At 57.7% G+C, this 115343-nt stretch carries 93 protein-coding genes and 5 pseudogenes (1 of these 98 only partly in view); 53 read left to right on the plus strand and 45 right to left on the minus strand.

The features are described from left to right. Together QF010_RS18175 and QF010_RS18180 are read right to left on the minus strand one after the other, a co-directional pair. Positions 1-15: the start of a sigma 54-interacting transcriptional regulator gene (locus QF010_RS18175; protein ID WP_050482860.1), read on the minus strand. It extends 846 nt beyond the left edge of the window; only the first 15 of its 861 coding nucleotides appear in the window; its start codon is at positions 13-15; the stop codon falls past the left edge of the window. 972 nt (positions 16-987) lie between these two features. Then, positions 988-2190 carry a lytic transglycosylase domain-containing protein gene (locus QF010_RS18180; RefSeq protein ID WP_050482861.1) on the minus strand — a complete coding sequence of 401 codons (1203 nt, stop codon included), beginning with the start codon at positions 2188-2190 and terminating at the stop codon, positions 988-990. Between the two features lie 275 nt (positions 2191-2465). Here QF010_RS18180 and tnpA point away from each other — a divergent pair, with 275 nt between their 5' ends. From tnpA to tnpC, 3 genes and pseudogenes are all read left to right on the plus strand, one after another. Continuing rightward, on the plus strand, positions 2466-2783 hold the full coding sequence (gene tnpA, locus QF010_RS18185) for an IS66-like element accessory protein TnpA (RefSeq protein WP_033060877.1): 318 nt from the start codon (positions 2466-2468) through the stop codon (positions 2781-2783). A gap of 11 nt (positions 2784-2794) precedes the next feature. After that, a complete protein-coding gene (tnpB, locus tag QF010_RS18190; protein WP_156363953.1) occupies positions 2795-3079 on the plus strand; it encodes an IS66 family insertion sequence element accessory protein TnpB in 285 nt (94 codons plus the stop codon). Continuing rightward, positions 3076-4616, plus strand: a pseudogene (tnpC, locus tag QF010_RS18195) (IS66 family transposase). The gene tnpB and the pseudogene tnpC overlap by 4 nt, the downstream one beginning before the upstream one ends. Positions 4617-4701: 85 nt before the next feature. Here tnpC and QF010_RS18200 read toward each other — a convergent pair. The 5 genes and pseudogenes from QF010_RS18200 to QF010_RS18220 form a co-directional block, all read right to left on the minus strand. Further along, on the minus strand, positions 4702-5415 hold the full coding sequence (locus QF010_RS18200) for a methyltransferase (protein ID WP_033060879.1): 714 nt from the start codon (positions 5413-5415) through the stop codon (positions 4702-4704). A gap of 123 nt (positions 5416-5538) precedes the next feature. After that, positions 5539-5709, minus strand: a complete 171-nt coding sequence (locus QF010_RS18205; protein ID WP_050482862.1) for a transposase — start codon at positions 5707-5709, stop codon at positions 5539-5541. Between the two features lie 366 nt (positions 5710-6075). Next, positions 6076-7431 carry a hypothetical protein gene (locus tag QF010_RS18210; protein ID WP_156363954.1) on the minus strand — a complete coding sequence of 452 codons (1356 nt, stop codon included), beginning with the start codon at positions 7429-7431 and terminating at the stop codon, positions 6076-6078. Positions 7432-7948: 517 nt separating this feature from the next. After that, positions 7949-9610, minus strand: a complete 1662-nt coding sequence (locus QF010_RS18215) for a hypothetical protein (protein WP_082459245.1) — start codon at positions 9608-9610, stop codon at positions 7949-7951. Between the two features lie 98 nt (positions 9611-9708). After that, positions 9709-10037 (minus strand): annotated as a pseudogene (locus tag QF010_RS18220) (helix-turn-helix domain-containing protein); the annotation flags it as partial. A gap of 464 nt (positions 10038-10501) precedes the next feature. Here QF010_RS18220 and QF010_RS18225 point away from each other — a divergent pair. The 9 genes and pseudogenes from QF010_RS18225 to QF010_RS18265 form a co-directional block, all read left to right on the plus strand. Continuing rightward, the gene (locus QF010_RS18225) at positions 10502-12211 is read left to right on the plus strand and encodes an HAL/PAL/TAL family ammonia-lyase (protein WP_050482863.1); all 1710 of its coding nucleotides are present in this window, start codon (positions 10502-10504) and stop codon (positions 12209-12211) included. A gap of 488 nt (positions 12212-12699) precedes the next feature. Then, on the plus strand, positions 12700-13518 hold the full coding sequence (locus QF010_RS18230) for a class I SAM-dependent methyltransferase (RefSeq protein WP_033060883.1): 819 nt from the start codon (positions 12700-12702) through the stop codon (positions 13516-13518). An 810-nt stretch (positions 13519-14328) separates the two neighbouring features. Next, positions 14329-15489, plus strand: a complete 1161-nt coding sequence (locus tag QF010_RS18235; RefSeq protein ID WP_033060887.1) for an SDR family oxidoreductase — start codon at positions 14329-14331, stop codon at positions 15487-15489. Between the two features lie 213 nt (positions 15490-15702). Next, complete coding sequence (locus tag QF010_RS18240) at positions 15703-21828, plus strand: type I polyketide synthase (protein WP_033060889.1); 6126 nt, start codon at positions 15703-15705, stop codon at positions 21826-21828. Positions 21829-21851: 23 nt separating this feature from the next. Then, on the plus strand, positions 21852-23156 hold the full coding sequence (locus QF010_RS18245) for an aminotransferase class I/II-fold pyridoxal phosphate-dependent enzyme (RefSeq protein ID WP_033060891.1): 1305 nt from the start codon (positions 21852-21854) through the stop codon (positions 23154-23156). Between the two features lie 25 nt (positions 23157-23181). Continuing rightward, complete coding sequence (locus tag QF010_RS18250) at positions 23182-24006, plus strand: outer membrane lipoprotein-sorting protein (RefSeq protein WP_050482865.1); 825 nt, start codon at positions 23182-23184, stop codon at positions 24004-24006. After that, the gene (locus QF010_RS18255; RefSeq protein WP_033060893.1) at positions 23994-25199 is read left to right on the plus strand and encodes a hypothetical protein; all 1206 of its coding nucleotides are present in this window, start codon (positions 23994-23996) and stop codon (positions 25197-25199) included. Before QF010_RS18250 ends, QF010_RS18255 begins: the two co-directional genes overlap by 13 nt. Before the next feature lie 99 nt (positions 25200-25298). Next, on the plus strand, positions 25299-27641 hold the full coding sequence (locus tag QF010_RS18260) for an efflux RND transporter permease subunit (protein WP_197281777.1): 2343 nt from the start codon (positions 25299-25301) through the stop codon (positions 27639-27641). 457 nt (positions 27642-28098) lie between these two features. Then, positions 28099-28666: pseudogene (locus tag QF010_RS18265) on the plus strand (transposase); the annotation flags it as partial. Between the two features lie 35 nt (positions 28667-28701). On the opposite strand, the gene QF010_RS18270 reads toward QF010_RS18265, so the two are convergent. Then, positions 28702-29628, minus strand: a complete 927-nt coding sequence (locus tag QF010_RS18270; RefSeq protein WP_033060895.1) for a hypothetical protein — start codon at positions 29626-29628, stop codon at positions 28702-28704. A 1065-nt stretch (positions 29629-30693) separates the two neighbouring features. Between QF010_RS18270 and QF010_RS18275 the strand changes: the two genes are divergently transcribed. The 5 genes and pseudogenes from QF010_RS18275 to QF010_RS18295 all read left to right on the plus strand — a co-directional run bounded on the left by QF010_RS18275 (position 30694) and on the right by QF010_RS18295 (position 34207). After that, positions 30694-31050: a hypothetical protein gene (locus QF010_RS18275; RefSeq protein ID WP_050482866.1), complete on the plus strand. Its 357-nt coding sequence runs from the start codon at positions 30694-30696 to the stop codon at positions 31048-31050. A gap of 324 nt (positions 31051-31374) precedes the next feature. Continuing rightward, positions 31375-32835 (plus strand): NAD(P)-dependent oxidoreductase, encoded by a 1461-nt coding sequence (locus QF010_RS18280; RefSeq protein ID WP_033060897.1) that lies wholly within the window; start codon positions 31375-31377, stop codon positions 32833-32835. A gap of 11 nt (positions 32836-32846) precedes the next feature. Beyond that, positions 32847-33066: pseudogene (locus QF010_RS18285) on the plus strand (IS30 family transposase); the annotation flags it as partial. A gap of 517 nt (positions 33067-33583) precedes the next feature. Beyond that, the gene (locus QF010_RS18290; RefSeq protein WP_033060899.1) at positions 33584-33865 is read left to right on the plus strand and encodes a DNA-binding protein; all 282 of its coding nucleotides are present in this window, start codon (positions 33584-33586) and stop codon (positions 33863-33865) included. A 105-nt stretch (positions 33866-33970) separates the two neighbouring features. Beyond that, a complete protein-coding gene (locus tag QF010_RS18295; RefSeq protein ID WP_156363955.1) occupies positions 33971-34207 on the plus strand; it encodes a hypothetical protein in 237 nt (78 codons plus the stop codon). A 168-nt stretch (positions 34208-34375) separates the two neighbouring features. Here QF010_RS18295 and parS read toward each other — a convergent pair whose 3' ends face one another. The 3 genes from parS to QF010_RS18310 all read right to left on the minus strand — a co-directional run bounded on the left by parS (position 34376) and on the right by QF010_RS18310 (position 36521). Continuing rightward, complete coding sequence (gene parS / locus QF010_RS18300; protein WP_033060982.1) at positions 34376-34852, minus strand: type II RES/Xre toxin-antitoxin system antitoxin; 477 nt, start codon at positions 34850-34852, stop codon at positions 34376-34378. A gap of 187 nt (positions 34853-35039) precedes the next feature. Beyond that, the gene (locus QF010_RS18305; RefSeq protein ID WP_033060903.1) at positions 35040-35258 is read right to left on the minus strand and encodes a BPSL0761 family protein; all 219 of its coding nucleotides are present in this window, start codon (positions 35256-35258) and stop codon (positions 35040-35042) included. Positions 35259-35594: 336 nt separating this feature from the next. Continuing rightward, on the minus strand, positions 35595-36521 hold the full coding sequence (locus tag QF010_RS18310) for a site-specific integrase (RefSeq protein WP_033060904.1): 927 nt from the start codon (positions 36519-36521) through the stop codon (positions 35595-35597). A gap of 134 nt (positions 36522-36655) precedes the next feature. On the opposite strand from QF010_RS18310, the gene QF010_RS18315 reads away from it, so the two are divergent. Continuing rightward, complete coding sequence (locus QF010_RS18315) at positions 36656-37600, plus strand: DNA-binding protein (protein WP_033060906.1); 945 nt, start codon at positions 36656-36658, stop codon at positions 37598-37600. Positions 37601-38051: 451 nt separating this feature from the next. Here the strand turns inward: QF010_RS18315 and QF010_RS18320 are convergent, their stop codons facing one another. After that, complete coding sequence (locus tag QF010_RS18320; protein ID WP_033060908.1) at positions 38052-38915, minus strand: hypothetical protein; 864 nt, start codon at positions 38913-38915, stop codon at positions 38052-38054. 1292 nt (positions 38916-40207) lie between these two features. Here QF010_RS18320 and QF010_RS18325 point away from each other — a divergent pair. Genes QF010_RS18325 through QF010_RS18340 form a run of 4 tightly spaced genes read left to right on the plus strand, consistent with a single transcriptional unit; the run spans position 40208 to position 45623 of the window. Next, entirely contained in the window at positions 40208-40855 is a 648-nt protein-coding gene (locus tag QF010_RS18325; RefSeq protein WP_050482867.1) for a TnsA endonuclease N-terminal domain-containing protein, read from the plus strand. After that, positions 40836-42695 (plus strand): DDE-type integrase/transposase/recombinase, encoded by a 1860-nt coding sequence (locus tag QF010_RS18330; protein WP_033060912.1) that lies wholly within the window; start codon positions 40836-40838, stop codon positions 42693-42695. The genes QF010_RS18325 and QF010_RS18330 overlap by 20 nt, the downstream gene beginning before the upstream one ends. Further along, positions 42679-43626, plus strand: coding sequence for a TniB family NTP-binding protein (locus QF010_RS18335; RefSeq protein WP_033060914.1), 948 nt, complete (start codon positions 42679-42681; stop codon positions 43624-43626). The genes QF010_RS18330 and QF010_RS18335 overlap by 17 nt, the downstream gene beginning before the upstream one ends. Then, positions 43623-45623 carry a TniQ family protein gene (locus QF010_RS18340; protein WP_156363956.1) on the plus strand — a complete coding sequence of 667 codons (2001 nt, stop codon included), beginning with the start codon at positions 43623-43625 and terminating at the stop codon, positions 45621-45623. The genes QF010_RS18335 and QF010_RS18340 overlap by 4 nt, the downstream gene beginning before the upstream one ends. A gap of 264 nt (positions 45624-45887) precedes the next feature. Here QF010_RS18340 and QF010_RS18345 read toward each other — a convergent pair. After that, a pseudogene (locus QF010_RS18345) lies at positions 45888-46373 on the minus strand (serine hydrolase); the annotation flags it as partial. A gap of 71 nt (positions 46374-46444) precedes the next feature. Next, the gene (locus QF010_RS18350; RefSeq protein ID WP_429533636.1) at positions 46445-47323 is read right to left on the minus strand and encodes an acyl-CoA dehydrogenase middle domain-containing protein; all 879 of its coding nucleotides are present in this window, start codon (positions 47321-47323) and stop codon (positions 46445-46447) included. A 154-nt stretch (positions 47324-47477) separates the two neighbouring features. On the opposite strand from QF010_RS18350, the gene olsB reads away from it, so the two are divergent. After that, positions 47478-48233, plus strand: a complete 756-nt coding sequence (gene olsB / locus QF010_RS18355) for an L-ornithine N(alpha)-acyltransferase (RefSeq protein WP_008152922.1) — start codon at positions 47478-47480, stop codon at positions 48231-48233. Beyond that, the gene (locus QF010_RS18360) at positions 48233-49024 is read left to right on the plus strand and encodes a lysophospholipid acyltransferase family protein (protein WP_429533637.1); all 792 of its coding nucleotides are present in this window, start codon (positions 48233-48235) and stop codon (positions 49022-49024) included. The genes olsB and QF010_RS18360 overlap by 1 nt, the downstream gene beginning before the upstream one ends. Positions 49025-49132: 108 nt before the next feature. Here the strand turns inward: QF010_RS18360 and QF010_RS18365 are convergent, their stop codons facing one another. Further along, positions 49133-49711, minus strand: a complete 579-nt coding sequence (locus tag QF010_RS18365; protein WP_033060919.1) for an acyl carrier protein phosphodiesterase — start codon at positions 49709-49711, stop codon at positions 49133-49135. A 171-nt stretch (positions 49712-49882) separates the two neighbouring features. Between QF010_RS18365 and QF010_RS18370 the strand changes: the two genes are divergently transcribed. The 3 genes from QF010_RS18370 to QF010_RS18380 are packed head-to-tail and all read left to right on the plus strand — an operon-like array spanning position 49883 to position 52459. Then, a complete protein-coding gene (locus QF010_RS18370; RefSeq protein ID WP_033060920.1) occupies positions 49883-50185 on the plus strand; it encodes an ArsR/SmtB family transcription factor in 303 nt (100 codons plus the stop codon). Between the two features lie 34 nt (positions 50186-50219). Then, complete coding sequence (locus QF010_RS18375; protein WP_008152916.1) at positions 50220-51386, plus strand: MFS transporter; 1167 nt, start codon at positions 50220-50222, stop codon at positions 51384-51386. A gap of 23 nt (positions 51387-51409) precedes the next feature. After that, on the plus strand, positions 51410-52459 hold the full coding sequence (locus QF010_RS18380; protein ID WP_429512098.1) for an alkene reductase: 1050 nt from the start codon (positions 51410-51412) through the stop codon (positions 52457-52459). A gap of 215 nt (positions 52460-52674) precedes the next feature. On the opposite strand, the gene emhR is transcribed toward QF010_RS18380, so the two are convergent. After that, complete coding sequence (gene emhR, locus QF010_RS18385; RefSeq protein ID WP_429512096.1) at positions 52675-53307, minus strand: efflux system transcriptional repressor EmhR; 633 nt, start codon at positions 53305-53307, stop codon at positions 52675-52677. Positions 53308-53572: 265 nt separating this feature from the next. Here emhR and emhA point away from each other — a divergent pair, with 265 nt between their 5' ends. The 7 genes from emhA to QF010_RS18420 all read left to right on the plus strand — a co-directional run bounded on the left by emhA (position 53573) and on the right by QF010_RS18420 (position 63541). Then, on the plus strand, positions 53573-54730 hold the full coding sequence (gene emhA, locus QF010_RS18390) for an efflux RND transporter periplasmic adaptor subunit EmhA (RefSeq protein ID WP_033060928.1): 1158 nt from the start codon (positions 53573-53575) through the stop codon (positions 54728-54730). Positions 54731-54733: 3 nt separating this feature from the next. After that, positions 54734-57895 carry an efflux RND transporter permease subunit EmhB gene (emhB, locus tag QF010_RS18395; RefSeq protein ID WP_429512095.1) on the plus strand — a complete coding sequence of 1054 codons (3162 nt, stop codon included), beginning with the start codon at positions 54734-54736 and terminating at the stop codon, positions 57893-57895. Next, positions 57895-59355, plus strand: a complete 1461-nt coding sequence (gene emhC / locus QF010_RS18400; RefSeq protein WP_033060932.1) for an efflux RND transporter outer membrane subunit EmhC — start codon at positions 57895-57897, stop codon at positions 59353-59355. Before emhB ends, emhC begins: the two co-directional genes overlap by 1 nt. A gap of 294 nt (positions 59356-59649) precedes the next feature. Further along, the gene (locus QF010_RS18405) at positions 59650-60909 is read left to right on the plus strand and encodes an OprD family porin (RefSeq protein WP_429533638.1); all 1260 of its coding nucleotides are present in this window, start codon (positions 59650-59652) and stop codon (positions 60907-60909) included. Between the two features lie 196 nt (positions 60910-61105). Beyond that, the gene (locus tag QF010_RS18410; protein ID WP_429512091.1) at positions 61106-62296 is read left to right on the plus strand and encodes an NAD(P)/FAD-dependent oxidoreductase; all 1191 of its coding nucleotides are present in this window, start codon (positions 61106-61108) and stop codon (positions 62294-62296) included. 22 nt (positions 62297-62318) lie between these two features. After that, complete coding sequence (locus QF010_RS18415) at positions 62319-62702, plus strand: DUF1641 domain-containing protein (protein ID WP_429533639.1); 384 nt, start codon at positions 62319-62321, stop codon at positions 62700-62702. 20 nt (positions 62703-62722) lie between these two features. Continuing rightward, a complete protein-coding gene (locus tag QF010_RS18420; RefSeq protein WP_033060938.1) occupies positions 62723-63541 on the plus strand; it encodes a methyltransferase domain-containing protein in 819 nt (272 codons plus the stop codon). 56 nt (positions 63542-63597) lie between these two features. On the opposite strand, the gene pcaC is transcribed toward QF010_RS18420, so the two are convergent. The 11 genes from pcaC to pcaR form a co-directional block, all read right to left on the minus strand. Beyond that, positions 63598-63990, minus strand: a complete 393-nt coding sequence (pcaC, locus tag QF010_RS18425; RefSeq protein ID WP_033060940.1) for a 4-carboxymuconolactone decarboxylase — start codon at positions 63988-63990, stop codon at positions 63598-63600. A 10-nt stretch (positions 63991-64000) separates the two neighbouring features. Then, positions 64001-64807, minus strand: coding sequence for a 3-oxoadipate enol-lactonase (gene pcaD / locus QF010_RS18430; protein WP_429533640.1), 807 nt, complete (start codon positions 64805-64807; stop codon positions 64001-64003). A gap of 11 nt (positions 64808-64818) precedes the next feature. Next, positions 64819-66183 carry a 3-carboxy-cis,cis-muconate cycloisomerase gene (locus QF010_RS18435; protein WP_429533641.1) on the minus strand — a complete coding sequence of 455 codons (1365 nt, stop codon included), beginning with the start codon at positions 66181-66183 and terminating at the stop codon, positions 64819-64821. Between the two features lie 45 nt (positions 66184-66228). Further along, entirely contained in the window at positions 66229-67533 is a 1305-nt protein-coding gene (locus QF010_RS18440) for an MFS family transporter (RefSeq protein ID WP_033060945.1), read from the minus strand. Positions 67534-67719: 186 nt separating this feature from the next. Next, complete coding sequence (gene pcaG, locus QF010_RS18445; protein WP_429512083.1) at positions 67720-68286, minus strand: protocatechuate 3,4-dioxygenase subunit alpha; 567 nt, start codon at positions 68284-68286, stop codon at positions 67720-67722. Between the two features lies 1 nt (position 68287). Then, the gene (gene pcaH, locus QF010_RS18450) at positions 68288-68992 is read right to left on the minus strand and encodes a protocatechuate 3,4-dioxygenase subunit beta (RefSeq protein ID WP_429512081.1); all 705 of its coding nucleotides are present in this window, start codon (positions 68990-68992) and stop codon (positions 68288-68290) included. Between the two features lie 36 nt (positions 68993-69028). Further along, positions 69029-70234 (minus strand): 3-oxoadipyl-CoA thiolase, encoded by a 1206-nt coding sequence (pcaF, locus tag QF010_RS18455; protein ID WP_197281778.1) that lies wholly within the window; start codon positions 70232-70234, stop codon positions 69029-69031. After that, positions 70231-71010 carry a CoA-transferase subunit beta gene (locus tag QF010_RS18460; protein ID WP_429533642.1) on the minus strand — a complete coding sequence of 260 codons (780 nt, stop codon included), beginning with the start codon at positions 71008-71010 and terminating at the stop codon, positions 70231-70233. The genes pcaF and QF010_RS18460 overlap by 4 nt, the downstream gene beginning before the upstream one ends. Further along, positions 71010-71867, minus strand: a complete 858-nt coding sequence (locus tag QF010_RS18465; protein WP_007947285.1) for a CoA transferase subunit A — start codon at positions 71865-71867, stop codon at positions 71010-71012. The genes QF010_RS18460 and QF010_RS18465 overlap by 1 nt, the downstream gene beginning before the upstream one ends. Positions 71868-72157: 290 nt before the next feature. Next, positions 72158-73504, minus strand: coding sequence for a 4-hydroxybenzoate transporter PcaK (pcaK, locus tag QF010_RS18470; RefSeq protein ID WP_033060952.1), 1347 nt, complete (start codon positions 73502-73504; stop codon positions 72158-72160). Positions 73505-73645: 141 nt separating this feature from the next. Then, positions 73646-74488 carry a pca regulon transcriptional regulator PcaR gene (gene pcaR, locus QF010_RS18475; protein ID WP_008147316.1) on the minus strand — a complete coding sequence of 281 codons (843 nt, stop codon included), beginning with the start codon at positions 74486-74488 and terminating at the stop codon, positions 73646-73648. Positions 74489-74992: 504 nt separating this feature from the next. On the opposite strand from pcaR, the gene QF010_RS18480 reads away from it, so the two are divergent. From QF010_RS18480 to QF010_RS18490, 3 genes are all read left to right on the plus strand, one after another. Further along, on the plus strand, positions 74993-75121 hold the full coding sequence (locus tag QF010_RS18480) for a hypothetical protein (protein ID WP_269434509.1): 129 nt from the start codon (positions 74993-74995) through the stop codon (positions 75119-75121). A gap of 47 nt (positions 75122-75168) precedes the next feature. Next, positions 75169-75369 carry a hypothetical protein gene (locus QF010_RS18485; RefSeq protein ID WP_007935837.1) on the plus strand — a complete coding sequence of 67 codons (201 nt, stop codon included), beginning with the start codon at positions 75169-75171 and terminating at the stop codon, positions 75367-75369. Positions 75370-75745: 376 nt separating this feature from the next. After that, positions 75746-77221 carry an inorganic phosphate transporter gene (locus tag QF010_RS18490; RefSeq protein WP_033060956.1) on the plus strand — a complete coding sequence of 492 codons (1476 nt, stop codon included), beginning with the start codon at positions 75746-75748 and terminating at the stop codon, positions 77219-77221. 263 nt (positions 77222-77484) lie between these two features. Here QF010_RS18490 and ccoM read toward each other — a convergent pair whose 3' ends face one another. The 3 genes from ccoM to QF010_RS18505 all read right to left on the minus strand — a co-directional run bounded on the left by ccoM (position 77485) and on the right by QF010_RS18505 (position 78346). Next, a complete protein-coding gene (gene ccoM / locus QF010_RS18495; protein WP_033059045.1) occupies positions 77485-77598 on the minus strand; it encodes a cytochrome c oxidase subunit CcoM in 114 nt (37 codons plus the stop codon). Positions 77599-77742: 144 nt separating this feature from the next. Next, a complete protein-coding gene (locus QF010_RS18500) occupies positions 77743-77904 on the minus strand; it encodes a hypothetical protein (RefSeq protein WP_095128014.1) in 162 nt (53 codons plus the stop codon). Between the two features lie 100 nt (positions 77905-78004). Further along, the gene (locus tag QF010_RS18505; protein WP_429533643.1) at positions 78005-78346 is read right to left on the minus strand and encodes an aspartate-semialdehyde dehydrogenase; all 342 of its coding nucleotides are present in this window, start codon (positions 78344-78346) and stop codon (positions 78005-78007) included. A gap of 218 nt (positions 78347-78564) precedes the next feature. On the opposite strand from QF010_RS18505, the gene rapA reads away from it, so the two are divergent. Beyond that, on the plus strand, positions 78565-81411 hold the full coding sequence (gene rapA / locus QF010_RS18510; RefSeq protein WP_429533644.1) for an RNA polymerase-associated protein RapA: 2847 nt from the start codon (positions 78565-78567) through the stop codon (positions 81409-81411). Between the two features lie 122 nt (positions 81412-81533). Here rapA and QF010_RS18515 read toward each other — a convergent pair whose 3' ends face one another. Then, complete coding sequence (locus QF010_RS18515) at positions 81534-82883, minus strand: spinster family MFS transporter (protein ID WP_033059039.1); 1350 nt, start codon at positions 82881-82883, stop codon at positions 81534-81536. Positions 82884-83171: 288 nt separating this feature from the next. Between QF010_RS18515 and QF010_RS18520 the strand changes: the two genes are divergently transcribed. After that, entirely contained in the window at positions 83172-85454 is a 2283-nt protein-coding gene (locus QF010_RS18520) for a putative bifunctional diguanylate cyclase/phosphodiesterase (protein ID WP_429533645.1), read from the plus strand. Here the strand turns inward: QF010_RS18520 and QF010_RS18525 are convergent. Then, a complete protein-coding gene (locus QF010_RS18525) occupies positions 85345-86241 on the minus strand; it encodes an NAD(P)-dependent oxidoreductase (RefSeq protein ID WP_082459161.1) in 897 nt (298 codons plus the stop codon). The genes QF010_RS18520 and QF010_RS18525 overlap by 110 nt on opposite strands. Before the next feature lie 197 nt (positions 86242-86438). Here QF010_RS18525 and QF010_RS18530 point away from each other — a divergent pair, with 197 nt between their 5' ends. Beyond that, positions 86439-88640 carry a hypothetical protein gene (locus QF010_RS18530; RefSeq protein ID WP_033059034.1) on the plus strand — a complete coding sequence of 734 codons (2202 nt, stop codon included), beginning with the start codon at positions 86439-86441 and terminating at the stop codon, positions 88638-88640. A gap of 284 nt (positions 88641-88924) precedes the next feature. Here the strand turns inward: QF010_RS18530 and QF010_RS18535 are convergent, their stop codons facing one another. Beyond that, the gene (locus tag QF010_RS18535) at positions 88925-89230 is read right to left on the minus strand and encodes a DUF2288 domain-containing protein (protein WP_429533646.1); all 306 of its coding nucleotides are present in this window, start codon (positions 89228-89230) and stop codon (positions 88925-88927) included. Between the two features lie 338 nt (positions 89231-89568). Between QF010_RS18535 and QF010_RS18540 the strand changes: the two genes are divergently transcribed. The 5 genes from QF010_RS18540 to QF010_RS18560 all read left to right on the plus strand — a co-directional run bounded on the left by QF010_RS18540 (position 89569) and on the right by QF010_RS18560 (position 94571). Further along, the gene (locus tag QF010_RS18540; RefSeq protein WP_033059031.1) at positions 89569-90696 is read left to right on the plus strand and encodes a branched-chain amino acid ABC transporter substrate-binding protein; all 1128 of its coding nucleotides are present in this window, start codon (positions 89569-89571) and stop codon (positions 90694-90696) included. Positions 90697-90928: 232 nt separating this feature from the next. Then, positions 90929-91852: a high-affinity branched-chain amino acid ABC transporter permease LivH gene (livH, locus tag QF010_RS18545; RefSeq protein ID WP_033059029.1), complete on the plus strand. Its 924-nt coding sequence runs from the start codon at positions 90929-90931 to the stop codon at positions 91850-91852. After that, the gene (locus QF010_RS18550) at positions 91849-93105 is read left to right on the plus strand and encodes a high-affinity branched-chain amino acid ABC transporter permease LivM (RefSeq protein ID WP_033059027.1); all 1257 of its coding nucleotides are present in this window, start codon (positions 91849-91851) and stop codon (positions 93103-93105) included. Before livH ends, QF010_RS18550 begins: the two co-directional genes overlap by 4 nt. Beyond that, positions 93102-93869 carry a high-affinity branched-chain amino acid ABC transporter ATP-binding protein LivG gene (gene livG / locus QF010_RS18555; RefSeq protein WP_033059026.1) on the plus strand — a complete coding sequence of 256 codons (768 nt, stop codon included), beginning with the start codon at positions 93102-93104 and terminating at the stop codon, positions 93867-93869. Before QF010_RS18550 ends, livG begins: the two co-directional genes overlap by 4 nt. Further along, entirely contained in the window at positions 93870-94571 is a 702-nt protein-coding gene (locus QF010_RS18560) for an ABC transporter ATP-binding protein (RefSeq protein WP_008147292.1), read from the plus strand. Positions 94572-94687: 116 nt separating this feature from the next. Here the strand turns inward: QF010_RS18560 and QF010_RS18565 are convergent, their stop codons facing one another. Continuing rightward, entirely contained in the window at positions 94688-95596 is a 909-nt protein-coding gene (locus QF010_RS18565) for a LysR family transcriptional regulator (RefSeq protein ID WP_033059024.1), read from the minus strand. Positions 95597-95701: 105 nt separating this feature from the next. Here QF010_RS18565 and QF010_RS18570 point away from each other — a divergent pair, with 105 nt between their 5' ends. The 3 genes from QF010_RS18570 (at position 95702) to QF010_RS18580 (ending at position 98735) form a co-directional block, all read left to right on the plus strand. Beyond that, positions 95702-96301, plus strand: a complete 600-nt coding sequence (locus tag QF010_RS18570) for a short chain dehydrogenase (RefSeq protein ID WP_429533647.1) — start codon at positions 95702-95704, stop codon at positions 96299-96301. A 59-nt stretch (positions 96302-96360) separates the two neighbouring features. Beyond that, positions 96361-97026 carry a COG3650 family protein gene (locus tag QF010_RS18575; protein WP_429533648.1) on the plus strand — a complete coding sequence of 222 codons (666 nt, stop codon included), beginning with the start codon at positions 96361-96363 and terminating at the stop codon, positions 97024-97026. A 95-nt stretch (positions 97027-97121) separates the two neighbouring features. Further along, positions 97122-98735: an NAD(P)/FAD-dependent oxidoreductase gene (locus QF010_RS18580; RefSeq protein WP_429533649.1), complete on the plus strand. Its 1614-nt coding sequence runs from the start codon at positions 97122-97124 to the stop codon at positions 98733-98735. Positions 98736-98876: 141 nt separating this feature from the next. On the opposite strand, the gene QF010_RS18585 is transcribed toward QF010_RS18580, so the two are convergent. Beyond that, entirely contained in the window at positions 98877-99971 is a 1095-nt protein-coding gene (locus tag QF010_RS18585) for a PLP-dependent cysteine synthase family protein (protein WP_429533650.1), read from the minus strand. 239 nt (positions 99972-100210) lie between these two features. Between QF010_RS18585 and nhaA the strand changes: the two genes are divergently transcribed. The 3 genes from nhaA to QF010_RS18600 all read left to right on the plus strand — a co-directional run bounded on the left by nhaA (position 100211) and on the right by QF010_RS18600 (position 102931). Then, positions 100211-101392, plus strand: a complete 1182-nt coding sequence (gene nhaA / locus QF010_RS18590) for a Na+/H+ antiporter NhaA (protein ID WP_429533651.1) — start codon at positions 100211-100213, stop codon at positions 101390-101392. A 127-nt stretch (positions 101393-101519) separates the two neighbouring features. After that, positions 101520-102704 carry a colicin E3/pyocin S6 family cytotoxin gene (locus QF010_RS18595; protein ID WP_429533652.1) on the plus strand — a complete coding sequence of 395 codons (1185 nt, stop codon included), beginning with the start codon at positions 101520-101522 and terminating at the stop codon, positions 102702-102704. Continuing rightward, positions 102701-102931 (plus strand): DUF7683 domain-containing protein, encoded by a 231-nt coding sequence (locus QF010_RS18600; RefSeq protein ID WP_429533653.1) that lies wholly within the window; start codon positions 102701-102703, stop codon positions 102929-102931. The genes QF010_RS18595 and QF010_RS18600 overlap by 4 nt, the downstream gene beginning before the upstream one ends. A gap of 84 nt (positions 102932-103015) precedes the next feature. Here the strand turns inward: QF010_RS18600 and QF010_RS18605 are convergent, their stop codons facing one another. Further along, entirely contained in the window at positions 103016-103480 is a 465-nt protein-coding gene (locus tag QF010_RS18605) for an outer membrane lipoprotein (RefSeq protein ID WP_046056377.1), read from the minus strand. 168 nt (positions 103481-103648) lie between these two features. Here QF010_RS18605 and QF010_RS18610 point away from each other — a divergent pair, with 168 nt between their 5' ends. Next, complete coding sequence (locus tag QF010_RS18610) at positions 103649-103885, plus strand: hypothetical protein (RefSeq protein WP_033059010.1); 237 nt, start codon at positions 103649-103651, stop codon at positions 103883-103885. A 5-nt stretch (positions 103886-103890) separates the two neighbouring features. On the opposite strand, the gene pdxH is transcribed toward QF010_RS18610, so the two are convergent. From pdxH to dinG, 5 genes are all read right to left on the minus strand, one after another. Continuing rightward, positions 103891-104538, minus strand: a complete 648-nt coding sequence (gene pdxH / locus QF010_RS18615; RefSeq protein WP_429533654.1) for a pyridoxamine 5'-phosphate oxidase — start codon at positions 104536-104538, stop codon at positions 103891-103893. Positions 104539-104562: 24 nt separating this feature from the next. Then, positions 104563-105681, minus strand: coding sequence for an OmpA family protein (locus tag QF010_RS18620; protein ID WP_429533655.1), 1119 nt, complete (start codon positions 105679-105681; stop codon positions 104563-104565). A 113-nt stretch (positions 105682-105794) separates the two neighbouring features. Next, a complete protein-coding gene (locus QF010_RS18625) occupies positions 105795-106940 on the minus strand; it encodes a serine hydrolase domain-containing protein (protein ID WP_429533656.1) in 1146 nt (381 codons plus the stop codon). A 140-nt stretch (positions 106941-107080) separates the two neighbouring features. Next, on the minus strand, positions 107081-109603 hold the full coding sequence (locus tag QF010_RS18630; RefSeq protein ID WP_033059004.1) for a beta-galactosidase: 2523 nt from the start codon (positions 109601-109603) through the stop codon (positions 107081-107083). 95 nt (positions 109604-109698) lie between these two features. Next, positions 109699-111843 carry an ATP-dependent DNA helicase DinG gene (gene dinG, locus QF010_RS18635; RefSeq protein WP_008153901.1) on the minus strand — a complete coding sequence of 715 codons (2145 nt, stop codon included), beginning with the start codon at positions 111841-111843 and terminating at the stop codon, positions 109699-109701. 99 nt (positions 111844-111942) lie between these two features. On the opposite strand from dinG, the gene QF010_RS18640 reads away from it, so the two are divergent. Further along, positions 111943-112407: a CopD family protein gene (locus QF010_RS18640; protein WP_033059001.1), complete on the plus strand. Its 465-nt coding sequence runs from the start codon at positions 111943-111945 to the stop codon at positions 112405-112407. Between the two features lie 193 nt (positions 112408-112600). Here the strand turns inward: QF010_RS18640 and QF010_RS18645 are convergent, their stop codons facing one another. The 4 genes from QF010_RS18645 to QF010_RS18660 form a co-directional block, all read right to left on the minus strand. Next, positions 112601-113359 (minus strand): collagen-like triple helix repeat-containing protein, encoded by a 759-nt coding sequence (locus QF010_RS18645; protein ID WP_429533657.1) that lies wholly within the window; start codon positions 113357-113359, stop codon positions 112601-112603. After that, entirely contained in the window at positions 113352-113630 is a 279-nt protein-coding gene (locus QF010_RS18650; protein ID WP_033058998.1) for a DUF1145 domain-containing protein, read from the minus strand. Before QF010_RS18650 ends, QF010_RS18645 begins: the two co-directional genes overlap by 8 nt. Before the next feature lie 148 nt (positions 113631-113778). Further along, a complete protein-coding gene (locus tag QF010_RS18655; RefSeq protein ID WP_429533658.1) occupies positions 113779-114495 on the minus strand; it encodes a PA1041 family peptidoglycan-binding anchor lipoprotein in 717 nt (238 codons plus the stop codon). Positions 114496-114585: 90 nt separating this feature from the next. Beyond that, the gene (locus QF010_RS18660; protein WP_033058994.1) at positions 114586-115281 is read right to left on the minus strand and encodes a PA1041 family peptidoglycan-binding anchor lipoprotein; all 696 of its coding nucleotides are present in this window, start codon (positions 115279-115281) and stop codon (positions 114586-114588) included. Between the last annotated feature and the right edge of the window lie 62 nt (positions 115282-115343).

Here is a 115343-nt window from a genome sequence, read left to right on the forward strand (position 1 = left end):
TTGATGAACATCCATTGCAGTTGTGTCGCCCTGCAACTCCAGGGTGCTTACAACGATTCCCTCTTTCATCGAAATTTCTCGCGTTGGGCAAGCCGGACTATTAATAGCATGCTTATCAATGGCAGTAATATCTAATTTTAGTTCAATGGCGTCAGGAGTTCACATATCACGAGCATGGCATCACTTTGACACCATCCCGAGGTATTTAAGTTGAACGCTTATTCAAGTTAATTTTCAGAATCAGCATAAACATCTAATTTATTAAATTATATTCTCCTTTAAAAACAATGATTTATCAAAACAAATAAACAGCCCATACAATTATCACAATACCCGGATCAAATTCATTTTACCTCCTACACTGGAGGAGCTACCGACAACTACAATTCAGCTAAAAACTTATATCAATGCCTTATAAATTCTGCTTAAACAGAGTCAGTTTCACGACCAAGGCAAAATAAAAACCAGAGCGTAACGCTCGATGATTTACGGATCCTTAGTTACCTAAATTCAATTTTTTCCGCAACAACCAACGCTGACTTACAAGGCATCCATTAGCTACTCACCAACACTTTCTTGCTCATATTTTTATTTCAAACGTTTAGCTCAAATAGTTCCTTCTGTTCCATTCAACTCACTGCTGAATCCAATACCTGTCTGCTTGTCCCGTGTCAGCGAGGGGCTGCACGCCTTGGCTTCCGCCCCCCCGTGACAGCGACCTGGCGACTTTCAGATTTTTAACACGCAACTACGCTCTTTAAATTTTCCAGATCAGGTTACTGGTAGGCGGCAAAAATATTCACAGCCATTTATTGGGAAGCCCCTGGGCCTAAAGGAACTATTGTGAACATAATCGAATATTGAAATCCGTATGATCATGTGTCTTAGCAATGTTACAACCACCCGCCACTGCATCAAGATAGCCATCCTTTGCTTGGATCCAGTTTTCGCTCAAAAAGTTGGTGTAAGAAAGACTCGAAAAAAAGCTCAGGGCGTCTGGCGAACGGAATAGACGACCACCGCCACAGCTGCTTTCGAAGCATTCGGCCTGTCGTATCTTGGCGTTTTTGCTGCAACTGCAGGTCGCTTTTGAAGGGGCATCAACGGCTTCGTTTGCACACTGGCAACCGGTCTATCCATCTGCTTTTGCGGAAAGTGTTGAAGCGCCAGGTCCTCGTCATAAATTTTTGCCAAACTGACGGACAATGTCTGTGCTTTCGCTCGGGGTACCAGCAAATATGCAGGACCATCGAGCGTTACATTCTTGAGAAACGCTGGGTTAAGCCCCAATAGTTCGGCTTCCTCGATCCCGGCATCGACAGCGACTTTCGCCAGGTCCACCGGATGGCTGAGTTCGACCACCTCGAAATAAGGCTCGTTGGCTACCGGACTCAACTTTATGCCATAGGCTTGCGGCTCTCTCACCAGTAGTGACAACGCCAGGAACCGGGGCACATACGCCTGAGTTTCCCGAGGAAGCGTCAGGTGCCAATAGTCGATCGGCAGGCCCCTTTTCTGATTCCATGCAATGGCGCGACTGACGGTCCCTTCACCAGAGTTGTATGCAGCCAGTGCCAACAGCCAGTCACCACCGAACCGATCGTGCAGGCGCGTCAGGTAGTCCATGGCCGCATTGCTGGAGGCCAGAATGTCTCGTCGGCCGTCATACCACCCAGTTTGATACAGATTGAAATCCCGTCCGGTCGAGGGGATGAATTGCCAAAGCCCTACCGCCTCGCGGTTTGAATTGGCCATGGGATTGTAGGCACTTTCAATAATGGGCAGCAGCGCCAGCTCGGGTGGCATCTTGCGCTCATCAAGACGCTGTGCGATGAAGTGAATATAGCGGCTTGCGCGACCGCTGGCGCCCCCCAGGAAAGACGGATTACTGATGAACCAGTCACGCTGCTGCTCGATCCTGAGGTTAGTTCCGTTGTTATCCAGTAACGTGAACCCTTGGCCCAAACGCGCCCATAGATCTTGCGTGGGATCGCCCGTAAAAGCGCTCGGGTTCAAACCGGCGACGGGCCTAATGCCTGTGAGTACCCGGGGAAACCGCATACTGCCGTGGTCGTCCATGCGGCCTATGGATTGGCAACCCGCGCACAGAGCACTCAGCGTGAGGGCGAGTACCTGCATCGAGCGCAAAATTTTCTCGCAATCCATCACGTGGGGTAAATGCGGCAGCATCGGAGTCGTCGTCCTAGAGGGTTCCCTCATGGGTGTCCAAAACGTCGAGCGGGTTCCGTTGATGGTTGGATGATTTAGACGGTTGAGGCGATAGCTACCAGAAAAAACGCCAACATCTCCCACCAACACAAATCCGTCTTGTGTGCGAATGGCTTTTTGCGGATACACAACAGTATCCCTCCGGCCAAGTCATCTATCCAGCCCTGTAAATCCAAGACATGGTGTGCACTTAAATTTAAGTGGGCACCAGTTCTAGCCTTTTAAGCGGGTATTTCATGCAGCCACAACGCCGTTCCTACTCCAAATCCTTCAAAGTCCAAGTCATTCAAGATTGCGCCCAGCCCGGTGCCTCGATTGCCAGCGTCGCGCTGAGCCATAGCCTCAACGCGAACCTTGTCCACAAATGGATTCGGGTGCAAACACAAAAAAACACGGAGCTGCAACTTGCTTTTATTCCCTTACCCATGCGGCTAGCCGGAGCAAATTCGCAAGCTGCGTCATCGAATATCTGCGTTGAAATCCCGCACCCGCGTGGCGCTGTCAAAGTGAACTGGCCGACCGATGGCGCGGCCGCCTGCGCGACCTTCCTTTGAGATCTGTTGCGATGATTCGCATCGACGCCATCTGGCTCGCCACCGACCCCATGGACATGCGCGCCGGTACTGAAACCGCGCTGGCGCGGGTGGTTGCCGTGTTCGGTGCGGCGCAGCCGCACTGCGCTTATCTGTTTGCCAACCGCCGCGCCAATCGCATGAAAGTGCTGGTGCACGACGGGTTGGGTATAGTGCGATTTCCATCGTATAACGCCTGCCATGACCAGCCAGGCCGTGCAATTGTCCGATCAGCCTGTCGTCGGTTTTCGCATACTCTGGCAAAATCGGCGGAATAACTTCGCTGCCCAATCTCGACCACTTAAGCCCTGAACAACTGCGCGCTCTGGCAGCGCAGTTGATGCCGCGTGTGGAAAGTCTCGATTAGACAGTCGAGACAATGAGCAAGCAAATCCACCACCACAAAACGGTCAACGAGAAACTGGCCCACGAGATCGCGCAGCTCAAGCGGTTGCAGTTTGCCAAGCGTAACGAACATTTAAATCCGCAGTAGGCCAGCTTGCTGGACGATTTGATCGATATCGCGGCGATTGAGGCTGAGCTCCAGGCATTGCAAACATCTCCACCTGCGACCGAGAAAAAGCAAAGGGCTAAGCGCACGGCGTTGTCGCCGGAGCTCCCACGCACGCTGATCCACCACGAACCGGACAACACTCACTGACTTTGCGGCTGCGCACTCAAGCATATCGGTGAAGACGTCAGCGAAAAACTGGGCTACACGCTTTGCGTTTTTACCGTCGAGCGCCATGTCCTTGGCAAGTGGGTCTGTGATGAGTGCGAAACACTGATCCAGGCACCGGTGCCGGCGCGGGTCATCGACAAGGGCATCCTGTCCGCAAGGCTGCTGGCGCACGTCATGATTGCGAAGTATGCCGACCATTTGCCTCCCTACCGTCAAGAGTCGATTTTTGATCGAGCCGGTTTGTCCATCCCACGTTCAACCTTGGCTCAATGGGTTGGCGTGAGCGGTGTGCAGTTGCAGCCGTTTGTCGACGCACTGCGTGACGTGGTGCTCGGGCAGCATGTTATCCACCCCGACGAAACGCCGGTGCAGATGCTCACGCCGGGCGCAAAGAAAACCCATCGCGCGTATGTCTGGGCCTACGCCACCAGCCAGTTCTCGGACTTGGCGGCGGTTGTTACGACTTCAGACCCAGCCGTGCCGGAGAGCATGCACGCAACTTCCCGCAAGACTGGAAAGGCAAGTTGGTCTGCGACGATTTTGGTGGTTACAAGGCCAGCTTTGAACTCGGCGTGACCGAGATCGGCTGCATGGCCCATGCGCGGCGCAAGTTCTTCGAATTGCATGCCACCAACAAGAGCCAGCTCGCCGAACAGGCCTTGCGCTACATCCAGTTGCTGTACGAAATCGAACGTGAAGTCCGCGACCTTGAACCGGATTTACGCCGCCGAATACGGCAAGAAAAAGCGGTACCGGTGATGGATGCTCTGCATACCTGGATGATCGCGCAGCGCCAGATCGTGCACGACGGCTCGGCGATAAGTAAAGCTCTGGATTACAGCCTCAAACGCTGGACGGCGCTGTCGCGCTATCTCGATGACGGTGCTGTGCCCATTGATAATAACTGGGCAGAGAACCAGATTCGGCCGTGGGCGTTGGGTCGCGAAAATTGGCTCTTTGCAGGATCACTACGCAGCGGTAAACGCGCGGCGGCGATCATGAGTTTGATCCAGTCGGCGCGGCTCAGCGGGCATGATCCGTATGCTTATTTGAAGGACGTCCTCACGCGCCTGCCGACGCAGCGGGCGAGTGAGATTGCGGAGCTGCTGCCACACAGGTGGCAACCGGTTTAGTTGCGCAAGATGGGATGCCTGGACGTACATGTATCGCAAATTGTAATTCCGTCGATAAGCAGGAGATAACAATCTAGTGTTTCGCTCAATGCTTCGATCGAGCGCTGACTATCCAGCGTGAGACCTCCGACTGCATTGAAAATGAAGACGAGATGATCTTATATCGATAACTTCCCAATCCACTTAACAACGCCTCGCGATTCATCAGGTTGGACGCCATAAAATAAATACGACCCTTTGAAGTCAAGTGCTGTGTCGCCTCAGTTAGAAAACGAGTCAGCAAATCGCCATTGGGGTCACATAATGCGATTTCAGCTTCGTGCTCTACAGTTTTGTCGAATAAAGGCGGATTAAATAGGATAGTGTCGAAGCGCATGCCTTTCAGATTTGAGAATAAATCACTCAATATCACTCTCCCCGGTATACCAATACGGCGGAGATTTTCAGTTGTGCTCGAGATTGAGGCATTTGAAATATCGGCCAGAACCAGATCCATCCCTTGGCAATAGAGAGAGATCCCGACAAAACCACTGCCACACCCCAAGTCCAACACGGTTCTCCCAATGTTTTCGCTCAAAAGTGCATCGACCAAAAGGCTGGAGGATAGTCCGATCCCGGGATGGTACACATTAGACGGAAGAAATAGCTCGACGCCGCCGATTGAGGCGGCAGGTTGCGGCTTGGCTAGATTGGCAACGTGTTGCGCATGGCTCGAAAACGCGCTCAGCCCGATTTCAATCCATTCCATTGGAAAAACTTGGGTATAGATTTTTGTCGATTCAATTGTATCTTCGTGCATTGCCAACTCCCTGGTCTGTATTGATCCAAGGTGAGTGGTAACAAATCCGTTGGGGTTCCAATAACTCAACTGACTACCGCCGTTTGGCAAACCAAAATAGCGAGTTGGCCGCGCCCACCCCGTCTATTGCAGCATGGCGGCCTGCTGATCGCGGTAAAGCGGTAGCCACCAGCGAACGACATTGGCGTTGATACCATGCCTCATCGCAATGGCCGCCACGGAAACACCGGGCTGCTCGCACCCTTGGACGACTTGGGTCTTGAAGGATTTCGGGTAGGACTTACGTTGGCGCATAGCGATCCTGGCGTTAAGGGTAATTGCGTCCGCTTAAAATACGCGGACACAATCGCCCTTATCGGCCGGGCGAGGAAGGTGTGTTCCCCGGCCCCTTACACACAACACGATTGGGCGCCAAGAGAATCTTGTGTTCGTCGAAAGCCGGAGCTTCCCCAATTCCAAGGTTTTGCCTATCAAATATGACGCCTTTGGCTTTTTTTCGGTGCAGTACCCACTGACAACTATCGGCCAGAAGTCCGATTGCGAAGGGCCATGGATGACTGAAAGCCGGCTCTTACCGGAAACTTCTCGATCAACGAATTTTTCCTGATCGTAGGGGCACGCGCGGAAAGCGCGCCCCTCCTGACTGGCCCTCGGTTCAGTTCATTCTTCCCCAACCTGCGACCCTGTTGCCGCGGGCTGTTGCAGTTCTGTTGCTTCCAGCAGCAGTTTCCGCCGCAGCTTCCCGATGCGATTTGGATTTGCCCCCAACCCGGCGGTACTCAGTGCGTCTTCGACTTCATTGGTGCTTTTCAGCGTGCCGTCGAACTTGACCAGCTGCGTCCGGATCTGATCATCCGACGGCGCCGGTCGCTTTAACATACCTCTTTCTGCCTGCATCAGCTCGGTCATACGGTTTGAACTTACCCCCACTCCGGTGGCACGCAGTGCTGTTAGGGCTTCTTCCACGCTTCTTGGCGTGTCGTCCAGATTTTTCAGCTGCGCCTTGACCTGATCATCCGTCGCCGTCGGCAGGTGCCGTACACCTCTTATTGCCTGCATCATCGGGGTCATGCGAGCTAAACCTGCCCCCAATCCGCGGGCATGCAGTGCGGCTGTGACTTCGGCATTAGTTCTTATCGTGCCGTCTGGATTTCTTAGCTCCTTCTGGAGCTGATCATCCGACGCCGACGCAAACGGTCGGACAACGTTTACTTTCCGCAGCTGCGTGGTGATGCGAGATGTACTTGACGACAATCCGGAGGCTCTCAGTACGCTTCCGACTTCTCGTCCGGATCTCACCTTGCCATGCTTATTTCTCAGCTGCGCCTCGATCTGTGCGTCCGTCGCCGACTTCTTATTGGTGGCAGGAGCTTGGGGAGCGCCGGATAAGGGGGCTGCAGCAGCTAACGAGGAGCCCGTCCTCGCCACGGCCGAGAATTGTGCCCGAGCGTCACGTAAGGCGTACTGACTAGCGGCGGGAGAGCTGAAGGCAGTCCGTACTGGAGAGCCAGGACCCGACGCGACTTCCCTCGTAGACAAGGAACCTTGTTCTCCTAGCGCTAGTGCTGGCGTAGCAGGTGGCTCAAAACTGGCATCGCAATAGATATGCCCTTTCAGATCAGCAATGATCACCCGATTCAGGTTCAAGGACTGATCAAGGGCACAGGTAACCCGCATCTGCTCGGGCAGGTCCCGCGGCAAATGTAGGGGTGAAAAATAATCCTTCGCGCCGATGGCATAGGTGAGGATGAGGTTGTCATTTAAATGTTCAATCGGCTCTTTGGGGGTTTCGGGATGAAACGCACCGTGAAGAATGCGTTGTTCAACCTCAGAAAGCGCCGTCATCACTTTACCGGTATGGAAGGTGAGGTTTGCGACACTTACAGAAGGTGGCAGCGTCACGGGTACGGGCTGAGAGGACGGGCGTGCTTGCGAAGGAATGGCTGTACGGTCATCAGCTGATAGGCTGTGGGCGTTCTGGGGCGGAATTGATGAGAGGCGTGTAGTAGAAAGCATGGGTTAATCTCGCTCAGAGTAGAGGATGGCCAAGGGCAAGTCTTTACCATCGGTGGCCGGTGAGTGGTGTCGGCCGAACGTTAAGTTTCATGACGGTTGGATAAAGCTGTGACGGAATAAGCACTGCTGGGGTGCGGTCATCATGGAAAGTGGGCCGCCGGTGAACGCGAGGGCCCTGCCCCGCTCAGAAATTCAGGCGGAATAGGGTAAGCCTGGAGTGCCGTCGGAAACGGCAGGCGAACCGCAAGAAACGCTGTGGGTGCTGCGGGCAGTGGGGTTGCCGATTTAACATAGCGAGTCACACGTTAAGCCGCATGCCAGCTATATAGATAGGCAGGTTGTGGATATGTGTAATCCTGCTCCGTTGCTCCCCAAGGACCTCGTTTTTCGTCGTCTAATTTGATTTATCTGCATAGCTTGCTCGGCATAAATGCAGTAGAAGGGCGTCCGCGAACCAAGAAATCAAGCCGATACCCAACTGACTGAGTCAGCAAAACCGGCCCCTGCAAGCGACAGATCAGGGCAGTGCAGTGGAGTCATAATGAATCTCGGCCTGGTCATGGAGCTGGGCAAAAAAGTGACGTGGAACCATTATCTGTGGCCTGAACAAGCCATTGACCAAGCTGTTGATATCCTCGTTGTAGAGCATTGTCTTCGCTACCTGGGGCGGGACATACTCGCGCAGCGTACTGACGATGTGCAAGCCGATACCTTCGAGAATGTGCGGGCCGTGAAAAGCCGACTCGTCGGCGCTGAAGAAGCGATTATTGAGACGTTCGACTACCGCCTCCTCCTGTTCAGAGGGGTCATCATCCGGGTCAGTTCGAAAGTGATTCATGATGGCGTCAAAACGCTCATACGCCGAAGGTGGTAATCCCAAAAAAGGGTCCACCAAGGTCATGACACCGGTCTTGACGAACGCAGGATGGTTTAGGTCAAAGCGCATCATCCGATCACCAAAGCGACTTCGACCCTTTTGCGGCTCGTGCCCAGACTCCAGCGAGAAGTAAACTTGATCATCACCACCCACTTCAGAAATATCCTCGCCGGTGGAGTGCATCTCCTTGAAGGAGATATTGCGCTCTTGAAGCTTGACCCTGGAAAACAACGAAACGCTGCCATCGGGCCGGTCAATGGGCACGTCATGGGTGGTGACGTGGGTGGCAAAGAATGGCTGACTCAAGAGCTTCGACATAAATGCACGCTCGTGCTGTTCCAGAGGCCATAGGGTGGCTTTGACTTCGTTGATATTTCTTAACGAAATCTCTTTGAAGTTACTGACGCGCTCGTCCTGGCCCCACACCGGGCCAGCAGCCAACATCGCCGCTTGACTCTTTAACGCAGGCACTTCCCTGAATTTATCTGTGAACGTGTTTAACGGATTCAATAACACTGTGAATGTGGGCTGATGACTGCCCATGACGGCTCCCGCCGCACCACGAAGGTTGCCCTGGCGATCCATTTCGAAAGTGATGAACTGGTTGGCGTTGTCGATATTGGCAATGAACGATATCGCCCGGTAACCCTGGTGAAGGTTATCGCTGACCACCGTCTTGGGCTCGGCAAGCAATGCTTGCAGAAGGTTGGGTTGTAGTTCAGGGTCGAGCCTCTTGCGCAACGGGCCCACATGGAACTGCTGGCCCGCCACATGTACCGACAACGGCAAACGACTTTCGTGGATCGATGCCGGATCAGAAGCCTGCGCCCCCCTTGACCGCGAGTTTTGGGCAACGTCACTGTCGGGAGAAGAGCTACTTCTTGGGTGTTTCCCCAGGGACTGGGCGGATAGATCGCGGGCATCGATTTCAACCAGCGTCTTGCCTCCCCTATCACGCACGGCCAGTTTGGTGATGTTTTGTCCGTCGTGTTCATACACCGCGTGATGAGCGCTGCCCAACCCCGCAGCGAACTCGAAGGTGCCACCGTTCGGTTGCTGGGTTTGCCTCATGATCGGTTCCTGGGCAACCAGGGCCCGCGCGGCCTTTTCCAACATCAGCCCCTGGTCAGGCGAAAACCGTCCCTTGCCCGCGCTCACCCATCTGTTGGAAATACCCACCGCCCGCCCCTGGCTGCGCACAAAGGTAGGCACAGCATCGTTATCCGCGTGTTTTTCATCCACGGGTATGGCCAGCGAAGTCGACGCAGCCGACAGGTGCGAAATGTTGAGCGAAGGAATCATAAGCGTAGGCTTACCAGGACGAAGGGAGATGCCGGGTAAGTGGTCATTGAGCGCGAATAGGTTCCCTCCCTGCACTGGATGATACCTAGCGGGCTGAGCTGGTCACTGCCCGGTGAGATGCCAGCGACTCGCGCCATGCTTCGACAGCTGCCGCGAGATTGACCTATACGCGGTTAAACTACTTGCCCAATAACTCGGATTAGCACCTCTGGTGGTGCTTACGCCCGCTCGCTGGCTTGTCGATCAAGCCGTCTAGTCGCTGTTCTCGAAACACTGACACCAAAGAGTGACCGAGTGCATAGAGAATCCAACCAAGTGCGCTATTTCAACCCGCGAACAACCTTGAGCGGCCAACAGGATCACCCGAACGCGACGACCGCCGGCGGCTTAATCTTTCGGGACTCAGGACAATATCTTGGGCTCTCATCTGTTCGCCTCCGATAGTGTGATGATCGAGAAAGCGTAGCCAATTTTTTGGAGAATTTATTTTAGAGGCAGGACACTCTATTTTCATACAGTATTGATAGCACCTCTGTTACCACTGCCAAGACCATTGGTCTTGTAGATTATATTAGCTCCAATGCTAAATATTTCTATTTAAAGTCTCTGATACAAAATAGTGCAGCAACACTCCGTTAGTATTAATCGATTCCAAAGAACTCTTGCCACGCTGAAACAAGCGGTAGAAGTCTAACAAAACCAAAGCACACGTTAAGGTCCGAGTTACCGTTCCGCTGGTCTTCCCGCCCTTTCCAATTTTTTTGGCGTATCCGTGGAACCGTAACTGTAAAGATGCCACTCATCGATTAACTGGAAGTTTTCGATCTCCAGAATGATTGATGCCATAAAAATTTTTTCTATTCTTGTCACCTATTTCAAAAGAGACCCAATATGAATAATCTGACAAACGCTACGAATATAACGGAACTTAGTGACTCCGCCGAGCCTGAGGCAGTCGATTCAAGTGTCGAAGATACAGTATCGTTGCGTGGCACTGGATTGTCGATCGCTGACCTCATGCGCGTAGCGCGTGACCAATGTTCAGTTGGTTTATCGAAGGATCCGGCTCTCCATGAACGTATTGGCCGCGCTCATGCGCGCATGAAACAAGCTGTCGCCAACAACGAAATGATCTACGGTGTTACCACAGGATTTGGCGGCATGGCTAATGTGCTTATACCAGCCGACGAAAGAAATTCTCTTCAAGACAATATGTTGTGGTATCACAAAGCCGGCGCCGGACGAAACCTGCCTTTTCCCGACGTCCGTGCAGCAATGGTATTGCGCGCCAACTCACATTTGCGTGGTGCATCTGGGCCTCGACCTGAACTTATCCAGCGATTGTTGACGTTCGTCAACGCCGGCGTTACGCCGCATGTCCCTGATCTGGGATCAATCGGGGCAAGTGGAGACTTGGTACCATTAACCTACATCGCCGGCGCCATAATTGGCCATGATGCGGGTTTTCTGGTTGACTTCCAAGGTGCCACGATGGACTCCACCGCTGCATTACAAAAACTGGATTTGCCGCGGCTACGCTTAGAACCTAAAGAAGCGCTGGCAATGCTGAACGGCACCTCGGCGTGCACTGCTATCGCGGCGGGCTGCATTCATGAGGCACGCAAACTGGTAGAACTAGCGATTCAGGCTCACGCGCTCATGATCCAGGGGCTGCGTGGGACTGATCTGTCGTTTCACAAGTTCATTCACGATCATAAACCTCATGCAGGCCAAGGCTGGACTGCCGCTTGCATGCGCAATCTTCTTAGCGGCTCCGGGCTGATCCGAAGTGCCAACGGAAAACATCGCAATCCCAAAGAAGGTTTAGTGCAAGATCGCTATTCACTGCGTTGCCTTCCTCAGTTTATGGGGCCTATTGTCGATGGCCTCGAGGAGGCGGCTCGTCAGATCGAAGTGGAAATGAATTCGACTACAGACAACCCTTTGGTGGACGTTGAGAATGGTGACATCTTCTATGGAGGCAACTTTCTCGCGCAGTATACGGGCATGGCAATGGATCGCTTGCGTTACTCCCTGAGTCTCGTAGCCAAGCACCTCGACGTCCAGATTGCCCAATTGGTAGCGCCCGAGTTCAACAATGGGTTGTCACCATCGTTGGTAGGTAATCGTGAGCGGAAGGTCAATATGGGCTTAAAAGGCTTGCAAATTTCTGCAAATTCAATAGCGCCACTTGTAAGCTTTTTCGGAAACTCTTTGGCAGATCGGTTTCCGACACATGCCGAACAATTCAACCAAAATATTAATAGCCAAGCATTTGGATCAGCTAATTTGGCGAGGCAGTCTATTGATCTACTGAGGCAACTTGTATCAATGTCATTGATTTTCGGATTGCAAGCCGTAGACCTACGGACCTATGCAATTGCAGGACATTACGACGCGAGTCAACTTTTGGCACCAGCAATGTTGCCACTCTATACCGCGTTACGCGAAATAACCGGCACACCAGCTTCCGAGGCACGCCCATGGCTATGGGATGATAATCAACGGACGCTCGATCGCGATGTCGCTTTAATATGCGCAGATATCGAGAGCGGAGATCTAATTGCGCGTGCTAGCTCTGTCCATTTCGGAAAAGTGTAAGTCGCGTGCAAGACAGCACTCTAAATTTTAGGTCTGGGATCTTCGTTGTAGTCTATCGATTCGTTAAGTAAGAATCCCCCAATATGGCTTGAGAATCCCCCCAAAGAAAAATAGTGTACGTTCTGTTAACGCTCACAAGTAGCCACATGACGAATCTAATTTATTTTTGCAATTATGCCTTCCCCACTACCTGAATTTTTTCATATTGGCAGAACGCTAATTAAAAATATCAGCACCAGAGAGACTGCTAGCAAAACGCTTTATATTTCATGCAAATCAATTGCAATTCAACTCCCAGATTGCTTGCCAAATATACCCCTCAACGTCCTGATTTCATTGTTGGTATCACGAAAAAACGTTAATTTTATATACTCCGACAGCGCGGTACTGTTTTCACTTTCAGAAGGTATCTTTACCAATCTCGACATAAGCAATCCAGTGATTAAATTTATAATTTCGCAGCAGACTTGAATAGAGGCGATGGCATTATGTCAGAATCCCAGTATCTTCTTGGTCATACAGAATCCGAAATACGACGGCTGGTATTTCAGTCAAAGATGCTCAGAGCCATCACCACTCGCCTGCTTTTGTCTGCCGGCATCAAACCTGGGATGCGGGTCCTAGATTTAGGCTGCGGTCCAGGGGATGTCAGCATGCTGGTCGCCAAACTGGTTGGCCCCGGGGGCTCAGTCATCGGCATTGACCGCAGTCGTGCGGCCATCACAATCGCCAGGAAACGGGCGACTGATTCCGGCCTGAAGAACGTAGCATTTTCTCCAGTATCCCTAGCAGATTTTACCGATGAAGGTGGCTTTGATATGGTCACGGGCCGGTATGTGCTGATGTACCAACCTGAGCCTACAGTTTTTCTCCAGTATGCAGTAGCCCTACTGCGTCCCGGAGGAAAACTGGCATTCCATGAGGTAGATATCACCCGCCAACCGGTAAGCACCCCATTTCTTCCGTTATTCGACACTGTCTGTGCCAGAACACTATCCGCGTTTAAAGATGCACTATGCCATCATGAGGTGGCGGTTAGTCTGGGATCATTACTCCACTCCATCAACCTTACGGCTACGGGCGTTTTTTGCGAAATACCGGTCGAATGCGGCCAAGCAGTAAATATTAGCAGATGGGTGGGGGAATCATTCTGCAGTGTCTACCCCCAGACCATTGAGATAGAAACGACCTGTGGGAAAAAAATTTCTACACAGACTCTTGTAGATGAGCTGATCAAGGAAAGTCATGAGGCGAATGCTCAGATTGAATTCCTGCGTCAGGTATGTGCCTGGGGGACAGTATCATAACTAGTGCCAGATTTAGTTCGAAGAAGATAAACAGCCAACGAGATATTAGTATGCTTGCTAATGTTTATAAACATCCATCTTATAGCAACGGGCATGCAGATTACGACTGAGGAAGTTTATGATGAGAATGCCTGCACCTCCCTGTTAGTTATATTTTTGCATAGCGGCCATCGCATCACCACATCTAAACACGCGTCAAATCTTAACATATCGTCAGAAATCACCGCAAGAACTGACGATCAGGTACAACCAGTCACGAGCATTCTCGCCCACTATGCAGAGGTGTAAATATAAACTAAGGGCTTGCACGATAAACCCAATTGCAAGGCAAAAATCAAGAAAACGATTCGAGGCTTTTTCGGACCTCGAGACCAATAACCGCAGAGCCTCCGCCTCAAATTCAAACTTCATAGCCAATTTCGTTGTTTTCGCTTTGCGCCTACCTTTCATTGCCGATCCCTCGCGCGTTGGATGAAAAAGCTGTCGTATCGATCAACCATTTTCCCTCCACCATGCGTGCAAAAAAGAGTTGGCAGTTGGCTAAGTCCAACGGAACGGGGATTGCACGGCTCCAACACAGACGGCCCCTTGGGTCATTGGGGCTGTACTGAGGCGTATCTGATCGTTGGCGTCGTCACGTATTTATCATGGAACTGAACGGTCTGACACACCACTCACTCACTGTCGATGAATTGGACGCTGGCAATAGACGCATCGACAGACTACTGCAATAGGAAAAAGGCCCTGCATAGCCCGAATGACGAAAAGTTCAGGAAACGATCCAATTAAGATCGTACGAGGAGAACACCAATGGATAAAGCTTATGAGGGTAAGGCGGTTTTCATTACAGGCACTACCGGCTTTATCGGTTCGGTACTGCTCAAAACCATGAGCGAGAAGCTTAAAGGTATTGGACGAATCTACTGCCTTTACCATTCAACAACCCCTTCCCTGGCCTATGCTCACGACGAACGAGTTGTTTGGATAAAGGGGGACGTCACGCTGGAGGACTGGGGGATTTCTGATGGCTGGCTGTGGGAAATCAGGGAGAACGTGGAAATTATTTTTCATCTGGCTGCCTATACCCGCTGGGACACAACTATACAGGATCAGGTTCACGCTAATACCTTCTCCGCGCTACATGGGGCAGACCTGGCAGCAACTTGTAAAAAACTAACTTTATACCTGGTAACATCAAGCTATTGGGCGCTGTGTAATCGCTCGACACCTGAAAACTTCCAAGAACGAATTTATCAGGATTTCACAGCAGAATCCGAACTTAGCGAGATGGTAGAAACAGGTAGTAATGCAAGAATCAATGAGTGGCCTAATGCCTATTCCTACTCTAAAAACCTAATGGAGCGCTTGTTGCACCACCGCTATCCTAATTTGCTTGTAATGGTCGCACGCATCACATCTGTAACAGGTGCGTGGGCGTATCCCAATAGAGGTTACTGCGACTTCTCTATTTCCTTGCCAGCGTTTGTGAGAGCGATTGCGCTGGGAGGTGCTAGGTATTTCCCTGCATCGATGAAGGCGGCAGTCAATGATATGATCCCTGTTGATATTTGCGTTAACATGTTGTTGGCGAATGCCGTTGACCCATCGAATACTACATTCCAGGTTATCCATTGTTCTTCTGCTACACGCAATACCCCTACGCTTGGCGAGGTGGCTGAGATGGCTGGAGATATAATCTACTATTCTAGTCAAAATGAGTATAGCGAGGTGTTATCTAATCTTACCGATAAGCAGGCACAGCTTAATAAGCTTATTGTCGGCGCATACGGATTTGCTATGGCAAGCAGCTTTATCTTTGACGATGCGCAGGCCCGCCGACCGTTGCAGTGGATGGCTCCGGAGACCTTATCCATATTCCCTATTGATGTAGATGCGCTGGTGTGGCCGTCGATTATCTCAGCGATGAAGAAACAACTTTTTAAGCCGGTAGACGGCTGTTCTACCCGCTGAAATCATACTGCGTATCTGCCTATTAAGCTACGAGTACTCGTTGAGCGGCGCGGTGATACATAGTAAGCAACCAACATCATGCATAATAGATATTATGATAATTGCGACGGCCGCACTTATACCGCTTATATGATTTGTAATTAATACAATTTATGAGACTTCTAGAGAATAGATGGCCTTATGCGCAGCACTATTGCATTTCTGGAGACAATTATGAACACATTCGATGGACCCATAGGTCTTCGCGATGCAAAAGTGGCGATCATTGGTGCGTCATGTCGCTTCCCCGGCGGCTCTGATTCACCGGAAGCGTTTTTCGACAATTTGCTGAAAGGCGTCACCTGCGTCGGCCAGGTTCCCGAAGATCGTTGGTCGAGCGACAAATTCTTCAATGAGCGCGATGTTGCCGGTAAGACCTATGTCAATCAGGGCCATTTTCTCGAAGGCTATGACTATAAGTCCTTCGATGCCGATTTCTTCGGCCTCTCCCCGCGCGAAGTGGAGTTTATCGATCCGCAGCAGCGCCTGCTTCTCGAGCTGGCGTGGGAGGCTCTGGACAATGCTGGGCTGGATATCGAAGCCCTGGCAGGTTCCTCGACCGGCGTCTTCGTCGGCGGATTCACGGTCGACCATCTTCTGAACCAGCTGGGTGCGGGTGCCCGCGAGGCGATCGGAACGCACAGCGCGGCCGGCGCGACGCTGACGATGCTGTCGAACCGCATCTCCTACGCGTTCGATTTTTACGGGCCTAGCCTGTCGATTGATACGGCCTGCTCATCCTCGCTGGTCGCCTTCGCACAGGGCGTGACCGCGATCTTGACGGCACAGTGCGACGTCGCGCTGGTCGGCGGCGCCAACTTTATTCTCCGACCCGAATATATGGTGGCGATGTCGAAGGGCCGCTTCCTGGCCAAGGATGGCCGGTCCAAGAGCTTCGATGCGCGTGCCGACGGCTATGGCCGCGGCGAAGGCGGCGGTGTCGTCGTGCTGAAGGCATATGAGGCGGCGCTGCGCGATGGCGATCAGATCCTTGCTGTTGTCGATGGCGCCGGCGTCAATCAGGACGGCCGCACCAGCGGCATCACCGTGCCCAATCCCGAGGCGCAGCGTGCGCTGATGTTCCGCGTGCTCGCCGAAAGCGGCTGGGCAGCTGCGGAGATCGATTATATCGAGGCGCACGGCACCGGTACGCCGGTGGGTGATCCGCTCGAGACCCGCGCGATTGCCGATGTCTACGGCCAGGGCGGCCAGTGCGTCGTCGGATCGGTCAAGGCCAATATCGGCCATCTCGAAGCCGCGGCCGGGATCGCAAGCATCATCAAGTCGACGATGATGCTGCGGCACAATCAGGTGCCCCCCGTCGCCGGGCTCGAGGAGATCAACCCGAGCATCCCGACCGAAGTATTCCTGCCGCGCGAGCCTTTGATTCTGAACCGGGGCGAGACGCCACGCAAAGTTGCGATCAATTCCTTCGGCTATGGCGGCACCAATGCGCACGTCATCCTGAGTTTGCCGGATGTCGAGCCCGCTCGTTTCACGGTCGAGCCGTCGGACGCATCAATGCTCCTTCTCCCATTGTCGGCGCGTGACCCAAAGGCCCTGCGCGCGCGCGCCGAACAGTTCGCCGACCTGCTCGAGACGAGTGATGGCGCGGCACTCGAGGATATCCTGTTCACGGCGGGCGCGCGCCGGACGCATCTCACGCACCGCCTCGCCGTGTGGGGTGATAGTCGGCAGGAACTTGCGGCCGCGCTGCGTGGCATGTCCGCCGACGCCGAGACCTTTGCGGGGATCGAGGGTAGTCGGCCGTATAATGGCGATTCGCGGATCGCGTTCGTCTACACCGGCATGGGGCCACAATGGTGGGGCATGGGGCGCGAACTCCTGCGCGAAAACCGCGTATTCCGCGACACCTTGGAAGAAACCGACGCGCTGTTCACGCGCATCGCGGGTTTTTCAATTTTGGCGGAGATGACGCGCGACGAACCCGATTCGCGGATCAAGCGCACCGAATTTGCGCAGCCCGCGAACCTGATGATCCAGATCGGCCTCACGATCGCGCTGAGGGCCGAGGGGATTTCGGCGGACGCCGTGGTCGGCCATTCGGTAGGCGAGGTCGCTTCGGCCTGGGCCTCCGGCATGCTTTCACTGGAGGATGCGTTGCTTGTCAGCCGGGAGCGCAGCCGCATCCAGGGCAAGACCGCCGGAAGCGGCGGCATGCTCGCGCTGGGCCTTTCGGTCGAAGATGCCGCCGAAGTGATCCGCCCGCATGGCGATCTGGTGTCGCTGGCCGCGGTCAATTCTCCCCGCAGCGTGACCGTGGCTGGCGATCGGGCCGCGCTCGAAGCCATCCGGGCAGAAGCTGAATCGCGCATGGTGTTTGCCCGCGTGCTCGACGTCGAGGTGCCCTATCACAGCCCTCTCATGGAGGCGCTGAAGCCCGAGCTTCGCGAGAAGTTGGCAGGCCTGAAGCCGGTGCTCCCCGGTATCCCGCTTTATTCTACCGTCACCGGGGCTGCTATCGAGGATGGGACCAACGCACGGCGCTATGACGCCGAATATTGGTGCGACAATGTCCGTCAACCAGTCTACTTCGCCAACGCGATCGGCGCGATGCTTGACGACGGGTACCGATTGTTTGTCGAAGTCGGCCCGCATCCGGTGCTGCGGCGCTCGATCGAGGAGATCTGTGCTGATCGCAATGTCGAAACGCGCATAGCCTCAACGCTGGTGATGAACAAGCCCGAAACGCCAGCCTTGCGACGATCGGTCGGCGAAATCTATGTCAGCGGCGGACAGATCAACTGGGCATCCCGGACGGCGACCGGGCTGCAATGCACGCTACCATCCTATCCCTGGCAACGGCTCCCACTGTGGCGCGAGGCAGTGAACCAGGCTCGCGATCGCCTCGAGGGGCAATCCGCCCCGCTGATCGCAAAATATGGTGGAGCCGATCTCAATCTTCGCCGCCTCAACTATCTGTTCGATCATGTGGTCGACGGCGCTCCGATCATGCCGGCCGCCGGCTATCTCGAAGCGATGTGCGAAGAGGCCCGGAGCCGCTGGCCCGACGCCCCCGGATTGAGCCTGCGTGACATCCATATCGAACGCGCGCTCGTTCTCGATCATGAGCGGTCGCTGCGTCTCGACGTGCGGTTCGATCCGACCGGGCACCGCGCCGAACTCTACTCGCGCGACGAGGGTTCGGCCGCGGAGCCGGTGCTACATGCCTCAGCATCTATCCATCCGGCCGGCGCGCACCCTTCGTCCTCTCATGCTCCGACTTTGGCGGATACCAGCGCGATGGAAGAGGTCGCCCCAGCCAAACTCTATGCCGATCTGTACGCACTGGCACTGCAATATGGCCCCGCCTTCCAGCCGATCACCGCGTTGCGCCGCGATCTGGACCGCGGCCTCGCCGAGGCAGAGCTGACGCGGCCGCAGGTCGCCGGCGAAGCCGTGGATGCCTATGTCCTGCATCCGGCACTGCTCGACGGTTGTTTCCAGACCGCGCTGGCCCTGATCGATGCGAGCGAGGGTGCGTATCTGCCCGTGTCGCTTGCGTCGCTCGAAGTCTATGCGCCGATGCCGGAAAGCATTCGCTGCAAAACCGTCATCATTTCGCGCAGTGTTTCGCAGATCGTCTGCGACTTCGAGCTGACCGATCGCGATGGGCATCCAATCGCCCGGCTGAAGGGGCTGATCTGTCGATCGCTGCTCGGCCGCGGCAAGGTGGACCACTTCCCTGCCGGCGATTACCAGCGTGTCTGGGTTCCGCAGGCGGAAGAAGCGTCAGCCGTCGCGATCGGTGATCGGCTCCTCATCGTGGCTCAACCGGGCGACGTACTGGCCGACGCGATCGAGCAGTGCGCCCTGCAACACGCCGTGGCTTATGACCGATGCACCTGGACCGAAGTACCCGATTCGCCTGCGCTTGACCAGGCAAAGCGCGTTGCGGGCTTCGCTCCGACAGGACTCGGATCCGACGAGGACGTCACCGGCGCGCATCTGCTCGGCGAGATGTTGCTCGCGATACAGGCGATGGCAACACAGGATCGGCCGTTGCCGCTGCGAATCGTGACGCGCAACGCGCATCTGGTAACCGACGGCGACCGGGTCGTGCCCGCCCACACCGCAGTGGCCGGCTTCGTCAGGGTTATACGCAATGAGCTCGCTTTGCTTGACGCGGCGACGATTGATATTGACGACCGCACGGCGCTGGAACGTGCCGAGACCGTCTTTGCGCAATTGCTTGCCAAACAACACATCGACGAGATCGCCTTGCGCCACGGCACGTGCTACGCGGCCCAGTTGGTTGCAAGCGCAATCCTTCAGGCGCCCGAAACTGCGCAGATCAGACCGTCCGACGACGTAGCTGTCGAACTGACCCGCCTTGGCCCGGCTTACAGCGCCTCGCTCCTGCGCCAGCCAACATTGCCCGACGATGGCTATGAAGTGCGGGTAGAGCGTTTCGGTCTCCAGCTCGGCGCAGATCTGGATCCGGTCGGGATGATTGGCGTGGTTACCCGCGCCGGAACCGCCACGACGCGGTTTGCCATGGGTGACCGCGTGGCTGGCATCGTCCCGCATCGGCTCGTCAGCAGGCTGATCGTCAGGGAGGCGGAAGCGGTGCTGGAAGCGGTTGGCAATCGCGCATCAACATCGTCGCTGGCGCCCATCGTGGCCCGCGCAGCACTGTTGGCAAACCTTGCCGACTTGTCCGCCGGGCGCGCACTGATCGTCGACGGGATCGTCGGCGACGCGCTCAGCTCGCAGCTCGCCTCCAGAGGAGTGTTGGTGGTGCGCGTGGCGGCCGACCTTTCCGACTGGGGAGACGCAGGCGACAAAGGATGCTTCGATCTTATCGCCGGGCCGATGGCTGATTGGAGCCGCCTGTTTGGCTTCTCCGCGCTCGCTCCCGGCGGCCGACTGGTTGATCTTGCCAAGAACCCTTCGCCCTTCGCGGTGCCGGGACATTGCGGCCGGCTGGTGCGGCTGCACGATGACCTGCCCTCGCTTGTGAAAGATTTGGCCTATCGCGTGGAACTCGCCAGCGTGCTTAATGGCACAGCACCGGATTATCCGACGGCGGCGCGTATTGGTTGCTCCGAGTTGCTGGATCCGGAGACGCTCGCGGCGATCGGCCCTGACTGGGTCGAGCTTGATCTGCGCGAGGACGATCGCTCGATCGCGGTCGAGGCGGCGGACATGCCGGCGATGGATCATGAGGGAACCTATCTGGTCACCGGCGGTTTCAGCGGCCTCGGCCGCGCGGTCGCCCTCTGGCTGGCGGGTAATGGTGCCGGGCGGATCGTACTGATCGGTCGGCGGGGCCTCGAAACATCGGGTGCACCCGAACTTCTGGACCGAGTGCGCGAACTGGGCGCTCGCGCCGAGGCCTATGCAATCGATGTCGCCGACGCCGACACCATGATGGCGCTGCTGCACGACCTGCATCAGCCAAATGCGCCGCTGCTCGGCATCTACCATGCGGCCGGTGTCATCGACGACCAGCTGGTTCGCGAGCTGACGCCTGCGCAGATTGCACAGGTCATGCGCCCCAAGGCGAACGGCGCCTGGAACCTGCACCAGGCGACTTCGGCGCTGGGGATCGAGCTGCAGCAATTCGTGCTGTTCTCGTCGATCGCCAACCTCGTCGGCAACAGCCGGCAAGCGAACTACTGCGCCGCAAACGGCTTCCTCGATGGCTTGGCGCACCTTCGACAGTCGCTAGGGATGCCGGCGCTAAGCGTTAATTTCGGCGCGATTGCCGGCACCGGGATGCTGGCGTCCGATGACCGGATTGGTCAGCACCTCACCCAGATCGGCCTGGCTCCGCTCGATGTCGACGTGGCACTGCGCGGGCTGGGCCGTGCGCTGGCGCGGCGCACGACGCAGGTGGCGGTCGCCGAGAAGATCGCCTGGGAGAAATGGGCGACCTATGAAGACGTCGGCGGTGCCTCGCCCGCGTTCATCGCGCTGGTGGAGGAAAGCCGCGCGACCCTGACCGGCGATGCATCGCTCGTCCAGCAACTGCACACCGCGCTCGCCGGCGTCGAGGACGCGGCCGCGCACGAAATTCTCTGCAGCCTGATCGCCGAAGTAGTCGCATCGGGTCTGAAAACCCGTGCGGATCGCTTGAAGCCGGAAATGACCTTCGACTCGTTCGGCGTGGATTCGCTGATGACGACCGAAATCCGGATCCAGCTCGATAACACATTAGGCGTCAACTACTCAGTCGTCGAACTGCTGGGATCAACGACCATCTCCTACCTGGCCGACAAGGCCCTGCTGCAAATCCACGGCGGCGTAGCGGGCCTCGAGCTCGCGGCCGAATAGCTTTGAAAAATGGGGTCGCAGACATGACAGCAACATCCAGAACAGCACTTGACGCCATCGTGAATCGGGTTCGAAGCGGGATCGGAGCTGAGCCAGCGACAACGGAGGCCGCGCACTCCCCCGAACCGCCGAAAATCAGCGACTATCCCGAGCATGCACTGATCGAGCAGCTACGCGGCCTCTATACATCGGGCAGCACGCTGCGGAACCCGTACTTCCTGGCGCGCAGTGGCGAGGTCGGCAGCGGGATGCGGATCGATGGGCGAGATTACGTCACCTTTTCGAACTACAACTATCTCGGCCTCTCGCACGATCCGCGTGTGAAGCAGGCGGTGCATGAGGCGGTTGAACGCTATGGCTGCCATGCGGGCGCAGCGCGCATGGTGGGTGGCGAGATCGAGCTGCACGCGCAGCTCGAAGACGAGCTAGCTGATTTCACTGGCTTTGAGGCGGTCGTGGTCGGGGTTGGCGGGTACAGCGCCAATGTCTCTGCGGTTGGCTATCTGCTCGATCAGCGCGACGTGATCTTCCACGACGCCTACATGCACAACAGTGGCGTGATGGGCGCGGTCATGTCGGGTGCACGGCGCATCGCTTTCCCACACAACGACATGGATGCGCTCGAGACGTTGCTGCAACAGCATCGCGGGCAGTATCGCCGCGCCATCCTGTTGGTGGAGGGCGCCTACAGCATGGACGGGGACCTCGTGGACCTTCCGCGAGTGATTGAGCTCAAGCGGCAATTCGGGGCATGGCTGATGGTCGACGAGGCGCATTCATGCGGCACGGTCGGCCAGACCGGCCGAGGTGTGTGCGAGCATTTCGGCCTGGCGACGACGGATATTGATTTGATGGTCGGAACCCTGTCGAAAAGCTTCGGCAGCTGCGGCGGGTTTCTTGCCGGGCGCAAGGACTTGATCGAACTTCTGAAGCATTTCTGCCCCGGGCTGCTGCTCTATAGCACGGGCATCAGCCCCGCCAACACCGCTGCAGCACTCGCCGCCTTGCGGCTGATTCGCGCCGAGCCCGAGCGCGTTGAGCGACTGCAGCGCAATTCCCGGATGTTTAAGTCGATCTCCGAGGATGCGGGGCTTGATTGCCGGACATCGCTAGCGGGCGTGCCCATCGTTCCACTGATGGTCGACGACGATCAGGCGCTGAGCCTGATGTCGCACTTACTCGACAACGGGGTGATCGCGCATGCCGTCATGCACCCAGTCGTACCGCGAAACGCGGCGCGGCTGCGCTGCTTCATCAGTGCCGAACACGACGAGGGAATGATCCGCAACGCCATCAGCCTGATGGCCGCGCACGTTCACGGCGCCTGATCTTATTATCAAAGGATTCAGTCATATGAAGAAGCATCTGCGTAACACAGCGATCCTGGGGTTCACCGGCATGCTTGCCACTTTGCCGAACACAGTGTTGGCTCAGGACAATGCCCCATCGGAGAATGTCCGGCGAGGCCGGGAGATCGCAACGACGGTCGACCAGAACGATGCCGGCTTCGCTGATTATGTGGTGGATGGCAAGATGACGGTCCACCGTCCCGACGGCGCCCAGGCGAAGCGCGACTTTGAGATGAACACACTCGAAGTTCGGGACGCCGGCGACAAGCGCCTCGTCGTCTTCTCGCAACCGAGAGACTTGGCGGGATTTGTTTCGCTAACCTTCACCAACTCCGGCGCGCCTGACGATCAGTGGGTCTATCTGCCAGCCGTCAAGCGGGTTAAGCGACTTGCCGCGCGCGACAAGACCGGGTCGTTCGCCGGATCGGAGTTTTCTTACGAGGACATCGCGACGTGGGAATTGTCCAACTACGACTATGAGTTCATCAAGGACGAACCTTGCGGCGAACCGCAGACTACCTGTCACACCATCGCCAATCTGCCGAAATACGAATATTCGGGTTATTCAAAGCTGGTCGAGACCATCGATCCCCGCTTTTGGCAGCCGGTGCGTATCGTCTATTTCGACAAGAGCGGGCGTGAGCTCAAGCGTCTGGACTTTCAGGGATACACCCAGTTCCAGAACAAATATTGGCGCCCTTCCAGGATCGTCATGACGAACCTGCTTGACAAGTCGGTCTCCGAAATCACGTGGCAGGATTATCGCTTCAAGACCGGGTTGAACGCGTCCAAGCTTTCCGCCAGCCAGATGGCATCGTGGTCGCGTTGAAGCCTTCCGCGTCCCTGGTTGCGCTGCCCTTCTTCGCTGCATGTCTGGTCCTGTGCGCCCCGGCGCATGGCCAGTCCGTGCGGGGTTCGCTGGGCGCGGAAACGCAAATCTATCCCGATGCGCCGCTCTATCCGGATCAGAACCGCGATCACGTCCAAGTCTCGACCTATGCCACCCTCAATGCCTCGGCCGATTTGGGAAATGCGCGTTTCGATATGGAGCTGTTCGGCCGCATCGCGCCCGATGCCACCAAGGAGGCGTCGGGCGATGTGCGCCAGGCCTTCGTCCGCGTTCCGTTCGGTAATGCCGAGGTGAAGGCCGGCATCCTGACCGAAAAATGGGGCGTTCTGGAAGCCTGGAATCCGGTCGACATCATCAACCAGAGCGACCTGATCGAAGACTTTCAGGGCAAGGTGAAGCTGGGCCAACCGGGCGTTCTCATGACGCTGCCGCTGGGGGACGCGACAGTGTCCTTCTTCGGGACCGGCATTGCACGCAGCCGGCGTTTCGGTCGGGGCGAGGACCGGTTCCAGGTGCTGCCCGCGGCCGTCGTCGACGAGCATTTCGAAGGCGGCCGCTGGAGCCCCACGGGTGCGATCCGCGTCGAGCTGCCCGTCGGTCCCGTCAATGTGGCGGTGTCCCAGTTCCTAGGAACGGCGCGCGAGCCGGTGCTCACCGCGGTGGTCGGGCCGACCGGACTGGAAGGGTTTCGTGCTTCTTACGACCGGATCAGCCAGACCAGTCTCGAGGCGGAGCTTGTCCTTGGCGACAGCGTGTTTAAGACCGAGGTCATCCACCAGCGCACCAACAAGGGCGCATCCTGGGGCGGCGGGGTCGGAATCGAGACGAGCTTTAGCAAAATCGCCAGCGGGCCGGGCGATTTTACCCTCTACGCCGAGGCCTATGCCGACTCCCGCGCGGACGATGCCGCGGTCACGCCATTTCAGCGCGACGTGTTTCTCGGCGCGCGCTACACGTTCAACGACACGGACGATACGCTGCTCGAACTGCGCAACACGCATGACCTCGAGTGGGGATCTGACCTGCTCGAACTGCGCGCCTCGCGCCGTGTTCTCCAGGATGCCGTCTTCACCTTTTCGCTGCTCAAGGCCGCCAATGAAGCCCGCGATCCCGCGCTGTCGAGCTTGGGCCGGGATACCCAGATAAAACTTCAACTTGCGCAATTTTTTTAACACCGCACCCTCATACAACAGATTTGGAGCCAAAGGATGAGCAGTCATAACTCAGCACACGGAGCGTCAGGTGCCCCTATAGTGGGCCGGCTGCGGACCATGCTGGCGATATATGCGGGCCTGGTCACACGTCGTCCCTGGATGGTGCTGCTGGTCTCGCTCCTGTTGGTAACTGCCCTGTCCGCGGGACTGTCCGCGCTGACGTTTCGCAGCGACAATCGGATTTTCTTCGCAAACGACAATCCCGAACTTCTCGCTCTGGAGAGGTTCGAGGCGACCTATGGCCGCGATGACACGATCCTGTTCGTCGTGAACGCACGCGATGGCGACCTGTTCACCACCAAGCGGCTGGCCGCGATCAACGAACTGACCGACGCGGCCTGGTCGATGGACGACGTAAAGCGGGTGGATTCGGTCACTAATTTCCAGCGCGCCCGCGCGGTGGGCGATGATATCGACATCGACCAGTTGCACCGCTCCGGCGACCCGTTGAGCGAAGCCGATGCGCGGGCGTTGAAGGCCGAAGCCGCGAAGGAACCGTTGTTGATGGGCCGCCTGCTTTCAGCCGATGGGCGGCTTGGCCTCGTCGCCGTAAATTTTCGCTTCGATCCGGCCACAGCCTCCAGCCAGACGGCGCAAGCGATCGCTGCGAGCAAGCGACTGGTTGAAAAACTGCGCGTCGCGCATCCCGATCTCGAGGTCGGCCTGTCGGGCTCGGTTGCGCTAGACAATGCCTTCGTCGAGGCCAGCACTTTCGACACTTCTGTGCTGCTGCCGCTGATGCTCGTGGTGCTGCTCGCCATCCTCCTCTTCGTCTTGCGCAGTGCCAGCGGTGCCTTTGCAACCCTCTGCGTGATCCTCCTGGGAACGACCAGCGCGCTCGGGACAACGGCGCTGCTCGGCGTACCCCTATCGTCTCCGAGCGTCATTGCGCCCAACATTATCCTGACGATCGCCTGCTGCGATTGTATCCATCTGATCTCAGGCATGATGCGGCTGCGGGCCGCCGGGCTAAGCCGCCGCGAGGCGATCCGCGAGGTTCTGGTCGAATGCTGGTGGCCGGTGACATTGACCACCATCACCACATCGGTCGGCTTCCTCTCGCTCGCGTTCAGCCCGGTGCCGCCCTTCGCGCATCTGGGGATTATCGTAGCCTTGGGTTCGGTGCTGACCTGGCTGCTGACCGTGACGTTCCTTCCGGCTTTGCTGTGCATCCTGCCGTGGAAGGCATCGCGAAGTGCATTGCCCGCGGAAAATCTCAGCAGTCGCGTGGCGGCTCTGGTCATGCGCAGACCACGGCAGGTCCTCGCCGCAGTTCTCGCGATCTCGTCCGTGCTGTCTGCATTCGCTTTCACCAATGAACTCGATGATCGCTACGTCCGCTATTTCGGGCAGGGCTATGACTTCCGTCAGGCCACCGATCGGCTCAACCAAGGTATCGGCGGTTTCTACACCATCGAATATTCACTCGATTCGGGCGAACAGGACGGAATCGCCAACCCGAATTATCTCGATCAGGTCAATCAATTCGCGAATTGGCTGCGCTTACAACCTGGGGTTACCCATGTCCACGGCCTGCCGGACATGATGAAGACCCTCAATCGCGCCATGAACGGTGGAGGGGTAGAACAATATCGGCTGGCCAGCGACCGTGAGGTCACGGCCCAACATCTGGCCCTTTACGAGATGTCACTGCCGTTCGGCACCGACCTCAAGAACCAGATCACCGCCGACAAGCAGATGAGTCGCCTGTCGGTCAGCTTGAATGACGTTTCCACGAGCGCGATGGCCGATCTGGACACAAGGGCACAAGCGTGGGCGCAACAGAATACGCCGCTGATTGCCGCTTCGGCCAAGGGCACCGGCACCTCGTTGATATTCGCTCATATCGGCAATCGCAACATCACCGAAATGCTCAAGGGAGTCGCTTCAGGCATGCTCGTGGTGTGGGTGATCTTCCTCATAGCCTTTCGCTCACTCGCCTTGAGCATCATCGGCACAATCGCCAACTTCGTGCCCTCGGTCGTGACCTTGGGTGTCTGGGCGCTTATCAACGGTGAAGTCGGCATGGCGGTCGCGACCGTGGCATCGGTGACGTTCGGCGTTGTCGTCGATGATACGATCCACATGCTGAGCACCTATTCTCGCCTGCGACGGGAGGACGGCTTTACTGCGGAGCAGGCGGTACGCGGGGCGTTCGAGATCGTCGGTCCCGGCATGATCGCCATGACGCTTGCCCTGTCGGCGGGTTTTGCTTGCCTGGCTTTCTCGGGATTCGAGATAAACTCGTGGATGGGAATGATGGCCTCGGCGACGATCCTGGTCGCGGTGCTGTTCGATCTACTGTTCATCCCGTCGGTTCTGCTGATATTCGATCGGAAGCGGGCGTGCATCCCGACTGCCGGGGAGGCTATGGTGGCCGTCACGGTGAACGTAGGCTAAGTGTCGCGACCTGCATTCATATACCAACAGAAGCGGTGGCTTTCAAATACTGCGACTGACGGTCAAGAAGCAAATGCGTGCGACGCTGGTGGCTGTTCCTGTTGAGCTGAAGCGCCGGCGTCATAAGCCCATCCGGGCTCAAGCGCAATGGCTTACTCGGGTGGTCAGGGCTTCTTGAATTACCATGCGGTGCTGGGAAACCTAATACGTCTTGGTGGTTTTCGTCCGGCGATATGTCGCCCCTCCTTACGGGCCTGGAACCATGCTTTCGGCTGGCCCCAGAGGCCTTCCGCCTTGATTCGCAAGCAATTGCTGCTGGGCTCGTTGTAATGCCTCCGTGGCTGGCCGCAAGTTGTTTTTTGCTCATTCGCCTCGGTGTTTAGTTGCAATCGAGGCAGTTGGCCTGGTGCTTGATGTGCCTACCGCAATTTTAAGGTCACCTAAACTGCTTGAGCAAATGCTGAGTGAGCACGAGTCGGATAAGGACAAGATCGTTCATTTCGAAGAAGAAAACGCGCTGTTGAGTCAGCACCTTTTCGGGAGCAAGTCAGAGCAAACCGCCGCCCCCACGACCCCGCAAATGGCCTTGTTCAACGAACCTGAAAACGGGCCTGAGTCTGTCGACGAAACGGTAAAAGAAGAGGCCGTCGCTCCGACCAAGCGACGGGGCAAACGCAGCCTCTGCCCGCCGATCTTCCGCGCATCGAAGTCATTCACGAACTGCCCGATCACTAGCGGACCTGTGCCTGCGGTTGCCGTAAACATAGTATTGGCGAGGAAATCAGCGAGCAGCTCGAGATCGTGCCGATGCAAATCCACGTGATCAAACTTGTGCGTAAGGTCTATGCCTGCCGTGGCCGTGAAACCGTGCTGATCATGGCGGACAAGCCGGCGCGCGCATGCCTAGTACCGGCGTTTTGGCGATGTTGCTGTCGACCAAATACGTCAATGGCCTGCCACTGCATCAATTCGAAAAAGTACTCGGTCGCTACGACATCGATATTCCACGGCAAATATTGGTGCGCTGAGTTATCCAGTGCGGCGAACACCTACAACCAATCTAAAGAAAGAAAATCTCACAGTTTTTGTAGGAGGCCATTTCTTCCAGGCGATGTTTGTCATCATCATTTAGCGCTGAACACCAACGCGCACTTAAAGTTTCTAAATTCCCATGACTCATAAGCATCAACAACGACTCTACAACAAAAGGTGCAAGTATCTTCACTTGGCGAGTCTCACGACCGTCATTATTTATTTTGATTTCCGACGTTCCAGGAGCCTTTTCACTAGTGATAGTTCTATCTATATTTAAGTGCTTTAGGCTCTTCATTTGCGCAAGAGATGCATAAGCTGCGCCATTGTTGTGATTCATAAATTCTGCACGCCTCAACCCTAAAATCTTTAGCCCAACCATATCAACCAATCCTGCCATATTGTCAGAAAGCTCTAGGTTTCGACTACCATTTATATTTAGATAGTGCAACTTACACAAAGATGCCAGTATTTTAGTGTCAATTCCTCCTATAAAATTTACATTACTCAGTTCAAGCGTTTTTAGTTCAAGCATTTCGCCCAACCGGTTAATTTCACAGTTGCTTAAGCTCCCCTTAAGATTTATATCTGATTCGTTTTCTTGTAGCTGCTCAAATTCAATTGGTTGCGGCGTATGCCGGAATAGCTTTAAGCGGGTATTGAATGCTTTCGGCAATATAGGTGCCCCCCATTGCTGCTCACCTATCCATCTAAAATTACGATTGTCGCGGAGTTTCCCGTATGTAGTTACTTCATCGCCCTCAGAAGATCTCTTTATAACAATTTCTTTATTTTTTCTTTCCGCATTTATTTTTCTTTGATCATGCGTAATGCGACTGATCGCGGGAGGATTGGTGGATGCCTCTATTTTGCTCGGAATATTTTTATTTTCTTCGACATCGAAATTCCATGCACCTGGAATTTTATGGGTTGATTGGTCTACACGATTATACATATCACTCCTTCTTGCCTACATAAAAAGTTGAAATTGTTATACATTGATTGATGCGGTGTAGTGCCTGGGGAGGGAGACATGATGCGGGGGATTCATCGCTGTCTGGACCTATCGGAATGATGTTGTCCGGGATGGACGACCTAGATCCTAGTAGGTGGTCAGGATGACCCAGGAGGTTCCAACGGCAGGTCCTAGATTGGCAGCCAAGTTGGCTCGGACAATACCGCTTTCAAGCCGGCCTGGAGCCAATTTGCTGCCGCAGGCTGCAATCAGCGCGTTTTTTTTCGACCGGAATTAATTGCGAATGAACCTGCATATATCCGCTTCGATCTGCAATCCAACGCGGCCAACCAGTATTAGTTGCCAATGAAGCTACGGCTTCGGGGTTTGACTACTACCTGCTACGTAGAATATTGGCTTGCACTCCGATATTGAACGCATTGTGTATGGCATTGCATATCAAAGGGCGAACCCTCCCACAGAAAACCAAATGAACGCCCACTAGATGTCGTCACATAAATAGAGTTTAACCGCAGCCAAGGGAACGCGGAGGTTACACAGACGGCCGATCAGTCAACCATACTGACAAGCAATATAGGGTTCGCCTGTCGGGTCGACTGTAACGATATGCTGTTTAAAAATTCAGGCGAAAGTTAAAGGAGTTACTGATGTCTTTCGTAGCAGCGCTCAAATGATTGAGAGTTACGTTAATTTGTGCGTCTTCCTACCGCAGATTGAACGGTGCCCATCGTGGAGGTGCTGAAGCGGAGGACATAATGTACAAAAAATTTCCGGCAAATATCACCTACCGCTGAAGCAGGTGCATGGAGGGCAGGTGCATTGCTTATTCCTGACGAATTGAAGCAATGCTCATTGAAACCTCAAGAGATCGAACACGCCATAATGGTCGGTTTTGCTGAATTGAAAACACTATTGCCAGCTGGATTGCTCTAATTTCGGCATATGGCTCCATGGCACCCTCGAGTTCGCCAGAAAAAAAAGCGTCAGTGATGGAACTTAATACTATTGAACACCACACATAGTCTATGTACCTAAGGTGAAAAAATGAAAACACGTCCTTCTCATGACAATGTTCCTCCTCTTCCTGAGCACTGGGTTAATGTCCAGTCTTTACAATGGCTGCATCGAAGCCTGGAGGCTTATGAATCGATGGCCGATCACATAACTACTGCGGTATACACTGGCGAACTACACAAAACCCGGGTGGATGATCACGCACTGGTCTGTGCAATTCCTGCCATGACTCTCAATGATTGTGTGATTTTATTAACGCTGAACTTTAAGTCAGCTAATCAGGGAGGTTGGAATCTTGCCAGCGTGACTGTTGATGATGGCAAGGGATTGATCCTGAACGCTATTCCTGGGCTGGAAAATGTAACTCAGTCAGAGTCTCCCGGGTAGCCTACGACTGCTGATATCATCTTTCAGACTGCTGAGCAATATTTTCTCACTCGTCTACCGAAACAGAAGACGCGTGGAAATGCCGAACTGCTGCCGCACGAACTCATAGGATTAATAGCCCAATTCTTGTTTGGTCTTTATATTTTGGAGCAGCCGAATGAATCGAGAGATTCACTCCCGGTTGCGTAAGAGCCTGAGAGTGAGGCGCACTTGGGCTACCCGACCAAATTCATGGAACCCAATCAGCGGGTGCCCCCACCGAAGTGAATGTTCTCGTGTCGAATTTTACGTTTGAGAACTCGCTGACTACTGAGAAACCAATCGATGAAAGTTGAGCCACAAAAGAAAGTTTCGGATTTTGCATTAGATGAAGACAACTGGGTAATCGGCAATGATGACTCTGACATTGTGGCGATGCCGCTGCTGGCACACGCTGCCGCTGAACATCATGGAGCACTAACCGGCCTCAAGATATTGTATATTAACCACGCCATAAGCGATGCTCTCATGGTAGCTCGAGCCCTACGGGGTGCTGGCGCTGAACTGGTCAACGTACTTGTGCCGTATCGGGGAATTGAAGACCGGAGCCATCACGCCCTGAGTCAAGCATTTAGCGCGTTGGGACCTACCTACGCACCAGCTCCTCAACACCCAAGTCTCTTCAGTGCAGTAATGGCCGAAACAGTCGCTGCAGCAATCGTGCATATCGCTGATTCAGCCTCCGCCAATGGGCAGCAGTGGATGATTGTAGAGGACGGTGGATACGCATTTCCCGCGCTACATGACAATCCCGAATTAACGATCCACATGAATAGCTGCCTGGGTGCTGTTGAGCACACGACGAGAGGCAGGTGGAACTATGAATACCTTGAAACTGATGCAGCACCCAAAACACCTAGGACGTTACGTCGGCCCGCGGTAACAATTTCAGGATCTCGGTTAAAAACTACCCACGAGGCTGGATATGTTGCCCAAGCGCTCGTAGATGAATGCCATTGGTTATTGCGTCGAGATCATCAATTCCTGCGTCACCGGAAGGTTATGATCATTGGCTATGGCAGAGTTGGCCGTGCCTTGGCTCAGGCGTTGCAGCGAGCCGATGCCAGCATCACAATTCATGACAACGCGTTGGTCGATACAGACGCTGACTTGATGTGCAGTGATCCGATTTCGGCGGTGGAAGATGGGGCGTTCCTGGTGTTCGGTGCAACAGGCACTTCCTCTTTCGGCTACTCCGCCTTAGAGGCCTTCATCATGCGAAGTCCGAGTCCGATACTCTATCTCGCAAGCGCATCTTCCAAAGCCATAGAATTTGCTGACGTCGTTTCAATACTTGACCAAGCAGCCGTTGATAACAATGCTGCGATCGCACTAGCAGGTCCCGGCAGTACCGTTCTCTCGCATCTGGACCCGGAAGTTGGCTTGCGTTACACGATTACAGTGAGTACGCCGTCCGGCTCTCGAACGAGGACGTTGGTGCTGCTTGGCAAGGGGTATCCAGTAATCTTTTATCCTGCACACACGCACGGCGCTCCGAATCGAGCGATGGATCCAGTAATGACGCAGCTCTTTTTGGCCGCCGTCGGATTACCAGCGGCATGCCTACGCCTGACCGCTGCTGTACACGATATTAATGACCTTATAGCAATGCCGAATCTGGGTCTACCTGCCTCCTGGAAAACGCTGGTAGACGAAGAGTCCCTTTTAATCCGTTGGTGTGAGGAAAATAACATCGATTGGTCCGAATATAGACGAGAGATTGGATTTGACTCTAACTGCAACTGATCTTGCATCCACCTCATAGCCCTTGGCTGCGGGCTCGAACGAGAATATCAACGGTTCGATCCACCAGTTCCTGTCCAAGGGCACGGTCTTGTCGGCACATAGCCAAGAGAAGCTGGATGAATTGCTGATTTACTGAACATCCGCCCATGTAAACGGTTCGACTGGGAATGCCCGATTGAAGTAATTACGCAGGTGGTGGGTTTGCAATATGAAGCCCCTGCTTCAATTCAAAAGCCGTATTGCACTCAGCTCCTGCAAACCACCCCTATCAATTTTATCCCCACTATTCGGTGAATCGCGGCTCAGCTTCCGACAAACAGCTGGACTACAGCCCCCCGGTTTTGTTTGACAATGCTGACCCGGAATTAGCAATTTCGAGAAGCAGACTTGCCGTTCAATCGACCTGCATCTGCATTGAAAAGGTGAATGTCCGGGCGGACCAGATCGCACCTGTCCTAGGGGGTTACCAGTAGCCCTTCTCGGCTAGTGTCAACCTTAGTATGTGACTTGCTCACCCAAATGCCCTATTTACCACGGGACGCTGCGAATCAAAGCACCTCGTTTATGGGCAGTTCTGCAATAGCAAAGGAGGTGGTAGCGCACGGTGTTTTTTGACTTGTAATCCAGATAAATACGTCCTGATTTTTTATGGACGCCGCTACGCCATTATCACTGGTTTTAGGGGGGCTTCTATGCCTAATTCTGCGAAGCGGCTCCGTAAGACCGACAGTCGACGCCATGCACTGATTTGCTCCAACTCGGGCGCAAACCGAGTATCGATGCGGTACGCATCAAACTCGGCAATACCGGTTCGAAGACCACCATTGCCCGCTACTTCAAGGGGCTGCAGCAGACAGCGCCCAGTGTGTCGCTCAGCCCACAAGAACGTCTCCGCGCCCAGCTGCTGGCGTTGGTGAACCAAGTTGGTCGACGAGTTGGCCCAGGAGGCCGAAAAGGCACTGGTGAGCGCGAACAATTTGACCAAGAGTACCCCGTGTTGCGCACAGCGCTGTCGCGCCAGAGCAACTAGCTGGAACCGCGAAAGATTCAAGTCAGTGAATTAAGTGACAAACTCTCACAGGCACAAATACAAAAGGAGTCGCATCGCGCGCAATTGTCGAGCGAGCAGCAGTTGATGGCGACGCGGCCGGCCAAAGTACAGGAGCTACACACGCAACTGGCCAAAAAGCAGAGCCAGATGCAAACCCTGTACGAGACCAGCGTCCATGCCCGTGAATCTCTGCTGCATTTTCGCGACGCAAGCAACGAGCAAAACGCCCCCCTACTGCGCCAAGAGGAACAGCATGCTCAGCAGGTCGAGCAGCAGCTTAGCGCAGTGCTCTACCAGTCTTCACTGGGGGAATGCTGGTAAATTCTGGTGCGATCGGAAGGCTCGGTAGCTGCATCTCATACCTGGCGCGTTGCTTATGCTGTGCGTAGAGTTTTAGGCTTGAGTAAACAATTACTGTCTTTGCGGCTGTTTTATGCGTTTAGTGGAAAGATTCCTTTCCCTAACAGCGTGCACCTCGCCATACCCTCATCAGGCTGAACCGCCCCACTCAAGGGCCTGAAGGACACGGCGAACTTGTTTGGCCCCTATCTCAGTTTCGCAGAGCATGATCGGTGCCGTCCCTCCGAGCGCTTTATTCGGTGTCGACATCCAATGCGCGGCGGACACTCGTGTCTCAAATATTGCCTCGGCCACGTGACTGAGCGTGGCAATTCGGTCCAACCGCTCGGAGGCGACAGGATCCAGGTTTTTTTGTACTCGCCGCCGTCTTTCCAGCGTCGACATTGAGGCATTGAGGAGCGTTTCCAGCTGGCGATCATGCAGGTCGAAGGCCAAACGAAGAACCTGGATGAGGTCAGCGGGATACCCTACCCTGATTTGCTGCAGCCGCTCCGCATCCGTCAGCGACGCTCGATCGGAACTGAATCGCCAAAAGGCCGCGATGCCCTCCTCTCGGGACACCGCTTGCTTTCTCCGCAGAAGTGGTGTCGCAGGTGAAGTGCTCATCAACACGCCCTCCCAATGATTCCCATCCAATGGAATATGAGCTAACGCCTGTCTAACCGGAAGCGCCATTGAGCGCCAGTGGAACTCCATAACGCCCTAGGTCGATAAGGCGAGGGAGCCCTTTCCCCTCTACGTATCCATGGCTCAGGATCAATGGCTTTGGGCCGAGGATGAGTGGCCACTACGGTCAATCGATACTCGCGCTCAGGAAAGGCTCGGTCAGTCGGTCGACCCTTCGCTCTTCGAGCTGCCCGGCCCGCAGGATCTCGTTGGCATGGGGATAGTGCCGTAACAGCTGGCGGGCCTGACGTCGCATGGACGCTGAAAGCGCGGAATCTTCTGCAAGCTCGGCCAGAAAATCTCGCGTCTGGATGAGTGCGCGAGTGCGCTCGTTGGGCATGGTCATGGTGTCCTCCTCGCACGAATCGTGCACGGTCCAGCCGCTCTAAGCTTGCGTCCGACGCAATTTTCTGCCTGGTAAATCGCCTACAGCCTACAGCCTACACCCAAACCAAGACGCCACCTTGAGTCTATCGCCGGGATCGGCGCGGGCTTTTCGTGGATACCCCCCTCTCCGCCTCGGCGTACCGCCAATCGAGCCTCTGAGTACCAAAAAAGCCGTGAGGTTTGAGAATCTTGGTTTCTCAAACCTCAGGATTGGCCTGCTTTTTCGATCACTGGTGGCGCTGTACAGGTGTAATAACATGGCCTGTAGCGCGGTACGAAATCGTCGCTCGCGCAGTCATTTCGACTCGGGCGTGCTCTCGCTCCGCCAGTGACCAAAAGCCTCGCCAGCATCGACATAGCGCAACGCACTGTGCACATCGCGCCAGCCAACATATTCCATCAAGGCTTTAGGGCTCCATTGATTGCGCGTGGCCCAGGTAGCGAAACCTCGCCTCAGCGAATGGCCGCTGTAGCGCTCTCCCGCGACCCCACTGCGGGTCAACGCCCGACGCAGCACCCGCGCTACGCTGTAGGGGTGCAAGGCGGTCGGGGCGAGATGGCCCCAGCGGTCGATACTGCAAAACACCGGCCCCGCCTGCAGTTGACTGAGCGCCAGCCACTCTTCATAGGCCTGGACCGGACACAGCCGTTTTAACGCCGGCACACTGACGGTGCGGCCTTGATGTTCACGGTCGGATTTGCTGCTGGAGAGAAACAGGCTCAGCCCTTCGCCCGGCACCAACTGGTTGGTTTCAATCCGCAGGCGACACAGATCGTCACTGCGAAAAGCCCGCCAAAAGCCCAGCAACAACAACGCCCGATCGCGACAGGCACGCAAACGCACCGTCGGATTCGGCGAGTTCTCCTCCAGCAGCAGGGCTGTTACACACTGCTCCAGCTCGCGCAGTTGCAAGGGCTCGGCTTGGCGCACCGGCCGCGGGTGCAAGGCCTGAATGCCTCGCAATACATCACGCACCTGCGGGGCTTTGGTCGGGTCGATAAAGCCATGGTTCAAATGCCAGCGCGCCAAGGCTGCCAGATTACTGCGCAAGGTATTGATGGACAGCTCAGCATGCTCAGCCAGGTAGCGCACGATGCTGTCACTGGAGGCTGGGAGAAAACCGCCCCAGCCGGACTCGTAATGCGCCAATGCCTGCTGGTAGCGCCGCGTCGTACTTTCGCGGCGCGCCGCTTGCAGGTAACGCTCTGCGACCGTGGTCATACATCTGTCCTCCTCCCTACCTCAGCCGTTTCCAGGCCTGCAGTGAACGGTGCCCATCACCCCTGGAGTACAGGCAAGTCATGCGGTATGCGCCATACTTCATCACTACCGGGAATCCTACAGGAGCTCCTGACATGGCCCGTGGTGGCATCAACAAAGCCTTGGTACACGCCGCGCGTGATGCCCTGTTGGCGCGTGGACTACATCCCAGCATTGACCTGGTCCGCGTCGAACTGGGCAACACCGGGTCGAAAAGCACTATCCAACGTTATCTCAAGGAACTTAACGATAGCGCCAGCGCCGCCACGTCGCCGCCGGTGAATGAGGAAGTCCTGTCATTGGTTAACAGTCTAGCCGAGCGCCTGATTCAACAAGCGCAGACGTCAGTGGCTGAAGAGCGGGAGGCCGTCGGTCGCCAGCAGGCCGGTTACGCGCAAGAACGCGCGCAGCTGCGCGAACGTCTAGAACAATCACTGACCACTATCACCCAGCTGACCCACGAACGGGTGGAGCAACGACAATGCGAACGACAATTACGCGAGCAATTACAAGACAGTGAGGGTGAACACCAACGGTTGCGACAGCTCGTAGCCGGTCAGCAACAGCTACTCGAAGAACGGGCCCACCGGGTAGAGTCGCTAGAGAAAAAACATCAAAACGCTCGGGAGGGACTCGAACACTATCGACAAGAGCACCGGGCTCTGCGCGAACAGGAACTGCGTCGACATGACGAGCAAGTCCAGCAGTTACGCCAGGAACTGCGCACCTTGCAAAATGCGCAATTGGCCAAACAGGAAGAGTTAGTCACGGTGTACCGTGAGCAGGAACGGCTGCTCAATGAATACCGAGCGCAGCAGGCGAAATTGCGTCAACAAATCCAGGCCTTAGAAGATTGTCAGCGCGCCAAAGACATAGTGAATGGGCAGCTACAACAGCTGATCACCGAGCATGCCGTATTACGTGGGCGCGTTAGACCGTATTTGCTGCAGCACCGAGAGGATCGTCGGCAGTTGCGTGAACAAGCGCGTCAGATCGAAACGCTGCAGACGCTGCTACGGGACTTAACGCCCACTGCCTAGCCCTATTGCTCAATTCACATGATGGTACTTAGCGGTCTCGGTATTTTACCTGGTGCCGACTTGAAGTCGACCTTTAGGAGGCTTGTGCAGTGATGAAAGTTTAGATGTTGCGACGGCCTGAAAGGACTTCCAATTGGAGCGCCTGTGAACTGGCCTAATAATTCGGATACTTGTTAATGCCGATAGGGTTTCGCCAATTTGGAGGTTTGTCTCGTCCTGAATTAGGTTTACACCTGTTTCACCCCAACGCCCGGTGCATGACATCGGGTGTTTTGTATTTAAAAGACTGATGCGGGTGCTGCAAGCTGTGGATCGACCTCGAATCACCCACCATCTTTTTCGCCTACGTCTATTTTGTGATCGCTAGCGCAGAAGCTCTATCTGCAATATCCCGCTGACCGCGCTGGAGGCATATTGGAAGTCATAGTCCCTCATCGTTCACCTGGTGGTGCTAAGGATTCGCCGCCGATTGGCGCTGTCGACGGACTTTCTGGTACAGACAGCGCAGAGTATAAGAATCAAAAATTGTTTCCTGCTGCCGATCAAACACCGCCAGCTGGTTGAATACCGCCGACAATTGCTCTTTGCGCAATCGGTCACACACCTCACAGAACTGGCACCATTCGGCTTCATCGTGAAACAACGGCGTACCCATGCCCCACGTCCGCAACACCGACCAATACTGAGTCATGCCTGTCAACGCTTGCTCGGTGTCGTACCAGCGTAGTCTCCTGCCACCGAGCAGGCCCTGCAACCGCTCCCGAAGCAATTCGCTCAACTGATGGCCCCAGCTCTGCCAAGGAGGTCCAAACAACAGGCGCGGCAATTCGCACCTTAGGGCCTCAGCCAGCATGCTCTGCAATAGCGGATACAGAGGTGGCGTTACCCTCAACCAAAGGAGCAACCACGCCACTCGCGCCGCCGAGGTGGTGCACGGTAGCCCAGTTAATTGATAGGCCTTGAACGCCGGCACCTCCGTTGCCGGAAGCGTCCCTCTGATTCTCTCTCGGGTGATGCGGGTGTAGCCCAACGCCTGCCATATCGGGTGATCAATCAAGTCTTTCAAAGCGGTGCTTTGCTTGGCTATCAACCGTAACCGGCTGTTGGAATAGGCGTTCCCTTGGAGCATCTTCAGCCAGCGCCGAGTTCGTTCACTCCCCCGCAAATTTTCGGTGGCTGTTTCAGTCCAGCGCGCCACAACCTCGGCCTTGGCCTCAGCATCCGCCTCTGCCGCCACCCCCAAGTGCATGACGATGGCCTCGACCGCCATGCCCATGCGCAGATTTTGCCATTTGAAGTGAACGGAGTGGGCCATGACTCGCTTCTCAAACACGTCATACGATGACCAGTTTACGTCGCCTACGCCGGCACGGTTGGTGGTCAGACCAGCGGGGTTGGAATCAGTAATTTTTTAAATGCACAAACTTTCCACGGTTAGACAGGAACACCTCGTAACCTTTTGATGCATTAACTATATAACTAGAAAATTGGACAGTATCTGCCCCCTTCCCTGCCCCTTTTTATACTTCTGAAAATTCGTAACTATGCCCAGCTAAACCCCACACACAGGCGTACGGTGTTGACAAAAGGTTGCTCGTAAACCTTTTGCGGGATTCACCCAAGGTGAAGGATTTCTCCATTCACCTTGGCTGATGTCACCGAGCTCACACGCCAAGGTGACGATAAAGAGGAGTCAGTACCATGGCTTGGCGATTCATCAACTCTCCGCAGTCGCCGCTCACTGGTTTCAATGCGTGCGAGGTGCTGAAGATCGCCATGCCCATTGCGCTCAACTCCCACTTAACTGTCACTGGACAGCGAGCTTAACTATCTCGCAGTGGCATCGTCGTCACAGTCCAGGCCCATCTTGATCGAGGTAAAGCCAAATGAACTCCATCCACCGGTCACTCGCACAAAATCTTTATATGGTTGCGGGGCGCGTCTATCGGCCAGATGCTGTCACCGAGGGCACATTTCTACTGCGGGATATGCTGGATAACCACCGGCTATCCATCAAACTAGCGGACGTACAGGCCATGATCGAGCACCACGATCTGGTGCCCCTCAAAGTCTCTAACCGGCAATGCGCCCGTCAGGTCGTCGGTGTTGAGGTTGTGGTCGACGCGTGCACGCATAGGGACCAGAGCACTCGTCAACTAAGCCCTGACGCACTTCCGGCCGGCACGCGCCACCCGGTGTTGATAGTCCTGCACAGCCACATCACCCGCACGTCGCCCCCGCATAAGCGTGCGCACGAACCGCGAGAATATCCCCCTTTGGGGGTACTGGAAGCTATTAGCCTGCTGAGTTTCATTCATCAGGTACAACGCGGCCACAATCCAATCAGCAGTCGTTGCTCGGGTAACGCCGGGGCCTCATCGCTCACTGCGCCCACGACCACTCATGGTATCCGCGCAAAGGGCAACTCACGAAAAAAGGTAGGGAGGGCAGCGGCGACAAGCGAGGAACTCGACCGACCTCTCTATCCGGAAAAACGCCCTCCAGCCCTCCATAAGTCATTTCTTTGATAACAAACAGTTAATCAAACCAGCTCCTGGTGTTAGCTCTGTTGGTATCACGAAGCTTCCCCTGCATGAGGGTTATCTCATGGGTACTAACCAGCCACCTCCTAAACCGTTGCAAACCTCCTACTACGGCAAGCACTTAATTTTCTTTCCATCCCGAAAAAATCAGCGATTGATCGCCTGCCATAGCGCTCTGGAAGCGGACTACTGCGTTAATTTGGAGTACGACACGTTGGTCGTCAGCTACGAGTCCCAGCCGGGACCATTTGATGTTGACATCGCCGGCCGCCCGCAGCCATACACCCCAGATTTTCGGATCGAAACGACAGAAGAAGTGTACTTCACCGAGGTCAAAATCGATTTCAGCCAAGCGTCCGAGCGTGCCCGATCAAAGCTGGAAGCGGCCCGTCACTACTTCGCTCGTGAGGGCAGCTCACTGGCGTATGCCGACCTGCAGAGCATTCGACCGGGACCTCGACTGGGCAACTTGAAGTTCCTGTACTTGCACTCCTTCAACCTCGGTGCTGATGAATACGGAGCCTGTCTGCGACTGTTATCGGAGCTGCGTTACCCCATCAGTATGAGAGAGCTATTCAACCATGCTGCCGAGGTTCGAGAACGTGCGATCTATAAGGCGCTCTTTGAGCGCAGGCTCGAATGTGATCTCAGCCATCGCCTCACACTCGACACCTCGATTGTGGAGGCGCGACATGAACATCACCGAACCTAAAGTCGGTGCCCAGTACTCCCTTGACCACCTAGTCTATGAAATCGTCTCGATCAATGACGGCCAAATTTCCTTGTGCTCGCTAGTTCACCAGTACCGGCGATTTATCGATGTGGCGTCTTTTGCCAGAATGGAACAACGAGGAAAGTTGCGGATGCATCAGCAAGCCGCAAGCGATCTCAGCGCCGCTGCACAGCTGGCAGCGCTGCCCCCCGATCAGCAAAAACGATTTAGATATCGACTGGCTTACGTCGAGGCCTGGTTGCATCAGATGGAAGGACGTTTTACCAAAGTCGAGGCCAAAAAGTTAATCGCCGAGGTGGCAAAAAAAATCGGTGATTCTCGGCCGCCAAGCCCCAGTACGCTGTGGAATTGGAAAAATCGTTTTCTGGCAAGCAATCAGAGCCCGTTTTCGCTGCTAAAACACCGCCCTGCACCACGTCGAAAACAATTGCCGTTGTCTATCGAAGATTTAATCAGACATTACATCCATACCGTGTACCTGACACTGGAGCGCCCCACACTCCGTCACGCGCACAAACTGCTTGTCGGCCATATCGCAGCAGAAAATCGAGAACGTCACCACTGTGGCGCGCCTCACCTGATGACACCGTCTTACGCTACTTTTATCCGACGGGTTCACAGTCTGGACAGATACCGCGTGGTTCGTGAGCGCTATGGGTTGAAAGCGGCACAACGCGCAACCCAATCCAGCGGTCACCTTTTCATCGATGAAGACCCCTATGCATGCACGCTATTTGATAGCAAGCACATGGACGTGATGCTCATCAACCAAGATGGCGAAGTGGTCGGCCGACCTATTTTGTCGGCTCATTTGAATCCCGCCTCCCGCGAGCTCGCGGGATGGGACATCTCCATGGGCGCACCCTGTGCGGAGAAAATGTTAAGCGCCACGATAAGGGCCATTGTGCGGTATGGAAAAATGGCGACGATTTACTCCGACCACGGTAAGGAGATCTTCAATACCTGGTCGCTCGACTCGTTCAGCATTCTGGGTATCTCCACCGACTATGTGCCAGTTGGCGACCCGAACGCGAAAGCATTTATTGAGCGTTTTTTCAGGACTGTTGACACCGGCTTTTGCCACCACTTACCGGGTACGACGAAAGGCTCAATCAAAGATCGAGGTGATTACCCTTCTGCGAAAAAGGCCTGCTTGACTCTCGAGAATCTGCGGAGTGCCTTTGCTGATTGGGTCGAGATTTATCACAACACTTGGCAAGACGAGTTAGAGACAAGTCCGCTAAAGAAGGGAGAAGCACTTCGATTAGACGCCCTCCCGCCTGAGCGATTTACCGAGGCGGAACTTAAACAACTTTGCTTGAGCCATTGGTACCTAAGTGTTGATCGTGGAAGAGTCGCCAAGGGCAAATTGATTTGGTGGGGCTCAGGCCTTGCCGAAGTCGGTCTAAAACTAAAAGCGAAACAGAAAGCCATTGTCTACTTTAACCCTTGCGACTTGGGGACGGTTTGGGTTGCCCACCCTGACACTCCAGATGACTGGCACCCAGCGATCGGTACGAATGAGGATTATCAAAAGGGCTTGTCCTTATCGAATCACAATGAAGTTCGCAGATCTTTCATCACCGAACGCCGGACGTTCGACCATACCGAAGCTTGTATCAGGCTGTACGCGCTGCATCAAAAAATCGAAACTTACAAGGCGAAGACCAAGAACAAAACCAAGAAGACTTCCTCCTCACATGATTCAACATCGAAAAGCTCGTCGCTCAGTACTAAGCTTCCACATCCAGCAATCGACGACTCTACATTTGAGACCTATAACATGAAGAGAGGCAACCACAATGAACAAATCAAATGAGCAAAAGCTTATACAATTTAAGACATTCACGGTCGCCCACCCTGAATACTGCGAGGCGCTGGATACTATTCATCGATCCATAGAGGCAACCCGCCTTAGAGGCGAACCAAGTTGTGTGATTTTACTTGGAGACCCAGGCACCGGAAAGACGAGGATTTGCGATGAGATAGAAGCTGAATTTGGCCCACCCAAAAAAAGACGCATGGCTGACGGCATACATATAATTCACCCAGTCGTATATTGTCGCGTCCCGAATAACGCGACTATCAAAACACTGGTCACCCGCCTTTTAAACTGTTTTGAGACTTACACAAAATACCAATCTGTTGATGCATTAGAATACCGACTCTTTAACATCCTACGCACATGCCAAACCAACTTTATTATGCTCGATGAATGGCAACATTTACTCAGAGGGGGTAGCCATCGGACTCTTCAAGTTGCGGCTGACTGGGTAAAGGTGCTGACTGATATTTTTCAAGGCGAGGTAATGCTCGTTGGCCCAGCTGCGGTTGAACACGCGATTGACCTCCATCAAGCCCTCGCTGATCGCTTCCCTTACCGCGCAAGATTGTCCCCCTTCTCTCTCGCAACACCGGAAAGCTACAGTCTCTACCTAAAGCTCATCCGCGCCTTTGCCGTGGAGATCAACACTTCGATGGGGTTTAAGGAGACACCACCACTCTCAGAGGAAAAAATGGTACTCGCCTTATACGCGGCCACCGGTGGCAACATGCGTGCTCTGCGCATCCTCCTGCATGAATCTCTAACCAACGCCTTGCAACGCAGTGATGGAACCTTGCAGGTAAACGATTTTTCAATGGCAGTAAGTCATGTAAGACTCGCCACCCGATTAACTTGGAAAGATCCATTTGGGTGCACGCCTGGCGAACTACAGAAAATAATTACTACGAACACGAGAAAAAAATGAATAAGCTCATCTTTTTTCCGACCCGCTATCCACAAGAAAGCAGCCTTTCTCTCTTGATTCGCTGCGCGACCGCCAACGGGTATCAGGATTTAAAAAACTTCAGCCTGGCCTGGAATCTGAGATTAAATAGTATCACCGGCAGTCAGTGGAAGGGGTCACATGCATACAAATTGCTTACGAGGGACAACTCGCTGTCGCCTTCTGAGCGGGCATCGATTGAAGAGGCTTTTTATCGAAGGTTACGCCCCGCCAACAGAAGCCTAGTTGATATTTCCGGTGTGTTATTCCCTGCCACAATGCTGCGCACTCAACTCAATCTGTGTCCAGCATGCATACGCAATGGATATCTAGATTCAATGCACACTTTACGCTTTTCGAATGTGTGCCCGTCGCACGGCGAGCAGTACATTAATGCATGCCCGCACTGCGATCAAGCCTTGGATTGGCTGCGATTGAGAGACTTTCACTGCCCCTGTGGCTTTGATCTTCGAAAAGCCCCATCAGTGGCTTGCGACACAACCGCGAGTAGATTAATAAAAAACGCTATACTGGATAAAGATGAAACGTTTTTTACACTACTGCTATCCTCAATGTCTGCGATTCGTCATTTTCACACCCCTTCCAGTCAATTGCAATTAATGGAGGTGTGCGTAAATATTGCAAGTGGAAACAAATCAACTTATTTTCGCGAAATGCAGAAACTCCAGCGCTTTTTTCCCAGCCTCCATCGACGTGCCTTGCTTGCACCATTCATTCTAAGTGCCAACCAAACTCTAAGCAGTTACGCGATTGAGTATTTCTTCAACACACACCAAACAAAGCCTACTAATCATCAACGAGACTGCTGCTGCGGCGAACTACAATTTACAAACCCAGAGCTGATATTCATATTTAAAACATTTAATCAAGTCACTCAACTCAAGGCTGAAAAACTCTGCATAAGAGCAGGCTTTTTACTCAAACCAACCGCAAACAAAAAACTCTTATTCCAGTGTCCCGACTTATGCATGACACTAACAGAAGAAAGCTACGGTGATTGGGAACCGAGGAATAGAACAGCAACCCCAGAAGCTGATTTCAAACTAATTAATTGTCCGCAAGCTGCAAAAATACTACGAACCACCGCAGCAAATATTAAACATTTAATTAACGCTGGCATAATAAAAGGTTTCAAACTTCACTACCCAGGAGGCCCAAGAACTTCACTACTATCGATCAAAGCGTTTAACGACAAATATATCCTTCGATCTGAAATCGCAAAGCAGACTGGATTGAGTGACGCGAAACTCAGAGAAATCCTAAAAAAAACCACCCCCCTCATTATCCATGGCTTTCCCTACGCGCGAAACATTCCAATCTACAGACGAACCCAACTCCCGAGCGAATTAACAACAGCTTTGAATACCAAAAATAACTTCCCAACAAGAACAATAACAGACGGAAAGTCACTATTAACATTTTCACAGGCCGCAGAGCAACTCAAGCTAGACCTAAAAGATATCAGCCAACTAATTAAAATTGGTATACTTCAAACAGTTTTCGTCCCCAATCAAACTGAGGAAAAAGGGCGCGACTACTGCACAGGCGAAAGTGTCACGCAGGCGAAGGTGTGGCGCAAAGGATACCTAACAGTACAAGAAGCTGCATTATCCTGCCACAGCAACGGTCATATGCTCCACTCTCATTTCCTTTCTACAGGTTTTATTAAGCCACTGGCACTTAAAAAAACGTTTTTAATAAATCTTGAGGACGTGACCAAAATTGCTCACCACCTTAAGACCTATACATGTCCATCCTGGCTAGTTAAAGAATACAATTATCCCCTCATGAAAATCGTGCGGCTAATAGAGTCAGGGGGAATACAACCTCTAACACCTGGAGACTCCAACTTCATTGTAGGAAGAATTACCATTCCTCGTTTAGAAGCCAAAAACATAATAACATTGCACATCTCAAAAAAATACGATACCAATCCACAGAATGAAAAACCTGATTAGCCGAAAAATATTTTTAGTCTTCCTTCTTTATACCCTCTCGATCCACCCGGAAGCTTCATCACTGTCGCCTAAATGTGATCGCCTTTATTCGTCGCATTACACCTAAGCGTCAATCCACTCAATCCACTCAATCCACTCAATCCACTCAATAGTGCAATATTTCGGAAAAATTCAGTTTTAAGAGAAAAAAAAATCCAAAAATAGAAGGAAATTGCCCACTAAGGCATTGATTCCCTTTATCCTCGATCCAAATCCTAATGAAAACCCATGGGTGTAGAGCATCGCGACCACCGAGGATTTCAACGGCGCGTACTCATAGTCTTCCTGCCAGTCCAGACCCGAGGCCCAATGCAACAGGTCGGCCATGGTCATCGTCGGGTGCTTTTCCAGCGGTGGATAAAACTTCAGCACTGGATCCGTGAGCTTGAACAGGCCTTCGCCATAGGCCACGCCGAGAACCGTGGCCATCAGGCTTTTGCTGATGGACCAGGTCAGGTGCGGGGTGTCGGCGGTGGTCGGGCCGGCGTAGTGTTCGTAGATCAGTTGACCGTCGCGGATCACCAGCAAGGCATCGGTGCGGAGGCCTTTTCGGGTGGCTTCATCGCGGGGCGGGAAGGCGTAAGTCTCCAGCGCTTGAAGCGCCGGCCCGGTGACTGTCGGGCCGGTCGGCCATTGCTCGGCAGGCCAGTATTCGGCGTGGGCCGAGAGGCTGAGCAGGAGCATAAAAACCAGGGACAAGCCTTTGAACATGGCGGGGGCTCGGAGGGATGAACTGGCTGAGCCTAGCCGAGGTTGATGACAGTTTTGAAATTTGCGGTCCGTCAATTCAACGCAAGTGCCTTGGCCAACCGCTTCCCCCGCGCAGCCGCTGCCAAATCCATCACACCCTGATCGCGCTGCCACATCGCCGCCCAATGCTGCGGGCCATCGGCCAGTGCCTGAGCCACCTCAGCCTTCAGCCCATCGAACTGCGCAAACAAGCCACCGAGCAACACATGTCCGGACGGATTATTTGGTGCCTGCCGGCTGACTTCCGCACACCCGGCCAGCAGCGCCAGCAACCGCAGTTGCAAGGCTTGCGGCCAGTCGTTGTCCTGACCGATGCCGCACAGCCAGGCGGTCATGGCGCTCAGAACGTAAATGTCTTCAAGGGTGCGGAACGGTTTGATGTAAGCCTCCCAGCCATCCCCCGCCAACAGTTCGCACTGAGCGTTATCGAGAAACAGCCGGCCATGGCTGATGTCTGGCATCAACGGGATCGCCGGTAGTTTCTCCACACGCACGCCCGGTTCATCGGGGTAGACCACCGCCAGACTCAGGCGCGGTTTTTCGTCGGGGGCTTCACTGCGAGCAGCGATCAGCAGCCAATCGGCGGCATCGCCTGCGGTGACAAAATCCTTGCGCCCGCTCAGACGCAAACCGTGCAGACGGGTCTGCATGTCCGTCACCCGCAGGCTGCGCTGTTCGGTCGCGCACAAGGCGCCGAGGCTCAGTGGCGCGCTCGGCCAGAGCATGCGCAACGCCGCCTGATAGCCCACCAGAAACGCCAGCCCCGGCGTCGACATCAAACGCCCGCCGGCCACCGCCAGTTCGAACGGCGTGACGTTGCCCAACTGGTGCAACAAGGTTGCGAACCCCTCGCCCAGATCCGGGTTGGCGGGCAGACGATCGCGGCGGCGCAGCAGGTTTTGCCAGGGCATAAGAGGCTCCTCGTGGGCTGTCATATAAGCATCACCAAAGCTTCATGGCGATGACACCGGGGCTACATAGCCTGACTTTGCACAACACGGCTGCATAAAGAAAGTCGATCGGCTGCAACCCACGACGGGTGAACGGCCCGTACGGAGATTCGCAATGACTCAGATCGCCCGCATCAGCGACACCGGCAATGAACGCCGCCTGCAAGCCGAACGCCTGGTGGGCGCCGAGGCCTTGCAGGAAGCCCAGGCCCTGCGCTTCAACGTGTTCAGCGGCGAATTCAACGCCAAACTGAAAGGCGCGGAGCTGGGTCTGGACATGGATGACTATGATGTTCACTGCGCCCACATCGGCGTGCGTGACTTGAACACCGGGCGTCTGGTGGCGACCACCCGTTTGCTCGACCACACGGCCGCCAGCAGCCTGGGCAAGTTCTACAGCGAAGAAGAATTCAGCCTGCATGGCCTGGTCCATCTCAAAGGCCCGATCCTGGAAATCGGCCGCACTTGCGTCGACCCGGCTTACCGCAACGGCGGCACCATCGCCGTACTCTGGGGCGAACTGGCCGAAGTGCTGAACCAGGGCGGCTACAGCTATTTGATGGGTTGCGCGAGCATTCCAATGCAGGACGGTGGCATCCAGGCCCACGCGATCATGCAGCGCCTGCGCGAACGTTATCTGTGCACTGAACACCTGCGGGCCGAACCAAAAAAACCGCTGCCGAGTCTCGACATCCCCTCCAACGTCATCGCCGAAATGCCACCGCTGCTCAAGGCCTACATGCGTCTTGGCGCGAAGATCTGCGGTGAGCCGTGCTGGGATGAAGATTTCCAGGTCGCCGATGTGTTCATCCTGCTCAAGCGCGACGAACTCTGCCCGCGTTATGCCAAGCACTTCAAGGCGGCCGTGTGATGAGTCGGTTACGGGTGTACGCGCGAATTGCGCGAGTGTTGGTGGTGGTGACGTTGGGTTTGAGCATGGCCGGTGTGTTCGGGTTGTTCGAGCGTTTGGGGATTGCTCATTCGATGGTCCGCCGCCAGCGCTGGTCGCGATTTTTCATGGCGCGGCTGAGCAATGCCCTGCCCTTTCGCGTGACGGTGCACGGTGAATTGCCGAAGGCGCCGATGCTCTGGGTCAGCAACCACGTGTCCTGGACCGACATTCCACTGCTGGGCATGCTCACGCCGCTGTCGTTCCTGTCCAAGGCCGAAGTGCGTACCTGGCCGGTGGCGGGCTGGTTGGCGGCCAAGGCCGGCAGTTTGTTCATTCGCCGTGGGTCGGGCGACAGCCAGTTGATTCGCAAACAGATGACCCGTCATCTGGAGCAGGAACATCCGCTGCTGATGTTCCCGGAAGGCACCACCACTGATGGCCGTTCGTTGCGCACGTTTCATGGTCGCCTGCTGTCTGCGGCAATCGACTCTGAAGTGAAGCTGCAACCGGTGGCGATTCGTTATCTTCGCGACGGAGAGCTCGATTCGCTGGCACCGTTCATTGGCGATGATGATTTGCTCTCGCACTTGATGCGCTTGTTTGCCCATGATCGGGGTGAAGTGGAGATTCATTTGCTCAAGCCGATCGCGTGTGAAGGTCGGGAGCGTGCGGCGCTGGCATTTGAAGCGCAGCAGGCGGTGCAGAAGGCGTTGTTTGGAGCGATTCCGGAAACACAGCAAGCCCCGATGCGCCCCGCCATCGCTGCCTGAACACATATCCCCTGTAGGAGTGAGCCTGCTCGCGATAGCGGTATATCTATCGACATAGGTGTTGGATGATAAACCGCTATCGCGAGCAGGCTCACTCCTACAGGGGGTCTATGTTGTTGGGTAGTTTTGGGCGAAGTCCTGAAGCTGCGGATAGAACAACCGAAAGTCATCGCTCAACGGTTCATACAACACCCGCAATTCCTGCATCGCTGCGGCCAGCTCCTCAGGCTGCGTCAATCTCCGTGAAATCCCTCGCAGCACCTGCTCAAGCACCGCAAATTCCCGATAAGAACCCAACCAGTCATTGGCCACCATGTGCGGCGCGATCTGCGCCAGACGTTCCGGCAATTGCGCCTCGGCGGACAGCACCCGGTACACACCTGAAGTGAACTGCTCCAGCGGCTGATCCGAGTAAAGCGTCCAGTCCCGGGCCAGGCAATGGTCGAAAAACACGTCGAGCACGATCCCGGCGTAACGCCGGCGGGTCATGGAAAACCGTGACAACGAGACGTCCACCAACGGATGGCGGTCGGTAAAGACATCAATGCTGCGATGCAGCTGGATGGCCGCTTCGATCTCCGGATCGAACTGCCCTTGCAGCCGCCCTTTGACGAAATCGCCATACAGACTGCCGAGCAATTGACCGGGGCGCTGGCCACCGAGGTGCAGATGTGCGAGATAATTCATGCGCGCAGCTTAGCACTGCTCCTTTATGTCGTTACACCCAACATATCGTTATAACTCGATATACCGAATTACTCGGTCATCAGACCAAAATCATATTGGTATATCGCGAAGTACCGATTTAAAGTTCGCCTCATCGCGATATAGCGTTTTACTCATCACGAGCCCAACACCATGACCATTAATCTCGACGAAATAATAAAAGCCCTGGCACACCCAGTACGGCGAGAAATCCTGCACTGGCTCAAAGACCCAACCGTCGAATTCCCCGACCAGTCCCACAGCAACGAGCACGGCGTCTGCGCCGGGCAGATCGATCAACGTTGCGGTTTGTCGCAGTCCACGGTGTCTGCACACCTGGCAACCCTGCAACGCGCCGGCCTGATCAGCAGCCGCAAAGTCGGCCAGTGGCACTTTTTCAAACGCAATGAGGAAACCATTCAGGAGTTCCTCAGCACCTTCAGCAAAGAGCTCTGACCCTTAACATCAGCAAGCCGACAAGGAATCAACAATGCCCCTCTCGCTACTCATTCTGGCCTTGAGCGCCTTCGCCATCGGCACCACCGAGTTCGTCATCATGGGCTTGCTGCCCGATGTGGCGGCCGACCTCGGTGTGTCGATCCCCGGCGCCGGCTGGCTGGTGACCGGTTACGCCCTGGGCGTGGCCATCGGTGCGCCGTTCATGGCACTGGCCACCTCTCGATTGCCGCGAAAGGCCGCGCTGGTAGCGTTGATGGGGATTTTCATCGTCGGCAACCTGCTCTGCGCAATGGCCACCGACTACAACGTGCTGATGTTTGCCCGTGTGGTCACCGCCCTCTGCCACGGTGCGTTCTTCGGTATCGGTTCGGTGGTGGCAGCAGGTCTGGTGCCTGCAAACAAACGCGCTTCGGCCGTGGCCCTGATGTTCACCGGCCTGACCCTGGCCAACGTGCTTGGCGTTCCGCTGGGCACCGCGCTCGGTCAGGAAGCCGGCTGGCGTTCGACCTTCTGGGCGGTGACCGTGATTGGTGTGATCGCGTTGATCGGCCTGATCCGCTTCCTGCCGGCCAAGCGCGATGAAGAGAAACTCGACATGCGCGCCGAACTGCGCGCCCTCAAAGGCGCCGGGATCTGGCTGTCGTTGAGCATGACCGCTTTGTTCGCAGCTTCCGTATTCACCCTGTTCACCTATGTCGCTCCGCTGCTCGGCGATGTCACTGGCGTCTCGCCCAAAGGCGTGACCTGGACCCTGATGCTCATCGGCCTGGGCCTGACGGTCGGCAACATCATCGGCGGCAAGCTGGCTGACAAAGGCATGGCCGCAACGTTGATCGGCGTCTTTATCTCGATGGCCGTGATCTCGACCGTACTGACCTGGACCAGCGTTGCGCTGATTCCGACCGAAATCACCCTGTTCCTCTGGGCCACCGCGTGCTTTGCCGCCGTGCCCGCCCTGCAAGTGAACGTGGTGACCTACGGCAAAGCCGCACCGAACCTGGTGTCGACCCTGAACATCGGCGCTTTCAATATCGGCAACGCACTGGGTGCCTGGGTCGGTGGCAGCGTCATCGCCCACGGTTTCGGCTTGACCAGCGTTCCTCTCGCGGCAGCCGCACTGGCGGTTCTCGCCCTGCTGGTGACCCTGATTACTTTCCGTCAGAGCGGTAATCCCGAACTGGCTCCTGCGACTAACTGATACCTCACGAGGGTTGTACTGAAATGACGACTATTTTCGATCCGATCAAACTGGGCGACCTTGAGTTGGCCAACCGCATCATCATGGCGCCGCTGACCCGCTGCCGCGCCGACGAAGGCCGCGTGCCAAACGCGCTGATGGCCGAGTACTACGTACAACGCGCCTCGGCCGGGCTGATCCTCAGCGAGGCCACTTCGGTCACGCCGATGGGCGTCGGCTACCCGGACACCCCGGGTATCTGGTCCAACGATCAAGTGCGTGGCTGGGCCAATGTGACCAAGGCTATACACGGCGCGGGCGGCAAGATTTTCCTGCAACTGTGGCACGTCGGCCGTATTTCCCACGGCTCGTACCTGGGCGGTGAAGCGCCGGTCGCCCCAAGCGCCATTCAGCCGAAAGGTCATGTCAGCCTGGTTCGTCCTCTGGCCGACTTCCCAACCCCACGCGCCCTGGAAACCGCTGAAATCGCCGACATCGTCGACGCCTACCGCGTCGGTGCCGAGAACGCCAAGGCGGCCGGTTTCGACGGTGTGGAAATCCATGGCGCCAACGGTTACCTGCTCGACCAGTTCCTGCAAAGCAGCACCAACCAGCGCACCGACAATTACGGCGGCTCCCTGGAAAACCGTGCGCGCCTGTTGCTCGAAGTGACCGATGCCGCGATCGAAGTCTGGGGCGCGGGCCGCGTGGGTGTGCACCTGTCACCCCGCGCCGATCTCCATGACATGGGCGACGACAACCTGGCCGAGACGTTCATCTACGTCGCTCGCGAACTGGGCAAACGTGGTATCGCGTTCATTTGCTCGCGTGAGAGAGAAGATGGCGACAGCCTGGGTCCACAAATGAAAGAAGCGTTCGGCGGCCCGTACATCATCAACGAACGCTTCACCAAGGACAGCGCCAACGCCTGGCTGGCCAGCGGCAAGGCTGATGCGGTGGCCTTCGGCGTGCCATTCATTGCCAACCCGGACCTGCCGGCACGTTTGAAGGCCGATGCGCCGCTGAACGAACCACGCCCTGAACTGTTTTATTCCAAGGGCGCGGTCGGCTACATCGACTACCCGGTGTTGTAAGCGTCCCCCTTGAAACGCAAAAGCCCCGACTCGAAAGAGCCGGGGCTTTTTTGCGCCGGTTACTCACAAAATCCCTACAAATCAGGTAGCTCACTACCTATCAACCTGGCGAGCGTACGTATATAAAAGCACCCCATTGCAATCAGGCGGGCATCGGGATGATCCTGATCCGCCTCAAATGTTTGACACAACCGGATCCATTTCCGCATTTTGTTTCATTTGCGCAGGCTTGGGCTCAAGCGCAGCATATCCAATCCTGTATCGGCCAAACGCTCGGCGTCGAGGTGCAGTTCAAAGCTGTCGGGCGCCAACAGCCACTGATACAGGATGCCGTCGATGTACGCATGCAGGCTGATGGCTGCGCGGGCCGTATCGAGGTTTTCCGGTAACTGCCCTCGATTGACCGCATTACTCAGCGCCAGGGCGATTCGCACATTGCAATCAAGGCTGACCTCTCGACGCTGCTGGCGCAGGTCGCACATTTCATCGGTGAATTCGCACTTATGAAACAGAATCTCATTGATGCGTCGGGTTTTCGGATCCAGAGCAACTTGATGAAACAAATGAATCAGCAGCTTGCGCATGCAGCCCAGGGGGTCGAGTTCTTCTTCGCTTTCACTGGCCTTGGCCATTTCATCCAGAGGCTCTTTCAAGGTATCAAGCATGGCCTGCACCAGATCCGCCTTGTTGCTGAAATGCCAATAGATGGCCCCGCGCGTGACCCCGGCCAGGGTAGCGATATCCGCCAGTGTCGTGCGCGCCACGCCCCTTTCGTAAAAGGCTTTTTCTGCCGCTTCCAGTATCTGGCTGCGGGTTTCTTGAGCTTCCTCTTTGGTACGACGGACCATGGCAGTACAACCTCAATCAGGATGCTTCAGGGATGTCTGAACATCCGCTGAATAAAAGTGGGGCGAGCGCTCTCGGGCGTTGTCCCCGGCCTACAATTCGAACCCTTGAACGGCTTTTGTAACGGTGTGGATACGCGGCCAAGGTGTTTACAAACAACCATGAACGTAAGTATATTCCTTAGCAAGCTACTTATCCACTCAGCGCACATTTTTTACCTTTCCACATTTCGAGTGCGCAATTTGCGCGCCTGACCCGAGGTTTTTCATGCAATTCAAGCCAGCTGTTACCGCTCTGGTCACCGCCCTCGCCTTGGCATCGCTGCTCAGCGGATGCAAAAAGGAAGAGGCGGCACCTGCCCCACCACCCCCTCAGGTCGGCGTCGTTACTCTGCAACCTCAAGCCTTCACCCTGACCTCTGAGCTTCCGGGCCGTACCAGCGCCTACCGCATCGCCGAAGTTCGCCCTCAGGTCAACGGCATCATTCTCAAGCGTCTGTTCAAGGAAGGCGGCGACGTCAAGGCCGGCCAGCAGCTGTATCAGATCGATCCGGCGGTTTATGAAGCCACCCTGAAAAGTGCCGAAGCCAACCTGCAACAGACCAAGTCGATCTCGGATCGCTACAAGCAGTTGGTCAGCGAACAGGCAGTGAGCCGGCAGGAATACGACACGGCCCTGGCCAACCGGTTGCAATCGGAAGCCGCGCTGCAAAGCGCGCAGATCAATGTGCGCTACACCAAGGTTTACGCCCCACTCTCCGGCCGCATTGGCCGCTCGACCGTGACCGAAGGCGCGCTGGTGACCAGCGGCCAGGTCGACGCGATGGCGGTGATTCAGCAACTGGACCCAATCTACGTCGACGTCACCCAGTCTTCGGTAGAGCTGCTGGAACTGCGCCGCGAACTGGAAAGCGGTCGTCTGCAAAAATCTGGCGACAACGCGGCCAAGGTCAAGCTGACCCTCGAAGACGGCAGCGAGTACAAACAGGAAGGCAAGCTTGAGTTCTCCGAAGTCTCGGTGGACCAGACCACCGGTTCCGTGACCTTGCGTGCGGTATTCCCGAACCCTGACCACACCCTACTGCCAGGCATGTTTGTACACGCCCAATTGCAGGCCGGTGTGAACAGCGCGGCGATCCTCGCCCCGCAACAAGGCGTGACCCGTGATCTCAAAGGCACCCCGACCGCACTGGTCGTCGGTCCGGACAACAAGGTCGAACTGCGTCAGCTCAAGGCCAGCCGCACCGTCGGCAACCAATGGCTGATCGAAGACGGCCTGAAGGCCGGCGATCGACTGATCACCGAAGGGCTGCAATACGTCAAACCTGGCGTTGAAGTAAAAGCCAGTGAAGCGACTAACGTTGGCGCAAAGAACCCGGCCCCCGCACAGGTAGCTAACAAGGCATCCAGCGGTCAAGGGGAGTAAACCATGTCCAGATTTTTTATCGACCGTCCGATTTTTGCCTGGGTAATTGCCCTGGTCATCATGCTGGTCGGGGCACTATCGATCCTCAAACTCCCGATCAACCAATACCCGAGCATTGCGCCTCCGGCCATCGCGATCCAGGTGACCTACCCGGGCGCGTCCGCACAAACCGTGCAGGACACCGTGGTTCAGGTGATCGAGCAACAGCTCAACGGTATCGATAACCTGCGTTATGTCTCGTCGGAAAGTAACTCCGACGGCAGCATGACCATTACCGCGACCTTCGAGCAGGGCACCAACTCCGATACCGCGCAGGTTCAGGTCCAGAACAAGCTGAACCTGGCCACCCCGCTGCTGCCGCAAGAAGTGCAGCAACAGGGTATCCGCGTGACCAAGGCAGTGAAAAACTTCCTGATGGTGATCGGCGTGGTGTCGCGCGACGGCAGCATGACCAAGGACGACCTGTCCAACTACATCGTTTCGAACATGCAGGACCCGATCTCGCGGACCGCCGGTGTCGGTGACTTCCAGGTCTTCGGTGCGCAGTACGCGATGCGGATCTGGCTCGACCCGGCCAAGTTGAATAACTTCAACCTGACCCCGGTGGACGTGAAAACCGCCATCGCCGCACAGAACGTCCAGGTGTCGTCCGGCCAACTCGGTGGATTGCCTGCTGTCGCCGGCCAACAGCTGAACGCGACGATCATCGGCAAGACCCGCCTGCAGACTGCTGAGCAGTTCAAGGCGATTCTGCTCAAGGTCAACAAGGACGGCTCGCAAGTGCGTGTCGGCGATGTGGCGGATGTCGGTCTGGGCGGTGAAAACTACTCGATCAGCGCCCAGTTCAACGGCAGCCCGGCCTCCGGTCTGGCGGTGAAACTGGCCAACGGTGCCAACGCCCTCGACACTGCAAAAGCCCTGCGCAAGACCATCGAAACCCTCAAGCCGTTCTTCCCGGAAGGGATGGAAGTGGTGTTCCCGTACGACACCACGCCAGTGGTGACCGAGTCGATCAAGGGTGTGGTTGAAACCCTGGTCGAAGCGATCGTGCTGGTGTTCCTGGTGATGTTCCTGTTCCTGCAAAACTTCCGCGCCACCGTCATCACCACGATGACCGTGCCAGTCGTATTGCTGGGTACCTTCGGGATCCTCGCGGCGTTCGGTTTCAGCATCAACACCCTGACCATGTTCGGCATGGTATTGGCCATCGGCTTGCTGGTGGACGACGCCATCGTCGTGGTGGAAAACGTCGAACGGGTCATGAGCGAAGAAGGCCTGTCACCCAAGGAGGCCACCAAGAAATCCATGGGGCAGATCCAGGGTGCATTGGTCGGTATCGCCCTGGTGCTCTCGGCGGTACTGCTGCCGATGGCGTTCTTCAGCGGTTCCACCGGTGTGATCTACAAGCAGTTCTCGATCACCATCGTCTCGGCCATGGCCCTGTCGGTACTGGTCGCGCTGATCTTCACCCCGGCGCTCTGCGCAACCATGCTCAAGGCGATTCCGAAAGGCGAGCACGGCGCGCCGAAACGCGGCTTCTTCGGCTGGTTCAACCGCAATTTCGACCGTGGCGTCAAAAGCTACGAGCGTGGCGTGGGCAACATGCTCGCGAACAAGGCCCCGTACTTGCTGGCCTACCTCATCATCCTGGTCGGCATGATCTGGCTGTTCACCCGCATCCCAACGGCGTTCCTGCCGGAAGAAGACCAGGGCGTATTGTTTGCTCAGGTGCAAACCCCGGCCGGCTCGAGTGCCCAGCGCACGCAAGTGGTCGTGGATGACATGCGTGAATTCCTGCTGCGTCCGAGCAAGGACGGCGGTGAAGGCGACGCGGTGGCCTCGGTGTTTACCGTGACCGGCTTCAACTTCGCCGGCCGTGGCCAAAGCTCGGGTATGGCGTTCATCATGCTCCGACCGTGGGACGAACGTAACGCCGACAACAGCGTGTTCAAAGTCGCGGCCCGGGCCCAACAGCATTTCTTCACCTTCCGTGACGCCATGGTGTTTGCGTTCGCACCGCCCGCGGTGCTGGAGCTGGGTAACGCCACCGGTTTCGACGTGTTCCTGCAAGACCGTGCCGGTATCGGTCACGACAAGCTGATGGCTGCTCGCAACCAGTTCTTGGGCATGGCGGCGCAGAGCAAGGTGCTGTCGCAGGTCCGCCCGAACGGTCTGAACGACGAACCGCAATACCAGCTGGAAATCGATGACGAGAAGGCCAGTGCCCTGGGCATCACCCTCACCGACATCAACAACACCCTGTCGATCGCCTTGGGCAGTAGCTATGTCAACGACTTCATCGACCGCGGTCGGGTGAAGAAGGTGTATGTGCAAGGCCAGCCGGGCGCGCGCATGAGTCCTGAAGACGTGAAGAAATGGTATGTGCGCAACAAGGCCGGCACCATGGTTCCGTTCTCGGCGTTCGCCAAGGGTGAGTGGATTTACGGTGCACCGAAGCTGTCGCGTTACAACGGCGTAGAAGCAATGGAAATCCTCGGTGCCCCGGCACCCGGTTATTCCACCGGTGAAGCCATGCTCGAAGTCGAAGCCCTGGCCAAGAAACTGCCGGCCGGTGTCGGTATTTCCTGGACCGGTCTGTCATACGAGGAACGATTGTCCGGTTCGCAAGCGCCAGCGTTGTACGCCCTGTCGCTGCTGATGGTGTTCCTGTGTCTGGCGGCGCTGTACGAAAGCTGGTCGATCCCGATCGCGGTGATGTTGGTGGTACCGCTGGGGATCATCGGTGCGCTGATGGCGACCAGCCTGCGCGGTCTGTCCAACGACGTGTATTTCCAGGTGGGCCTGTTGACGACCATTGGTCTGGCGGCGAAAAACGCCATTTTGATTGTCGAATTTGCCAAGGAACTGCATGAACAAGGGCGTAGCCTGCGTGATGCCGCGGTCGAAGCCTGCCGGATGCGCTTGCGACCGATCATCATGACGTCGCTCGCTTTCGTCCTCGGTGTGGTACCACTGGCAATTTCCACGGGTGCAGGCTCGGGTAGCCAACATGCGATCGGTACCGGGGTGATTGGCGGTATGCTCACGGCCACGATCCTGGCGATCTTCTGGGTCCCACTGTTTTTCGTCACCGTGTCGGCCATGGGGCAGCGCAAAACCGCTGACCAGGACGACGCTATTGAACCTTCTAAAGAGGCTGGCTAATGAGTAAGTCGCTACTCTCCCTGGCTGTTGCCGCCTTCGTGCTCGGCGGCTGCTCGCTGATTCCCGATTATCAGCAGCCTGAAGCACCGGTGGCGGGCCAGTACCCGCAAGGTCCGGCGTATTCGTCGGCCCAGGCGCCTGCCCAGGCTGCCGCTGAACAGGGCTGGAAGCAGTTTTTCCATGACCCGGCGCTGCAACAGCTGATTCAGGTCGCCCTGGAAAACAACCGTGATCTGCGTGTCGCGGCGCTGAACATCGACGCCTTCGCGGCTCAATACCGCATTCAGCGTGCCGATCTGTTCCCGGCCGTGTCGGCCAACGGCACCGGCAGCCGTCAGCGGGTCCCGGCTAGGGCCTCGCAGACCGGCGAAGCGGATATCACCAGTTCCTACTCGGCCACGGTCGGTATCAGCGCCTATGAGCTCGACCTGTTCGGTCGGGTTCGCAGCCTGAGCGAAGAAGCGCTGCAGAAGTACTTCGCCACCGAAGAAGCGCGCCGCAGCACCCAGATCAGCCTGGTGGCCAGTGTGGCCAACGCCTACCTGACCTGGCAGGCCGACAAGGAACTGCTGAAACTGACCCAGGACACCCTCGGTGCGTTCGAGGAGAGCTACAAGCTCACCGCCCGCAGCAACGAAGTGGGTGTAGCCTCGGCGCTGGACCTGGCCCAGTCGCGTACCTCGGTGGAAAACGCCCGCGCACAAATGGCCAAGTACACCCGTCAAGTCGCCCAGGATGAAAACAGCCTGGTGCTGCTGCTCGGCACTGGCGTCCCGGCCAATCTGCAAGCGGCCAAGCCATTGGCTGACGACCTGCTGAGCGAAGTGCCGGCCGGTCTGCCATCGGACTTGCTGCAACGCCGTCCGGACATCCTTCAGGCCGAATACAACCTGAAAGCCGCCAACGCCAACATCGGCGCGGCACGGGCGGCGTTCTTCCCGAGCATCAGCCTGACGGCCAACGCCGGGACCCTGAGCCCGGACCTGTCCGGTCTGTTCAAGGGCGGTTCGGGCACCTGGCTGTTCCAGCCGCAGATCAACTTGCCGATCTTCAACGCCGGCAGCCTGCGCGCCAGCCTGGATTATTCAAAAATCCAGAAAGACATCGGCGTGGCGAACTACGAGAAGTCCATTCAAACGGCCTTCCAGGAAGTCGCCGACGGCCTGGCCGCCCGCCAGACCTACACCGATCAGTTGCAGGCCCAGCGTGATTTCGTCACCGCGAACCAGGACTACTACCGTCTGGCCGAGCGTCGTTACCGCATTGGTGTCGACAGCAACCTGACCTTCCTCGATGCCCAGCGCCAGCTGTTCAGTGCGGAACAGGTACTGATCACCGACCGTCTGGCGCAACTGGTCAGTGCCGTCAATCTGTACAAGGCACTGGGCGGTGGCTGGAACGAGCAGACCGCGAAGAACGAGCCGTTGAAAGAAGAAGCACCGAAGCTGAAGTTGTTCTGATAGCGCTGTAAAACAAGAAGCCCACCTTTTGGTGGGCTTTTTGTTGCGCTGAATAAGTGCTTTTGCTGTTCGATAATCGCCCAGAACCCGCTTTTCCCGATTGAACCATCCGGTCCATTCCCCGCACCATTCGTCGCACAAGACCAATAACAACAGGTTCGACACCATGTCCCCGCGCCCTGCCCTGTCCGGCTGATCCCGTTCGTTTTTTCCCTGATATCAAATTTTTTGTCTGCAACCCCAGGTTGCGGCAGCGCCCCGTTTCACGCCTAAAAATTAGAGAGACCCGACCACATGACACCTTCCACTACTCAATACTGGTTCCCCAGCCTCATCGCCATTGCACTGGCCAGTACGGCTCTGCCTGCCTTGGCCGAGGAGTCAGGCTTTGTCGAAGGTGCCAAGGTCAACCTGAACCTGCGCAACTTCTACATCAACCGCAACTTCACCAACCCGACCAAAGCCCAGGGCAAGGCAGAAGAGTGGACACAAAGCTTCATCCTCGACGCCAAGTCCGGGTTCACCCAGGGCACCGTCGGGTTCGGCATGGATGTGCTGGGGCTGTACTCGGTGAAGCTCGACGGCGGTAAAGGCACAGGCGGTACGCAGTTGTTGCCGCTGGATCACGACGGTCGGCCGGCGGACAACTTCGGTCGCACCAACGTGGCGTTGAAGGCCAAGCTGTCGCAGACCGAAGTGAAGGTGGGCGAATGGATGCCGGTGCTGCCGATCCTGCGCTCGGACGACGGTCGTTCCCTGCCGCAAACCTTCCGTGGCGGCCAGATCACCTCGAAGGAAATCGACGGCCTGACGCTCTACGGCGGTCAGTTCCGCGCCAACAGTCCGCGCGACGACAGCAGCATGAACGACATGTCGATGACCGGAAAACCGGCGTTTACCTCCGACCGCTTCAACTTCCAGGGGGGCGAATACGTCTTCAACGAGAAGCGCACCCAGATCGGTGTGTGGAACGCCGAACTCAAGGACATCTACAGCCAGCAGTACGTGAATCTGATCCACAGCCAGCCCATCGGCGACTGGACCCTGGGCGCCAACCTTGGTTTCTTCTATGGCAAGGATGACGGCAGCGCCCGGGCCGGCGAGCTGGACAACAAGACCTGGTCGGGCCTGTTCTCGGCCAAATACGGCGGCAACACCTTCTACGTCGGCCTGCAAAAACTCACCGGCGACAACGCCTGGATGCGGGTCAACGGCACCAGCGGCGGCACCCTGGCCAACGACAGTTACAACGCCAGTTATGACAACGCTCAGGAAAAATCCTGGCAGGTACGGCATGACTACAACTTCGTCGCCCTCGGCATTCCCGGCCTGACCCTGATGAACCGCTACATCAGCGGCGACAACGTCCACACCGGCACCATCACCGACGGCAAGGAATGGGGCCGCGAAAGCGAATTGGGGTACACCGTGCAGAGCGGTGCGCTCAAAAACCTCAACGTCAAATGGCGTAACTCGACCATTCGCCGTGACTTCAGCAACAACGAGTTCGATGAGAACCGGTTGATCGTCAGCTATCCGATCAGCTTGCTATAACCGCGTTCAGGCAGCGACCGCAGGATTAAGGCGGTCGCCTGCCTGTAACCACCGGTCGGCCGAAACTAGCGCTTTGTGTGTTCACAGATACAGTCAGGAAGCGTGTTTAATTCTCCATCCTGATGTAGGAGCCCCTTTTTTCTTCCGTTATCTCCGGATGCTGTACGCGAAGCTGCCATGACCACGGAGGTCAGGTATGAGCAAGCGAATAGTTATCGTCGGTGGCGGCGTAGGTGGAACCATGTTGGCCAATCAACTGGCCAGCAAGCTGTATCCAGAAATCCTGCGCGGCGAAGTCTCGATTGCACTACTGTCCAATTCCCCCGATCACTACTACAAACCTGCGTTCATGTACGTGGCGTTCAATCAGTTCTTTGAAGAAGAACTCAAGCGCCCGGAACGTTCACTGTTGCGCCCGGAAATCAGCTTTTACGTCGAAGAAGTCACGCGTTTCGATTTCCCCGGACAATGCCTGAAAACCCGTAGCGGCAAGCGTTATGGCTATGACTTTCTGGTCATTGCCACCGGTTGCGTGCCCGCGCCGGAGCGCATCGAAGGCTTGAAAGAAGCCGGTGACCACTTCTACCAATATCAGCCCGCCCGGCAGTTGGCAGAACGACTGAACACGATCAAAAAAGGCCGGATCTTCATCACGGTGTCTTTCCCGCAGACACCCAACGTGCCGCACCAATGCGGCATTGCGCCGGTAGAAACGACGTTGATGCTCGACGACTTCCTGCGTCGTCGGGGCGTACGGGACCAGGTGGAAATCGTCTACACCTACCCGACCACGGCTCAGTTGCTGCGTAACTGCCTGTTCCTGCAACGCCCCACCGGGGACATTCTGCCCGGCATTTTCGAGCAGAAGAACATCCGCTTCCAACGCGGCTTCACCCTCAGCCGTGTCGATCCCGAGCGAAAAATCGCTTACTCCGAAGAAGGCGAAGAGCAACCCTTCGACATCCTGATGGCGACACCGCCGATCCGCGCCGTCGATGCGGTGCTGGAGTCCGGAGCGTCTCATGCGCCCAACAACGAAGGTTGGTTGCCGACCCACCACGAGACCCTGCAGGTCTACGGTCTGGAACACGTCTACGTGATTGGCGACACCGTCGACCTGCCGGTGAGTAAGGCCGGGGGTGCCTGTCATAACCAGGCGCCGGTCATCGCCAACAACATTGCCGCCGAGATTCGCCTCGGTGCGCCCCACAGCGTCTACGACGGAAGGGTTCAGGCCGTGGCGCAGATGGGGCTCAACGCCGGTATGCCGCTGTGGTACGACTACGCCCATGACGTCCTGCCAACACCGCCGACCAAACTCGGCGGCCTGCTGAGAAATGGCTTCAATCGTGGCCTGTACTGGGCGGTTGCCCGTGGAATGCTTTGATCTGCCCAGGGAGGCGTAAACAATGACGAACCTATCAGAAGAAACGCTGGCGACCAGCGCTGCCGGACTGCCAGTGACGCCGGGGCTCACCGCCTTGATGGCGAAAATTCAGCCGCTGATCGACGGCGGTCGGCTGGACAACATTGTCGATGTGCTATCGCTGGTCTCGGACATGACCGACCTGCTGGACGCAGCGATGGTGGAAAAACTGGCGCGGCTGTTCGAAAACGCGACGGCGGCCACCTGGACAGTCAGTAATGCCGTGCGCCTGGCCAAGGCTGAGGTCGCCGCCGCCCCCGAGCCGCCGGGAGCCTATGCGTTGATCAAACTGCTGAACGACCCGGACACGCGCAAGGGCCTGGCGGTTGTCCTGAAAACACTGAACGTCATCGGAAGACAACTGTAACCGCCAGAGAGGATCACCTCATGAGCGTCAAACTTGAATCGGCAGGGAAAGCCTGCGCCGACTGGGACGCCAAGGCGTACCAGCAGTTTTCCCGCCTCAGGCAACGACCGGTCAATGAATTGCTCGACCGTGTCGAACTCAAACAGCCCAAACGCATCTACGACCTGGGCTGCGGCACCGGCATCGCCACGCAACTGTTGGCCAAGCGTTGGCCTCGAGCGCAGTTGCAGGGCATCGACAGTTCCGGGCAAATGCTGGACGAGGCTCGTTGCCTGCCGATCAAGGCGTTGTGGAAACAGTGCGATCTACTCGACTGGCAACCCGAACAACCGGCGGACCTGCTGTTCGCCGCCGCCGTACTGCACTTCGTCAGTGGTCACGAACAGTTATTGCCGCGACTGCTCGGCCAGCTCAATCCGGGTGGATGCCTGGCCGCGCACATGCCCGACTGGCGGGATGCGCTGTGGTATCAACTGATGCTCGACACCCTTGAAGAGGCCGGCCCCGGTGGCAAACCACTCGGCACCCCGCAGTTGCGCGAGGCCATGGCTGCACGGCCGTTGTTGTCGTTGGAAAGTTACTACCGGTTGCTCTCACCGATCACCCGGACACTGGATATCTGGGAGACCGAACAGCTACAGGTTGTCGACGGCAAGTCGCCGATCTATGACTGGGTCAAAGTCTCGGCGCTAAGGCCGGTGATGCAGGGGCTGAAGGATGATGAGCAGGCGCGGTTCATCTACCACTACCTGATGCGCGTGCATGCGCATTACCCGCCGGAGAGCGACGGGCACACGTTGTTTCCGTTCAAGCGGATATTCATCGTGGCGACGGTTTGAAGATCAAAAGATCGCAGTCAGCGGCAGGCTGCGATCTTTTTTGAAGCCTTTACTCTCTACTCCCGCGATTCAACCCCAAGCTCATCCCACACCGACTCTGCGAGATGGAATGTCGCATTCGCTGCCGGAATGCCGCAGTAGATCGCGCTCTGCATGATCACTTCCTTGATCTCGCCGCGGGTCACGCCGTTGTTGGCGGCGGCGCGCAGGTGCAGTTTGAGTTCTTCGTTGCGGTTCATGCCGATCAGCATGGCCATGGTGATCAGGCTGCGGGTATGACGCGGCAAGCCCGGACGGGTCCAGATGTCGCCCCAGGCGTGACGGGTGATCATCTCCTGAAACTCCGAGTTGAACTCGGTCAACGCGTTCAGGCTACGATCGACATGGGCGTCGCCGAGTACGGCACGGCGCACTTTCAGGCCTTCGTCGTAACGTTGTTTCTCGTCCACAACAATCCCCTCAATGAGCTGACAAAAACGCCAACACGCGCTCGCTGAACGCAGCACCGGCCTGAACGTTGGACAGGTGCGCCGCATAGAACTCGGCGTACTCGGCGCCTTGCACGTTTTCCTGAATGAAGTGCCCGCCGGACGGCGGCGTGACCGCGTCTTCGGTGCCGGCGATGACCAGCAGCGGCACCTTGATCGAGGACAACTGATCGCGGAAATCGGCATCGCGCACGGCGGCACAGTTCGCGGCATACCCTTCAGGCGAGGTGGCGGCCAGCATGTCAGTAATCTTTTTCGCGGCAGCAGGATTGGCTTCAGCAAAATCCGCGGTGAACCAGCGCGCAATCGACGCATCGCGCAAGGCGACCATGGCGGCCGGACCGTCACGCAGCACGGTTTCAATGCGTGGGTTCCACACCGACGGATCACCGATTTTCGCTGCGGTGTTGCACACCACCAGTTTGTTCAGGCGATCACCCGCGTTGATCCCCAGCCACTGGCCAATCAAGCCGCCCATGGACAGACCGCAGAAATGCGCGCGTTCGATGTGCAACGCATCCAGCAACGCCAGCACGTCATGGCCCAGTTGCTCGATGGTGTACGGCCCCGGCGTGACCAACGATTTGCCATGGCCCCGGGTGTCAAAACGCAGCACGCGGAAATGCTCGGAGAACGCCGCAACTTGCGCGTCCCACATGTGCAGGTCGGTGCCCAGCGAGTTGGACAGCACCAGTACCGGCGCATCGTCCGGGCCATCGAGTTGCGGCCCTTGAATTTGGTAGTGCAGTTCGCCCTCGGCGAGTTGTACGAAAGCCACAGCAATCTCCTTCAGGCAGTCAACGCAGAATGTTCAGCCACCGCTCGCTCGACCCAGGTATGGGCCTGACCGAGGTAATGGGCGGGGTCCAGCAGATGATCGAGTTCAGCATCCGACAGTTCGGCGGTCACTTGCGGCTCGTCGCCGAGTACCGATCGCAGATGGCGTTGTTCAGCCACTGCACGCTTGCAGCATTGCTCCAGCAAATGGTGCGCAGTGTCGCGCCCCACGCGTTGGGCGAGGACGATGCTCACCGCTTCGGCGAGCACCAGCCCTTGAGTCAGATCGAGGTTGCGGGCCATGCGCTCGGCGTCCACTTCCAGTCCGTCCGCTACCAGCCGCGCCTGCTTCAGGCTGCCGGACACCAGGCAGCAAATCTCCGGCAGGGTTTCCCACTCGGCATGCCACAGGCCCAGGCTGCGCTCGTGTTCTTGAGGCATGGCGCTGAACAGGGTCGAGAGCAAACCGGGTACGCGAGTTGCCGCGCCGATCAGCACCGCCGCGCCCACCGGGTTGCGTTTGTGCGGCATGGTCGAAGAGCCGCCCTTGCCCGGTGCCGAGGGTTCAAACACCTCCCCCGCTTCGGTCTGCATCAACAGGCTGATGTCGCGGCCGAGTTTGCCGAGGCTGCCGGCGATCAATCCCAGTACCGAGCCGAACTCCACCAAGCGATCTCGCTGGGTGTGCCAAGGTTGATCGGGCAGTGTCAGTTTCAATTCTTCAGCCAGCGCTTGGGCAATCGGCATCGCCTGCTCGCCGAGGGCCGCGAGGGTTCCGGAGGCGCCGCCGAATTGCAGCACCAGCAATCGCGGTTTGAGTTCCCGCAGACGCTGACGGCTGCGAGTGACGGCGCCCAACCAACCGGCGATTTTCATGCCGAGGGTGACAGGCGTCGCGTGCTGCAACCAGGTGCGCCCAGCCAGCGGTGTCGCGACGTAACGCACCGCTTGGGTCGCCAGCGTTTCGCCCAATTGCGCCAGATCGTTTTCGATCAGCTCCAGTGCCCGGCGCAGTTGCAACACCAGACCGCTGTCCATCACGTCCTGGCTGGTCGCGCCCAGATGCACATAGCGCTCGGCTTCGGGATGGTTGGCCGCGATCTGTTTACCCAGCGCCTTGACCAACGGAATCGCCGAATTGCCCGCCGTGGCAATCGCCTCGCCGAGGGCGGCGAATTCGTAATGCCCGGCCTGACAAGCTGCTTCAATCGGTGCGACTGCCGTTTGCGGAATCAGCCCGACTCGCGCTTCGGCCCGGGCCAGTGCCGCTTCGAAATCAAGCATCGCTTGAACCCGACCCTGATCGCAGAACACTTCACGCATGTCGCGGGCAGTGAAATAGGCATCGAACAATTGATTGCCCGGTCGCTCGTTCATAAACAGTCCCTGGAGGCGTGGGCCGGTCAGGCCCACGGGTAAAGATCAAAGGTCGTTTTCTAAATACTTCGCCTGTTTCGGCAAGCGCAGGCTGAACAGGAACGCCACCGCCATCATCACCGTGACGTACCAGTAGAAGGAGTTTTCCATGCCCCCGGCCTTGAGGCTCAGAGCCACATATTCCGCCGAACCACCGAAGATGGCATTCGCCACCGCATACGCCAGGCCGACGCCCAATGCGCGCACTTCCGGGGGGAACATTTCGGCTTTTACCAGGCCACTGATCGAGGTGTAAAAACTGACAATCGACAGTGCCACGGTAATCAGCACGAAGGCCAGGAACGGACTGCTGACGCTTTTCAGGCTCAGCAGGATCGGTACGGTGAACAACGTCCCGAGGGCGCCGAACCACAGCATCGAGTTACGTCGGCCGATCTTGTCCGCGAGCATGCCGAACAGCGGCTGCATGCACATATAAAGGAACAGTGCGCCGGTCATGATGTAGCTGGCAGTCTTCGCCTGCATACCGGCGGTGTTTACCAGGTACTTCTGCATGTACGTGGTGAACGTGTAGAAAATCAGCGAGCCACCGGCGGTGTAACCGAGCACGGTAATGAACGCAGCCTTGTGGTCGCGGAACAGCGCACGGATGCTGCCGGCGTCCTTGTTTTCGCGCATTTCCTTGCTGGTGGTTTCCTTGAGCGAACGGCGCAGGAACAGCGAAATCAACGCCGCCGCCGCACCGACGACAAACGGGATCCGCCAGCCATAGGCGCGCAAATCATCCTCTGTGAGGAACTGTTGCAGGATCACCACCAGCGACACCGCCAGCAGTTGCCCACCGATCAGCGTCACGTACTGGAACGAGGCGAAGAAACCGCGCTGGCCCTTGAGGGCGACTTCGCTCATGTAGGTCGCCGTGGTGCCGTATTCACCGCCCACCGACAGGCCCTGCAACAAGCGGGCGAACAGCAGCATGATCGGCGCCCAGACGCCGATGTCCTTATAGGTCGGCAGGCAAGCGATGAGCAACGAACCGAAGCACATCATCAGAATCGAGATCAGCATCGAATTCTTGCGCCCGTGCTTGTCCGCCAGCCGGCCGAAGATCCAGCCGCCGATGGGCCGCATCAGGAACCCGGCGGCGAATACGCCCGCCGTATTCACCAGTTGCACAGTCGGGTTATCGGACGGAAAAAAGGCAGGGGCGAAATAGATCGCGCAGAAGGCGTAGACATAGAAGTCGAACCATTCGACGAGATTGCCGGACGAGGCGCCGACAATCGCGAAGATCCTTTTGCTGCGCTCTTCACCGGTGTAGTGCGCTGTAGTAGCGGTGTTAGTTGTCATTGTTTTTTACTCAATGGGGACTGTGAGAGTCTAGACACACTTTGCAACAACCCCGTTCCACAGATTGCAATGCTGCCCCCCTGTAGGAGTGAGCCTGCTCGCGATGGCGGTGTATCAGTGCCATCAATGCTGAATGACACTCCGCCATCGCGAGCAGGCTCACTCCTACAGGGATTTACGGTGTTTTCAGTAGTCGAAGAACACCGTCTCGGCATCGGTGCCCTGCAGGATCACATTCCACTGGTACACACCGGACGCATCCTTCTTCGCCAACAACGTGCTGCGGCGTTCAGCCGGCACACATTCCAGCAGCGGGTCCGCCACGTTGGCCGGTTCGCCATCAAAGTAAATCCGCGTCAGCAAGTGCTTCACCAAGCCGCGAGCAAACACCAGCACCACCAGATGCGGCGCCTGGGTCGTGCCTTTCAGGCCTTCCACCGTGCCCGGCTTGATCGTGGTGAAGCGGAAGCGCCCTTCGGCATCCACCGGCACCCGGCCAAACCCTTCGAAGTTCGGGTCCAGGGGTTTGTCCTGATCGTCTTCGGCGTGGTCATACTTGCCGGCGGCGTTGGCTTGCCAGACTTCCAGCATCGCGTCGTTGACGACGTCGCCCTTGCCATCGATGACTTGCCCGGTGATCGCCACGCGCTCGCCCAGGGTTTGTTCGACGGTCAGGTCTTCGCGGTTCAGCCAGGTCAAACCGATGTGGTAATACGGCCCGACGGTGTGGGACGTGGTCGCGTTCAGCGTCATCTTATTTCTCCATCGGCGTGGCTTCGCGGCCGCGCAAGACGATGTCCCAGCGATAACCGAGGGCATAGGAAGGGATGGTTTTTTCCAGATCGAAACGGGCGATCAAACGCTCTTTGGCGCTGGTATCCGGTACGCAGTTGTAGATCGGGTCATAGGCCAGCAACGGATCGCCCGGGAAATACATCTGCGTGACCAGGCGCGTGAGAATGCTCGGCCCGAACAGTGAGAAATGGATGTGCGCCGGGCGCCACGCGTTGTGGTGGTTGCCCCACGGGTAGGCGCCGGGCTTGATGGTCTGGAACTGGTACCAGCCATCGGCGTCGGTCACGGTGCGGCCAGTGCCGGTGAAATTCGGGTCCAGCGGCGCATCGTGCAGGTCACGGTCATGGTTGTAGCGACCGGCAGCGTTGGCTTGCCAGATCTCCACCAGAATCCCCGGCACCGGCAAACCATCTTCATCCAGCACGCGGCCGTGAATGATGATGCGCTCACCCAGTGGCTCGCCCTTGTGCTGGGCGGTCAGGTCGTTGTCCTTCTCCTGCACACGATCGGCGCCGATGGTCGGTCCGGTAATTTCCGACAACGAATGGGGCAAAAAAACCAACGGCTTGGACGGCGAGCGAAGGTTGGTGGATTGATAGGCCGGGTGCAGGTATTCCGGCTGGGTGCCCTCTTGCGGGCGGCGGTAACCAGGCTTGTCAGTCATGAAGCATTCCTCAGTTCTTATTAGTGACGCAGCACGTCAGACCCGTTCGATCGCCAAGGCCAGACCCTGGCCCACGCCGACGCACATGGTCGCCAGACCTTTCTTGCCGCCAGTCTTTTCCAGCTGATGCAGCGCGGTCAGCACCAGGCGGGCGCCACTCATGCCCAACGGATGGCCCAAGGCAATGGCGCCACCGTTCGGGTTGACCTGAGCCGCGTCGTCCGCCAGCCCCAGTTCCCGCAGCACCGCCAAACCTTGGCTGGCGAACGCTTCGTTGAGTTCGATCACATCGAAATCGCTGACAGCCAGGCCGAGGCGCTCGGTCAGTTTGCGCACCGCCGGCACCGGGCCGATGCCCATTACACGCGGTGCGACACCGGCGCTGGACATGCCCAGCACTTTGGCGCGGGCGGTCAGACCGTGCTTTTTCACGGCTTCGGCTGAGGCGAGAATCAACGCCGCGGCACCGTCGTTCACCCCGGAAGCATTGCCGGCGGTGACGGTTTTGTCGGGACCGTTGACCGGTTTCAGTTTGGCCAGGGTTTCCAGGGTGGTGTCGGCGCGAGGATGTTCATCCTGGCTGACGACCGTTTCGCCCTTTTTGTGGGCAATGCGCACTTCAACAATTTCTTCGGCGAAAAATCCTGCGGCTTGCGCGGCGGCGGTCCGTTGCTGGCTGCGCAGTGCAAAAGCGTCCTGATCGGCGCGGGACACTTCGTAATCGTCAGCCACGTTGTCGGCGGTCTGCGGCATCGCATCCACGCCGTATTGGGCTTTCATCAACGGGTTGATGAAACGCCAGCCGATGGTGGTGTCTTCCAGTTTCATGTTGCGCGAGAACGCCGCATCCGCCTTGCCCATCACGAACGGCGCGCGGGACATCGACTCGACGCCGCCGGCAATCGCCAGCTCCATCTCGCCACTGGCGATGGCGCGGAATGCAGTGCCGATGGCATCCATACCTGAGGCGCAGAGGCGATTGAGGGTCACGCCCGGAATGGTTTCCGGCAGCCCCGCCAGCAACAGCGCCATGCGCGCCACGTTGCGGTTGTCTTCGCCGGCCTGGTTGGCGCAACCGAGGAACACCTCGTCTACCGCGTTCCAGTCCACCGACGGGTTGCGCTCCATCAGCGCCTTGATCGGCACAGCGGCGAGGTCGTCGGCACGAACCGCCGACAGGCCACCGCCGAAACGGCCGATGGGGGTGCGAATTGCGTCGCAGATATAAACGTCACGCATCAGGCTTCTCCGGGTGCTTGGCCGTGGGCCGCGGCAGTGCGGGCTTCCAGATCACGCAGTGCCTTGAGCTCGACTTCGGTCGGCTCGGCAGTGTTTTCAACTGTCTCGGCAAAACGAATCGCCCAACCGGTAGCCGCGGTGACTTGCTCGCGGGTCACGCCTGGGTGCAGCGCCGTGACCACGAATTCATGGGTACCGGCTTCCGGTTCCATGATGCACAAGTCAGTGATGATGCCGACCGGACCGGCGCCCGGCAGGCCGAGGCGTTTGCGCGAATCACCGCCCTCGCCATGGCCGACAGAGGTAATGAAGTCGAGTTTGTCGACAAAGGAACGCGCCGACTGCTTGAGGATGATCAGCACGCTTTTGGCCGAACCAGCAATCTCCGGCGCACCGCCGGCACCCGGCAGGCGGACTTTCGGTGCGTGGTAGTCGCCCACCACGGTGGTGTTGATGTTGCCGAAACGGTCGACTTGCGCGGCGCCGAGGAAACCGACGTCGATGCGTCCGCCCTGCAACCAGTAGCGAAAAATCTCACCGGTCGGGACGACGGTGTCAGCGGTTTCCGCCAGCTCACCGTCACCGATCGACAGCGGCAGTAAGCTCGGCTTGGCACCGATCGGACCCGATTCATAGATAAGGACTACATCCGGCGAGGAAGTCAGGCGCGCCAGGTTGGCGGCTTTCGACGGCAGGCCGATGCCGACGAAACACACCGAGCCGTTTTTCAAACGGCGGGCAGCGGCGACGGTCATCATTTCATTGGTGGTGTAAGTCATTACTTGGCCTCCGAAGCAGCGGCCAGTTTGGCCTGGAACTCGCTGAAGTCAGCGCAGCCGTGGATGTACTCGTTGATCCACGCGGTGAAGGTTTCACGGTCGCGGGCAATCGGGTCCCAAGCCTGGTAGAAACGGTTATCACGCTCGTTGTAGCCATGTGCGTAGGACGGATGCGCACCGCCGGGAACATGGCAGACCGCGCTCAACGCCCAGGTTGGCAGAACGCAGGAGTTCATCGGTGCATTGAGGTCGTCGACGATTTCCTCGACGGTGACGATGCAGCGCTTGGCGGCCAGTGCGGCTTCTTTCTGCACGCCGAGAATGCCCCACAGCAACACGTTGCCTTTGCGGTCGGCTTTCTGCGCGTGAATCACGGTGATGTCCGGGCGCACCGAAGGCACGGCCGCCAAGACTTCACCAGTGAATGGGCAGGTGACCGTTTTGATCAGCGGGTTGACCTTCGGCAAGTCGGAGCCGGCGTAGGCACGCAGCACCGCGAACGGTAGGCCGGAGGCGCCAGCGACGTAGGCGTTGGCCAGGTCGGCGTGGCTGTGCTCTTCGATTTCCAGCGCGTGCGGCCACTGCTTCTCGACGGCGTCACGCAGGCGATGCAGCGAACCGACGCCCGGGTTACCGCCCCAGGAGAAAATCAGCTTGCGAGCACAACCGGCGCCGATCAATTGGTCGTAGATCAGGTCAGGCGTCATCCGCACCAGGGTCAGGTCTTTCTTGCCCTGGCGAATGATTTCGTGACCCGCCGCCGTAGGGATCAGGTGAGTGAAGCCTTCGAGCGCGACCGTATCGCCGTCGTTTACGAATTGCTTCACCGCGTCGTGCAGCGAAAGGATTTCAGCCATGGGGCAGGCTCCCGTTTTGTTTTGAACCGACAGTGGAAGAAAAAGGCGCGATGCGCAGCGCCGGAATGACTGAAGAGTAAGCCCCTGAAAAACGCCAAACAATCCGATAATCGACTGAGTGTTCGTTTATCGAACACATTGTTGTCTTACTACCGATACCAAAAGCATCGTCGGAACGCCGCCCGGACCAAGCCCGCTCCCACAGGTTATGTGAACGACATAAATCCCTGTGGGAGCGGGCTTGCCCGTGAAGAGGCCATCAAACGCGCTGAAGATTCTGAAACCTGGACTCAGGTCGCATCCGCATGACTGACCATGCCCTTGATCACCACCGCTGTGGTCGCCAATGCCGCTGGAATCACCAGCGCTGTCAGCACCTGCTCGAAGTTCCAGCCCAGGCCCAGTAGCGTTGCGCCCATCCACGCACCGAGAATCGCGCCGAAGCGGCCGATCCCGAGCATCCACGACACCCCGGTCGCCCGCCCCTGCGTCGGATAAAACCGCGCCGCCAGCGAAGGCATCGCCGATTGCGCGCCGTTGACGCACATCCCGGCCACCAGCACCAACGTCGCCAATAGCGTGATGTTGCCCAGGCTCTGCCCTACCGCGTAGGCAAATACCCCGGCGAGTAGATAGAAAATGCCGATAACCTTGTGCGGATTGAACCGGTCCATCGCCCAGCCCACGCCCACCGCGCTCAACACCCCGCCAAACTGGAACAACGCACCAATGAACGCCGCCTGCTCCATGCTCGCGCCACTGTCACGCATCAGCGTCGGCAGCCAACTGGTCAGCAGATAAACGATCACCAGCCCCATGAAATAGGTCAGCCACAGCAACAAGGTGCCGGTGCTGTAGGTGCCGGAGAAGATCACCGCGAACACGTTGCGGGCCTTTACGGTTTTCTGTTCCGGCACGCTGAAGCTGGAGGCCTGAGCGACGACGGTTGGATCGATGGGCGCCAGGGTCTTGCGCACTTTGTCCGTGCCGCGATTGCGGACGACGAGGTAGCGCGCCGATTCCGGCAGCCAGAACAGCAATACGACGGCGAGGATCAGCGGCAAAATCCCGCCGATCAGCAACAGGCTGTGCCAGCCAAAGGCCGGAATCAGTTTGGCGGAAATGAAACCGCCGCCCGCCATGCCGAGGTTGAAGCCGCAGAACATGCTGGTCACCAGCAGGGATTTCTTGCGCTCCGGGGTGTATTCGGACAGCAGCGTCGTGGCGTTCGGCATGCCGGCGCCAAGGCCCAGGCCAGTGAGGAAACGCAGCACCAGCAGTTGATCGACGTTGGTGCTGTAAGCCGAAGCCAGGCTGAACGCGCCGAACAACGCCACCGCGCCCACCAGTACGATTTTTCGCCCGAAGCGGTCAGCCAATGGGCCAGAACCCAGTGCGCCAAAGACCATACCGATCAGCGCCGCGCTCATCACCGGGCCGAGACTGGCGCGGTCGATGCCCCAATCCTGAGACAGGGCGGGCGCGATGAAACCCATGGCCGCCGTGTCGAGGCCATCGAGGAAAACAATCAGGAAACACAGGATCACCACTCGCCATTGGTAGCGCGAAATGGGTTGAGCATTGATGAAGGACTGCACGTCGAGGCAGTTTCCTACAGCAGACTGGGGCTGGTTCATTATTTTTATTCCACGCAAAGAACGCAGTCGGAGAGTAGCCAGCCAAGGCTGGCGCTGCCGCGACATTAGTGATCTTGGGGAAAGAGCGTCAATTCGATAAACGCGACTCTGTGCGTTTATCGAACAGCTTAGGCGAATGGCTTACGCAAAGAGTTGCGCGCTGAGGTCGCGACTCGCGCTCAGAAGGCCAGGCAGGAAACGTTGTTCCAGCTCATTGCGGCTGACTCGGCCGGCGTGGGTACTGACGTTTAGCGCCGCGACCACTTGGCCGGAAGCGTCGTACACCGGAACGGCAATCGAGCGCAGACCTTGTTCCAGTTCCTGATCGACGATGCACCAGCCTTGCTGCCGCACCTCTTGCAGGCATTCGAGCAACGCCTCGGGGGTGTGCAGGGTTCGGCTGGTCTTGGCTTGCAACTCTGCATGGTCGAGGTACTCGCGTAGTGACGTATCGTCCAGCGCCGCGAGAAGAATCCTACCCATCGAGGTGCAATAGGCCGGCAGACGTCCACCGACCGACAGGTCGACGGAAATCAGTCGCTGGGTGGTGGCCGAACGGGCGATGTACAAAATGTCATCGCCTTCCAGAGTGGCCATGTTGCAGGCTTCATGAAGTTGCTCGCTCATGCGGTCCAGGTAGGGCTGGGCAGAAACCGCCAGCGGCGTCGACGACACATACGCATGGCCAAGCGTCAGTACTTTAGGCAGCAGCGAATACGTGCGGCCGTCGGTGGTGGCGTAGCCGAGTTTGATCAGTGTGTGCAGGCAACGTCGCACAGCGGCGCGGGGAATTTCCGTGCGGTGACTGATCTGAGCGATGGTGAGGTGACGTTTGCGCTCCTGAAACGCTTGCACCACGGCCAGGCCACGGGCCAGGGATGTCATGAAATCCGGGTCGCCGGTCAGTGCCTGGATCCGCTTGGCGGGCGAGGCAACGATCGGCGGCGCCACTGAAGCGAAGGAATTGCGCATTTGATCGTTCATATAAGGTCCTTTTCCCACACGGTTCAGCGGCTATTACAAGCGGCAGCCGGTCCTTCACACAACCCCGGGCAGCCAAGACTGTTCGATTATCGAACCATCGACCGATAATCGCAATCGACGCCCACCAGGAGCAGCCGATTATTGAACGGGCTTGCATCTGTTTTTACATAGGCTCTGACGCAGACTAGAAGGGTCGATGTAATTGTCCTAACTTGTTCGACTTAATGGCGTCAGAAAGGCATCACTGTAACGTCGTGCCGCCGAACGACCTAGTTAGCCGTATAAAGTTGCGAGTAACAAAACAATCACACATCAAGACCCACTTTTAACTCTTTGACGATAGTGTTCTTCGAATCGACCGCTATAATGAAATTCAGTGGTGACCGGTTTTTAATTGCCGATTCCGCCACCCGGTAGCGCGATGTTCCATCGCCGTTACCCGCAGCAAACACCTGACACTCATTTCATATGCTTCGCCAAGGTGTTCGCTGAAACAGGAAACTGATGCTGCGTCAGCTGTTTATCTCTGGTGTCGTGGCCGCCTGCAACATGGAAGTATTTGATCGCAATGCCGTAAAAAATGATGCCTTTACGGGCCTTGTCCATTCGGCGAGCGTGGTCAAATACATTTGATGCAGCGCGTTTCACCAGAATTTAACTCAACTCAATCAGGTAGCACTGTGACGAAAGACGAACTGCGCGCGGAACTTGAGCGCCAGGAACAACGTTACAAGGAAGTTTACGGCGGGGAAGTCACCACCTACGCCGCTCAGCCCGAACCGGAACGCAAACCCTGGCGTAAACGCGCCACCGTTCAGGATCAGGCTTTTACTCAAGAATTGCAGAAAATGGAAAAGGAACTCAAAGCCGAAGAGCCATAAGCCCTCGGCCTGAATCCTTTCAAGGGTCTGCGTCTGCACCCGTTAAAAACGGGATGTATCGATGATGCCTTTCGCGCCCGCTACCAGCGGGCAGCGGCCACCTCACCCCTGGGATGAGGCAAATGGCGCATGTCTGGCCCTCTTTTCAGATATTTCACACAAGCGTTAAAACCTCTTGCTCCTACGAGAGGACGCCTTGTGGCTGCGGCCTTTTCAAAGAAATTCAATGACTTGCAAAACCCGGTAAAAACCCGGGGCTTGGGCTGCTGCGACAAATTAATTCGTTGAAGAATGTTACCGATGAGCACCTAGTGCATCGATTAGCAGTCTTTTCTGGCATAATCGCGCCCCCTTACGACCGGGTCAGAAAACCTTCATGATCGATTTATTCAGCGGACTAGATGCTTGGGTGCTTGTGAGCCTCTTGCTCGCCCTGGCCTTTGTCCTCGCCTTCGAGTTCATCAACGGCTTTCATGACACCGCTAACGCGGTGGCTACTGTTATCTACACCAAAGCCATGCCGCCTCATCTGGCGGTGTTCTTTTCCGGTGTGTTCAACTTTCTCGGCGTTCTGCTGGGCGGTGTCGGCGTGGCGTATGCCATCGTCCACCTGCTGCCGGTAGAGCTGCTGATCAATGTGAACACCGGTCACGGACTGGCCATGGTGTTCTCGCTGCTCGCCGCCGCCATCACCTGGAACCTGGGCACCTGGTACTTCGGTATCCCGGCTTCCAGCTCCCACACGCTGATCGGTTCGATCCTCGGTGTCGGCCTGGCCAACGCCCTGATCAACGACATTCCGTTGGCCGATGGCGTGAACTGGCAGAAGGCGATCGATATCGGTGCCTCCCTGGTGTTCTCGCCGATGGCGGGCTTCCTGCTCGCAGCGCTGATATTGATCGGCCTTAAATGGTGGCGTCCACTGTCGAAGATGCACAAGACGCCGGAACAGCGCCGCAAGATCGACGACAAGAAACACCCGCCGTTCTGGAACCGCCTGGTGCTGGTCATCTCCGCAATGGCCGTGAGCTTCGTGCACGGTTCCAACGATGGCCAGAAAGGTATCGGCCTGATCATGCTGGTGCTGATCGGTATCGTTCCGGCGCAGTTCGTACTCGACCTGGGCAGCACGACCTACCAGATCGAACGGACTCGCGACGCGACCCTGCACCTGAGCCAGTTCTACAAGCGCAATGCCGATACGCTGGGTGAATTCCTGGCCCTGGGCAAAAGCGTGGAAGGTGACCTGCCGGAGAAATTCCGTTGCAACCCGCAACAGACCGAACCGACCATCACCGCCCTGCTCGGCACCCTTAAAGGTGTAGCGGACTACCACTCGCTGCCGTCGGAAAGCCGCATCGAAGTGCGTCGCTACCTGCTCTGCCTGGACGACACGGCGAAGAAAGTCAGCAAGCTGCCTGGCCTGGCTCCCCGTGAAAAGGCTGACCTGGACAAGCTGCGCAAAGACCTGACCACCACCACCGAATACGCCCCGTTCTGGGTGATTCTGGCGGTCGCCCTGGCCCTCGGCCTGGGTACCATGGTGGGCTGGAAGCGTGTGGTCCTGACCATCGGCGAGAAGATCGGCAAGCAGGGCATGACTTACTCCCAAGGCATGTCGGCACAGATCACCACCGCGAGCCTGATCGGCATGGCCAACATCTTCAGCCTTCCAGTGTCCACCACCCACGTCCTGTCCTCGGGCGTGGCCGGGACCATGGTCGCCAATAAGAGTGGCCTGCAAGGTGGCACCGTCAAAACCATCCTGCTGGCCTGGGTCCTGACCCTGCCAGCCACAGTGGCCCTGTCGGCCGGCCTGTTCTGGCTGGCATCGAAGGCACTGGGCAGCTGATATACCGCTGCTAAAAAAGGCGCGTTCCGTGAGGTTCGCGCCTTTTTTATTGCTGAAAACTTCGCCACACCACCTATCCCTGTGGGAGCGGGCTTGCCCGCGATGACGGCGGCAGATCCGACATCGATGTAACAGACATACCGCTATCGCGGGCAAGCCCGCTCCCACAGTTGACTGTGTACCTCGATAGAAATTCGTGGGCAAAAAAAAGGGCAACCGAAGTTGCCCAAAATGCCTTGCGTGCTCATTGCTTCCAGAAAGATCTACGGTTTGCGCTTTTGCGAATCCTTCCAGATAAAAAATCCAAACCCTGCAAAAAACAGAACCATGAGGCTAACTGTCAGCACTCCGGCGATCACCACGTTATCGAAAAACATGATTGGCCTCCTGCACTTGCCTTGTTGCGATGGGGCTAAGTTAACCAATCAGGCAGGAGAAAGAATTGACCGGGATCAATGTCGCCCGAGACTGGGCGTAAAGGAGGGGAAATAACTGACCTGCATCAACCGATGCAGGGTGTTTCAACGCTTTTTCGGTTTGTTCTTCGGCTTTTTCTTCGCTTTACCCAACGGCATGGCGTGCTCGAACGCCTGGCGTACTTCGTTCAGGCGCTTTTCATTAAGGTCATGAACTCGCTTGGCGCGTTCGGCGTTGAGGTCGATCAGCTTGTCGTCTTGGCTCATGGTGCTCAGTGCATCGCTTGGAATGAAGTTCAGTTGCCGTGTCTGCTGGCAAGGATGTACCAATAATGCGGTCTGAGGGCGGCGCTGACCAGCCGTGACTTTAAATCTGGATATCGACCCACAAACCCTGCCGTGGCTGATCTTCCATCAACGGCGCCACTGGTACGGTATTGTCGGCGTTAAGCTGGTTACCGGGAATCGCCAGGTGTGCTTCAGGATCCTCATTGGCTTCGCGGCGGCGTCTTTGCTGTTCCTGCTTGCGGCGCTGTTCCTCGCGCAGCTGAAACGCCGCCTCTTCCGGATCGCGCTGTTGCAGGTCGATGGTGCTTTCGTTGGAGCTTTCCTGCACCGGTACCACGGGCGGAATATCCGGCCGCTGGCGAATCGGATCCTGCTGTGAGGTGATTGGCACGGCACTCAAGGGGAGCATCGGTGGCAGCATAATTATTAGTCTCCTGTCAGCAGGCTGTCGGCTGCGGGGATGGCGACTTGAGCCATCGGTCGCAAACTGTGACCCGTTTGGCACGAATAGGTGCCCCGACCTGCATGCGCTGCATCGTTGGACTAACGTAAGACTGCGAGTTTTTATGAGAGTCCTTTGGCCCTGAAGCCCTCATTCCGTTAAGATAGCCCGCTTTTTCAAGGTGGGAGTCAGGCAGCATGGCGCAGCAGTATCAACCGGGGCAACGCTGGATCAGTGACAGCGAAGCCGAGCTGGGTTTAGGCACCGTTCTGGCACAGGACGGCCGCTTGTTGACCGTGCTCTACCCGGCCACTGGCGAGACTCGCCAGTACGCGCTACGGAATGCGCCCCTTACCCGCGTGCGGTTTTCGCCGGGTGACTCGATCACTCACTTCGAAGGCTGGAAACTGACCGTACAAGAAGTCGACGACGTCGACGGCCTGCTGGTTTACCACGGCCTCAACGGGCATAACGAAGTGGTTACCCTCCCGGAAACCCAACTGTCGAACTTCATTCAGTTCCGTCTGGCCAGCGATCGTTTGTTCGCCGGGCAGATCGACCCGCTGGCCTGGTTCTCCCTGCGCTACAACACCCTGGAACACACCAGCCGCCAATTGCAGTCCGCGCTTTGGGGCCTCGGTGGCGTGCGTGCGCAACCGATCGCGCACCAGCTGCACATCGCCCGTGAAGTCGCCGACCGCATTGCGCCGCGGGTTTTGCTGGCAGACGAAGTGGGCCTGGGTAAAACCATCGAAGCCGGTTTGGTGATCCATCGCCAACTGCTCTCGGGCCGCGCCAACCGCGTGCTGATCCTGGTTCCGGAGAACCTGCAGCACCAGTGGCTGGTCGAGATGCGCCGCCGCTTCAACCTGCAAGTTGCGCTGTTCGACGAAGAACGCTTCATCGAAAGCGATGCCGCCAACCCGTTCGAAGACACCCAGCTCGCGCTGGTTGCACTCGAGTGGCTGGTGGACGACGAGAAAGCCCAGGACGCGCTGTTCGCCGCCGGTTGGGACCTGATGGTCGTCGACGAAGCGCACCACCTGGTGTGGCATGAAGACAAGGCCAGCCCTGAGTATTCGCTGGTCGAGCAACTGGCCGAAGTCATTCCCGGCGTCCTGCTGCTGACCGCGACCCCGGAACAACTGGGTCAGGACAGCCACTTCGCGCGCCTGCGCCTGCTCGATCCGAACCGTTTCCATGACCTGCACGCCTTCCGCGCCGAGAGCGAAAACTATCGCCCGGTGGCCGAAGCCGTTCAGGAGCTGCTGGACAAAGGGCGCCTGTCGCCTGAAGCACACAAGACCATTCATGGTTTCCTCGGCAACGAAGGCGAAGCCTTGCTGACGGCGGTCAACGATGGCGACACCGAAGCCAGCGCCCGCCTGGTCCGCGAACTGCTTGACCGCCACGGCACCGGCCGCGTGCTGTTCCGCAACACCCGCGCCGCCGTGGCGGGTTTCCCGGAGCGCAAGCTGCATCCGTACCCGCTGCCATGCCCCGACGAATACCTCGAACTGCCGTTGGGTGATCACGCCGAGCTGTACCCGGAAGTCAGCTTCCAGGCCCAGCCGGACGCCAACGAAGAAGAACGCTGGTGGAAATTCGACCCGCGCGTCGAGTGGCTGATCGATCAGCTGAAGATGCTCAAGCGCACCAAAGTGCTGGTGATCTGCGCCCACGCTGAAACCGCCATGGACCTGGAAGACGCCCTGCGCGTGCGTTCCGGCATTCCGGCCACGGTCTTCCACGAAGGCATGAACATCCTCGAGCGTGACCGCGCCGCCGCCTACTTCGCCGACGAAGAATTTGGCGCGCAAGTGCTGATCTGCTCGGAAATCGGCAGTGAAGGTCGTAACTTCCAGTTCTCGCACCACCTGGTGCTGTTCGATCTGCCCTCGCACCCGGACCTGCTGGAGCAGCGTATCGGTCGTCTGGACCGGATCGGCCAGAAGCACATCATCGAACTGCACGTGCCGTACCTGGAAACCAGCCCGCAAGAGCGTCTGTTCCAGTGGTACCACGAAGCGCTGAACGCGTTCCTCAACACCTGCCCGACCGGCAACGCCTTGCAGCATCAGTTCGGCCCGCGCCTGCTGCCGCTGCTGGAAAATGCCGACGACGGCGAGTGGCAAGCACTGATCGACGAAGCCCGCGCCGAGCGTGAACGTCTTGAAGCCGAGCTGCACACTGGCCGTGACCGTTTGCTGGAGCTCAACTCCGGCGGCGCTGGCGAAGGTGATGCGCTGGTCGAGGACATCCTCGAACAAGACGATCAATTCGCCCTGCCGATCTACATGGAAACCCTGTTCGACGCGTTCGGCATCGACAGCGAAGACCACTCGGAAAACGCGCTGATCCTCAAGCCGAGCGAAAAAATGCTCGACGCCAGCTTCCCGCTGGGCGACGACGAAGGCGTGACCATCACTTACGACCGCAACCAGGCGCTGTCTCGCGAAGACATGCAGTTCATCACCTGGGAACACCCGATGGTGCAAGGCGGCATGGACCTGGTCTTGTCCGGTTCCATGGGCAACACCGCCGTGGCGCTGATCAAGAACAAGGCGCTGAAACCTGGCACCGTGTTGCTGGAACTGCTTTACGTCAGCGAAGTGGTTGCCCCGCGCTCGCTGCAACTGGGCCGTTACCTGCCACCGGCCGCCCTGCGCTGCCTGCTCGATGCCAATGGCAACGACCTGTCGGCCCGTGTGTCGTTCGAAACCCTTAACGATCAGCTGGAAAGCGTACCGCGTGCCAGCGCCAACAAGTTCATCCAGGCCCAGCGCGATCAGCTGACGCCACGGATCAACGCTGGCGAAGAGAAGATCTTCCCGCGTCACGCCGAACGCGTGGCTGAGGCGCAACGTCGCCTCGCGGCTGATACCGATGAAGAACTGGCGCGCCTGACCGCGTTGCAAGCGGTCAACCCGACCGTGCGTGACAGCGAACTGGTTGCCTTGCGCAATCAGCGCGAGCAAGGCCTGGCCATGCTCGATAAGGCTGCGCTGCGACTGGAAGCGATTCGGGTGTTGGTGGCGGGTTAACTCCCCTGCTCCACTGCTAAAACAAAAGGCCCGCAGCGATGCGGGCCTTTTTTATGGTTTGACGCTGAACCAATGTGGCGAGGGAGCTTGCTCCCTCGCCACAAGTTTCGTGCTCGCTCCTCTTACGCAGTGACCGCCGGAATTTGTGGCTCAACCACCGCCACTAACCCTTCCTTCATCCGCTTGGCATCGCGCACAAAACACCGCGAAGCCAGGAACAGAAACACCATGGTGAAAAACAGCGCTACCGGGATCAAATACATCGCGTCATGCAAGCCGACAGCCTTGAACGCCTCGGTCATCTGTTCAGCACCGGCCGTGAGCATCGCCGTATGCGCAAAGTGGTCGGACAATGCGCCCACCACCACCGGTCCCAAACCACCACCCAACAAATACAACCCGGCAAAGAACAGCGCCATGGCCGTAGCCCGCAAGCGCGGCTCGACTACGTCCTGAATGGCGGTGTAAACGCAGGTGTAGAAGTTGTAGGCAAACAACCAGCCCACACTGAACACCGCCACAAATACCCCGATCTCGATCCGCCCGGAATGCAGCGCCCAAGCCGTGCACACGGTCGAGATGATCAAGCTGAACGCGGCAAACAGCAGTCGCCCATTGGCCACCCGCTGATGAATCTTGTCAGCCACCCAACCGCCCAGTGTCAGGCCGAACAACCCGGTCACGCCAACAATCACCCCGGTTGCCACCGCCGCTTCCTGCAACGGCATCAGGAAATAGCGCTGCAGCATCGGCACCAGAAACGAGTTGCAGGCATAGGTCGCGAAGTTGAAGCACAGCCCCGCCATCACCAGCCACAGGAAAGTCGGCACCGCCAGCACTCGACGGATCGGCCGGTCTACGCGCTCCTGCGAGACTTGCACACTCTCGGCGGCGCCGCGTTTCGGTTCTTTGATGTAGAACATGAAGATCGCCAGGATCAGCCCCGGCACTGCCGCGATAAAGAACGGCGCGCGCCAACTGTCGAAGGCCTTGACCATCGCGCCGATAGTGAAGAACGCCAGCAGCAGCCCCAATGGCAGCCCCAGCATGAAGATACCCATCGCCCGCGCCCGGCGGTGGGCCGGGAACAGGTCGCCGATCAGCGAGTTGGCGGCCGGTGCGTAACTGGCTTCACCGATGCCGATGCCCATGCGCACGATCAGGAAAGCCCAGAAACTCCCCACCAGTCCGTTGACGGCTGTCAGCCCGCTCCACGCCGCCAGGCCCCAGCCCATCAATTTGCTGCGTGAACCGGTATCGGCCATCCGCCCCAGAGGCAGGCCGGCAATGGCATAAACGAGGGTGAATGCGGTACCGATGATCCCCAGCTGAAAGTCGCTGAGGTGCCATTCCATGCGGATCGGTTCGATGATGATGGCCGGAATGGTGCGATCGAAGAAGTTGAACAGGTTGGCCAGGAACAGCAGGAACAGAATGCGCCAGGCATTCGCCGCTTGGGTCGAGTTCTGCATGGGTCCGTCTCTTTTATTGTTATTGGGGCTTCACTGCCAACGCATCCGAGCCCGGAACCTGCAATCTAGTCAGGCCCGCCAGAGCTGTCTGTCACTATTTGTAAAGCTGATACCCCCCCATGGAAGATGTCGCAGCTGATACACCATTTATTTCCAAACGCTCTAACGCTCATTCCAAAATGGTTAGCGCCAATTTGCCACTATGGTTTGCACTCTAAACACGCCTTCTATACTCCAAAGCATTCGCCAGCGTTCATGGCGACAGCCAGGATGACAACGGGGCATGCTATGGAGTGGCTTGGTTTGCATTTCATTACCGAGCTGACGGCGAACGGCCAGGTAATACTCAACAGCACACATGACCCTTTTCTGGTACTGCTGGCTTATCTGGTCGCCTGTGTCGGCAGCTTTGCCACATTGGACATGGCCGAACGGGTCGGTCACGTGGAAAAACCCGCCTCGCAGCGGCTCTGGCGCTGGGTCGGTGCCAGTTGCCTGGCGGGCGGGATATGGGCCATGCACTTCATTGGCATGCTCGCGTTTCAGGCGCCGATCGACATTCAATATGAATTACCCATCACGCTCCTTTCTCTGTTGATCGCCCTGCTCGCCTCATGGCTGGCCATGCATACGCTCAGTCATCCCCGCCTGAGTTTTTGGCAATATCTCCAGGCGTCGATCTGCATTGGCCTGGGCATCGCCACCATGCATTACGTGGGCATGAGCGCCATGCGTTCGAGTGCGATGGCCTATTACCAACCCACGCTATTCGCCCTCTCCATCGTGATCGCCATCGGTGCCTGCCTTGCAGCCCTGCTGATATCAAGTCATCTGCGCGACGGTACCGGTCTGTTCCATCAACTGCTCAAATACAGCGCCAGTCTGGTGCTCGGGGCAGGCATCATCAGCATGCACTTCACCGGCATGGCCGCCTTCAATCTGGTGCTGCCCGCCGACAGCCTCCCGCCGCTGCCCGGCGCAAACAATCATCTGCAACTGGGTCTGACAGTGGCGATCATGACGTTGCTGATCATCGGCAGCAGCATCAGCGCGGCGCTGGCGGACAAGAAGCTGCAAAACAAGGAGCGCGACCTGCAACGGGTCAACGCCCTGCTCAGTCAACTGGACCAGGCGAGGATGTCGCTACAACAGGTGGCGCACTACGACCCCCTGACCAACCTGATCAACCGTCGTGGCTTCAACCAGATTTTTGCCGAGAAGCTCATCGAGAAAACCAACGAAGGCGGCATGCTGGCGGTGCTGTTCCTGGACATCGACCATTTCAAGCGAATCAACGACAGCCTCGGCCATGATGCCGGCGACGAATTGCTCAAAGTCCTGGCCACCCACATAAAGTGTTCGGTACGCAGCCACGAAGATGTGGTGGCGCGCTTCGGAGGCGACGAGTTTTGCATCCTCATCGGCCTGCATGATCGTGATGAAGCGCGGCACATGGCCCAGCGCATCATGACGAAAATGAAGGAGCCCATCGAGCTGTCAGGGCGGCGCATGGTCATGACCACCAGTATCGGCATCAGCTTGTTTCCGGAAGATGGCAAGACCTGTGAAGAGTTGCTGAAAAACGCTGACCTGGCGCTGTATCAGTCTAAGGACGGCGGGCGCAATGGCCTGAATTTCTTCAGCGAAGACCTGAAAACCCGCGCGACGCTGGAACTGCAACTCGAAGAAGAGCTGCGCCACGCCCTGCGTGAAAACACCGGACTGATGCTCTATTACCAACCGATCTACGACCTGAAAACCGCTCAGGTCAGCAAACTTGAAGCGCTGGTACGCTGGCAACATCCGGTTCACGGACTGCTGGCACCGGACCGGTTCATTGCCATCGCCGAGGCCAACGGCCTGATCGCCGAACTGGACAACTGGGTCCTGCGCAAAGCCTGTGAGGATCTGGGCGAATTGTCGCGTCAGGGTTGCGAGGACTTGCGCATCACCGTGAACTGCTCGCCCCTGAACCTGGCGCGCGAAGATTTGGCCGATGAAATCGAACACGCGCTACGGGTCTCCGGAGTGGCGCCGCAGCGGCTGGAACTGGAGGTGACCGAAAATGCGCTGATGGGCAACATCGCCGATACGCTGGTGTTGCTGCGCCAGATTCGTGCCCTCGGCGTGTCGCTGTCGATTGATGACTTCGGCACCGGTTATTCATCTCTGGCCTATCTCAAACGGCTGCCACTCAACACGCTGAAGATCGACCGCTCGTTCATCCAGGACATTCCCAAGGCCACCCAGGACATGGAAATCGTACAAGCGATCATCGTCATGGCCCACACGCTGCATTTGCAGGTAGTCACCGAAGGCGTCGAAACCCTTGAGCAATACGAGTTTCTGGAGCGTAACGGCTGCGACTTCGTGCAGGGCTACCTGCTCAGTCGTCCGGTACCGCTGGCGCAATTGCGTCCCGTGCTGAGCGAAATCAACCAGCGCAAGCACCCGTACACTGTCAGCCCTTTGAGTCTGGTTCGCGGTACAACTGCACTAGCGTCGACGGATCTTTTTCCAGAAACCCCTGCCCCCCATGCAGGCGCATCAGTTGTGCGGCCAGTCCACTGATCGGCGTGGCCGAGCCTTGCTCACGGGAAAACTTCACCGCGGTGTCGAGGTCCTTGAGCAGCGTGCGCACATGCCATTTCACCGGTTCAAAACGGCTTTCGGCCATTTGCGGAGCAAGGATCTGTAACGGCTTTGAATCGGCAAACCCGCCGGCCAGAGCCTCGGCGATCAGGCTGGCCTGCACCCCGGAACGCTCGGCCAGCGCCACCACTTCGGCGATCACCAGCGCGTTGCAGGCGACGATCATCTGATTGCAGGCCTTGGTCACCTGCCCCGCTCCGACGGCGCCCATGTGGGTCACGCGCTGGCCGAGGCTCAACAGCACAGGCCTGACGCGCTCAAGATCCGCCGCTTCACCGCCCACCATGATCGCCAGGCTGCCAGCCTCGGCGCCGACCACTCCGCCGGACACGGGTGCATCCAGCCAGCTCATGCCGGTTTGGCTGACCAGCGCTGTCGCCATGTCCCGCGTCGCGGTGGGTTCAAGGCTGGAAAAATCCACCAGCAACTGACCGCTTTTCGCCCCCTCGGCAACACCGGCCGGGCCAAACACCACCTCACGAACCACCGAGGTGTCCGCCAGGCACAGCATCACCACGTCGGCGTGCCGGCACAGCTCAGCCGGCGTGGCGACCTGTCGTGCACCGGCCTCGACCAGCGGCGCGCACTTGGCTGGATTGCGGTTCCACACCGTCAGCGGATAACCCGCTGCCAGCAAGCGCCGGCACATTGGCAAGCCCATCAGGCCGACCCCGGCAAATCCGAGCGAAGGTAACGATGCCATCATCTGGCCTCCTTTTGATTAAAGATTGGCGAATATTGGCCGATTCATCATGACTTAGGAAAGGATTCCCCCGAGTAATGCTCAGGCCAAGGCCCTGACGCTTGGGCCAAATACGCGCTGAAAAAAGACGCGAGATCCCATCCGTGATGGTTCGACGACATCGTGTCGCTCAACCAACCAGCCCAGGTACATGGCGCACAATGACTTCTAAAAATAATCCGGCCCCTGCGATATCCGATCTGACGTTGAGCCCCGCGGCAAACAGTCCCGCACCGTCGAAGCCATTGACGCCATCGCGCCCGTTGTCGACTCAGCAATACCTGTACTTCACCGAAACCAACACCGACCGCATCCTCGATAACCTCGATGGTCTGCGTGACATGGTGTTCCCGCGCCCACCGCATCTGGAAGGCGACAGCGAACATCACAGCGATCAGGAATTCCCCTCGGTGTGCCTGATCGGCCTGGGCCGCTGCGGTTCGAACATCGCGCTGGACGTTGCGGAGCTGGTGTACAACGCCCGCAAGTTCTACCTCAATGAATTCAATAACGAAGATCGCCTGTCGCCGGAAAAACGCTTCGCCGAAAAGGGCTACAGCCCGGCACAGTGGATTCGCAACAACCTGCGCCTGGGGTCGAACAAGGCCACCAAACCGGTGTTCCTGGTAGAGCCGCTGGTCATGCTCGGCGACTTGGACAAAGACATCGCCGGCCGCATCCGTTTCTCGCGCAAGGGCGAAAAAAGCGGTTTCCTGCGCGACTACAGCAAAATGAAAATAATGGACTTGTCGGAAGTCCACGCCGGTGGCGCCGGTAACGCGCCGATCCTCGGTCAGTACCTGGCCAAGATCATCCTGAACAAGGACACCCAGCGTTTCTCCAGCCCTGACTGGAAGATGATTCATTCGTACCTGATCGACAGCTGCGGGATCAAGGCCAACCAGTCGCGCCTGTATTTCTCGATCTTCAGTGCCGGCGGCGGTACCGGTTCGGGCATGGCCTCGGAGTTCGGCCTGGCCCAGCAACACTCGTACATGAACAAGACGTTCGACACCAAGCCGATGGACGAGCACGACGGCAAGAGCGGTCATTCCTTCGTCTTCGAGCCGATCTTCACCAGCGGCATCTGCGTGTTGCCGAACATTTCCGATCATCGCAGCGAAATGTCCGAGGCGCTGCACATCAACGCCGGTCGCCTGCTGTGTAAATACCTGTCGGAAGAGTGGGACTTCTCCTACAACTTCGCCAACGAAGACAGCAGCGAAGCCAGTGTCATGGGCCGTATCCGCCCATGGAACGCCATGATGCTGATCTCCAACGACATCATGCGTTACGCCGAAGAAAGCGATGACGGCAACATTCAGAACATCGACGTCAACGCGATGGAAAAGCACGCTAACCAGTACATCTCACAGCAGATCTTCAACATTCTGACGGCTCAGGCGGTTACCACCGACTACGACCAGAACTATTTCCGTCGCGCCGGCATCGACATTGGCGAAACCATTCGCCTGGACGCCAACGACCTGTTCATGAGCCTGGCCGGTCCGGTAGCGATTGCCTACGCCGAGTCCGTGGTGCCGGAAACTCCGCCGCCGAGCAGCGACAAGTTCAAGGTGTTCGAGAAAGAACCGCAGCGCCTGAACATCGACGACCTGTTCTTCCGCTCCATCGACTTGCCGCACTTCAACAAAGTGACCCAGGCAATCGAAGGCATCAGCCTGCTGCCGATCGAATCCAAGCGCTATCGCGCCTCGCTGGAGCAGTACAAGAATTCGGGTTACGACGCGGCCGCGTTGCACGACCTGCACTTCTTCAAGAACTGCTCGTCGGTGGTCTCGATTGTTTCGCTGCCGAAGGACTACAAGCTGTCCTACATGGACTTGAACCGGTTGAAGACCCACCTCAACAGCCTGTTCCCGAACACCACGCTCAAGCGTTATGCGCTGGTCATCGGCGCCTCGGCCAACTTGTCGCTGACCACCCTGATCGCCAAGAGCCCGTGCCTGTCGGACGATTTCCTGACGCTGATCGTGGCCTTCATCAAGCGTTGTTTCGCGAAAACCCCGTACCGCTTTGACGAAACCCTGGATAACTCGATCCTGGACTTCATCATTAATGAAGAGTTCGACGAAGACCGGATCGACGAGCTGCTGAATGAGTTCGAGAACCCGGCGAAGATCCTCGACACCAACTGGTACGCGATCAAACCGATGTACGAGAAGAAGTACCGCGAGCTGATCAATGACAAAGACAAGTTCGTCTCGATCAATGACATTCGTCTGTCCCGGGATTGCGTGAAGAAGTCGATCAAGTACTTGCGCGAGATTTATCGTCACCGCATTGGCAAGACCAAGGTTATTTCGCTGAATAACCATACCGGCAAGACGTTCTCGGTCTGACGCCAGACCCAGTCGCCGCCATCGCGAGCAGGCTCACTCCTACATTTGGAATGCGTTCCCCTGTAGGAGTGAGCCTGCTCGCGATGACGGCATCAGATTCGCCACAGATCCAACATTCAGAAACAATTAAGCAGCCATCAGGCTGCTCAATAAACTGTTCCCGTTACGTTTACGTCACCCTCGCCAAGACCCTTCTGTGGCCTTTCTCTACGGCAACATGCCATCACGCTACTCGGCTACACACTTTTGCCCGACAAAGGCGCGCACCAATAGAGTGCATGACTTCAGCTCGTCGCCCTTTCCTGGATCAGAATCCACGGCGAAACGACCACTGCCCACAGCTGCGGATCGCGTTCGAAAAGATCCAGCGCCCGCGTTTCAGACAGCTTGGCGACCTTGTCGGCGGCCAGCCAGGCAGCCACTTTCTCGCCTTCATCGGTCGCGATTGCTTCCGCTGCAGCAATCAAATCCAGACCGGGATCGACCCACAATAGGGCACCCTTGGCGAAGAACGGCTCCAGCTCTTTCCAGGTAATAGATGCGGTTTCACCAAGCAGCTTGGCATAGAGGGTGCTAGGTTCTTGAGTCATGGGTCCTGTCCGGAAAAGAAATCGACGTAATCATAACGTTGGTGGTCTGGCAGAAAAACCCGGATGCAATAGAGTTACCGATTGAAAACAGCAGGAAAGCCAAGGATTGCTGATATTTCAGCTATAACCCCCGCCGCCATTCTGTCTTTTTCTTTCAATAAAGCGACACCCTCAGGTTTTGCCCCCTGGCGCCAGCTTCCCAGGCTAACAATTGGCGCTCTACACTGTACCGGTACAGTTGCCGGGGGCATTTTCCGGAGGATATCGAAGATATCTGACCCGGTTCTGCTGCTACGGCGCCAGGACTATAAAAACTACAACAGTAAGAGTGGAGCACTATGACTAAGGCTACTAAGCAGATTTCCAAACTGTTTGCCGCTATGGTTCTGGCCGGGGTTGCCAGCCATTCGTTCGCAGCTGACACCATCAAGATCGGCATCGCCGGCCCTAAAACCGGCCCTGTAGCCCAATACGGCGACATGCAGTTCAGTGGCGCCAAAATGGCCATTGAACAGATCAACGCCAAAGGCGGCGTAGACGGCAAGAAACTCGAAGCCGTTGAATACGATGACGCCTGTGATCCAAAACAAGCGGTAGCGGTCGCGAACAAAGTCGTCAACGACGGCGTCAAGTTCGTGGTCGGTCACCTGTGCTCCAGCTCCACTCAGCCAGCTTCGGACATTTACGAAGACGAAGGCGTGATCATGATCACCCCGGCTGCCACCAGCCCGGACATCACGTCCCGTGGTTACAAAATGGTGTTCCGCACCATCGGTCTGGACAGCGCCCAGGGCCCTGCCGCCGGTAACTACATTGCCGATCACGTAAAACCGAAAATCGTTGCTGTTCTGCACGACAAACAGCAATACGGTGAAGGCATCGCCACCGCCGTGAAGAAAACCCTGGAAGGCAAAAACGTCAAGGTTGCCGTGTTCGAAGGCATCAACGCCGGCGACAAAGACTTCTCTTCGATGATCTCCAAGCTCAAGCAAGCCAACGTCGACTTCGTTTACTACGGCGGCTACCACCCGGAGCTGGGTCTGATCCTGCGTCAAGCACAGGAAAAAGGCCTGAAAGCCAAGTTCATGGGTCCGGAAGGCGTGGGTAACGACTCCATTTCGCAAATCGCCAAAGACGCTTCCGAAGGCTTGCTGGTGACCCTGCCGAAATCCTTCGACCAGGATCCGGCCAACATCGCCCTGGCTGATGCGTTCAAAGCCAAGAAAGAAGACCCGAGCGGTCCGTTCGTGTTCCCGGCCTACTCGGCTGTGGAAGTGATCGCCGACGGCATCAAGGCTGCCAAGTCCGAAGACACTGCCAAGGTGGCTGCTGCCATCCACGCAGGCACCTTCAAGACGCCGACTGGCGACCTGAGCTTCGACGACAAGGGCGACCTGAAAGACTTCAAATTTGTGGTTTACGAGTGGCACTTCGGCAAACCTAAAACTGAAGCCAAGCCTCAGTAAGGCGTTGCCTGACTGACTGCCAACAAAGCCCACGGCGTGCCGTGGGCTTTGTTTTACGAACGTATTGGGCCGCGCTGGCGTGATCCGCCAGTCTCCCCACCTGAAAATCTCAAAACCGTCATCAGCGGTTCGCTGGCAAACCTCGCGTTCGAAGTGGATGCAGATCCACGGGGCTCGAGCGGGAAAATGACTCCACCAGTGAAATGCGTATCAGGTTTTTAGGAGCGCTGTAATGCCTGACATCTATCACTTTTTCCAACAGCTGGTTAATGGTCTGACCATTGGCAGCACGTATGCCCTGATCGCCATCGGCTATACGATGGTTTACGGCATCATTGGAATGATCAACTTCGCCCACGGCGAGGTGTACATGATTGGTTCCTACGTGGCGTTCATCGCCATTGCGGGCCTGTCCATGATGGGACTCGACAGTGTTCCGCTGTTGATGACCGCTGCTTTTCTCGCGACCATTGTCGTGACCAGTGCCTACGGTTACAGCATCGAACGGATCGCCTACCGCCCTTTGCGCGGCAGCAACCGTCTGATCCCACTGATTTCCGCCATCGGTATGTCGATCTTCCTGCAGAACACGGTTCTGCTGGCGCAAGACTCCAAGGACAAATCCATCCCCAACCTGATCCCTGGTAACTTCTCCATCGGGCCAGGTGGCGCACAAGAAGTGCTGATTTCCTACATGCAAATCGTGGTGTTCGTGGTGACCTTTGTCGCCATGCTCGGCCTGACGATGTTCATCTCCCGCTCTCGCCTGGGTCGCGCCTGCCGTGCCTGTGCCGAAGACATCAAGATGGCCAACCTCTTGGGTATCAACACCAACAACATCATCGCCCTGACCTTCGTCATCGGTGCCGCACTGGCAGCCATCGCGGCTGTGTTGCTGAGCATGCAGTACGGCGTGATCAACCCGAACGCCGGCTTCCTGGTCGGTCTCAAGGCCTTCACCGCAGCGGTACTGGGTGGTATCGGCAGCATCCCCGGCGCCATGCTCGGCGGGATCGTGCTTGGGGTGGCGGAAGCCTTTGGTGCCGATATCTTCGGCGACCAGTACAAGGACGTCGTGGCGTTCGGCTTATTGGTTCTGGTGTTGTTGTTCCGGCCAACCGGCCTGTTGGGCCGTCCGGAGGTTGAAAAAGTATGACTAGGAATCTTAAACAGGCGTTGTTCAGCGCCTTGCTGGTGTGGGCCGTTGCCTACCCGGTACTCGGTCTGAAACTGACCATTGTCGGCATCAACCTCGAAGTCCATGGCACCAGCACTACAACGCTGATCACCATCGCCGTGTGCTCGGTGCTGATGTTCCTGCGGGTGTTGTTCGACCACCAGATCAGCTCGGCCTGGAAAGCCTCGCCAAATCTGCCGGTGATGCCGGCCAAGGCCAGTACGTTCCTGACCCTGCCGACCACTCAGCGCTGGATCATCATCGCGTTGATCATCGGTGCGCTGGTCTGGCCGTTCTTCGGCTCCCGCGGTGCGGTGGATATCGCCACGCTGGTGCTGATCTACGTGATGCTGGGCCTGGGCCTGAACATCGTGGTCGGCCTGGCCGGTCTGCTCGACCTCGGTTACGTCGGCTTCTATGCCGTCGGCGCCTACAGCTATGCGCTGCTGTCGCACTACTACGGTCTGAGCTTCTGGATCTGCCTGCCAATCGCCGGGATGATGGCGGCCACCTTCGGCTTCCTGCTCGGCTTCCCGGTGCTGCGTTTGCGCGGTGACTATCTGGCGATCGTGACGCTGGGCTTCGGTGAAATCATCCGTCTGTTCCTGCGTAACCTGACCGGCCTCACGGGTGGTCCGAACGGCATCAGCAACATCGAGAAACCGACGTTCTTCGGCCTGACCTTCGAACGTAAAGCCGCTGAAGGCCTGCAGACCTTCCACGAGTACTTCGGCCTGGAATACAACTCGATCAACAAGGTGATCTTCCTTTACCTGGTCGCCTTGTTCCTTGCCCTGTTCGCGCTGTTCGTGATCAACCGCTTGCTGCGCATGCCGCTGGGCCGTGCCTGGGAAGCGTTGCGTGAAGACGAAATCGCCTGCCGTGCGTTGGGTCTCAATCCTACCGTCATCAAGCTCTCCGCCTTCACCCTCGGTGCGTGCTTCGCCGGTTTCGCCGGCAGCTTCTTCGCCGCGCGTCAGGGCCTGGTAACACCGGAGTCCTTCACCTTTATCGAGTCGGCGACCATCCTCGCCATCGTGGTGCTGGGTGGCATGGGCTCGCAACTGGGCGTCGTACTCGCCGCCACGGTGATGATCCTGTTGCCGGAAATGATGCGTGAGTTCAGTGAATACCGCATGTTGATGTTCGGCGCCTTGATGGTGCTGATGATGATCTGGCGTCCTCAAGGTCTGCTGCCTATGCAACGCCCCCACATGGAGCTGCGCAAATGAGCCGCGAGATCCTTAAAGTCGAAAATCTGAGCATGCGCTTCGGCGGCTTGCTGGCGGTCAACGGCGTAGCCCTGAGCGTGAAGGAAAAACAGGTGGTTGCACTGATCGGCCCCAACGGCGCCGGCAAGACCACCGTGTTCAACTGCCTGACCGGTTTCTACCAGCCGAGTGGCGGCAGCATCCTGTTGGACGGCGAGCCGATCGAAGGCCTGCCCGGCCACAAGATCGCCCTCAAAGGCGTGGTGCGCACCTTTCAGAACGTGCGGTTGTTCAAGGACATGACCGCGGTCGAGAACCTCTTGATCGCCCAGCACCGTCACCTGAACACCAACTTCCTGGCGGGCCTGTTCAAGACCCCATCGTTCCGCAAGAGCGAGCGCGAGGCCATGGAGTTCGCCGAGTACTGGCTGGACAAGGTCAACCTCAAGGCCTTCGCCAACCGTCCGGCCGGCACCCTGGCCTACGGTCAGCAACGCCGTCTGGAAATCGCTCGCTGCATGATGACCCGCCCGCGGATCCTCATGCTCGACGAACCGGCCGCCGGCCTGAACCCGAAGGAAACCGAAGACCTGAAGGCGCTGATCAGCATGCTGCGTGAAGAGCACAACGTCACCGTGCTGCTGATCGAACACGACATGAAACTGGTCATGAGCATTTCCGACCACATCGTCGTGATCAACCAGGGCACGCCTCTGGCCAATGGCACGCCGGAACAGATCCGCGACAATCCCGAAGTGATCAAAGCCTACCTGGGGGAAGCGTAAATGCTGCAATTCGAAAACGTTTCCACCTTCTACGGCAAGATCCAGGCCCTGCACAGCGTCAACGTCGAAGTCCGCCAGGGCGAGATCGTGACCCTGATCGGCGCCAACGGTGCCGGCAAGTCGACCCTGCTGATGACGCTCTGCGGTTCGCCGCAAGCCCACAGCGGCAGCATCCGCTACATGGGTGAGGAATTGGTCGGCCAGAGCTCCTCGCAGATCATGCGCAAGAGCATCGCCGTCGTGCCGGAAGGTCGTCGGGTGTTTGCCCGTCTGACCGTGGAAGAAAACCTCGCCATGGGCGGATTCTTCACCGACAAGGGCGATTATCAGGAACAGATGGACAAGGTCCTCGGACTTTTCCCACGCCTGAAAGAGCGCTTTGCCCAACGCGGCGGCACCATGTCCGGCGGCGAACAGCAAATGCTCGCCATCGGCCGTGCGCTGATGAGCAAACCCAAGCTGTTGCTGCTCGACGAACCTTCGTTGGGCCTGGCACCGATCATCATCCAGCAGATCTTCGACATCATCGAACAGCTGCGCAAGGATGGCGTGACGGTGTTTCTGGTGGAGCAAAACGCCAACCAGGCGCTGAAAATCGCTGATCGTGCGTACGTTCTGGAGAACGGCCGGGTGGTGATGACAGGCACTGGGGAAGCGCTGCTGACTGACCCGAAAGTACGTGAAGCGTACCTGGGTGGTTGAGTCTTCGCGGTAAACAAAAAACGGCCTTCGGGCCGTTTTTTTTTATGCCTGCCACACCCCTCAACAACAATGAAGCCCGCTCCCACAGGGGTTTTGTGTGGTGTCAGTCTTTACCGTTAAAGCCGATCCAGCGCTTCACCGCTGCGCTTGAACCAGCCAATCAGATAATCCGCCAGCACCTGTGTGCGCTTCGGCAAACCGCCCTGATACGGGTGAACCAGGTACATCGGCATGCGGCGGGTCTGATAATCGCGCAGGATCCAGCGCAAACGTCCGTCAGCCAATTCCGCTTGCAGCAGGTAGGACGGCAACCGCGCAATGCCGGCGCCGGCCAGGGCCGCTTTCTTCAGCAGGCTGTAATGGTTGCTGGCGAACGGTCCCGAGACTCGCACCCGCAGCAATTCGTGTTGCTGGTGATAGAGCCACTCTTCGCGACCGCTGTAATGACTGTTGAGCAGACAGCGGTGTTCAGCGAGCGCTTGAGGCGTCAACGGTTCGCCGTATTGCTCAAGGTAAGCCGGGCTGGCGCAGGTCATTTCGTGCCAGGCTAATAGCGGCCGGGCCACCAGGCGCTCGTCATTGCCCACCTCGGAGCGAACTGCGAGATCAAACCCGTCGCGGGACAAATCACGGTAGCTGTTGCTCAGGTCCAGCTCGATCTGCACCTCGGGGTACTTGCCGGAAAACTCCAGCAACAAGCCATCGAAGAAGGTTTCCCCCAGCGAAACCGGAACCGTCATACGCACCGGTCCAGCCATGTCGTCCTTCAACCGCGCCAATGCCTGACGCGCCCTTTCGACCTGGACTACGAGCGCCTGGGCTTGCGGCAACAGCGCCGCACCCGCAGCGGTCAGGCTCAAACGGCGGGTGGTGCGTTGCAGCAGCACCACTGAAAACCGCGATTCCAGTTGGCTGATGCGCTTGGATAACTGCCCCTTGCTGCACCCCAATTGCTGCGCTGCCAGAGTAAAACTCCCCGCTTCGATCAACACCGCAAACGCTGCCAGATCATCCATCTCGCTCATGGATTGTTTCCATTTGAAAACCAAAGGTTGCCTATTAGCGCGCTTATCAACAGAAAAAACCACTCTAGACTTCAACCTCGTTTAACCACTTCGAGGAACAGCACGATGAAAATTCTTTTGATAGGCGCAGGCGGCACCATTGGTTCGGCGGTCGACAAGGAATTGTCCGAGCGTCACGAGATCATCCGCATCGGCCGCAACAGCGGTGATTTCAATGTGGATATCAGCGACAGCGCGTCGATTCGCAAGCTGTTCGAGCAAACCGGCAAGTTCGATGCACTGGTCTGCGCCGCCGGCAACGTGACCTTCGCCCCCCTCGGTGAAATGACCGAAGAAAGCTTCGCGCTGGGCCTGAAAGACAAGTTGATGGGCCAGGTCAATTTGCTGCTGATCGGCCGCGAGTTCGCCAATGACGGCGCCTCGTTCACCTTAACCACCGGCGTGCTCAGCCACGACCCGATTCGCAGCGGCGCCTCGGCAGCGCTGGTCAATGGCGCCCTCGACAGCTTTGTCCGTGCCGCAGCGATCGAATTGCCTCGTGGCCTGCGGGTGAACTCAGTAAGCCCTAATGTACTGGTCGAAGCCATGGGCAAGTACGCGCCGTATTTCCGCGGCTACAAACCGGTTCTGGCAGCGGATGTGGCATTGGCCTACGCCAAAAGTGTGGAAGGCCTGCAAACAGGTCAGACCTTTCACGTGGGCTAAACCCTTGTGATGAACGGTCAGGCTGAGTAACGTGGCGGCACTTGTCTGGAGACTCAAAGATGCGTGCTGCCCGTTCCTTAGTCCTTGTTGCCCTGCTTCCGTTGTTCGCCGCTTGCCAGTTGCTCGATGGCCCGCGTGAAAGTGCCTCCCACGTGGGCCAGACCCGTATGCAGGGCCAGCTGACGGCGGCCGACGGCAAGCTGTTGTTCCAGCCGTGCAATGAGCAGCGCAGTTATGTGGTCAACGACATCGGCGGCACCAGCGTCCTGCAAGAGGCCGCAACCCTGGCCGATGCACAGGGCAAGCTGTTTGCCGACGTGCGCGGCAGTATCGTAGCCAGTGGTGCCGACAGCCGCCTCGATCTTGCGCAGCTGTACCGCGTCGAGCGCTCGGGCACCGCGTGCAACGATCCGAATTTCAAATTGCTGATCCTGCGCGCCGCCGGACATGGGCCTGAGTGGAACGTGAAAGTCAGCGGAAAAGGCATGGTCATCGAGCGCGCCGGTCAGCCGCCATTGGCCGTGCCCTACGTTGAAGAGCAACTGGGCGATGGCCGCTTCAACCTCAGCACCGAAGCCAATAACCAGCGCATCGAACTGTGGGTTGCACCGCAACGTTGCGTCGACAGCAGCACCGGCAGTGTCCAGCACATGAGCGCCGAACTGCGCGTCGACGGCCAGGTTCAGCGTGGCTGCGGGTATTTCGGCGGATCGCGTAACGACTGATCGTTTTAGCCTCACGGGAATCATTCTTTGAGGCTTATAATCGCGGGCTTCAAACGCCTTGGCGCAGTTGTGCGCCCCGCGAACCGGATCCTGTCATGTTACGAATCACCGAACTCAAGCTGCCGATCGACCATCCCGAAGAAGACCTGCGCCCTGCCATCGTGCAGCGCCTGGGCATCACCAGTGATGACCTGCTCGACTTCACCTTGTTCAAGCGCAGCTACGATGCGCGCAAAAAGTCCTCCGAACTGTGCTTCATCTACACTATCGACCTCAACGTTCGCGATGAGGCGGCGGTGCTGCACAAGTTCGCCGATGACCGTAACGTCAACGTGGCGCCGGATGTCAGCTACAAAGCGGTAGGCCAGGCGCCGGCTGATCTTGAGCAACGTCCAGTCGTCGTGGGTTTCGGCCCGTGCGGGATTTTCGCCGGGCTGCTGCTCGCGCAAATGGGCTTCAAGCCGATCATCCTCGAGCGCGGCACCGAAGTGCGTCAGCGCACCAAGGACACTTGGGGTCTGTGGCGTAAAAGCGTGCTTAACCCGGAATCCAACGTGCAGTTCGGTGAAGGTGGCGCGGGGACGTTCTCTGACGGCAAGCTCTACAGCCAGATCAAGGACCCGAAGTTCATCGGTCGCAAAGTCCTGCACGAGTTCGTCAAAGCAGGCGCGCCGGAAGAAATTCTCTACGTCAGCAAACCGCACATCGGTACGTTCCGTCTGACCGGTGTGGTGGAAAACATGCGTGAGCAGATTCGCGCGTTGGGTGGCGAAGTGCGCTTCCAGCAGCGCGTGACCGACGTGTTGATCGAGGACGGCCAACTGGTCGGCGTCGAGCTCAATGGCGGCGAGCAGATCCATTCGAAACACGTGATTCTGGCCCTCGGCCACAGCGCCCGCGACACCTTCCGCATGCTCCACGGCCGTGGCGTGTTCATGGAAGCCAAGCCGTTCTCGGTGGGTTTCCGCATCGAACACCCGCAATCGCTGATCGACCGCGCACGCTTGGGCAAGTACGCCGGCCACCCGAAACTCGGGGCCGCGGACTACAAACTGGTGCACCACGCCAGCAACGGCCGGTCGGTCTACAGCTTCTGCATGTGCCCGGGCGGCACCGTGGTGGCGGCGACCTCCGAGCCAGGTCGCGTGGTCACCAACGGCATGAGCCAGTACTCGCGTAACGAGCGCAACGCCAACTCCGGGATCGTCGTCGGGATCACCCCGGAAGTCGATTATCCGGGCGGCCCGCTGGCGGGTATCGAGTTGCAGGAACGCCTGGAATCCCACGCCTTTGTATTGGGCGGCAGCAACTACGAAGCGCCGGCGCAACTGGTCGGCGACTTCATTGCCGGCAAGCCGTCCACCGAGCTGGGCAGCGTAGAACCGTCCTACAAACCGGGGGTTGCCTTGGGTGATTTGGCGTTGGCCTTGCCGGCGTTCGCCATCGAAGCCATTCGCGAAGCCTTGCCTGCGTTCGAGAAGCAGATTCGCGGTTACTCGCTGCACGACGCCGTGTTGACCGGGATCGAGACGCGTACGTCGTCACCGCTGCGGATTACCCGTAACGAGTCGATGCAGAGCCTGAACGTGAAAGGCTTGTTCCCGGCCGGTGAAGGCGCGGGTTATGCGGGCGGGATTCTGTCGGCGGGTGTCGACGGGATTCGGATTGCAGAAGCGGTGGCCCGCGACATCCTCGGCCTCGAGGCCTGACCCGCGATTCCCCAAGCAAAGCAAAACCCTGTGGGAGCGAGCCTGCTCGCGATAGCGGTAGATCAGTCGACATCTCTGTTGAATGTTCAGCCGTCATCGCGAGCAGGCTCGCTCCCACAGGGGTTCAGCGTCTGAACAATCTCAGATATTGGCGCGCAGCACGCTGGCTGGCAGCGGCTCACCGCGCTCAACGCTTACCGCCACGGTATCCATCAAACCACTCAACTCATACCCCTGGGCCTTGAGCCAAGCCTGATCGTAATAGGTGGTCGCATAGCGCTCGCCGCCATCACACAGAATCGCCACGATTGACCCCGACTCCCCCGCCGCCGCCATCTGCTGGGCCGCCATCAAGGCGCCGATCAGATTGGTCCCGCTCGACCCGCCGACCCGACGTCCCAAACGCTGCGCCAGGTAATGCATGGCCGCCAGAGACAACGCGTCCGGCACCTTGACCATCGCATCGATCACTTTGGGCAGGAACGACGCTTCCACCCGAGGCCGGCCAATGCCTTCAATTCGCGAACCGCAATCCAGGCGCAGACTGGCGTCGCCGGTCTGGTAGTAATCGAAGAACACCGAGCGCTCGGCATCGGCGCAGAGCACGCGGGTGCAATGTTGGCGGTAACGCACGTAACGGCCCAGCGTCGCGGTGGTGCCGCCGGTGCCGGGGCTGGAAATCAACCAGCTCGGCTCGGGATGTTTCTCGAAACGCATCTGATGGAAGATCGACTCGGCGATGTTGTTGTTCGCCCGCCAGTCGGTAGCGCGCTCGGCATAGGTGAACTGGTCGATGAAATGCCCATCGTGTTCGCGAGCCAGGCGTTCGGATTCGGCGTAGATCTGCGTCGGATCGTCGACCAGATGACTCTTGCCGCCGTAGAAAGCGATCTGCGCAATCTTCTCTTTGGAGGTGGTCGCCGGCATCACCGCAATGAACGGCAAGCCCAGCAAACTGGCGAAGTACGCTTCGGAAATCGCCGTCGAACCGCTGGACGCTTCAATCACCGGCGCACCGGGTTTGAGCCAGCCATTACACAGCGCATACAGAAACAGCGAGCGCGCCAAGCGGTGCTTCAGGCTGCCGGTGGGATGGCTGGACTCATCCTTGAAATACAACTCGATGCCCGGAAAACCCGGCAGCGGCAAGGGGATCAGGTGGGTGTCGGCGCTGCGCTGGAAGTCGGCTTCGATGATCCGGATGGCTTCGCGGGCCCACTGTCGGTTGTCGCTCATGGTGGTTTTCTCGTTGAGTCGGCCTTGTTGCAAGGCTCAGCTAACAAGCTTAGGAAAAAACCTACATCGCGCACAGGTACAGCTGAGGTTCAATACGCCGGACAACTGCTAGGCTCAGGTCCCTGCTGGGTGTTCGCGTTGTAACGGCATATAACAAAAAAGAATATAACTTTTGTTTTAACAACTAACGGTACGGGTTAGGGTGTGCCACCTTTTGAATTCATCGATGGAGAGCGACCTTGCCTCTGCGTAGCACTTTCACGCGTTTCTTCCAGTTGGAAGCTGCCAGCGGACTGTTATTGATCGCCGCTGCGGCCCTGGCATTGATCATCAACAATTCCCCGCTGTCGTGGCTTTACAGCAGTTTTCTGGACACTCCGGTAGTGGCGCAGGTCGGCGCGTTGCAAATCGCCAAACCGGCGCTGCTGTGGATCAACGATGGCCTGATGGCCCTGTTCTTCCTGCTGATCGGCCTGGAAGTGAAGCGCGAAGTCCTCGACGGCCAGCTGTCGAAACCGTCACAAATCGTCCTGCCCGGCGCGGCGGCGATTGGCGGCATGGTGGTGCCGGCGCTGATCTACTGTTTTCTGAACCGCGAAGACCCGGCAGCCCTGGGTGGCTGGGCCATCCCGATGGCCACCGACATCGCCTTCGCCCTCGGCGTACTGGCTCTGCTGGGTAAGCGGGTACCGGTGTCGCTGAAACTTTTCCTGATGACGTTGGCGATTATTGACGACCTCGGTGCAATCATCGTCATTGCGATCTTCTACTCGGGTACACTCTCGACCCTTTCGCTGACCCTGGCCGCGACGTGCATCGTGGCACTGATCGCGATGAACCGGCTCGGAGTGGTCAAGCTCGGGCCGTACATGATCATCGGCCTTATCCTTTGGGTTTGTGTGCTCAAGAGCGGCGTCCACGCGACACTGGCCGGTGTGACCCTGGCCTTCTGCATTCCACTGCGCACGAAAAACGCCGAACCTTCGCCGCTGCTGACCCTCGAACACGCCCTGCATCCATGGGTGGCCTACGGCATCCTGCCGCTGTTCGCCTTCGCCAACGCGGGTCTGTCTCTGAGCGGCGTGACCGTCGAAAGCTTCACTCACCACGTGCCGATGGGCATCGCGGTCGGCCTGCTGCTGGGCAAGACCCTCGGCGTCTTCGGCCTGACCTGGCTGGCGGTGAAAATCGGCATCGCCGCCCTGCCCCAAGGCGCCAACTGGGGCCAGGTATTGGGCGTGGCAATCCTCTGCGGCATCGGCTTCACCATGAGTCTGTTTGTCGGCTCCCTGGCGTTTGAACCGGGTGTCAGTGGATACGCCGGGATGGATCGGATGGGGATTTTGACCGGGTCGATATTGGCGGCATTGATTGGTTATGCGGTGACGGCGGCGGCGAGTCGCAAGAGCACCGCGCTGTAATCCTGATAAACAGAGACAACTCTTAGAGTCATTCAGGACTCGTCCTACAGCCACGATCAGCCTCGTTCGTTAACGTCGCACAGCCCCTTTTCTGGGGTCTGTCGACGGACGAACGCAAGGAAGATCAGTGGCTGGCAATAAGGACATTCCCCGGGTTCAGAGCCCACCGTCAGGCGACGGTCATCACGTCACTCACCGCTTCATGACGGCCACCGAACTGGCCGCGCGTGATGCCAGACAAAACGCTTACGACGCGATGCTCGCGAGGCAAGACGCCTTCGAGCGAAGTCGTGAAGTTGCCGTGAAGAAGAACGAAACCGTTCGTGCGGGGTGTGTCTTCGCCAAGTCCTGCAACCTGCCGGACGCCATCATCGATTACTCGAATCCTTCGGGAATGGTGCCCACCGACAGCCTCAAGGACTACGGAGAAGTCGCCTGGCTCGGCGCTCGTGAGGTAGACGATGCCGGGCTGCTGAATCTTGAAACCATCAGCGGCAGTACTGTCTCGCTCGGTATTGGGCGACTTGCGCTTCATGCCCCGACTCTCACTGCTCCGGTCGCTGCACTTGGCGCTGCCGGATCCATCGCGCTGGCCACTGTGGTCGCGCTGTTCTGGACGCCCAGCCTGGGCGACAGTGCGCTCTATACCGAAGATCAACTGCGCGCCCTGAAACAGGCCAGAACCCGTGTTCGTCTGCAGGTCGAACAACAGGCTGACGGCAGCCTCAAGGGTTATGCGTTTTACACTGGCCAGAACCGCGATTGGGAAATGGTTGATGTCGTGCAGTTCAGCTTGCGCGGCAGTCAGCAGGTGGCGGATCTGGGGGATGGTGTTGAGCTGATCTGGACGCCGGCTGTGGATGGTTCGGACATCCTTGGCATTCCAGCGTTGGAGGCTGCGCCGCAAGCGCCGCACATTTGGGTTTATCCGCCGACGAAAGCGGCTGACAGCATTATCGTGAACCCGGTTTACCCGCCTGAGTACAAGGATTTCATTCTTGTGTTTCCGGTGGGGTCGTTGGTGAAGCCGGTTTATATTGTGGTCAGTGTTTCTAACCACAAATATTATCCGGCGCCAAAGGGACTGACCGCTTTTCCCAATGCTACGAGAGCAACTCGTAAGACCCCAATTAAAGGTGGTGGCGGCCTTAGAAAACGCTGGAAAACTCCAAATGGGAAAATTTTTGAATGGGACTCACAGCATGGGGCTGTCGAGATGTACGACAAACGTGGCCGTCATCTCGGTGAATATGATCCGACTACTGGCGAGCAGACCAAACCAGCGGATAACACTAGGAAAGTAGAACCATGATTTACGTTATAGAGGCATTTGATAAAAAAACCGAACTCCTCGCATTCGAAGAAGAGTTGCCGAACGGCTACGAAAAAGAATTAAAAGCAATTATGGGATGGACAACGGATCAACAAGGCTGGGAGGGATACAACCTCACGACCGAGCAGCTTGATTCCTTGGAAGAAATACTCGGAAAGAAAATTTATAACCCATCATTTCTATTTCAACTCACCTGCAACGTCTAGAAATAGCGCCGTTTGATTCTCACTTCAAAAAACAAAACCCCGACCAGTCACCTGATCGGGGTTTTCTTTTACCCGTATTCCCGCTTAGTGCGAAACGCGGCTAGTCCCATCAACAGTGGCAATCCGCACTCGCTCGCCAACGCGGAACACTTCATTTTCCTGAACCTGTTGCACGTAGGCGCGCATGCTGCCGTCGTCTTCGCGAACGGTGATTTCCACGCCTTGGGCGCGGGTCAGGCCTTCTTCTGTGGCCGAGCCGATCAGGCCGCCAGCAACGGCGCCGATAACTGCAGCAACGATGCTGCCGCGACCGCCACCGACTGCGCTGCCGCCCACACCACCCACCGCCGCACCGGCAAGGCCGCCGATAGGGGTTTTGGTGCCTTCGATTTTGACCGGTCGCAGGGATTCGATGGTGCCCATGCGAACGGTCTGCACGCGACGCGCTTCGTCACGGGAGTAGGAGTCACCGGTCAAGCTCGATTGGCAGCCAGTGAGCAACATCGCCATCGTGGAAAAGGAAGCAACCAGCAGAACAGACTTACGCATAGCATCAACTCCAAAGGACAAGTATTCATTAAACTCCGCAGCTTGACGCCTGTCACGACCTCGCCCGGATAAAATTGGTTTGATTCAGGCCCGGTACAGGCACCTCCACGAACTCACCACACAGTAGCGGCAAATTCCGGAATCTGCGCCGCTGCCCCAAGGATTGTCATGGATTACTTCATCATTGTCGTCACTACCGTTGCCGGATTGTATTTCCACTGGTGGCTATACGTGCGGATCAAACGCTGGATGGACCGCGATCTGGCGTTGGCACTGGCGGGTAAAGACGAGCAGAAAAAGGCGTTCATGCTCCAGCAACTGGCGAACGCTCAAGCGCAGAAAATCAAGCGCCGAGACCTGCCGCAGTGGCTTGAAGCCGCTGCGGCAGGCTATCCCGATCGGTAGACGGCTTAAGGTGCCAGACGTTCAAGAATCCAGTCGGCGCCCTGCAAGCGATAGTTGAGGCGATCGTGCAGGCGGCTCGAACGGCCTTGCCAGAACTCGATGCGCTCCGGTAACAAACGATAACCGCCCCAGTGCTCAGGGCAATGAGGTTGCGTGTCGCTGAAACGTTGTTCGGTGTTCTTGAGCAACGCTTCCAGTTCGGCACGATCGGCGATCACCCGGCTTTGCGGCGAAGCCCAGGCACCGAGGCGACTGCCCAGCGGCCGGACCTGGAAGTAGGCGTCGGACTCTTCAGGCGTAACCTTCACCACCCGCCCTTCGATGCGCACCTGGCGCTCCAGGGCCGGCCAGAAAAAGGTCATGGCCGCGAACGGATTCGCGGCCAGATGCTGGCCCTTGGCACTGTCGTAGTTGGTGAAGAAGGTGAAGCCCTGATCGTCCAGCCCCTTGAGCAGCAGAATGCGGCAATGCGGCCGACCGTCCTGATCGACAGTGGCCAGGGTCATGGCGTTGGCTTCCACCGGCGCCTGCTCGGTTTTCACCGCGTCCGCGAACCAGTGATGGAACAGCGCGAATGGCTCGGCCGGGGCTTGCGCCTCGGTCAGGCCATCACGGGTGTAGTCGCGACGCATATCAGCCAGGCCCTGGGTCATGGCGCATTCCTTTTGGTTAACGAATCACTTTTTTACAGTATCGGCGGACTCAGCGACTTTTTTCGTGTCGGCAGCGGCTTTGGCCGGCGCAGTCTTTTTCGCTGGAGTCGCGGTTTTAGCCGGTGCCTTCTTGGCGGCGGCTTTCTTGGCCGGGGCTTTTTTCGCCGCAGGCACATCGGCTTTCTTCGCAGCTGGCGCCGGAGTGACTGGCTTGACCACTGGCTTGACGTCCTGGGCAGCGACCAACTTCACTGGCGCCGGGGCTGGCATGTTGTACTTGCTCAGCAGCGCGACCATGGTGTTTTGCGGGGTCACCAGCAGTTCGACGCGACGGTTCAAGGCACGGCCTTCATTGCTGTCGTTGGCAGCACGCGGGGCTTCGCCACCCATACCCCGCAGCATCAGACGATCACGCTGCAGACCGCTGAGGCGGAAAATCGCTGCCACGGCCTGGGCACGCTCCTGGCTCAGTTTCACGTTGGCCGGTGCGGCGCCCGACGTATCACTGTGGCCAAGCACCAGCACGGCAGTTTTCGGATCGACTTCAAGGATTTTCGCGACGCGAGTGAACGGGCCGAGAGTCACCGGCAGCAGCATGGCCGGACGGTCAGGGTTGAACGAGCCCTCTACCGGCGCGGTTACAACCAGTACGTTTTCACGGCGCTCGAGTTGCAGGTTGCTGCCCTTGATCGCTTCGCGCAGGCGCGGTTCGTAGTCGTCGAGCCAGGCCTGGGTAACTTTAGGATCGGGCATTGGCACAGCTTTAGCGGTGCTTTGCTCTTTACCACCGAACGGCCACCACCATTTGCCACCTGCATCGGCCTCAGCCTTGGCCTTGGCCACCTCGACCGGTTTGGCTTCAGGCTTGGCTTCAGCTTTCACCTCAGGCTTGGCTGGCATCTTGTCGGCACTGTCATCGGAGCCGAACGGCCAGTACCAATGGCTGGCGCTTTCAGTCTTGGCCACCGGGGCGGTTGCCGCAGGCTTCAGAGGTACCGGGCCCGGAGCCGGGGTTTTAGCGGCGACTTTGTCGGACGACCCGAACGGCCACCAGCTGCTGCCATCCGAGTCATTTTGTGGGGTTTGTGCGCAACCGGTAATAGCGAAGCACAGGGCCAAAGCGAGGGTTTTATTGGAAGACATTGGATATCCACAAAATGAAGTAATGAACTATCAGGCCGGAGTGACCCGGATAAACAGACGCTTGGAAATCAAAAAGGCCTTGGGGTTCCGGCCCTGGAACCCCTGAGCGCGTTTTACAGACAAGTGGCCAGTGCGCGCACAAGCTTTTGCGCGCGCGGATCCATCAAGACGTACGGCCCCAGGGTATTTGTCACAAAGCCGAAGGCCACATCGTGTTCCGGGTCGGCAAAACCGGTGGAACCGCCCGCACCCGGATGACCGAACGCACGAGGGCCGAGGCCGTAGGTGGCGTTGGGGACGTCCGGTTGATCGAGCATGCAACCCAGGCCGAAACGGGTCCGGGTCAGTAAAGTCTTGTCCTCGCCGACGCTGTGCTCGCGCGTCATTTCGTCGAGCATTTCGCTTTCCAGCAAGCTGCCGTCGAGCAAACCGGCGTAGAACCCGGCCAGGCTGCGGGCATTGCCGTGACCATTGGCGGCGGGCTGCTGCATGCGCCGCCACTCGGGTTTGTTGGTGCTGGTCATGATCGACGGCGGGTTGGTGAACGCCCTTGTGGTCATGGCCGTCGGCTCGCGCAGGGTCACTTGCAGCAAGCGCTGGGCGGCGGCATCGCCAACATTGCCCTTGCCACGGGCGATGTGCGCCACGCGATGGAACTCCTGGTCCGCCAGGCCGACGTGGAAATCCAGCCCCAAAGGCTTCGCGACCCGCGCCACGATGGACTCACCCGGCCCACGACCGTCAGCACGACGCAGCAACTCACCGACCAGCCAGCCATAGGTGATCGCGGCGTAACCGTGACCGACGCCCGGCGTCCACCACGGTTCTTCGGCGGCCAAGGCATCAACCATGGTTTGCCAGTCGTAAAGGGCTTCCGGGGCCAACATCTCACGCAGTGCCGGCAGACCGGCCTGATGGCAAAGCAATTGACGCAGCGTCACGGACTCTTTGCCGGCGGCAGCGAACTCGGGCCAGTAGCGGGCAACCGGGGCATCCAGTTGCAGCTTGCCTTCGGCTACCAGTTGCAGGGCGGTCACCGCGGTAAAAGTCTTGGTGCAGGAGAACAGATTGGCGATGGTGTCGCTGTGCCAGGCTTCGGTGCCATCCTTGTCAGCGCTACCGGCCCAAAGATCGACCACGGTTTCACCGCCAATCTGGATGCACAACGCTGCGCCACGTTCCTGTGGATCGTCGAACAGCGCCGCGAAAGCCTCACGCACCGCTTCGAACTTCAGCTCGTAAAAACCCTGAATCTGCACCCGCAACTCCCCGGATATAAAGCTCTACAAAGTGGCCCGCATTGTTCCAGCCCTAGCGGGTTTTGGGAACTGTGGCGGGCTGGGCGGTCGCCATACCGCCCGGCGAAAAACACTCAGAAATTCAACGTACCTGTCAGCACTCAGTGGCCATTGCCGGAATGCCCACCCGCATGGCCAGCGCCCTGCCCTGCGCCTTTGCCAGCCTCGCCTTTTTTGCCGCCCACCGCTTCGTGACCGGTTTTATCCGCTTCAGCCTTGGCCTTCTCGGCCTCTTTTCCGAGCTGATCGACGGTCTGCAAATTGCTCTTGCGAACGCTATCGACGAAACCCTGGAACGGCAGATCGGTAATGCCCACCAGGCCAAAGTGCCCGTTCTCGCCATCCAGCAGACGACCGGTGACCGGTTGATCAAGGTATTGGAACCAGTGCACGCCAACGATCGACGGTTCGCTCATCGCCTGTTTGAGAAAATTGGCGTAAGCCGGGCCACGGTCTTCTTCCTTTGCCAATTGCGTCACGCCGCCCCAGAACGGGCCACGATCGGCCGAGCCGAAGTTGAACTCGGTGATCAGCACCGGTTTGTCCAGGCTGCGCAGCTTGGCGAAGTCGTAACCGTCCTGCGGTTGCAGGGTGTACATGTTGAAGCTCAACACGTCGCAATACTGCGCGCAGGACTCAACTGCTTCCGGGGTGCTGATGGCAAACCGGCCGCCCAGCAACAGCTGATTCGGCGCGTGCCACTTGAGCGAATCGGAGAGGGTCTTGAAGTACGTGTCGGCGAAAACCTTCTGGAAGTATTTGAAGTCGGCTTCGATTTCCGGGTGTTCGGCGCTTGGCAGCGGCGGCACGAAGCCTGGGTCTTCCATCAATTCCCAGGCCGGCAAATCAATGCCCCAGGCTTTGGAAAGGCCCGCCTGATTGCGGTACTTGTCCCGCAATTGCTTGAGGAATGCGCGCTTGGCCGGCACGTCGGTGGTCATTTTCAAGGTGCCGTAGGCCAAGGCGTAACGGGCTTTCGGGTCGTCGCCCGGACCGGCCCAGGCCAATTCGTTGTCGGCAAAGTAGCCGATCAGCCATGGATCATCGCGATGGTCGCGCGCGGCGATGGCCACGGCACGTTCGGTGGCCATGGCGAAACGCGGGTCAAACGGGTCGGGCATGCCGCCCCACCAGTCGGTGCCGGTGCTGATACTGGCGTAATCGCCGACGATCGACAGTGGCAAGGTGTACGGCACGCGATCAGCGCTGGCCAACGCTGGGGCGCTCCAGTTGCCGATGGTGTTGAAGCCCCAGGCTTGCAGGCGATCAAGGGTGTGGCTGGCCCAGCGCTGTTCATCAACCACCGCTTTGCAGGGTTCGGCAGGTGTTTGCTCCGCTGCTTTCGCGGCGGTCGCTTCAACGGCGCCGGTCTTGGCGGCTTCGGCGACACCGGATTCGGCCGTCGAAGGCGCAACAGGTTGCTCAGTGGCCTTCTCGGCCGTTGCCTCAATGGCGTCGGCCTTGGCGGCTTCAGCGACACCCGCTTTGGTGTCGCTGCCCTGGGCGCAAGGCGCGCCATACAGACGCTGCAAGTTGGCGCCATAGAAGTCGTACCAACGACCGGCATTGTAGCCTCGGCCCTGATCGACACCGTTGCCGCCCCGGTTGTCGCCTTCGCCATAGTGGCTGGCCAGCGGCTCGTCGGGTTTGGGCAGCGATTCAAACATCCACTCGCGGCCGGCGACGTAGGTCTGGTCGACGTCCGGGGTGACGGTGTTAACCCCAAGCGAATAGAACGGATGCCCTTCCGGGGTCACCAGGTACCAGCGACCGTCGCGTTTTTCGGTGCGGAAAAAGCCGCTGGCCTTGAATGCCGGGCCTTTGTTCCAGCCACCGAACTTGTCCAGGGACGACTTCTCGCGCTCGGCCAGCCAGGTTTTCAGTTGCTGATGTTCCTTGGCGGCGGCGCTTTTCAGTTGCTCGTCGCTGCTGACTTTCTCTGGCCATTTGGCCCGGGTCGACTGGCCGTAAGCGTCCACAAGGCCGCCAAAAGCCGCTTGAGTCGCCGCATCGCCGTCCTGCACGCCAAAGCGCTCAAGCAGAATGCTCTGGGCGACTTTCGGCTGATCCATCGACAAGGTCACCGACACCACCTGGCTGCGCTCCAGCTCACCGGCGCTGCTGGCCAGCAATACGCGCTGCCCCTCAAACGTCATCGGCATTGGTGGGCCGGCTTTCAGGCCCAGGCTCAATGGCGTAAAGGCCTGCAGCGGCACCAACAAGGTTTGCGCAGGGCCGGCCGGCAAGTCGACGCGGCTGACCAACGTCTTGCCGTCGTTGCTCTGGATTTTCACGTACAGGGTCACAGCCCAGTTCATTGCGCTCTGAATCCGCAAACTCATGAAGCCCGACTGCGACCAGTCCCAGGCGCCCGTCTGCGGGGTCAGGCGCAAGGTTGGTTGTGCCACCGGGTTGAACGTCACCCGACGCAGCACTTCGCCTTCGGCCGTTTGCTCGGCGTTGGATTGCGGCAGGCTGGCGTCCTGAGTCGCCACCTGGACCACATCGGCGGGGCGCACAAAGTTGAACAGCGTCTGTTGGCCGGCAGGGGCCGCCAGCAAAGGGGCTGCAAACATCAGAGTGAAAACGGCAGGTAACGAACGGCGCAGCGAACGGCGAATCATGAGAACGAAAATCTCCCTAACGACCCAGATGGGCCAGTGGAAAAGCGATGGCAGAGAGATAGACAACGCGGTGGGCAAATTTGCCCACCGGTGTATCAGGAAATTTCACGACGGAAAGGTGGCAACGCATTGAGGATTGCTTTGCCATAACGCTGGGTGACCAAGCGTCGATCGAGCAAGGTGATGGTGCCGCGGTCTTCTTCGGTACGCAGCAAGCGACCGCAGGCCTGGACCAGCTTCAGCGAAGCATCCGGCACGGAGATTTCCATGAACGGATTGCCTCCCCGAGCCTCGATCCACTCGGCCAGCGCCGCTTCGACCGGATCATCGGGCACCGAGAACGGAATCTTCGCGATCACCACGTGCTCGCAGTAAGCACCGGGCAAGTCGACCCCTTCGGCGAAACTCGCCAGGCCGAACAACACACTGGAATCCCCGCCATCGACCCGCGCCTTGTGCTTGTTCAGGGTTTCCTGTTTCGACAGGTTGCCTTGAATGAACACTTGCTTGCGCCAGTCACGATCAAGGCCGTCGAACACGTCCTGCATCTGTTTGCGCGAGGAGAACAGCACCAGGGTGCCGCGCGAACCTTCCACCAAGGCCGGCAAATCACGGATGATCGCTGCGGTGTGGGCCGGCGCATCACGCGGATCGGCCTTCAGGTCCGGCACTCGCAGCACGCCAGCGTCAGCATGATGAAACGGGCTTGGAACCACTGCGGTCACAGCTTTTTTCGGCAGGCCGGCGCGCATGCGGAAGCGGTCGAAGGTGCCGAGCGCGGTCAGGGTTGCGGAGGTCACCAGCGCGCCGTAGGCCACATTCCACAGGTTGCGACGGAGCATTTCCGCCGCGAGGATCGGGCTGGCGTTGACCTCGATGTCGAACAGCGAGCCGCTTTCGGCCAGGGTCAGCCAGCGGGCCATTGGCGGGTTGTCTTCCGGGTCTTCAGCGGTGAAAGCGACCCACAATTCCCAGTTGCCCGAAGAGCGGGACAACAGGCTGCCGAACAGCGGGTACCATTCTTCAGCCTGGTTGCTGGCGATGCCGATGTTGACCTCGCCGTCCATGCCTTCCTTGAGCAGTTCGGTGAGCCGGGTGAACAGGTCAGTCAGACGGGCAAAGCCCTTCTTCAACTCGACGCCCATTTCGCGCATGTGCTCGGGAATCACCCCGCCGACGAAGCGGTGACGCGGCCGCTCGCGACCTTCGACGTCTTCACCGGGTTTGAAATCGGCAACCTGTTCGCAAGCGCTGAACATGAATTGCTGCTGGGTTTTGATTTCCCGTGCCAGTTCCGGCACCTGCTCGATCAACTTGCCCAGATCGCCCGGCAGCGGATGCTGGGCCAGCAATTTGGTGAGGTTCTTGGCGGTGGTTTCCAGCCAGTCAGCGGTAGAACGCAGACGCGTGTAATGGGCGAAATGGCCGATGGCCTTGTCCGGCAGGTGGTGGCCTTCGTCGAACACGTAGATGGTGTCGCGCGGGTCCGGCAGCACGGCGCCGCCGCCCAGCGCCAGGTCGGCCAGGACCATGTCGTGGTTGGTGACGATCACGTCAACCTTACCCATGCCTTCGCGAGCCTTGTAGAAGGCGCACTGGCCGAAGTTCGGGCAATGACGGTTAGTGCACTGGCTGTGATCGGTGGTCAGACGCGCCCAGTCAGCATCTTCCAGGGCGGTGGACCAACTGTCGCGGTCGCCGTCCCACTTATTGCCGGCGAGTTTCTCGATCATGCTGGTGAACAGCTTCTGACTGGCCTCGTCGACCTCGATCTTGAAGCCTTCTTCTTCAAACAACTGAGCCGTGGCGGTTTGCGCGTGACCTTCCTGGAGCAACATGTCGAGCTTGGACAGGCACATGTAGCGCCCGCGCCCTTTGGCCAGGGCGAAGCTGAAATTCAGCCCGCTGTTGCGCATCAGGTCAGGCAAATCCTTGTAGACGATCTGCTCTTGCAGGGCGACGGTGGCCGTGGCGATCACCAGGCGTTTGCCGGCAGCTTTCGCCGTCGGGATCGCCGCCAGGCTGTAAGCCACGGTCTTGCCGGTACCGGTGCCGGCTTCCACCGCGACAATCGCGGGGTCGCCACTGCGCCGACCTTCGTCGTCGGTGTCGATGTCACCGAGGACCTTGGCAATTTCGGCGATCATCAGGCGTTGGCCGTAGCGCGGCTTGAGGCTCTTGGCTTCGAGAAAACGCGAGTAGGCGCCCTGGATCGTGGTTTTGAGTTCAGTGCTGATCATGGATTGTCGGGCGCAAAAAACGCTGGATAAATTTTCAGTGGTTCGGTTCGGCCGCTATCATACCCCGCTAATTAATCCCGCGCAGAACGGAGTACCCCAATGACACCTTTTGGCATCGTTTACACCCTGCATGTCCTGTCCGCCCTGGTGTGGGTCGGCGGCATGTTTTTCGCCTGGATGGTCTTGCGCCCTGCGGCGATGAAGGCGTTGGAGGGCCCTGCCCGGTTGAAGTTGTGGGTGGAAGTGTTTCAAGGTTTTTTCCGCTGGGTCTGGGTCGCAGTGGTGCTGTTGCCCGTCAGCGGTGTGGGCATGATTCATTTTCAGTACAGCGGTTTTGAAGCAGCGCCGCGGTATGTGCAGGTGATGATGGGGTTGTACGTGGTGATGACGGCGCTGTTTATCCGGATTCAGGCGTTGTTGTTACCGGAATTGCGTACGGCAGTGGCGGCGCAGGACTGGCCGACCGGGGCTGCGACGCTTGGGAAAATTCGCAAGTTGGTGGGGGTTAATCTGATTGTCGGGTTGGTGCTGGTGGCGATTGCTGCGGCGCGGCCGATGTTTTAGATCTTGGAGCACAAGATCTACATCCCCCCCTCACCCTAACCCTCTCCCCGAGGGGCGAGGGGACTGACTGAGGTGTTCTTTGGAAATATTGCGACCTGAAAGATCGAGTCGAACTCAGGCTTTGAAAAGCAAGGAGATCGGCTCCCTTTCCCCCTCTCCCCACTGGGGAGAGGGTTGGGGTGAGGGGTGGATCTTATAAACGCTGAACAGTCACCGAACCCGCCGCACCGGCAGGCCCCGGCTGACCGTCAGCGCCAGGGCGGCCGCTCTTGCCGCCATCGGCCTTGTAGACGAAGCAGCCCTTGGCCTTGCCACCTGCGCCCGGTTTACCGCCAGGCCCGGCCACACCACCGTCACCGCCAGCCACCTGAACCTTGATCAGTTCCGCCGGGAAATCACGCGGTACTTCCAGACGAACGAGTGCACCCGGAGCGCCCGGCTGACCATCGCTACCATCACTGCCATCGGCACCACGACCGGCCTGGCCCCAGGTGCAACCCGGTGCCTGACCGTTGGCCCCATCGAGACCGACGAAACCCGGTGCGCCCGGGCCGCCGCGAGCGTCCACCAACAATTGCGGCGCACTCAGTGCCTTGATCTGCAAGTTCAGGTTACGCCCGGAGCGGGCAGCCTTGAGGTAAGTCCCCGGTGCGCCGCGAGCCGTGATCTGGCTGCCTTCCGACAACTGCGCACGAATGACCTTCAGTTCAAGCGGCTGTTCGCCGGGTACGATGGCGATCCGCGCTTCACGACCCAGACGCAATTCACCGACGGATACCTCGGTCACATTCGAGGGAATCAACAACGTGCCGTAGTCGGCCACTTCCAGGCGTTCCAGTTGCAAGGTGCTGGCGGTGTTGGGCAAACGCATCAGCGAGTTGGTTTCGACGCTCACCACCTGGGCGCAGGCCAACGGGCTGATGAGTGCAGCGAGCAGACAGAGTTTACGCATGGGAAGCCTTAGGCGCGGTCGGAGCCGGAATGGTTTGCAGGTGATAAACGCCGAAAAAAAGAATCTTCAGGCGATCAAGCCAAGGGTGGGCGCGACCTCTGAGGCTGCGGAAACAGAACACCGCCTCAAGAAGATGAAGGCATGCCAGCAGGCCGCCGGCCAGATCGACCAGCAGATGCAGAGGATTGACGAACGGCGTGAGCTGGTTGACCAGCACCACCAGCCAGAACAGCAGGGTCAACAACTTCCCCAGCCACCAAAACACGTTCATACGCTCCCCCGCTGAGAATTATTCTTTGCGCGCACAGTACCGGCTTCCACGCGGGATAAGCCAGAGGGCAACGGAAAATTCTTCGTGAAGACCGCCGAATGGCCACCGGACTGACTTCAATTGTCGTCCGACGGCTCTATCACGGGGCTCAGCGATTGACGTGCAACTCCACCCGACGGTTTTTCGCCCGTCCTTCTTCCGTTTCGTTATCGGCCACCGGCTGACTTTGGCCCTTGCCCTCGCTGGTGAGCTTGTTCGGCGCCAGGCCCTGACTCAACAGGTAGGCCGCCACGCTGCTGGCGCGACGTTCCGAGAGTGCCTGGTTATAGGTGTCCGAGCCGACGCTGTCGGTATGACCGATCACTTTGATGCTCACCACATCGTCGCTCTGCAGTTTGGGCATCAGCGAATCCAGCTTGCTCTGCGCGGCAGGGGTCAGTTCGGATTGGTTGAAGGCAAACAGTACGTCGCCCGCGTCGCTCAGGGTGATGACCTCCGATTGCACAGGTTCAGGTTTCACGCTGGCCGGGTATTGCGGCAATGGGCAACCATGATGTTCGACGGGGGTATTGGCCGGCGTATCAGGGCAGCGATCGCGTCGATCGAAAACACCATCGTCGTCTTCGTCGCCATCCTGGGCGTAACAGATCAAGCCACCGGTCAAGATACCAAGCGCCGCCCCACCGGCCGCCCAACTGCCACTTTCGAGAGCGCCCAGACCGCCACCGACCAGGCCACCGATCACGCTGCAGATTGGCCAGGTTCGTTGATTGAGGGGGGCGGTGCCATCGCTGTGCGTAGCGCAACCGGTCAACAGGCTGCCCAGCAGCACAACCGGCAAGACGGTCCGTGTGAAAACACTCATGGTGGAAGCTCCTGTGTTACCGGCCAATGCCGGTCACACAGGAGTAAAGACCCGCATCCGCGACTGCACAAGCCGCGGAGTACGAGGGGTTTAGCGGTTGATTTTGATTTCCGTGCGACGGTTCATCGCGCGGCCGTCAGCGGTTTTGTTATCGGCGACCGGCTGGCTTTCACCGGCACCGGTAACAGACACGAATTCGCTACGGGGTACACCTTGGGAAATCAGGTATTCAACCACCGAGTGCGCACGACGATCCGACAGTTTCTGGTTATAGGTATCGCTGCCCACGCTGTCGGTGTGACCGGTTACAGTCAGTTGGGCGTTAGGCGCTTCCCCTTTCAAGCGAGTGGCGATTTTATCGAGTACCAGTTTGTCGGCAGGGGTCAGTGTGGCCTTGTCGAACTGGAAGTGAACATCGCGAATGACAATGACTTCTTCTTTAACCACGGCCGCTTCTTCGACCACTGGCGCAGGCACCGGTGGAGGGCAACCATCGGCATCGACGCGCACGCCTCTAGGTGTACCCGGGCACTTGTCGCGGCTATCCGGCACGCCATCGCCGTCTTCGTCGCCATCCCCGTGAACCCAGCAATAGGCCGCAGCCGTGCCACCGATGAGCAGCGCGCCATACCCCGCCCACGACGAACTCTCGGTCGCGCCGAGACCTGCACCCACGACACCACCGACCGCCGCACAGGTCGGCCAGTCGGTTTTCTGCAAACCTGCGCAACCAGTCAACACACTGGTTAGCAGAACCAAGGGTAATGCTGTGCGAACTATGCTCATCTAGTTTTCTCCTGAGGGGATCGGCTTAAAACCGATTCAGGTAGTAAAGACCCGAGTTTTAA

This window comes from Pseudomonas silensiensis (assembly GCF_050434865.1).
In the GTDB taxonomy this organism is placed as follows: domain Bacteria; phylum Pseudomonadota; class Gammaproteobacteria; order Pseudomonadales; family Pseudomonadaceae; genus Aquipseudomonas; species Aquipseudomonas fluorescens_W.

What these genes read in the sequence shown, in the direction of transcription:
- QF010_RS18270 (WP_033060895.1), bottom strand. Translation starts at nt 29,628, where the DNA reads ATGTATAATCGTGTAGACCAATCAACCCATAAAATTCCAGGTGCATGG.
- pdxH (WP_429533654.1), bottom strand. Translation starts at nt 104,538, where the DNA reads ATGACCCAGGGCCTGGCTGATATGCGTCGCGACTACACCCGTGATGGC.
- QF010_RS18280 (WP_033060897.1), top strand. Translation starts at nt 31,375, where the DNA reads ATGAAAGTTGAGCCACAAAAGAAAGTTTCGGATTTTGCATTAGATGAA.
- QF010_RS18210 (WP_156363954.1), bottom strand. Translation starts at nt 7,431, where the DNA reads ATGCTTTCTACTACACGCCTCTCATCAATTCCGCCCCAGAACGCCCAC.
- QF010_RS18330 (WP_033060912.1), top strand. Translation starts at nt 40,836, where the DNA reads ATGAACATCACCGAACCTAAAGTCGGTGCCCAGTACTCCCTTGACCAC.
- QF010_RS18530 (WP_033059034.1), top strand. Translation starts at nt 86,439, where the DNA reads ATGACTTCTAAAAATAATCCGGCCCCTGCGATATCCGATCTGACGTTG.
- QF010_RS18335 (WP_033060914.1), top strand. Translation starts at nt 42,679, where the DNA reads ATGAACAAATCAAATGAGCAAAAGCTTATACAATTTAAGACATTCACG.
- parS (WP_033060982.1), bottom strand. Translation starts at nt 34,852, where the DNA reads ATGAGCACTTCACCTGCGACACCACTTCTGCGGAGAAAGCAAGCGGTG.
- QF010_RS18250 (WP_050482865.1), top strand. Translation starts at nt 23,182, where the DNA reads ATGAAGAAGCATCTGCGTAACACAGCGATCCTGGGGTTCACCGGCATG.
- livG (WP_033059026.1), top strand. Translation starts at nt 93,102, where the DNA reads ATGAGCCGCGAGATCCTTAAAGTCGAAAATCTGAGCATGCGCTTCGGC.
- QF010_RS18410 (WP_429512091.1), top strand. Translation starts at nt 61,106, where the DNA reads ATGAGCAAGCGAATAGTTATCGTCGGTGGCGGCGTAGGTGGAACCATG.
- QF010_RS18180 (WP_050482861.1), bottom strand. Translation starts at nt 2,190, where the DNA reads ATGCTGCCGCATTTACCCCACGTGATGGATTGCGAGAAAATTTTGCGC.
- emhA (WP_033060928.1), top strand. Translation starts at nt 53,573, where the DNA reads ATGCAATTCAAGCCAGCTGTTACCGCTCTGGTCACCGCCCTCGCCTTG.
- QF010_RS18540 (WP_033059031.1), top strand. Translation starts at nt 89,569, where the DNA reads ATGACTAAGGCTACTAAGCAGATTTCCAAACTGTTTGCCGCTATGGTT.
- QF010_RS18565 (WP_033059024.1), bottom strand. Translation starts at nt 95,596, where the DNA reads ATGAGCGAGATGGATGATCTGGCAGCGTTTGCGGTGTTGATCGAAGCG.
- QF010_RS18460 (WP_429533642.1), bottom strand. Translation starts at nt 71,010, where the DNA reads ATGACTTACACCACCAATGAAATGATGACCGTCGCCGCTGCCCGCCGT.
- emhR (WP_429512096.1), bottom strand. Translation starts at nt 53,307, where the DNA reads ATGGTCCGTCGTACCAAAGAGGAAGCTCAAGAAACCCGCAGCCAGATA.
- QF010_RS18215 (WP_082459245.1), bottom strand. Translation starts at nt 9,610, where the DNA reads ATGATTCCTTCGCTCAACATTTCGCACCTGTCGGCTGCGTCGACTTCG.
- dinG (WP_008153901.1), bottom strand. Translation starts at nt 111,843, where the DNA reads ATGATCAGCACTGAACTCAAAACCACGATCCAGGGCGCCTACTCGCGT.
- rapA (WP_429533644.1), top strand. Translation starts at nt 78,565, where the DNA reads ATGGCGCAGCAGTATCAACCGGGGCAACGCTGGATCAGTGACAGCGAA.
- QF010_RS18275 (WP_050482866.1), top strand. Translation starts at nt 30,694, where the DNA reads ATGAAAACACGTCCTTCTCATGACAATGTTCCTCCTCTTCCTGAGCAC.
- QF010_RS18405 (WP_429533638.1), top strand. Translation starts at nt 59,650, where the DNA reads ATGACACCTTCCACTACTCAATACTGGTTCCCCAGCCTCATCGCCATT.
- QF010_RS18605 (WP_046056377.1), bottom strand. Translation starts at nt 103,480, where the DNA reads ATGCGTAAGTCTGTTCTGCTGGTTGCTTCCTTTTCCACGATGGCGATG.
- QF010_RS18500 (WP_095128014.1), bottom strand. Translation starts at nt 77,904, where the DNA reads ATGAGCCAAGACGACAAGCTGATCGACCTCAACGCCGAACGCGCCAAG.
- tnpA (WP_033060877.1), top strand. Translation starts at nt 2,466, where the DNA reads ATGCAGCCACAACGCCGTTCCTACTCCAAATCCTTCAAAGTCCAAGTC.
- QF010_RS18435 (WP_429533641.1), bottom strand. Translation starts at nt 66,183, where the DNA reads ATGAACGAGCGACCGGGCAATCAATTGTTCGATGCCTATTTCACTGCC.
- QF010_RS18650 (WP_033058998.1), bottom strand. Translation starts at nt 113,630, where the DNA reads ATGAACGTGTTTTGGTGGCTGGGGAAGTTGTTGACCCTGCTGTTCTGG.
- QF010_RS18325 (WP_050482867.1), top strand. Translation starts at nt 40,208, where the DNA reads ATGGGTACTAACCAGCCACCTCCTAAACCGTTGCAAACCTCCTACTAC.
- QF010_RS18315 (WP_033060906.1), top strand. Translation starts at nt 36,656, where the DNA reads ATGGCCCGTGGTGGCATCAACAAAGCCTTGGTACACGCCGCGCGTGAT.
- QF010_RS18245 (WP_033060891.1), top strand. Translation starts at nt 21,852, where the DNA reads ATGACAGCAACATCCAGAACAGCACTTGACGCCATCGTGAATCGGGTT.
- QF010_RS18640 (WP_033059001.1), top strand. Translation starts at nt 111,943, where the DNA reads ATGACACCTTTTGGCATCGTTTACACCCTGCATGTCCTGTCCGCCCTG.
- emhB (WP_429512095.1), top strand. Translation starts at nt 54,734, where the DNA reads ATGTCCAGATTTTTTATCGACCGTCCGATTTTTGCCTGGGTAATTGCC.
- QF010_RS18295 (WP_156363955.1), top strand. Translation starts at nt 33,971, where the DNA reads ATGGCGACGCGGCCGGCCAAAGTACAGGAGCTACACACGCAACTGGCC.
- QF010_RS18505 (WP_429533643.1), bottom strand. Translation starts at nt 78,346, where the DNA reads ATGCTGCCACCGATGCTCCCCTTGAGTGCCGTGCCAATCACCTCACAG.
- QF010_RS18610 (WP_033059010.1), top strand. Translation starts at nt 103,649, where the DNA reads ATGGATTACTTCATCATTGTCGTCACTACCGTTGCCGGATTGTATTTC.
- QF010_RS18365 (WP_033060919.1), bottom strand. Translation starts at nt 49,711, where the DNA reads ATGAATTATCTCGCACATCTGCACCTCGGTGGCCAGCGCCCCGGTCAA.
- tnpB (WP_156363953.1), top strand. Translation starts at nt 2,795, where the DNA reads ATGATTCGCATCGACGCCATCTGGCTCGCCACCGACCCCATGGACATG.
- QF010_RS18600 (WP_429533653.1), top strand. Translation starts at nt 102,701, where the DNA reads ATGATTTACGTTATAGAGGCATTTGATAAAAAAACCGAACTCCTCGCA.
- QF010_RS18415 (WP_429533639.1), top strand. Translation starts at nt 62,319, where the DNA reads ATGACGAACCTATCAGAAGAAACGCTGGCGACCAGCGCTGCCGGACTG.
- pcaK (WP_033060952.1), bottom strand. Translation starts at nt 73,504, where the DNA reads ATGAACCAGCCCCAGTCTGCTGTAGGAAACTGCCTCGACGTGCAGTCC.
- QF010_RS18375 (WP_008152916.1), top strand. Translation starts at nt 50,220, where the DNA reads ATGCCCCTCTCGCTACTCATTCTGGCCTTGAGCGCCTTCGCCATCGGC.
- emhC (WP_033060932.1), top strand. Translation starts at nt 57,895, where the DNA reads ATGAGTAAGTCGCTACTCTCCCTGGCTGTTGCCGCCTTCGTGCTCGGC.
- QF010_RS18260 (WP_197281777.1), top strand. Translation starts at nt 25,299, where the DNA reads ATGCTGGCGATATATGCGGGCCTGGTCACACGTCGTCCCTGGATGGTG.
- QF010_RS18225 (WP_050482863.1), top strand. Translation starts at nt 10,502, where the DNA reads ATGAATAATCTGACAAACGCTACGAATATAACGGAACTTAGTGACTCC.
- QF010_RS18230 (WP_033060883.1), top strand. Translation starts at nt 12,700, where the DNA reads ATGTCAGAATCCCAGTATCTTCTTGGTCATACAGAATCCGAAATACGA.
- QF010_RS18520 (WP_429533645.1), top strand. Translation starts at nt 83,172, where the DNA reads ATGGAGTGGCTTGGTTTGCATTTCATTACCGAGCTGACGGCGAACGGC.
- livH (WP_033059029.1), top strand. Translation starts at nt 90,929, where the DNA reads ATGCCTGACATCTATCACTTTTTCCAACAGCTGGTTAATGGTCTGACC.
- QF010_RS18340 (WP_156363956.1), top strand. Translation starts at nt 43,623, where the DNA reads ATGAATAAGCTCATCTTTTTTCCGACCCGCTATCCACAAGAAAGCAGC.
- QF010_RS18370 (WP_033060920.1), top strand. Translation starts at nt 49,883, where the DNA reads ATGACCATTAATCTCGACGAAATAATAAAAGCCCTGGCACACCCAGTA.
- QF010_RS18655 (WP_429533658.1), bottom strand. Translation starts at nt 114,495, where the DNA reads ATGAGTGTTTTCACACGGACCGTCTTGCCGGTTGTGCTGCTGGGCAGC.
- olsB (WP_008152922.1), top strand. Translation starts at nt 47,478, where the DNA reads ATGACTCAGATCGCCCGCATCAGCGACACCGGCAATGAACGCCGCCTG.
- QF010_RS18585 (WP_429533650.1), bottom strand. Translation starts at nt 99,971, where the DNA reads ATGAGCGACAACCGACAGTGGGCCCGCGAAGCCATCCGGATCATCGAA.
- QF010_RS18360 (WP_429533637.1), top strand. Translation starts at nt 48,233, where the DNA reads ATGAGTCGGTTACGGGTGTACGCGCGAATTGCGCGAGTGTTGGTGGTG.
- QF010_RS18525 (WP_082459161.1), bottom strand. Translation starts at nt 86,241, where the DNA reads ATGATGGCATCGTTACCTTCGCTCGGATTTGCCGGGGTCGGCCTGATG.
- QF010_RS18420 (WP_033060938.1), top strand. Translation starts at nt 62,723, where the DNA reads ATGAGCGTCAAACTTGAATCGGCAGGGAAAGCCTGCGCCGACTGGGAC.
- QF010_RS18200 (WP_033060879.1), bottom strand. Translation starts at nt 5,415, where the DNA reads ATGCACGAAGATACAATTGAATCGACAAAAATCTATACCCAAGTTTTT.
- QF010_RS18570 (WP_429533647.1), top strand. Translation starts at nt 95,702, where the DNA reads ATGAAAATTCTTTTGATAGGCGCAGGCGGCACCATTGGTTCGGCGGTC.
- QF010_RS18660 (WP_033058994.1), bottom strand. Translation starts at nt 115,281, where the DNA reads ATGAGCATAGTTCGCACAGCATTACCCTTGGTTCTGCTAACCAGTGTG.
- QF010_RS18550 (WP_033059027.1), top strand. Translation starts at nt 91,849, where the DNA reads ATGACTAGGAATCTTAAACAGGCGTTGTTCAGCGCCTTGCTGGTGTGG.
- pcaH (WP_429512081.1), bottom strand. Translation starts at nt 68,992, where the DNA reads ATGACTGACAAGCCTGGTTACCGCCGCCCGCAAGAGGGCACCCAGCCG.
- QF010_RS18535 (WP_429533646.1), bottom strand. Translation starts at nt 89,230, where the DNA reads ATGACTCAAGAACCTAGCACCCTCTATGCCAAGCTGCTTGGTGAAACC.
- QF010_RS18645 (WP_429533657.1), bottom strand. Translation starts at nt 113,359, where the DNA reads ATGCGTAAACTCTGTCTGCTCGCTGCACTCATCAGCCCGTTGGCCTGC.
- QF010_RS18575 (WP_429533648.1), top strand. Translation starts at nt 96,361, where the DNA reads ATGCGTGCTGCCCGTTCCTTAGTCCTTGTTGCCCTGCTTCCGTTGTTC.
- QF010_RS18560 (WP_008147292.1), top strand. Translation starts at nt 93,870, where the DNA reads ATGCTGCAATTCGAAAACGTTTCCACCTTCTACGGCAAGATCCAGGCC.
- QF010_RS18205 (WP_050482862.1), bottom strand. Translation starts at nt 5,709, where the DNA reads ATGCGCCAACGTAAGTCCTACCCGAAATCCTTCAAGACCCAAGTCGTC.
- pcaG (WP_429512083.1), bottom strand. Translation starts at nt 68,286, where the DNA reads ATGACGCTGAACGCGACCACGTCCCACACCGTCGGGCCGTATTACCAC.
- QF010_RS18490 (WP_033060956.1), top strand. Translation starts at nt 75,746, where the DNA reads ATGATCGATTTATTCAGCGGACTAGATGCTTGGGTGCTTGTGAGCCTC.
- QF010_RS18480 (WP_269434509.1), top strand. Translation starts at nt 74,993, where the DNA reads ATGCTGCGTCAGCTGTTTATCTCTGGTGTCGTGGCCGCCTGCAACATG.
- QF010_RS18305 (WP_033060903.1), bottom strand. Translation starts at nt 35,258, where the DNA reads ATGACCATGCCCAACGAGCGCACTCGCGCACTCATCCAGACGCGAGAT.
- pcaR (WP_008147316.1), bottom strand. Translation starts at nt 74,488, where the DNA reads ATGAACGATCAAATGCGCAATTCCTTCGCTTCAGTGGCGCCGCCGATC.
- QF010_RS18310 (WP_033060904.1), bottom strand. Translation starts at nt 36,521, where the DNA reads ATGACCACGGTCGCAGAGCGTTACCTGCAAGCGGCGCGCCGCGAAAGT.
- QF010_RS18380 (WP_429512098.1), top strand. Translation starts at nt 51,410, where the DNA reads ATGACGACTATTTTCGATCCGATCAAACTGGGCGACCTTGAGTTGGCC.
- ccoM (WP_033059045.1), bottom strand. Translation starts at nt 77,598, where the DNA reads ATGTTTTTCGATAACGTGGTGATCGCCGGAGTGCTGACAGTTAGCCTC.
- QF010_RS18515 (WP_033059039.1), bottom strand. Translation starts at nt 82,883, where the DNA reads ATGCAGAACTCGACCCAAGCGGCGAATGCCTGGCGCATTCTGTTCCTG.
- QF010_RS18465 (WP_007947285.1), bottom strand. Translation starts at nt 71,867, where the DNA reads ATGGCTGAAATCCTTTCGCTGCACGACGCGGTGAAGCAATTCGTAAAC.
- QF010_RS18620 (WP_429533655.1), bottom strand. Translation starts at nt 105,681, where the DNA reads ATGTCTTCCAATAAAACCCTCGCTTTGGCCCTGTGCTTCGCTATTACC.
- QF010_RS18350 (WP_429533636.1), bottom strand. Translation starts at nt 47,323, where the DNA reads ATGCCCTGGCAAAACCTGCTGCGCCGCCGCGATCGTCTGCCCGCCAAC.
- QF010_RS18630 (WP_033059004.1), bottom strand. Translation starts at nt 109,603, where the DNA reads ATGATTCGCCGTTCGCTGCGCCGTTCGTTACCTGCCGTTTTCACTCTG.
- QF010_RS18240 (WP_033060889.1), top strand. Translation starts at nt 15,703, where the DNA reads ATGAACACATTCGATGGACCCATAGGTCTTCGCGATGCAAAAGTGGCG.
- QF010_RS18440 (WP_033060945.1), bottom strand. Translation starts at nt 67,533, where the DNA reads ATGACAACTAACACCGCTACTACAGCGCACTACACCGGTGAAGAGCGC.
- QF010_RS18235 (WP_033060887.1), top strand. Translation starts at nt 14,329, where the DNA reads ATGGATAAAGCTTATGAGGGTAAGGCGGTTTTCATTACAGGCACTACC.
- QF010_RS18320 (WP_033060908.1), bottom strand. Translation starts at nt 38,915, where the DNA reads ATGGCCCACTCCGTTCACTTCAAATGGCAAAATCTGCGCATGGGCATG.
- QF010_RS18580 (WP_429533649.1), top strand. Translation starts at nt 97,122, where the DNA reads ATGTTACGAATCACCGAACTCAAGCTGCCGATCGACCATCCCGAAGAA.